Below are 113,348 nucleotides of genomic sequence, written 5' to 3' on the forward strand. Positions count from 1 at the left end.
GCGGGACTGGTCGATCACCGTGGTCAGCGAGTCGAGGTTCGCCCTGGCGCGATCGGGTCCATCGGAGCCGGGGCCGGGGGAAGCGCCTCGGGCGCAGGAGCAGGAGCCTCGGGCGCCGGAAGCGGCGCGGCGAGCGCGTCGAACGGCGCGGGCGGTGGCGGCGGTGCGAACGGATCGGCGGGCGGCGGCACGGGTGCCGGCGCGGCCAGCGCGTCGAACGGCGCGGGAACCGGCGGCTCGTCCTTGATGACATTGCGCGGGGTCGGCGACGACAGTCCCCGGCCGCACGTCGGCCAGGCGCCCTTGCCCTGGGACGCCAGCACGCGCTCGGCGACCGCGATCTGCTCTTCCCGGGTGGCCAGGTACGCCGCGGGGGCGAACTCGGCGCCGCCGTGACCGGACCAGGTGCTCGGCGAGAACTGCAGTCCACCGTGGTAGCCGTTGCCGGTGTTGATGGCCCAGTTGCCGCCGGATTCACAGCTGGCGACCCGGTCCCATTCGCCGTCGGTCGCTGCACCGGCCTGGCCGGCCAGCGCGAGGCTGCCGCCTCCGATGACAGCGCCGGTGAATGCGATCTTCGCGACGCTCTTGGCTGATGACGCGGGCTTGCGATGCCGTCCACTCATATGTGCGGGGGTCCTCTCGTAAGCGCGTGCGAGGTCAGCTGTCGGGTTCGGGCTGGAGAGGTTGCCCGGCCGTCGTCGTCATCGACGTCGGCTTCACCCCAAGGAACCGAATTCGGTTCCAGGTCCTCGGTGGGACCAGTGGGTCCCCCGCCTCCATCCGGGTTGTATCTCGTTGTCCCCGCACACCAACGGATGGAGCTCGGCGCAATTGGTGTGCAGCGGGCCGTTCGGAATGTGGGGGTCGATCGGCCTGGTTCAGAACGTTAACGGCTGTCAGGAGGGTCGTCATCTTTTGCTCACAGCAGCGTTTCTCCCTGCGGCAAATACTAAAAAAACTCTAAATACGCAGGACCGACCGTCGTTCCTGCAGGTGCCGGGTAGCTCGACCAGTCTGTAGCCATCCCGTGACCATTCCGTTATGTGATGTAAATCACGGAATAGGTTCGGCGGAATTGGTCCAACTATCCACCGGCGAATGGCGGCAACACGTCGATGGTCTGCGCATCGCCCAGTTCGACGGTCACGTCTCGCACCGCCATCCCGTCGCGCAGATACGAACAGCGCGCCAGTACGGCGGCCAGGCGCTCGTCACGCGCCTTCAAGATCTGGACGAGCGCCTCCAGCGTCGTCCCGGACGGCACGTCCAGTGTCTCGGCCTCGGTTCCGGCCGCCGCACGCGCTGCGGCGAAGTAGCGCACGGTCACCCGCACGTCGACGTCGGCAGGCATCTCAACCCCCGATCGCGCTCATCGGGCGGTCGGGCTGCACGAAGTCGGGGTCGTTGATGCCGTGGCCGGCCGCTTTCGCCCACATCGCCGACCGCCAGGCGGCCTCCAGCGCGGCGTCGTCGGCGCCGGTGCGCAGCAGCACGCGCAGATCGGTCTCGTCGCGGGCGAACAGGCAGTTGCGGACCTGACCGTCGGCGGTGAGGCGGGTGCGGTCGCAGGTCGAGCAGAACGCATGCGACACCGACGCGATGATCCCGACACGGCCGAGGATCCCGGCCTCGCCGTGGACCTGCCATAGCTGCGCCGGCGCCGAACCGCGCGGCACCGGGTCCGGAGACAGCGTGAAGTGGTGCTTCAGCGCGGCGAGGATCGCGTCGGCGCTCAGCGCGCGGTCGCGCTGCCAGGAATGCTCGGCGTCGAGCGGCATCTGTTCGATGATGCGCAGCTGGTAGCCGTTGTCCAGGCAGAACGACAGCAGTTCCACCGCGTCCTGCAGCCCCGTGACCGGATCGAGAACGGCGTTGACCTTCACCGGGCTCAGCCCCGCCTCTTTGGCCGCGCGCAGGCCGGCGACCACGTCGGCGAACCGGTCCCGGCGGGTGATCGCGGCGAACCGGGCGGGGTCGACGGTGTCCAGCGAGACATTGATCCGGTTCAGCCCCGCCTGCTTGAGGCCGGCCGCGCGCTGCGCCAGCCCGATCCCGTTGGTGGTCAGCGTGACCTCGGGCCGCGGCGACAGCGACGTCGTCGCGGCGATGACGTCCTCGAGGTGCGGGACCACCAGCGGTTCGCCACCGGTGAACCGGATGCTGGTGATGCCGAGCCGGGTCACCGCGATCCGCAGCAGCCGGATCAGCTCGTCGGAAGACAGCTTCTGATCGCGCGGCAGCCAGTCCAGGCCACCGGCCGGCATGCAGTAGGTACAGCGCAGATTGCACAGATCGGTCAGCGACACCCTCAGATCGCGTGCGACCCGGCCGAACGTGTCGACCATCGGGCCGTCGGCGGGTGCGGGCGTGGCGGGGCGGCGTATCGACGGCACGCCGAGCGGGATCACCGTCACGGCACGGCTCCGACGATGCGGCCGCGGGCCTCATTCACCGGCACGATCTCCTTGCCCAGCGGCATCAGCGACACCGGGATCATCTTCAGGTTGGCCACCGCGAGCGGGATACCGACGATGGTGATCGCCATCGCGATCGCCGTGGTGATGTGTCCGATGGCCAGCCACACCCCGGCGACGATGACCCAGATGACGTTGCCGACCAGCGCTCCCGGCCGCGGACCGGGCTTCTCGACGATCGTCCGGCCGAACGGCCACAGCGCGTAGGCCGCGATCCGCAGCGACGCGAACCCGAACGGGATCGTGATGATCAGGATGAAGCAGATCAGCGCTGCGAGAAGATAGCCGAGCGCCAGCCAGAGCCCACCGAAGATCAGCCAGATGAGGTTCAGGATCAGTCGCATCTTCTTCCTCCAGCCGTGACCTGCAGCCTACCGACATAAGGGGATGCTGCGCCTATCGGAGGCCGAGTAGGATTCCCCCGGACGCGTCCCGACGCAGGCGGGGCGCTTACTTTATGTACCTGACAGGTACCGACGTTATCGACATAAGACAGACAGCAGGTGAGACCAGTGCCGACCGGCCGGGTGAAGTGGTACGACGCGGAGAAGGGTTTCGGGTTCCTCTCACAAGAAGAGGGCGAAGACGTCTACGTGCGGTCCTCGGCGTTGCCCGCCGGTGTCGAAAGCCTCAAGGCGGGACAGCGCGTCGAGTTCGGTGTCGCCGCGGGTCGGCGCGGGCCGCAGGCTCTTCAGGTCAAGCTGATCGATCCGCCGCCGAGCCTGAGCCGCACCCGTCGCGAAGCGGCCGCCGCCGAGCACAAGCACACCCCCGACGAGCTGCACGGCATGGTCGAGGACATGATCACGCTGCTCGAGAGCGCGGTGCAGCCCGAGCTGCGCAAGGGCCGCTATCCCGACCGGAAGGTGGCCCGGCGGGTCTCCGAGGTGGTCAAGGCCGTCGCGCGCGAGCTCGACGCGTAGGTGTCGTGCGCCGAGTCTGACGTTGTCGGCGAGATTCCGGCGAAACGACGCTCATAGGTTCAGATTCGGCGGGGCCATCGAAGCGCCGGCGGCGCTCAGGGCGGCATAGGCGCGGGACGCGATGGTGGCCGGGCGGCCGCGCAGGATGTCGGCGCTGACCCGCACGATGCGCCAGCCCATCGTTTCCATGCCGGCCTGGCGGTCGATGTCGCGGGCGCGTTGCCGCGGCTCCGACCAGTGCTGCTCGCCGTCGTACTCGACGCCGACCTTCCAGGTCTCCCAACCCATGTCGACGCGTCCGAGGTGGTAGCCGTACCGGTCGTAGACGTCGATCTGGGTGCGCTCGGGCGGTAGTCCCGCCCGCACCAGGACGAGTCGCGTCCGGGTCTCCTGCGGTGATTCCGCGCCGGGGTCGGCGAGGTCGAGCGCCGCCCGCAACTGCACGACCCCGCGGGCACCGCGATGCGCATCGGCGACGCGACGTACGTCGTCCGCGCCGATGCCGGTCGCGCGCATCAGTGCGTCGAGCCGCATCACGGCGCGCACCAGTCCCTGGCGGCGGCCCAGATCGAAGGCCGTGCGCGCGGGCGTCGTCGCCGCGATGCCCCCGACACTGGTGACCTCGTGGGCGGCAAGGGTGTTGCAGTGCAGGACAATCCCCGCGGTCTTGTGCTGGCTCGCGTGGTTCAACTCGGCGGGCAGCCGCGGGTCGATCCACCGCGCACCGTGCAGCGCGGCCGCCGACATGCCGGCCGCCGTCGCGCGCCGCTGCGACCACAGATAGGCGGCCTTCGCCCTGTGCACCGCGTCGAGTCGCTGATCCTTGGGCACGTACACATTGCGGTGCACCGCCCGGTAGCGCGTCGACAGCTGGTAGCGGTTCACCGCTCCCGCGGCGAGCGCCTCGGTTCCGAGGAAAGGGTCCACGGCTATTGGACGGCGAGCACCCGCGGCCGGTTCCACCCGGGCCGACTCTGAAGTTGTTTGTGAATTCTTGGCCATGATTCGCGAACAACTTCAGATTGGGCCTACCGATACGGGTACTAAGGCAGCTATGAGCTACGTGGCCGACCCGTCCGCCTCCGACGGTGAGTTCAACCGAGACACCGACTACATCACCACCCGGATCACCGCCGACGGCCGCGACGGCTATGCGGTCGAGCCGGGCCGCTACCGGCTGGTGGTGGCCAGGGCGTGTCCGTGGGCGAACCGGACGATCATCGTGCGACGCTTGCTCGGGCTGGAGGACGCGATCTCGATCGGGTTCTGCGGGCCGACGCACGACGAGCGCAGCTGGACGTTCGACCTCGACCCCGACGGCCGCGATCCGGTGCTGGGCATCCACTTCCTGCGCGACGCGTACAACAAGCGGATCCCGGATTACCCGAAGGGTGTGACGGTGCCCGCCATCGTCGACATCCCGACCGGTGAGGTGGTCACCAACGACTTCGCCCAGATCACGCTCGACTTCTCGACGGAGTGGACCGCGTATCACCGCGACGGCGCCCCGCAGCTGTATCCCGATCCGCTGCGCGACGAGATCGACGAGGTGGCCCAACGCATTTACACCGAGGTCAACAACGGCGTGTACCGGTGCGGGTTCGCCGGATCGCAACAGGCCTACGAGAAAGCCTACGACCGGCTGTTCACCGCGCTGGACTGGCTCTCGGAGCGGCTGGAGAACCAGCGGTACCTGGTCGGGGACACCATCACCGAAGCGGACGTGCGGCTGTTCACCACGCTGGCGCGGTTCGACCCCGTCTACCACGGGCACTTCAAGACCAACCGAAGCAAGCTCTCCGAGATGCCGGTGCTATGGGCCTACGCGCGGGACCTGTTCCAGACACCGGGCTTCGGCGACACCACCGACTTCGTCCAGATCAAGCAGCACTACTACCTGGTGCACACCGACATCAATCCGACCGGCGTGGTGCCGAAAGGGCCCGACCTGTCGAATTGGCTCAGCCCGCACGGCCGGGAAGCGTTGGGCGGCAGACCGTTCGGCGACGGCACCGCGCCCGGGCCGACGCGCGAGGGTGAGCGGGTGCCCGAGGCTCACTCAGCCGGCTGAGACTACTCGTCCGGCGGGGCGCGATGGCCGGACTCCTCAGCGCGGCTCGTCCCTCGCCGCTTGATCGTCGTCGGGCCACACCGTCTGCACCGACCACTCCGCGTGCGGCACCGGGAACTCGTTGCCGGCTTCATCGCGCACCCACGTCGGCAGCTGCACGGCGATACCGGTGAGCCGCCCGTGGTGCGGGTCCTGGGTCGGGATCGTCACCGCGAGCCGGGTGTGGGGCGGCACGATCTCGACGACGTCGTCGTCCTCGTAGGCCCGCAGCAGCACCCACGGCGCGCGGGAGATCTCCTGCGGGACCGACAACTGCACCGGATGGCGGGCGTCGACGTGCAACTCGCCCTGCACGCCGGGCACGACGCAGTCGGTCGGGTTGAACACCTGGCAGAACCGGTAGGGGCCCACCCGGGTCAGCTCACCGTGCGAGAAGGCCGAGATCTCCGGCAGCTCGGGGGAGTGGTTCCGCGACAGCTGCCAGACGAGCACACCCGTACCGATCGACGCGAGCAGCGCCACCGTCGCCAAAACCGCGACAACACGTTTCACTCCTGGGTCACCGCCGCACCTGCCCGCACACCCTCCTGTTCGGCCAGTACCGGACGGTTACCTCCGAGGCCCGGCACCAGCGACTCGCCACGATAGCTCAGCACCGTCTGGGCCAGACCGAGGATCAGGATCGCGGTGATCGCGGTGAAGCCCGCATACAGCTCGGTGTAGATCAGCACGCCCGTCGCGCCGCCGGCCACCCATGCCAGCTGCAGCAGTGACTCGGACCGCCCGAACGCCGACGCGCGCGACTCCTCGGGCAGATCATCCTGCAGAGACGCATCCAGGGACGCCTTGGCGATCGCGCTGGCCGCCGACGTCACGAACGTCGCGGCAGCGGCCACCAACAGGTTTCCCGTCAACGCGGTCACCAGGGCCACCACGGTGACCGCGACCGCGCACCGCACCACCAGCCGGGCCGGATGCCCGAGCTTGAGCCGTGCGGCGGTGAAGTTGCCGCCGAAGTTCCCGACGGCCGCCGCGGCACCGATCATGCCGAGGATGCGCAACTGCTCCCAGCCGGTGGCGTCGTGGGCCTTCGCGACGAACGCCGGATACAGGAACAGGAAGCCGACCATCACCTTCACCGTGCAGTTGCCCCACAGCGACGTGATGATGTTGCGGCCCAGCGGCTGGCGGGCCTTGCCCGTCGTGGCCGCGGGTTCGCGCGGCAGCACCTCCGTGGCCCCGTGGTAGCTCAGCGTCGCGGGCACCTCACCCTCGGTGACCTCGACCCACTTCGGGATCCGCATCGCCAGCACCGCGCCGACGATCGTCACCGCGACGACCACGTACAGCGCGCCCGGCATCTGGAACAGCTGGAAGCCGTACTCGGCGGCCGCGGCGATACCGCCGCCGATCATCGTGCCGCCCAACAGGCCGAATGTGGTCAGCCGGGAGTTCACCCGGACCAGGTCGATACTCGGTGGCAGCACTCTGGGGGTCACCGCGCTGCGCAGCACGGAGAACGATTTGGACAGCACCATCATCCCGAGCGCGCACGGATAGAGCACCCAGGACGGGAAGCTGCCCGTCGCGCTGTCGAAATTCGCGATCAGCACCACCGCCAGCACGGTGCGCAACACGAACGACGCGGCCAGCGCGACGCGGCGGCCGTGCTGCAGCCGGTCGAGGGCCGGACCGATCAGCGGGGCGATGACGGCGAACGGCGCGATCGTGATCAACAGGTACAGCGCCACCCGGCTCTTGGACTCCCCGGAGGCCGCCGCGAAGAACAGGGTGTTGGCCAGCGCGACCGCCATCGCCGCGTCGACCGCGAAGTTCGCGACCACCGGCCACGTCAGCGCCGTCAGCCCGGACTTGTCGGCGCCGTCGGCGGTCGCGGCGCGATGCACCATGCCGTAGACCTTGGAACCCATCTCCCGGCTGCGCTGCGCGGCGGCGCGGGTGACCGTCACCTTCTCGCCGCCGGCGAACCCGGCCGGCGCGTCGTCGTCATAGCTGCGGCCGCGATAGCGCACGTCGTCGTCGAGCGGGGGGAGCCATCGGTTGCCGCCCTGATTCGGCGAATAGGGGCGGCCGGACCTGCGCTGACTCGGGCGCACACCCGGGTCACTGGGGTAATTGGCCATCCCCGGGTGCTCGCCTGCGGGCGGGCGCGGCGGGTAGTAGCGCCCACCCTGCTGACCGTCAGGGTCCCGGGGGTCACGCCGCGGTCCGGTCACGAGTCGATTGTTCCCTATCGGGCCGACAGCGGCCGCGCAGGTGACCGGTGTGGCTCGGCCCGGTCTGGATCAGGCAATAATGGGGTCAATGGACAGCATGACCGAACCGGATCCGCAGGCCCCCGAGCCGGGATCGGCGACCGAGCCGGTAGAGCCGGGATCGGCGACCGAGCCGGTAGAGCCGGGATCGGCGACCGAGCCGGTAGAGCCGGCGTCGGCGCCCGAGCCCGTCGTGCCGTCGCCCGAACTGGAGGCGCTGCTGCGTGGCGCCGTCGGTCAGGCCCGCACCGCCGTCGTCGAGTACAGCGGTGAGGACAGCATCGGCGAGTACCTCGGCGCCGAGCTCGAGGACCCGACCGCCGCGACGCACCGTTTCCTGGCCGAACTGCCCGGTTACCGCGGCTGGCAGTGGGCCGTCGTCGTCGCCGCCGCCCCCGGAGCCACCCACGCCACCATCAGCGAGGTCGTGCTGGTACCTGGCCCGACGGCGCTACTGGCCCCGAAGTGGATTCCGTGGGAGGAGAGGGTTCGCCCCGGCGACCTCGGCCCCGGCGATCTGCTCGCCCCGCCTGCCCAGGATCCGCGTCTGGTGCCGGGTTACATGGGCACCGGCGACCCGGCGATCGACGACGTCGCCGTCGAGGTCGGGCTCGGACGGCGTCAGGTACTCAGCATGTGGGGCCGCGCCGAGGCCGCCCAGCGCTGGCACGACGGTGAGTACGGCCCAGGCTCGGCGATGGCGCGGTCGACTCGTCGCGTGTGCCGGGACTGCGGTTTCTACGTGCCGCTCGGCGGTGCGCTGAGCGTGATGTTCGGGGTGTGCGCCAACGAGTACGCCGCCGACGGGCACGTCGTCGACGCCGAGTACGGCTGCGGTGCCCACTCGGACACCCCGGCCGCGTCGGGATCCGGGTCACCACTGTTCGACCCGTACGACGACGGCGTGCTCGACCTCGTCGAGCGCTCGGACGCCGGCAGCTAGCGCTCCGCGGCGTCCTTGATGCGTTGCAGGGACGCGTTCATGCCCTCGATGAGTTCGTCCTCGAAGCTCGGCACCCCGCCCATGAACTTCGAGACCAGGAAGTTCGACACCGCCGACGTGCCGTTCTCGGCGTTGCGGGTCTCGATCAGCCGGGTGCCCGCCTCGGTCGGTTCGAGTTCGTAGCTCCACACCGTGTTGTTCTCGTTGACCTTGAAGGCCAGCTTCTTCTCCGGGACGAATTCGGTGATGCGGCACGTCGTGGGCCAGAACATCGGCCCGCGGCGGTTCAGGTTCACCGTGCGGGTGCCTGCGCGCAGCTGACCGAGCGGCTTCATCGCCCGGCACTGCGGGCTCCACTGCGGCATCCGGCTCAGGTCCGAGACCAGTTCCCAGACCCGGTTCACCGGTGCGTTGATATCGATCTGGGCCTGCAGAATCGGCGCTGCCATGCGTCTCCTCGTCGTCGGGTCAGTTCAAGCCGCGTTGCGCGCCGCGACGGCCTTGGCGCGCGGAGTGACGTTGCCACAGAAAGATCGATGTGCCAAGGACACCGACGCCGAGCCCGGCCAGGGTGACCGGACGCCAGGACTCCAACGCCCCGACGGTGAACGCCAGCACCGTCGCGACCACCCAGGCTGCGGTGATCACCACGATCACGGGGCGCGGATCGAGCAGCACCGCGGGCAACGGGGGCGGATCGGGGTCGGGTTGCATCACCGAACAACCTAATCGACGGCGAACCGGCGGTGAGTAGTCTCTACCGCTGTGCCAGCCCCCGGTCGTCCCCGAATCATCTGATGGACGTCATCGACATCACCGACCCCGCAGACCCGCGGCTGGACGATTTCCGTGACCTCAACAGTGTTGATCGCCGACCGGACCTGCCGACGGGCAAGGGGCTGGTGATCGCCGAGGGTGTGCTCGTGGTGCAGCGGATGCTGGCGTCGCGGTTCGTGCCGCGCGCGATGCTTGGCACCGACCGGCGGCTCACCGAACTCGGCGGCGACCTCGACGGGCTGGACGCGCCCTTCTACCGGGCCAGCGCCGAGGTGATGGCCGACGCGGTCGGATTCCACCTCAACCGTGGTGTGCTCGCGTCGGCGTCGCGGGCGCCCGAGCTCACTGTGGCGCAGGTGATCGACGGCGCGCGGACCGTCGCGGTGCTCGAGGGGGTCAACGACCACGAAAATCTCGGGTCGGTGTTCCGCAACGCCGCCGGGCTCGGGGTCGACGCGGTGGTGTTCGGCGCCGGCTGCGCCGATCCGCTGTATCGCCGCGCCGTGCGCGTGTCGATGGGGCATGCGCTGCTGGTCCCGTTCGCCCGCGCCGACTCGTGGCCGGATGACCTGAACATCCTGCGCGACAGTGGTTTTCGGTTGCTGGCGATGACGCCGAATCCGGCCGCGCGGACCCTCGCCGAGGTGATGCCCGAGCTGGCCGAAGACCCCGTCGCGATCCTGGTCGGCGCGGAGGGACCGGGGCTGAAGGAGCACACCATGCGCTCCAGCGATGTGCGCGTACGCATTCCGATGGCCCGCGGCACCGACTCGCTCAATGTCGCGACAGCGGCGGCGCTGGCCTTCTACGAACGGGATAGGCTCACCCCGTGAACGACGAAACGCCGTGGGCCACAGGGCTGACCGTGTCGGCGTTCACCGCGGCGGTGATCGGTGCCGCGATCGTCGTGCTCAGCATCGGATTGGTGCGGGTGCACCCGTTGCTCGCCGCCGGATTGAATCTGATCGCCGTCGGCGGCCTCGCGCCCACCGTGTGGGGCTGGCGTCACCGGTTGGTGTGGCGCTGGTTCGTCTACGGCGCGGCCGCCGGGGTTGCCGGGGCGTGGATCGCGCTGCTGGTGATGGGTGCCGCAGGCAGGTTGTGAGTCAGCGCTGACCGCTGGACCGCACCCCGAGTAGCACGTCCTCCCACGCCGGCACGGCGGGGCGGGCCTTGCGCGGACGCGCGGTCTTCGCCGCGGGAGCTTCCTCCGGTGCCTCGACGCTCTCGGGTTCGGGCTGCGGCTCGGGGGTGGGAGCAGGCGCCGGCAACGGTTCCGGCATGGGGTCTTCGAGGGCCAGCTGCGCGACCGCGGCCAGCGGCCGCAGCGGGCGCGCGAAGTTCGGGTCGATCAGCTCCGAGGCCGCGTCGTCGAACGCGGTGACGGTGCCGCCGTGCGCGCCGGGGGAGTAGCGGAAGTGTGCGACGTTGTCGGACAGGCCGGCCTTCCACGCCAGCTGCACGGTCCAGCGGCCGTCCTCATTGCGCCACGCATCCCACTTCACGCCCTCGGGATCGAGGCCACGCGAGATCAGCGCCGACGTCACGGTCTCCAGGAGCGTCAACACCGACGGGCCGTCGGCCAGCACGGGATGCGCGGCGGTCGCCAGCTCGGCGGCGCGGGAGCGTTCCAGCAGCACCGGATGGGCGAAGCGCTCGACGCGCGCGATGTCGACACCCGCGGCGTTGGCGACCTGTTCGACCGACGCGCCGGCACGGATCTTCGACTGGATCTCACGGGGGCGCAGCACGTTCGGCACCTCGACATCGATGGTGGTCTGGTTGGACGCGACCCGGTCGCCGCGCACGGCGGCCCTGAGACGGTCGTCGTTGCGGAGGACGAACTTGTCCCCGGAATCGTCGGTTTCGCAGATGATTCGTCTGCCGTCGACGTCGAGTCCGACGACTCTGAGTTCCCTCATTGCGACCTCCTCCGGGCTGGCGCCATGCCCGATATTCGGGTCACCTTACTGCGTTATCGATCCGTAACCCGGCAGACACGCGGGGAGGTTCAGGGCCGCTCGCGACCGGATGTCGCGGCTAAAGCCGCTCGCGACCGGATGTCGCGGCTAAAGCCGCTCGCGACCGGATGTCGCGGCTAAAGCCGCTCGCGACCGGATGTCGCGGCTAAAGCCGCTCGCGACCGGATGTCGCGGCTAAAGCCGCTCGCGACCGGATGTCGCGGCTAAAGCCGCTCCACCACATAGTCGATGCACGCCGTCAGCGCGCTGACATCCTCGGGCTCCACCGCCGGGAACATCCCGACCCGCAGCTGGTTGCGGCCCAGCTTGCGGTACGGCTCGGTGTCGACGATCCCGTTGGCGCGCAGGGTCTTGGCCACGGCCGCGGCGTCGACGTCGTCGTTGAAGTCCACGGTGCCGACCACCTGCGAACGCAGCGCCGGGTCGGTCACGAACGGTGTCGCGTACGACGCGGCCTCGGCCCAGCTGTAGAGCCGCTGCGACGAGTCGGCGGTGCGCTTGACCGCCCACTCCAGGCCGCCGTTGCCGTTGAGCCAGTCGATCTGCTCGGCCAGCAGCACCAGAGTGCCGATGGCCGGGGTGTTGTAGGTCTGGTTCTTGACGCTGTTCTCGATCGCGATCGGCAGCGACAGGAACTCCGGCACCCACCGGCCGGTCCCGGCGATCGCCTCGACCCGGGCCAGCGCCGCAGGGGACATGAGCGAGATCCACAGTCCGCCGTCGCCGGCGAAGTTCTTCTGCGGCGCGAAGTAGTAGACATCGGCGTCGGTGATGTCGACGGGCAGGCCGCCCGCCGCCGACGTCGCGTCGATCGTGATCAGCGCGTCGCCGGAGCCAACCGGGCGCTGCACCGGAACCGCGACGCCGGTCGAGGTCTCGTTGTGCGCCCACGCGATCAGGTCGGCCGACGGGTCCGACTGCGGTGCGGGCGCGCTACCCGCGTCGGCCTTGACGACGATCGGGTCGCCGACGAAGGGGTTCTTCGCGACCGCCGAGGCGAATTTGGAGCTGAACTCTCCGTAGGTCAGGTGCAGCGAGCGCTTGTCGACGAGCCCGAACGCGGCGGCGTCCCAGAACGCGGTCGATCCGCCGTTGCCGAGCACCACCTCGTAGCCGTCGGGCAGTGAGAACAGCTGGCGCAGCCCGTCGCGGACGCGCCCCACCAGGTTCTTCACCGGCGCCTGCCGGTGCGACGTGCCGAACAGGTGTCCCGCCGCGGCGAGGGCCTGCAGTTGTTCCGGCCTGACCTTCGACGGCCCGCAGCCGAACCGTCCGTCGGCGGGTTTCAGATCAGCGGGGATGGTCAGCGTCTCGGCCATGCCCACCAGCGTAGTTCCGGCGCCTGCCGCCGAAACTGTGGGTCCCGCTGTCCGAGGATCCGGTTGCCAAGTGAGCTGGCTCACATGTGATGCGGATTACCCGCCTGACCCACACCCGTGGCAAGGTTCTGTTCAAATCCTGGGACCGCGGGTACCGTGATTCGACAACGGGCCAATGAATGTAAACCTCACGGGAGGCTTCAAATGGCAGTCAAGGAACCTCGCACACGTGTGATCCGGCGCTGGCGCAAGAACATGGACGTGCTCGACGACACCGAGTACGTCGACATGCTGACCACGCTCTCCGAGGGATCGGTGCGCCGCAATTTCAACCCGTACATCGACATCGATTGGGACTCCCCGGAGTTCGCCGTGACACCGGGCGACGAGCGCTGGATCCTGCCCGGGACCGACCCGCTGGGGCGCCACCCCTGGTACCGGTCCCAGCCGCGGGAGCGCCAGATCGAGATCGGCATGTGGCGGCAGGCCAACGTCGCGAAGGTCGGCCTGCACTTCGAGTCGATCCTGATCCGCGGGCTGATGAACTACGCGTTCTGGGTGCCCAACGGCTCACCCGAGTACCGGTACTGCCTGCACGAGTCCGTCGAGGAGTGCAACCACACCCTGATGTTCCAGGAGATGGTCAACCGCATCGGCGCCGATGTGCCGGGCATGCCGCGGCTGCTCAAATGGCTGTCGCAGTTCATCCCGCTCGCCGCGGGCCCGCTGCCGGTGCCGTTCTTCTTCGGGGTGCTCGCCGGCGAGGAACCGATCGACCACACCCAGAAGAACGTGCTCCGCGAAGGCAAGGCGCTGCACCCGATCATGGAGCGGGTGATGGCGATCCACGTCGCCGAGGAGGCCCGCCACATCTCGTTCGCCCACGAGTACCTGCGCAAGCGGGTGCCCCGCCTCAACCGCAGGCAGAAGTTCCTGCTGTCGCTGAACGTGCCGATCATGATGCGGGTGCTGTGCCAGGCGATCATCGTTCCGCCGAAGTCGTTCTGGAAAGAATTCGACATCCCGCGCTCGGTGAAGAAGGAGATCTTCTTCGGGACCCCGGAGGCCCGCCAGTTCCTGCGCGACATGTTCGGCGACGTCCGGATGCTCTGCCACGACACCGGGCTGATGAATCCCGCCGCGAAACTGATGTGGCGGCTGTGCAAGATCGACGGTCCGCCCAGCCGCTACCGCAGCGAACCGGCCCGCAAGCACGTGGTCTCGGCCGTCGACGTCGCGTAGGAGACGCCCGTGCCTCACGTGATCACCCAGTCGTGCTGCAGCGACGGGTCGTGCGTCTACGCGTGCCCGGTCAACTGCATCCACCCGACCCCGGACGAGCCCGGCTTCGCGACCGCCGAAATGCTGTACATCGATCCGGTCGCCTGTGTCGACTGCGGTGCGTGTGTGTCGGCGTGCCCGGTCGGGGCGATCTCACCGGATTCCAAGCTCGAACCCGCGCAGCTGCCGTTCGTCGAACTCAACGCGTCCTTCTATCCCGCGCGCGACGGCAAGCTGCCGCCGACCTCGAAGCTCGCCCCGGTGCCCGAGGCGCCGGTCGTGCACCGCCGGCCGGGCGGCCCGCTGCGGGTCGCGATCGTCGGCTCCGGCCCGGCGGCGATGTATGCCGCCGACGAACTGCTGACCCAGGACGGCGTGCGGGTCAACGTGTTCGAGAAACTGCCGACGCCGTACGGCCTGGTGCGCGCCGGCGTCGCGCCGGATCATCAGGCCACCAAACGCGTCACCCGACTGTTCGACAGGATCGCCGCGCGGCCCGAGTTCACCTTCTACCTGAACACCGAGGTCGGTGCGCACCTGAGCCACGGCGAACTGCTCGAGCACCACCACGCCGTGCTGTACGCCGTCGGTGCGCCCGACGACCGCCGGCTCGACGTCGACGGAATCGGCCTGCCCGGCACCGCGACCGCCACCGAGGTGGTCGCCTGGTACAACGGGCACCCCGAATTCGCCGGTCTGCCCGTCGATCTCAGCGGCGAGCGGGTGGTGATCGTCGGCAACGGCAACGTGGCGCTCGACGTCGCACGGATCCTGACGACAGACCCGGATGCGCTGGCGCGCACCGACATCGCCGACCATGCGCTGGCCGCGCTGCGGAGCTCCGCGGTGCGGGAAGTGGTGGTCGCCGCCCGCCGCGGTCCCGCCGCGTCGGCGTTCACCCTGCCCGAGCTGATCGGGCTGACCGCCGCCTGCGACGTCGTCCTCGATCCCGCCGATCACGACCGCGTGCAGGCCGACCTGGCAGGCGTCGACGCGGCCAGAGATCCGCTGACCCGCGCCAAGCTCGAAGTCCTGGCCAAACTCGGCAGCTCCGACGCGCCGAGTACCCGGCCCCGGATCCGGCTGGCCTACCAGCTGACGCCGCACAGGGTGCTCGGCGACTCACGGGCCGAGGCAGTGGCGTTCACCGTCACCGGATCCGACGAGCGGGTGGAGATCGATGCCGGACTCGTGCTGACCTCGATCGGCTACCACGGCAAGCCGATTCGCGGACTGCCGTTCGACCCCGGCGCCGGTGTGGTCCCCAACCGCGGTGGCCGGGTCGTCGACGACGAGGATGCGCCGGTGCCGGGTAGCTACGTCGCGGGCTGGATCAAACGCGGACCGACCGGGTTCATCGGCACCAACAAATCCTGCGCCGCCGAAACCGTGCACAACCTGGTCGCCGACTACAACGACGGCCGGCTGCCCGACCCCGTGCACGGCACCTCGGCGCTGCACCGGTTCGTGCGAGCCCGGCAGCCCGATCTGATCGACGCCGCGGGCTGGAAGGCGATCGACGACGACGAAGTGGCGCGCGGCTGCGGCGTGCGGCCGCGCGACAAGTTCACCTCGGTGACCGAGATGGTCGGCGTCGCGACGAACGTGCCCGCGCCGCCGATGCGTCAGCGGGTGTTCGCCGCGCTGCGCCGCTGATTCGGGACGATCACTCGGTCGCCCAGAACTGCAGCACATGTTCGAACGCGGTCGGATGCACCGACAGTGCACCCACGTACGGATGCTCGAGCGCGAAGATCAGGTACAACACGAACGCCAATAGCGCCGCGGTCAGCCCGACGGCCAACGAGTGCACGAGCACATCGCGGGTGCCGAACAGGAACGTGAACGCCATCATCACGCCGCCACCGCCGATCAGCAGCACCCACAGTTCACCGGGCACGTGGGCCTCGCTGCTGCTCACCCGCATCTTGCGGGCGGCGCCGAGATCGTTCAGGCGGACAATGGCGTGATCGAAGAATGCGATCTGGTTGCGTGTCTGCGGCTCTACCGCCAGATACGCCAGCCACACGTCGTGGAGTTCGTCGGACTGCTCGGGGACGTACTCACCGCGATCCATCCGGGGGAACTCCTCGTCGATGACGAACCGCGTGTAGTTGATGAGGCTGGCTTCGACCGCCGGGCGAGACTCGGCAGGCAACGATTCGGAGTCCCGGAGTAGATCGGCCACCGCGGCCGCCTCCAACCCGCTGGCGTCCTCGGCGTCGGAGAACTGTTCCCACACCACGACGACGACGAACCCGACCAACACCGCGTACAGCACGCCGCCCAGTTGGAAAACCGAACCGGATACGGCGTTGTTGTTCTCCAACCGGCTGTGCGACACCGCTTTACGGAACAAGAAGAGACCGCCGACGGACAGGCCGACGACTCCGGTGACCCACAGTGGCACGAGGATCATCGGGGGGATCTGGAGAAGCCACAGCACAGATCAATACCTCGCGTCTGGTGCCGACCGCCGCGGCGCAGTCCGGCAATTATGACCAGAAGGTCGTGCTGAGGTCCGGCAAATGCGCGCGTTTTGGTCAATCTCCCCACCACGCAGCCCGGCGGAGGTAAGCACAGAACCATGAATTCTGCGCAGTTCGTCGGGCGGGTCGGCGGTCTCGCGGTGGCGCTCGGGGTCGGAGCTGCCGCGCTCACCGGTTCCGGGGTGGCATGGGCGGGGGAGGATTCGGGCCTATCAGCGACATCCGCGGCCGAATCATCCACTGGGCGAACATCATCAGCCGAAAAACGCGCTGCGGGCCCGGCCAAACCGAGCCGAGACCGCAGTACCGGCCGGGACGCCGACCGGGAGGACTCCGCCGGCGGTGGTCGCGACACCGGCGATGACGGGCAGGACGCGGCGGACGCCGGGGACCCCGCCGCCGCGCTAACGGGCGCCGACTCCGACGACGAACCGGTGCGGGCACGCAAACCCCGCGTCGCGGTGCGGGCCGGGCAGGATGCGCCGGCAACCGAGACCGAAACCGGATCAGAGGCAGGTTCGGGAGCCGATCCCGCCGACGCGGACCACGGCTCCACCGCACCCGTCCCCGGCGGAACCGAACCCGCCGCGCGTGACACCGCGGCACCCGCAACCCCCGCCGCGAGCACCGCGGTCGTGGACCCGCCGCGGGTACCGTCCTGGCGGGCCTACCCGACCGCCCACGATCCCGGCACCGTGGTGACCTGGGCGGTGGACCTGGTGCACAGCTTCTTCGACGCGGTACTGCAGCCGTTCGCCGCGGGAGCGCCCCGCCCGCCCGCCGATCCGTCGGTCTGGGGGCTGCTGGCCTGGGTGCGCCGGGAGTTGTTCAACGCCTCGCCGACGGCGACCGCGAACCCGCTGCCGTACACCCAGAGCCTGGTCGACGGCGACGTCCTGATCACCGGCAACGTCGGCGTCGTCGACCCCGACGACGACCCGTTGACCTACACGGTGATCGGGCGCCCGCACAACGGCGGGACCGTCACCGTGGACGCGGACGGCAACTTCGTCTACCGGGCGATGAACGCGATGGCCGCGGTCGGCGGCACCGACGTGTTCACCGTCGCGGTCAGCGACGAGGCGGCCGGCCTGCACGTGCACGGACTGGCGGGCCTGCTGCAGTTCGTGCCGATCCTGGGCAACTTCCTCAAGCCCGGGGGCGGACACGGCATCACGCGCACGATCACGGTCACGGTGGCCCCGGTCGACGGGATAGATCTGTCGCTGCCCGACGACTTCCACTGGGGCGTCGCCCATTCCGGGTTCCAAGCCGAAGGCGGACCCGGCGCGCCGATCGACACCCGGTCGGACTGGTACCGGTGGGTGCACGACCCGCTCAACCGGCTGCTCGGTCTGGTGAAGGGTGTACCCGAGGACGGGCCGGGGGCGTATCTGACCTACGACGACGATGCGCGGCTGGCACGCGAAGAACTCGGGATGAACACCTTCCGGATGGGCATCGAGTGGAGCCGGATATTCCCGAACTCGACTGCGGCCGTGGACATCTCCGATGAGGGCGGCGCGCTGAGCCTCGACGACCTCCAGGCGCTCGACGCGCTGGCCGACGCCGGCGCGGTGTCCCACTACCGCGACGTGTTCGCCGCGTTGCGTGGCCACGGCCTGGAGCCGCTGGTCACCGTCAACCACTTCACCCTGCCGGTATGGGTGCACGACCCCGTCGTGGCGCGCCCGCTGATCCAGCTCGGGCTGCCCGTCGAAGCGGCCGGCTGGCTGTCGCCCGACACCGCCGCCGAGTTCGAGAAGTACGCCGGCTACCTCGCGTGGAAGTTCGGCGATCAGGTCGACAACTGGGCCACCCTCAACGAGCCGTTCCCACCGGTGCTGACCGAGTTCCTCGCGATCCCGGGCCTGGTGCCGAACTGGCCGCCGGGGGTGCTGCGGCCTGACCTCGCCTCGACGTTCGTGGTCAACCAGGCGATCGGGCATGTCGCGGCCTACGACGCGATCCACGCCTGGGACACCACCGCGGCCACCGACGGCGGTCCCGCCGCGTTCGTCGGTTTCACCCACAACATGATCCCGGCACGGCCGGCCAACCCGGTCAACCCGCTCGACGTCGCGGCCGCCGATGCGTGGAACCACTACTACAACACCTGGTTTCCGAACGCGGTGATCGACGGTTGGGTGGACGTGAACTTCGACGGCATCAAGTCCGCCGACGAGATCCGGCCCGAAATGGCCGACAAGGTCGACTTCCTCGGCGTGCAGTACTACGGCTCGCAACCCATGGTCGGCTTCGGCGTCGCGCCGGTGCCCGGCTTCCCGTTCCTGCGCGGCTTCCCGATCCGGTGCTCGGCCGACGAGACGACCTGCAGCGACTTCAACCAGCCCACCGACCCGGGCGGCTTCCGGGAGGTGCTCGAACTCGCCGCGTCGTACGGGAAACCGTTGTGGATCACCGAGAACGGCATCGCCGACGCCGACGATTCCAAGCGGCCGTCCTACATCGTCAACCACATCGCGGTGGTGCAGGACCTGGTGACCCACGGAACCGACATCCGCGGCTACACCTACTGGTCGTTCGTCGACAACCTGGAGTGGGCCGAGGGCTACGAGCTGAAGTTCGGCCTCTACGGCTCGGACCCGGACACCCCGGAACTCGAACGCATCCCGAAGGCCGCGAGCATCGCCGCACTCAGCGGGATCACCGTCGCCAACGGCCTGCCGGTGTCGCTACTGGCGGCCTACCTACCGAGATGACGTCGCGGTAGGGGCTCCGGCATCGGGGCTTTCGTATCGTCCGGTCTTTTCGCTGAGCCGGATGCGATACACCGCAGCGTGTCCTGCCGTGCCGTGCGTGGGCGGCGGTGTGCCGGACGACGCGCCCGGGCGCAGCAACGGCGTCAGACGGTCGATGAGCAGCCGCAAGCCGTGCTCGGCGTCCGCGCCGTCGAGTTCCTCGACACGGCCCCAGGCGATCACACTGCGCCAGGCGTTGAGAGTGTCGACGTGCTCGACCTCGAAGCACACGTCGGGATGGGCTCTCATCGCCTGCCATTTCATGCCCTCGGTGGTGTGCGCGTAGATGGCGCCGTCCTGGTACACGTAGCAGATCGGCACCACATACGGGCGTCCCTCGTGAATGCATCCGATGCGACCGACGGCCTCGGTGCTCAGCAGTTCCTCGATGTCGTCTCGCGCGAGTGTTCCGAGCATGGTCGGCGTTTCCTCTCCCAGTGCTCACCGCATCAGCCGGGCAGAGTTGTCCGGCCCATCTCTCAGAGTCTCACGGCCGAGCAGGCCGAATACCGTGATCGCTGTGGCAAGCAGGCACGCCGTCGACAACCTCCCGGGTCACGACATCTGGCCGCTCTCGGCCATCTGGGCGACCACCTCGTTCATGTCGACCTCGCGCACGGTCTCGGCCAGCGACCACTGGTGGCCGAACGGATCCCGCAGCACGCCGTAACGGTCGCCCCAGAACTGGTCCTCCAGCGGGTTCACCACGGTGGCGCCGGCATCCAGGGCCCGCTGGAAGCGCCCTTCCACATCGGGTCCGTGCAGGTGGATGGTCACCGAGGAGCCACCGAGAGCGACCGGTGTGCTCGAGCGGCCGTCGCAGAACTCGGGGAAGTCGTCGTTGAGGAAGACCATCGCGCCGTTGATCTGGAACGCCGCGTGCATGATCTTGCCCTCGGGCCCGGGCAGCCGCGCCATCTCGACCGCGCCGAACGCCTTGGCGTAGAAGTCGAGTGCCGCCGCGGCGTCGCCGACGACGAGGTGCGGGACGAGCATGGGCGTGTTGGCTTCAGCGGGAACCGCCATCGGAATTCTCCTGACCGGGTAGGGGTGGGACGCCAGTGCAGACCCGCGCCCGCCGGAAAACTCATCGCGGCCCCCACCACGATCCTCAGACCACGGAGAACCCGGCGGGCAGGCCGGTACGGCCGGTCAGTGCGAGCAGCAGCGTCGGCCCGGTACCGAGCGCGACGCCGATCCGCGCGGCCAGCGCCGCGGCGTCGGCGAGCACATCGACGGGTGGGGTCACGTCGAGCCCTACGGCCCTGGCGATGTCCAGACCGTGCACCGCCAACTCGAACGTGCGTGTCGGAAGGTAGCTGCTCAACCGGATGCCCTGCCCGCCGATCACCTCGATCAGCGGGTCGCCGTCGACGGCGTCGAGCTCTCCCAGCACCTTTGTCACCAGCGCATCGATGGTCGCGACAGGATCGGCCCCGAGGTCGCGCGCCGCCTGCCTGCCCCGCTCGACGATGGCCGCGGCGTCGGCACTCGCCATGTAGTCCCGCACCCAGACGTAGTAGCCGACGGCGTCGGCGACGTCCTTGCGCGATGCCGGGGCCCGCAGGTAGGTGCTCACCGTGACCAGGGAACGGGAGGTGTGGCCGACGAGGTCGCGCACGCTCCATTCGCCGAGGCCGGCATCGTCCCAGCGGGCAGCCGGGATCTGGCGCACCAACGCCGCGAAACCGTGTGCCGCCGAGGCGAACACGTCACGCGCCGGCATCGCCGTCATTGCCCGGCGAGTGTGTCCCAGCCCTCGACCGACTCGGGGCTGCGCGGATCGGGGCCGACGTAGATCGCCGACGGCCGGACCAGCTTGCCCAGCCGCTTCTGCTCGAGGATGTGCGCGCACCAGCCCGCGGTGCGGCCACAGGTGAACATCGCCGGCATCATCTTCGGCGGAACCTGCGCGAAGTCGAGGATCACCGCCGCCCAGAACTCGACGTTGGTCTCGATCGCCCGGTCGGGCCTGCGCTCCCGCAGCTCGGCGAGCGCGGCCTGCTCCAGTGCCGCGGCCACCTCGTAGCGCGGCGCCTGAAGTCGCTGCGCCGTCGCGCGCAGCACCCGCGCCCGCGGATCCTCGGCGCGGTAGACGCGGTGCCCGAAGCCCATCAGTTTCTCGTTGCGGTCCAGGATCCCCTTGACCACCGCACGGGCGTCGCCGGTGCGCTCGGCCTCCTCGATCATCGGGATCACCCGCGCCGGGGCGCCGCCGTGCAGCGGGCCGCTCATCGCGCCGATCGCCCCGGACAGCGCCGCGGCGACGTCGGCGCCGGTCGACGCGATCACCCGGGCGGTGAAGGTGGAGGCATTCATGCCGTGCTCGGCGGCGCTGACCCAGTACGCGTCGATCGCCTCGACGTGCCGCGGATCGGGCTCACCCTGCCAGCGGGTCATGAAACGGGCTGTGACGGTGTCGCATTCGTCGACGCGACGCTGCGGCACCGCGGGCTGATAGATACCGCGGGCCGACTGCGCGACGTAGGACAGCGCCATCACCGATGCCCGGGCCAGCTGATCGCGCGCGGTCTCGTCGTCGATGTCCAGCAGCGGCGGGTAGCCCCAGATCGGGGCCAGCATCGCCAGGCCGGCCTGCACATCGACCCGGACGTCGCCGCTGTGGATCGGCAGCGGGAACGGCTCGGCAGGCGGCAGACTCCGGCCGAACTTCCCGTCGACCAGCAGCGCCCACACGTCACCGAACGTGACCCGATGCGCGACCAGGTCCTCGATGTCGACGCCGCGGTAGCGCAGCGCGCCGCCGTCCTTGTCCGGTTCGGCGATCTCGGTCTCGAACGCCACAACGCCCGCCAAACCCGGGTTGAAGTCCTTCGGCACCGTAGTCGTCATGCGCAGATTGTCGCACCCGCGTCGGCGAGCCGACCTGCCAGCACCACGGGCGTAGCGTTTGTCGCGTGGGCACTTCTGATCACCTGGCGCGGATGCGCGTCGAATACGGGTCGGCGGAGAAGGACGGCAGCGGGGATCTCGACGCCGACTGGCTCGGAATCGGCTGGGTCGCACTGCTGGAGAAGTGGATGACCGAAGCCGGTGAGGCCGGGGTCGCCGAACCCAACGCGATGGTCGTCGGCACCGTCGACGCCGAAGGCAGACCGGTCACCCGGACGGTGCTGTGCAAGAGCGTCGACGAGTCGGGGATCTCGTTCTACACCAACTACGACTCCGACAAGGGTCAGCAGTTGGCCGTGCACCCGTACGCGTCGGCGACGTTCCCGTGGTACCCGCTCGGTCGGCAGGTGCACGTGCGCGGCCCGGTCACCAAGGTCACCCCCGAGGAGACGGCCGACTACTGGCGCAAGCGGCCGCGCGGATCGCAGCTGGGGGCGTGGGCGTCGCAGCAGAGTCGGCCGATCGGGTCCCGCGACGCGTTGATGCGCCAACTGGCCGAGGTCACCGAACGCTTCGCCGGTGTCGACGAGGTCCCGGTGCCCCCGCATTGGGGCGGCTATCTGATCGCGCCCGAGGTGGTGGAGTTCTGGCAGGGCCGGGAGAACCGGGTGCACAACCGGATCCGGGTGCGCGACGGCTCCGTTGAACGGCTGCAACCCTGAGTGGAACGCCTTCAGCCCTGAGGGGAGCGGGAGCGCCCGGGCGGGCGACCAACGCCGGGTGAGGCCAATTGGCGTGAGGTGACAAATACCCCTCGGGGGCGGCTGTGTGCGGGATAGCATCCGACCGTGGCTGAGTCCAGGGGGGAGCCGATCCTCGGCTTGCGGGAACGCAAGAAGCGTCGCACCCGCGCCACCCTGATCGACGCCGCGGTCGGGCTCTGCGTCCGGCAGGGCTTCGACGCGACCACCGTCGACCAGATCGCGGCCATCGCCGACGTGTCGCCGCGGACTTTCAGCCGCTACTTCGCCACCAAGGACGCGATCGCGCTCGCGCTCATCGACGAGGTGCTCGACGTCGCAGCCGTCGAACTTGCCCGGCAGCCGCGCGAGATCACGAACTTCGAGGCGTTGCGGCGCGCGTACGTCGCGATGGCCCGCAACACCGTGCTGGCCGCCGACGGCGACCTGACCTCGGATCGGCTGTTGCAGATCCTGCGGATCGTGACGACGTCGGCCACTCTGCGGCAGGTGGTACTCGAATACCGGGCGACCGACGTCGACAAGGTGATGGCTGAGCGGATGTCCACCACCGTCGACGACCGCCGGGTCAGATTGATGGCCGCCGTCTGGGGTGCGGTGCTGATCACCGCGACGACCGATCTGGCGGCCAGGGCCGAGACCGGGATCGACATAGATACCCTCGTCGCGGCGTTCGAGGAGACCTACCGCGAGTTCGCGGGCGAAATCGTGGGTATTAGACAGCCCGTCTGACGTCGTACCCGCCCCCCGTAGGGCACGAGTCGTGGAATGGGACTACCTTCTGTAGTGCAGACTCCGCGACTTGAGCGACACACCCGACAGACCTGAAGGGATCCCAGTGGCCGATAACGCCGAAGCCGGGCAGGAGCACGCCAAGCTGGTCTACCCCGGCGGCGAACTCGAACTCGACATCGTCAAAGCATCCGAAGGCGCAGACGGCATCGCGCTCGGTTCGCTACTGGCCAAGAGCGGCTATACGACGTTCGACGGCGGGTTCGTCAACACGGCGTCGACCAAGAGCGCCATCACCTACATCGACGGTGATGCCGGCATCCTGCGCTACCGCGGCTACCCGATCGAGCAGTTGGCGGAGAAGTCGACCTTCATCGAGGTCAGCTACCTGTTGATCTACGGCGAGCTGCCGACGGCCGAGCAGCTGGAGGATTTCACCACCCGGATCCAGCGGCACACCCTGCTGCACGAGGATCTCAAGCGGTTCTTCGACGGTTTCCCGCGCGACGCGCATCCGATGCCGGTGCTCTCCAGCACGGTCAACGCGCTGAGCGCCTACTACCAGGATTCGCTGGACCCGTTCAACCCGCAGCAGGTCGAGCTGTCGACCATCCGGCTGCTGGCGAAGCTGCCGACCATCGCGGCGTATGCGTACAAGAAGTCCGAGGGGCAGCCGTTCCTGTACCCGGACAACTCGCTGACGCTGGTGGAGAACTTCCTGCGGATGACGTTCGGCTTCCCGGCCGAGCCCTACGAGGTCGACCCCGAGATCGTCCGCGCGCTGGACATGCTGTTCATCCTGCACGCCGATCACGAGCAGAACTGCTCGACGTCCACGGTGCGGCTGGTCGGCTCGTCGCAGGCCAACCTGTTCACGTCGATCTCCGGCGGCATCAACGCGCTGTGGGGCCCGCTGCACGGCGGCGCCAACCAGGCGGTGCTGGAGATGCTGGAGAAGATCCGGCTCTCCGGTGGCGATGTCGAGACCTTCGTCAAGAAGGTCAAGAACCGCGAGGACGGCGTGAAGCTGATGGGCTTCGGTCACCGCGTGTACAAGAACTACGACCCGCGGGCGCGCATCGTCAAGGAGCAGGCCGACAAGATCCTCGGCAAGATCGGCGTGAAGGACGAGCTGCTCGACATCGCGAAGTCGCTGGAGGAGATCGCGCTGACCGACGACTTCTTCGTCGAGCGCAAGCTCTACCCGAACGTCGACTACTACACCGGCGTGATCTACCGGGCGATGGGCTTCCCGACCCGGATGTTCACGGTGCTGTTCGCGCTCGGCCGGCTGCCGGGCTGGATCGCGCACTGGCGCGAGATGCACGGCGAACCGAACAAGATCGGTCGCCCGCGCCAGATCTACACCGGCTACACCGAACGCGACTACGCCGGCATCGACACCCGCTCGTAGCCCGTACCCCGGCACGCGACGCCCGCTCGCGCCCGGCGAACGTCACACCACGGTCACTTGCCCGCGGTTCAGTTGTAGTTCCACAATAGTTGTGTGAATACAACCGTCGGTGCGATGACACCCAGGCGCAAGGCCGTCATCCTGGTCTCCTGCTGCCTGAGCCTGCTCATCGTGTCGATGGACGCCACCATCGTCAACGTCGCGATCCCGTCGATCCGCACCGACCTGTCGGCGTCGTCGGCCCAGATGCAGTGGGTCGTCGACATCTACACGTTGGTGCTCGCGTCGCTGCTGATGCTGTCCGGGGCGACGGGGGACCGGTTCGGCAGACGGCGGGTGTTCCAGATCGGGCTCACGATCTTCGCGCTCGGCTCCCTCGCCTGCAGCCTGGCGCCGACCATCGACACGCTGATCGGCGCCCGCTTCCTGCAGGGTGTCGGCGGCTCGATGCTGAATCCCGTTGCGCTGTCCATCATCTCGCAGATATTCAGCAAGCCGGTGGAGCGGGCGCGCGCGCTGGGCATCTGGGGTGGCGTCACCGGCATCTCGATGGCGGCGGGCCCGATCGTCGGCGGTCTGCTCATCGAGACCGTCGGCTGGCGGTCGGTGTTCTGGATCAACCTGCCGATCTGCGCCGCCGCGATCATCCTGACCGCGGTGTTCGTCCCCGAATCGAAATCCGCGACGATGCGCAATGTCGACCCGATCGGGCAGGCGCTGGGCGTGCTGTTCCTGTTCGGCATTGTCTTCACCCTCATCGAAGGCCCGGCGCTGGGCTGGACCAACCCGCGAGTGCTCGGCATCGCCGCTGCGGCCGCGATCGCGCTGGTGGCGTTCCTGCGCTACGAGTCCCGGCGCCACGACCCGTTCCTGGACCTGCGGTTCTTCCGGTCCATCCCGTTCACCACCGCGACCGTCAACGCGATCAGCGCATTCGCCGCTTGGGGCGCGTTCCTGTTCATGATGTCGCTGTACCTGCAGGGTGAGCGGGGCTTCTCCGCGATGCACACCGGCCTGATCTACCTGCCGATCGCGATCGGCGCGCTGGTCTTCTCGCCGCTGTCGGGACGTCTGGTCGGGCGCTACGGCGCCCGCCCGTCCCTGGTCACCGCGGGCCTGATGATCACCTCGGCGGCGGTGATGTTGACGTTCCTGACCGCGACGACGCCGGTGTGGTGGCTGCTGGTGGTGTTCGCCGTGTTCGGCATCGGGTTCTCGATGGTCAATGCGCCGATCACGAACGCCGCCGTCAGCGGGATGCCGCTCGACCGGGCGGGGGCCGCGTCGGCGGTGACGTCGACCAGTCGCCAGGTCGGTGTCAGCATCGGGGTGGCGCTGTGCGGTTCGGTGGCCGGGTCCGCGATGGCCGGCGTCGCCACCGACTTCGCGGCCGCGGCACGGCCGTTGTGGTTCATGTGCGTCGGACTGGGCCTGTTGATCCTCGCGCTCGGGCTGTTCTCGACGTCGCAGCGCGCGCAGCGTTCGGCCGAGCGGCTCGCGCCGCTGGTCGCCGGAACTCCGGTCGGAGGTGTCCATGTCCGGTGAGTCCCTGGCCGACGAAGTCTGGCGGGATCTGGCCGCATTCGTCCACGATCACCGCGACAGCTGGAAGAAGGCGGTGGTCGAACGTACGGGACTGCCGTTCAGCAGGGTGCGGATCCTGATGCGGCTGAGCCGTAAACCGATGACGGTCAAGCAGATCGCGGCCGCGGCGACGGTGGACGCGCCGGCGGCCACCGTCGCGGTCAACGATCTCGAAGACCGCGGACTGGTGGTGCGGCGGGTCGATCCGTCGAACCGCCGCTGCAAGACGGTGTCGCTGACCGACGCCGGCCGCGCGATGGTCCGCGAGATCGACGCGGTCCACGACCCGGCGCCGGCCGGGGTGGCCGCACTGGCGCCCGACGACCTCGCCACTCTGCGGCGGCTCCTCGACGGGATGAAGGACTAGCGGCCCAGCACGGCCATCGCCGCATTGTGCCCGCCGATCCCCGACACCGCACCGCCACGGCGAGAACCCGAGCCGCACAACAGCACCCGTTCGTGCGCGGTGGCGACGCCCCAGCGTTGAGCGGGTGTCTGCAGCGGTTCGTCGTCCTCGGCGAAGGGCCAGTCCAGCGCGCCGTGGAAGATGTTGCCCCCGGTCATTCCCAGCGCGTCCTGCAGATCGGCCGTCGTCTTGGCTTCCAGGCACGGCCGGCCGGCCGCATCGGTCAGTATCACGTCCTGAATGGGTTCATCCAGAACAGAATTCAGCGAGTCCAGCACCGCGGCGGTCAGGTTGCGGCGAATCTGGTCGGGCGGCGTGCCTGCCGTCAGCGTGTGCGGGGTGTGCAGGCCGAACACCGTCAGGGTGTGTGCCCCGCTGTCGCGCAGGGTCGGCGACAGGATGGACGGGTCGGCCAGGGAGTGGCAGTAGATCTCGCACGGCAGGGGGTCGGGCACCGATCCGCCGACCGCCTGCCGGTACGCGCTCGCGAGCTGGCTGTAGTTCTCGTTGATGTGGAATGTGCCGCCGAAAGCCTGTTCCGCGGTGACACTTTCGTCACGCAGCCGGGGCAGGCGCCGCAGCATCAGGTTCACCTTGATCTGTGATCCCGGTGCGATGTCGGGTTCGTCCTCGCCGAGCAGCCGCGCCAGTACGGCCGGGGTGACGTTCGCCAGCACCCGGTCCGCAGCGACGCGCTGGTCGCCGTCGCCGTCGCGGTAACTCACCTCGCCGTCCGGGGTGATCGCGTAAACGTCTGCGCCGGTGCGGATCTGCGCACCGAACCGCGCGGCGGCCGCGACCAGGGCGCCGGTGACCGCGCCCATGCCGCCGATCGGCACGTCCCAGTCGCCCGTGCCGCCGCCGATCAGGTGGTAGAGGAAGCACCGGTTCTGGATCAGCGTGTCGTCGTCGAGCCCGGCGAATGTGCCGATCAGCGCGTCGGTCGCCATCACGCCGCGGACCAGGTCGCTGGACACCGCCGCGGTGATGGCGTCGCCGACGGGCTGATCGATCACCTCGTGCCACGCCCGCTGCGCCTCCGGTCCGCCGTCGGCCACCACCGCGCTGCGCAATTGGGAACGCGTCCGCAAGGGCTCGGTCAACGTCGGCCACACCCGTGCGGTGACGGTTGCGCAGCGCCGGTAGAACTCGGTGAACCCGGCCTCGTCGTCGGCGGCGCCGACGGCACCGAACGTCGAGGACGGCCCGACCAGCAGGCCGGTGCGCCCGCCGGTGGCGGGGTCGGGGGTGTAGGACGAATATCGCCGGCGGGCCAGGTGGACCTGGGCGCCGAGGTCGTCGACGATGCGCCGCGGCAGCAGACTGACCAGATACGAGTAGCGGGACAGCCGCGCGTCGACGCCGTCGAACGGATGCGCCGACACCGCAGCACCGCCGACCTGATCGAGGCGTTCGAGCACCAGGACGCGCCGGCCTGCCTGGGCCAGATAGCCGGCCGCGACCAGCCCGTTGTGGCCGCCTCCGACGATGACGGCGTCCCAGTGCGAGGTCTCCATCGACTCCAGTGTCACGCTTTCGTGCCCGCCCGTGCGCAGGCCATCTGTGCGGCTTCGGTGTGGCTGTTCAATTCGGTTGCGGCGTTGTTGAACCGGTCGACGTCGGCACGCAGACCCATCAACAGCAGCAGCTTCACCGCCCCCATCGACCACGTCCGCATCGGCGCGGCGACCTCGGGCTGCAGCCCCGGCACCCGCGATGCGTCCAATGCGAGAGACGCGGCCTCGCGCAACCCCGCGCGCCCGTAGGAGTTGTTCTCCGCGACGATCGGGTCGAGATAGTCGGGGTTCTTCTCTCCGATCGCGAGCACGTTGGCGAACTCGCCGTAGCTCAGCGCGGCGGTGTCGAGCGCCCGGGCGAACTGCCGGCACGCGGCGACGGCCTCCGGCGCGGCGTCGACCGGCTCGGGCGGTATCGGCTCGTCGGGTGCCGAGGGTGCCGTTGCGGGCTGGGCTGCCCCGACGGGAACGCAGGTCAGCGCCACGACGCACGCCATCGTGCTCGCGGCCAGGATGCGCACCGTCGGCGTGATGTCGAACCTCCCCAGATGCGGTGTGGGCCGGGCGTTTCGCTCGTGTTTGCGAGCCGAAGCCCTGACCGGCAACGCCGCGTGCATTAAAGTCACTCCGTACAGTCCCCGGGCGTTTGCTGTCGAGAAACCCTGGGGCTCGATCATTCTAGCGATGTCGATTCTGGGGAAGGCACTCCTGCATGCGTTTTCGGGCCGTTGCGGCGACCTGCTCGATGCTGGTCGCGGCGCTGGGGGTGACCCCACCGGCGGCGGCCCAGCCGGTGCCGCCGCCGGATCCCGTGGCGCCGGTCTCCGAGTCCCTGCCGCTGTCACCCGACGTCGTCGCCTCCGCGCCGTCGGGCTATCTGAAGACCCCGGACGGCTGGGAATTGACGGTCGGAGCCAAAGACGAGACCCAGGTCGCGGTGGCACCGTTGACCACGGCGCTGACGTCGCGTGAGTACGTCGTCGGCGGAACGTTCACCGCGACGGTGGCCGGGGCGGGTGCGACCACGCTGAGCGGCGGTTCGCTGGTCGTCGGCTACCGGATCGGCTGCGGCATCGTCGGTGGTCCGGTCGAGGTGTTCGCCACCACCGGCGCGACCCCGCGATTCGGTATCGACGCGGTGCTGGGCGAGGTGATCGTCCCGTTCAACAACCAGATCAAAATCAACCTGCGGCCCGGCACCGTGACCTTGGTTCCGGTGGGGGAGAAACAGTTCAAAGGCTCCGACGCCCGGGTGACGGTCACCGGGTTCCGGATCAAGACCGACGGGTGCGTCGGTCAGTCGTTCATCCAGTCGTACGCGACGCTGACCGTGAACACCACGGACACCTCGGACATCGTCACGTACGCCGGCCAGATCAAGGTGGTCTGACGTGAGGACGGCACGGAGGTGGGGCACGCTGGTGGCGGCGGGTCTGCTCTGGGCCCCGATACCGGTCGCGTCCGCGCAGCCCGCCGACCCGGACGTGCAATCGGTGGCCGACGTCGCCCCGCCGCCCGCCGGCGCGGTGCCGTCGGGTCCGCCCGGCACGGTCGTGACGCCGGACGGCTGGGAGCTGTCCGTATCGGCTCGCGACGAAACCCAGGTCGCGGTCGCGCCGCTGACCACGGCGCTGTCCTCGCGCGAGTACCTGGTGGCCGCGACGTTCGAGGGCAGTGTGTCCGGTGACGGCAGCACCCCGACGACGGGCGGAACCCTGGAGGTCGGTTACCAGATCGGTTGTGGCATCACCTTGAACGTGGTCAAGCTCAACGGCTCCGCGGGGATCACGGCGCGACTGCACCCGCTCACCAGCTCGGTCGACTTTCCGGTGACCGCGCAGATCGAGGTGTTCCCGCAACCGGGGGAGGTCACCACGGTCCAGCTGACCCAGAAATCGTTCGAGGGCACCCGCCCCCGGGTCACGGTCAAGGACGTCCGGATCAAGATCGACGGCTGTGTCGGGCAGTCGTTCCTGCGGTCGTACGCGGTGCTGACCAGCTCCACCGACTCGGCCGACGACATCGTCGCCTACTACGGCGTCACGAAGGCGGTCTGAGATGCGTTGGCGTGCTGTGGTGGCTGTCGGGACGCTGGGTGCCGGGCTGATGCTCGCCCCGTCCGCGGGTGCGCAGCCGCCCGCACCGTCGCCCGTCCCGGCACCGCCGCCTGCCGAACCGCTGTTCCCGCTGGCGCAGAGTGATGCGCCCACCCAGGTCGCGGGCGGATTGCCCGCGCTGCCCGACCTGTCCGGGCAGACCCCGAACGAGTTCCTGCTCGGTCAGCACGCCGCGCCCGCGCCACCGGGCCAGGCGCCGGTCGCACCGATCAACCTGAACCCGTTCAACAACACCTATCTGCTGCCGCAGCATCTCGTGCCGTCGGCGCCGGGGCAGGGCGAGCTCTTCGGTATCCCGCCCGGTCAGGAACTCGCCGATGCAAATGGGATGGAATTCCTGAAGCGGCTCTACGACACTTATCGGGCGGGCGGTCTGGAGGGTGGGCTGCTCGGCCAACGGGGACTGGACTCACTGAACAAGCCGCTGCCCGTCGAACCACCACCGCACCCGTGAGGACTGGCATGAAGATCAACAGGATGGGGCGCTCGTCGGTGGCCGCGGTGTCGGCGGTGTGCCTGGTGGTCCCGGCGGTGACGTTCGAGGTGGCGCCGAGGGCGGCAGAGGCCGTCACCGAGCACGTCGTACCGGCATTGGCCTCGCTCGTCGCGCCGCGGGACCAGTTCACGGTCGCACCGTTCCCCGGCTCGGGCATCTCGGATCTCGGCGGCGGCCCAGCGCCGAAGGTGGTCGTGGAACCCGTGCCCGCGGTGTCGGTGGACGGAGCTCCGCGACCCGCATTGGAGCCGTACGTCCTCGTGCAGGAGACCGGTGTCGAAGTCGTCGACCCGCGCAGCGGCCACCGGGTCCCGGCCGCGGCGCTGACCCCGGCGGATTTCCTCAATGCGATGACCGCGGCGGGTTACCTGGTGCTGGCGGTGCCGTCGCTGTTCGTGACGATCCCGTTCCAGCTCCTCACCGGGCAGCGCGCGGCGATCACGTTGTCACTGAACAAGATCATCCAGGCCGCCAACGCGATTCTGAAACTCGTCGACAAGAAGATTCCGGAGATTCCGGTGCCGGCCACTCAGACCGCGGGATTGGCGTCGGGGCCGGCGGCTCTCGATGAGGTGCGGGACCGAGAGCCGGTCGACAGCGGTGACGAACCCGACAGCGGTACCGACCGCGCGGAGGCGTCCGCGCCCGACGGGGCGGCACCGGCGTCCTCCGGTGTGACCGGACGGATCTCGGGGCAGCCGGGAGCTTCGGCCGAATCGGACGACAGCGACGACGCGGCAGCCGGTACCCACAACGACGACGGCGCCGACGACGCGCAGGACGTCCCTGAGGGCAGCGATACGGCCGAGGACGGCGATGCGGCCGAGCCGGCGCCCGTGACGAAGGACGCCGACGACGACACCGACGGTGGCGACGACGATGCCGGACGAACGTCCGGTAAGCCGGCCACCGACCGCGAATCGGCGAAAGCCGGGACATCGGGCTCGACCGGCGAGTGATATGTGAGGGTGAGAAGAACCGTTCCCTCGGAGAGGAGCGCCATGGCGCGCACATGGGCGGCCGCCGCGGCGGCCACAGGCTTGATCACCGCGGTCGCGCTCGCACCGTTCGCGGTCGCGCAGCCGTCGCTGCCGCAGGCCGGAAACGAGACGCCGGGCGTGACGATCAGGCAGCTGACCCAGGCCGGCTACAACGTCGAGGTCAACTGGGTCGCCGGGGAACCGTCGAACATCCCGCTGTCGCAGTGCACCGTCACCCGCATCGACACGTCGGCGCCGCCGACGGCGTGGGTCTCGGTCAACTGCCCGCCGGACGGTTCGCAGTAGCCCTCAGTTGAGGTAGCCCTCGACCTCGTCCTCGGGCCGCACCGACGCGCTGTCGGGATCGCCGCCGCTGTCGCGCAGCGCACGGCGCTGACGCAGCAGATCCCAGCACTGGTCGAGTTGCGTCTCGACCGATTTGAGCCGGGTGTGTTCCTCGCTCACGTCGATCTCGCGATGCTGTAACCGGTCGCGCAGTTCACGCTCCTCGGCGACGAGCTCGTTGACGTATTTCAGGATGTCTTGGTCACTGGCCACCCTCCCAGTGTGCAGTGCTTTCCAGTACCCGTCTGCGGTCTAGGGTGAGCGAATGGCTACCAAACCAGAGATCGAGTTCCCCGACGGCCCGGCACCCACCGAGTTGGTGATCGAAGACCTCGTCGTCGGCGACGGTGCGGAAGCCGTGCCGGGTGCCAACGTCGAGGTGCACTACGTCGGCGTCGAATACGACACCGGCGAGGAGTTCGACAGCTCGTGGAACCGAGGCGAATCCATCGAGTTCCCGCTGCGCGGACTCATCCAGGGATGGCAGGACGGCATCCCCGGGATGAAGGTCGGCGGTCGCCGGAAGCTGACGATCCCGCCGGAGCAGGCCTACGGTCCCGCGGGCGGCGGGCACCGGCTGTCCGGAAAAACGCTGATCTTCGTGATCGACCTGCTCGGCACCCGCTGACCGGGCCCCGCCGCCGAAAGCGCGTTCCGGCAGGGCTGCACTCGCGATAGTTCTGCCGCAACGCAGTGTCGGCGGAAGCTAGCTCGGCGGCGGCAGGCACAGCAGCAGCCGTGCGCCGCCGAGCGGGCTGGCCTCCAACGAGGCTGTGCCGCCGTGCAATTCGGCCTGCTGGGCGACCAGCGCCAGGCCGAGGCCGGACCCGGAGTGCGATGCCGTCGACCCGCGCGAGAATCTGTCGAACACCACGCGGCGTTCCTCTTCGGGCACACCGATCCCGTCGTCGTCGATCGCGATCTCGACGCCGTCTCTGGAGCTGACCGCCGACAGTTGCACCCGGGTCGCACCACCGTGTTTGACGGCGTTGGCGATCGCGTTGTCCACCGCCAGCCGCAATCCGGTCGGCAGCCCGACGATGATCACCGTCGGTGCAGGCACCAGTGACACGTCGAGGTCGGGGTAGACGCGCATCGCGTCGTGCGCGGCGCGGTCGAGCAGCTCGGTGATGTCGACAGGGACGTGGTCGTCCTCGGTGGACAACTCGCCCTGGGCCAGCCGCTCCAGCGCACCGAGGGTCGCCTCGATCCGCGACTGGGTCCGGATCACGTCGCCGAGCACCTCCTTGCGGCCGTCCTCGGTGAGTTCCAGCGTCGCGAGCACCTCAAGGTTGGTGCGCATCGCGGTCAGCGGGGTGCGCAACTCGTGCGCCGACACCGACGCGAAGTCGCGCGCCGACGTCAGCGCCGCCTTGGTGCGGTCCTGCTCCCGCCACACCCGCTGCACCAGCCCCTTGATCGCCTCGGCGATCTCGACGGCCTCGGTGGCTCCGCGGACGTCGATGTCGGGATCCTCATCGCCCGCGTCGATCGCGCTGGTCTGCCTGGCCAGCTGCTTGAACGGGCGCACCGCGAACGCGGCCAGCACCCAGCCGCTGACGGCCGCGGCGCCGATCGCGAGCGTGCAGATGATCAGCACCCGACGGTGCAGGTTGTTGATGTCGGCGATGGTCGCGTCGTAGGTGGCGCCGACGGCCACCGACATCGGCTGCGGTCCCGCGAGCGCCACCGTGCGCACCCGGTACCGGACCCCGTCGACGTAGGTGTCGGCGTAGCCCGCCTCGAGTTCGGGGAGAACCACCGCCGAATTGGAGGCCGTTTGGCCGTCGCGGCGCACCGTGATCACGACGTCCTGGTCGTTGGGCGACGGCGGGATCTCGTCGAGGCCGCGCGGCAGGAACGGGACGACGAAGCCGGCGGCCTCGTCGAGGCGACGGTCCAGCCGTTCGTTCCACGCGTCGGTGATGCCGAACCACACCACCGCCCCGGCGATGACGACGACGATCGCGCCGGCGATCGCGCTGGTGAACGCGACCCGCTGCCGCAGCGACGGGGTGCGCCGGAAGAACCGCGACAGCGCGACCACGCGGCTGGCCTACTGCTGCCGCAGGACGAATCCCACGCCGCGAACCGTGTGCAGCAGCCGCGGCGCACCGTTGGCCTCCAGCTTGCGCCGCAGGTAGCCGATGAACACGTCGACGACGTTGGTGTCGGCGGCGAAGTCGTAACCCCACACCAGCTCGAGCAGCTGCGCGCGGGAGAGCACCGCGGTCTTGTGCTCGGCGAGCACCGCGAGCAGGTCGAATTCCCGCTTGGTCAGGTCGACGTCGACGCCGTCGACGCGGGCGCGCCGGCCCGGGATGTCGACCTCCAGTGGGCCGACGGTGATGGTCTCCGACGAGAACGTCGCGGTCGACCCACGCCGCCGCAGCAGCGCCTTGACCCGCGCGACCAGCTCGGCCAGCACGAACGGTTTGACCAGGTAGTCGTCGGCGCCTGCCTCCAGCCCGGCGACCCGGTCGTCGACCGACGACCGCGCCGAGAGCACGCAGACCGGTACGTCGTTGTCCATCGCCCGCAGCGCGGTCACCACCGACACCCCGTCGAGGACGGGCATGTTGATGTCGAGGACGATCGCGTCCGGCCGGGTTTCGGTGGCGCTGCGCAGCGCCTCCGCACCGTCGACGGCGGTGAACACGTCGAAGCCGGACAGTCGCAGGCCGCGCTCGAGCGAGGCGAGGACGTCGGGATCGTCGTCGACCACGAGAACCCGGGGTGAGCCCGAACCACTGTCCATGGACGCAATCTTGCCCGATGAACCGACGCCCTCGTGGGAGGCGGTGCCCGCGGATTGCGGCGGAGTAATTGACAAATGTGCCACTTCGGCCGTCGACGTTTGCTAGAACCGACTGGTGAGGCTCGAATCGGCGGACGCCGTCGGGGTCACGGCACCCGAGCCGTCCCCGGGCACGTCGCCGAATTCGATTGCGGGACGTTGCCGTTCGTTGCTCATGCACCCCGCGTTCGAGCTCGCGATCGTCGCCGTCATCGTCGCGAACGCGATCGTGCTCGGGATGGGCACCTACGCGGATCTGGCGACCGACCACGAGGCGATCTTCGACGCCGTCTACAACGTGTTCCTCGCGATCTACGTGGTCGAGTTGCTGATCCGGTTGACCGCCTGCCGCTGGAGCCCCCGGGAATTCGTCAGGGACGGCTGGAACGTCTTCGATTTCGTGGTGGTCGCCGTCGCGTTCGTGCCCGGGCTGCGGGAGAACGCGATGTTGCTGCGCATGGTGCGGCTGCTGCGGATCGTGCGCCTGGTCCGGTTCCTGCCCGATCTGCGGCTGCTGGTGTCGGCGGCGGGCAGGAGTGTGCCCGGGGTGGCGTCGCTGGCCTCGGCGACGTTCGTGTTGATCTTCATCTACGGGATGGTCGGGTGGGTGTTGTTCGCCGACCATGCTCCCGAATCGTTCGGCAACGTCGGGCAGGCGATGCTGACGATGTTCGTGATGTTGACGCTGGAGAACTTCCCCGACAACATCGCCATGGGCCAACAGGTGTCGCACTGGACGATCGTGTACTTCATCAGTTACGTGCTGCTGGCGAGCTTTCTGATCTTCAACCTGTTCATCGGGATCGTCCTCAACGCGATGGAGGAGGCGCGGATCAGGGATCGTGAAGAGCACGAGACCGACGACCTTCTCACCCGGTTGCGGGCGGCGCGGGAGGCGTTGGAGGACGCCGAACGGGAATTACAGAAAGCGCCGCCCGCGATCACCTGACCAGCCGGGAAGCCGTTGACCTCAATGTTTGTTGAGGTTCTACGGTGATTACATGAGCTTGGAAACGGTAGCCCGGCAGAGCCTCTACCGGCAGACCCATGCCCGCTCCGGTGACCTGCACGCGCTGACCGATCGTCGGCTGCTGCGCCGCATCTGGCGGTTCGCGGCGCGGCATCACCGCCGGCTGCGGGTGTTCGTCGCGGTCAGCGTGGTGGGTGCGGTCCTGACGGTGGCGACCCCGCTTCTGGCGGGCCGCGTCGTCGACGAGATCACGGGCGCCGGCAGCGCCCGCGTTGTCGTGCTGCTCGCGGCGGTCATCGCCGCGGTCGCCGTCGCCGAAGCCGCGGTGGCACTGCTGACGCGGTGGCTGTCGTCGACGATCGGCGAGGGTCTGATCCTGGATCTGCGCACCGCCGTCTTCGACCACGTGCAGCGGATGCCGGTCGCGTTCTTCACCCGCACCCGCACCGGCGCGCTGGTCAGCCGGCTCGGCAACGACGTGATGGGTGCGCAACGCGCGTTCTCCGACACGCTGTCCGGCGTCGTGTCGAACCTCGTCACGCTGACGTTGACGCTGGCGGTGATGCTGAGCATCTCGTGGCAGATCACCGTCGCGTCGCTCGCCGTGCTTCCGCTGTTCCTGATCCCGGCGCGGCGCATCGGTTCGGCGATGGCGCGGCTGTCCCGGGAGGCCGCCGCGCACAACGCGACGATGAACACCCAGATGACGGAGCGCTTCTCGGCGCCCGGCGCGACACTGGTGAAACTGTTCGGGGATCCCGCCGCGGAGTCCCGCGAGTTCGGGCTGCGCGCCGGGCGGGTGCGCGACATCGGGGTGCGTACCGCGATGCTGCAGTCGACGTTCATGAACTCGCTGACGTTGATGTCCGCGCTGGCGCTGGCGCTGGTGTACGGGCTGGGCGGCGCGCTGGCGATCGGCGGGCAGCTGCAGGCCGGCGCGATCGTGTCGCTGGCGCTGCTGTTGACCCGGTTGTACGCGCCGCTGACGGCGCTGGCCAACGCGCGGGTCGAGATCGCGACGGCGCTCGTCAGCTTCGAGCGGGTCTTCGAGGTCCTCGACCTGGTACCGCTGATCCGGGAACGGCCGGGCGCCGTCGAGGTGCCGCGGGACGGGGACGGAGTTGCCGTCGAATTCGATAACGTGCACTTCTCCTATCCCGCCGCCGACCGGGTGTCGCTCGCCTCGCTGGAGGAGGTCGCCGAACTCGACGACCGCGGCGGCGAGGAGGTGCTGCACGGCATCTCGTTCACCGCCGAACCCGGCCAGATGGTCGCGCTGGTCGGGCCGTCCGGGGCGGGGAAGTCGACGATCGCGGCGCTGCTGGCGCGGCTGTACGACGTGGACGGCGGACCGGCCGATCGGGCAGGCTCCGGTGCCATCCGGCTCAACGGCACCGACGTCCGCGACGTGACGTTCGCGTCGTTGAAGGCGACGGTCGGCATGGTCACCCAGGACGGGCACCTGTTCCACGAGTCGATCCGGTCGAACCTGCTGCTGGCGGCGCCGGGGGCGACCGATGACGAAATCTGGGAGGCGCTGCGGCGGGCCCGTTTGGACGACGTCGTCGCGGCCATGCCCGACGGGCTGGACACCGTGGTCGGTGAGCGCGGCTACCGCCTCTCCGGTGGACAGCGGCAGCGGCTCACCATCGCGCGGGTGCTGTTGGCCGCCCCGCAGGTGGTGATCCTCGACGAGGCGACCGCATCGCTGGACTCCGAGTCCGAGGCCGCGGTGCAGCAGGCCCTCGCCGAGGCGCTGGCCGGGCGGACGTCGCTGGTGATCGCGCACCGGCTCTCGACCGTGCGGGCTGCCGACGTGATCCTGGTCGTCGAGGACGGTCGCATCGTCGAGCGGGGCAGCCACGACGACCTGCTCGCGCGCGGCGGCCGCTACGCCGATCTGTACCGCACCCAGTTCGGCCGCGCCGCCCGCCGCAACGGCCCGCATGCGGGTTTCTGCGCCGGGAGCGCGTCGTCGGCAGGGGAGTTAACCGCTTGCCCGCAATGGGAAGATGTTCTAAGTGGCTGACTTCCGGACCGACACCTTGCACGCGACGCCCGCGATCGGGCCGCCGCCGGCCGAGGTGAAGCCCAGCTCGGATCTGTGGCGGATGCTGCCGTACCTGTTGCCCTACCGCGGCCGCTGGATCGCGATGATCGTGATCGCGCTGGCGAGCCTGGCCGCCACGATCTCGATCCCGTTGATGACCAAGGCGGTGATCGACGGTCCGGTGCGCCTCCAGGACGAGCAGGGTCTGTGGATCCTCGGCGCCGCGGCGGTCGGGATCGGGATCACCGAGGCCGTGCTGTGGTTCATCCGGCGCTGGCTGGCCGCCCGCGCGACGATGGGTGTCGAGGCCGACATCCGCAACCAGCTCTACGCGCGGCTGCAGATCCTGCCGATGTCGTTCCACGGCCGGTGGCAGTCCGGTCAGTTGTTGTCGCGGATCATGAACGACCTGAGCACGATTCGGCGCTTCATGTCGTTCGGCCTGATCTTCCTGATGCTCAACGTCCTGCAGATCACCGTGGTCACCGCGATCCTGCTGGCGATGTACTGGCCGCTCGGGGTGGTCGTGCTGATCTCGATCGTGCCGATCACCCTGACGGTTCTGCACTTCCAGCAGGAGTACACCCGGCTGTCCCGGCTGGCGCAGGATCAGGCGGGTCACGTCGCCACCCATGTCGAGGAGTCCGCGCTCGGGCTGCGCGTGGTGAAGTCGTTCGGGCGGGAGGACTACGTCTACGAGCGGTTCGACGAGCAGTTGACCGATCTGTACGACACCCAGGTCGCCCGCGTGTCGGTGTCGGCGAAGTTCTGGACGCTGCTGGAGGTGATCCCGAACCTGACGCTGATCGTGGTGCTCGGATTCGGCGCGTACGCCGCCGGGCATGGTCAGGTCACGATGGGCACGCTGGTCGCGTTCATCACGATGATGCTGTCGCTGGTGTGGCCGATCGCGTCGCTGGGTTTCCTGCTGTCGATGACGCAGGAGTCGTTCACCGCGGCCAACCGGATCGCCGAGATCTTCGATGCGCCACGGGAGATCACCGACGGCCCACGTGACCAGACCCCGCGGGGCGGGCGGCTGGAGCTCGTCGACGTCGGGTTCAAGTTTCCCGACAGCGACGACGTGGCGCCATCCGGCGACCCGGACGCGTGGGTGCTGCGGCACGTGAGCTTCACCGTCGAACCGGGGGAGACGCTGGCGTTGGTCGGGGCGACCGGTTCGGGCAAGTCCGTACTGGTCGGGTTGTTGTCGAGGCTCTACGACGTCACCGAGGGTGAGATCCGCATCGACGCCCAGGACATCCGCGAGCTGTCGCTGTCCGCGCTGCGCCGGGCGGTGGCCACCGCATTCGAGGATCCCACGCTGTTCTCGATGTCGGTTGCGGAGAACCTGAAGCTGGGCCGCCCGGACGCGACGGACGACGAGGTGCGCCAGGCCGTCGAGATCGCCGCCGCACAGTTCGTCTACGACCTGCCGTTCGGGCTGGACACCCGGATCGGTGAGCAGGGTATGAGCCTGTCCGGCGGTCAGCGCCAACGGCTTTCGCTGGCCCGGGCGATCCTGGCCCAGCCCAGGATCCTGGTGCTCGATGACACGCTCTCGGCGCTCGACGTGCACACCGAGGCGGTTGTCGAGGAGGCGCTGCGGCGCATTCTGCACGAGGTCACCGGCATCGTCGTCGCCCACCGCGCGTCGACGGTGCTGCTGGCCGACCGGGTCGCGCTGCTGCAGAACGGCACCGTCACCCACGTCGGAACCCATGCACAGCTGCTCGCCGAGGTCCCCGAATACCGGTATCTGCTGGCCGCCGACGATGAGCTCGACGACGGCAGCGAGCGCGAATGTGATTGGGAGAGCGACGAAGAACGCGCCCGGCTGGATCGCGAGGTGCTCGAGGGCGACGTGCGGGAGCGAGAGATGCTGGAGCGCCGGTCATGAGTGGTGGTTCCGATGAGCGCTCGCGCGAAGAGCAGACCGACACCGACTGGCGCGGCAAGTTCGACGAGAGTGCGGACCTGCCGATCGACGAGACCGTGCCCAGGCGGCGGGAGGCCCGTGCGCTGCTCGGCTCGCTGCTGCGGCCGTACCGCTGGGTGCTGGTGGTGCTCGCCGTCGTCGTAGTGGTGGAGAACCTCGCGCGGTTGTCGGTTCCGATCCTGGTGCAGAAGGGAATCGACGACGGCATCCCGCCGCTGCTGGCGGGCGGGTCGGCGGCCACGCTGATGACGATCGTCGCCGCGCTGTGCGGGGTCGTCGTCGTGCAGGCCTGCGGCCGGATGTACTTCCTGCGCCGGTCCGGCCGGATCGGGCAGAAGGTCCTGCTGGAGCTGCGGCGGCGGGTGTTCCGGCATTTCGGCCGGCTGGACATCGCCTTTCACGACCGCTACACGTCCGGACGGGTGGTCAGCCGGTCCACCAACGACGTCGAAGCGATCCAGGACATGCTGGAGACGGGCTTCGACAGTCTGATCACCGCGGTGCTGACGATGGTGGGCACCGCGGTGCTGTTGGTGGTGCTCGACGCGAAGCTCGGCTTGCTGTGTCTGGCCGCGTTTCCCGTTCTGGTGCTGCTGATCTGGTGGTTCCACCGGGAGTCGTCGAAGATCTACCGCGAGGTCCGGGAGATCTCGGCGTTGGTGATCGTCCAGTTCGTCGAGACGATGACGGGCATCAAGGCCGTCCAGGCCTACCGCCGTGAACCGCGCAATCAGGAGATCTTCGAAGACGTCGCCGATCGCTACCGGGTGATCAACGAGCGCACCTTCCAGCTGCTGGCGGTGTTCATGCCGGGGGTGAAGCTGGTCGGCAACCTGACCACCGGAGTCGTGTTGCTCTACGGCGGATTCCGGGTGCTCAACGGGGAGATGACGATCGGGACGCTGGCGGCGTTCCTGCTGTATCTGCGGATGTTCTTCGAGCCCATGCAGGAGATCTCGCAGTTCTTCAACACCTTCCAGTCCGCGTCCTCGGCGCTGGAAAAGCTCGCGGGTGTGCTCGCCGAGAAACCCGGCATCGGTGATCCGGCCGAGCCGGCCGACATCACCGACGTGCGGGGCGAGATCGCGCTGCGCAACGTGGAATTCGAGTACGTGCCCGGCAGGCCGGTCCTCCCAGGACTCGATCTGGTGATCCCCGCGGGCCAGACCGTCGCGCTGGTCGGCACCACCGGTGCGGGCAAGACCACGATCGCCAAGCTGATCACCCGGTTCTACGACCCGGGCTCGGGCTCGGTGACCCTCGACGGCACCGACCTGAAGGACATCGCGCAGGCCGAACTGCGCCGTCACGTCGTGATGGTCACGCAGGAGAACTTCATGTTCGGCGGCACCATCGCCGACAACATCCGGTTCGGCCGCCCCGACGCCACGGATGCGCAGGTGCGCGCGGCCGCCGAGGCGGTGGGTGCGTACACGTTCATCGAATCACTGCCCGACGGCTATGACACCGACGTCGCCAAGCGGGGCGGACGGCTGTCGGCGGGCCAGCGGCAACTCGTCGCGTTCGCGCGGGCCTTCCTCGCCGACCCGGCGGTGCTGATCCTGGACGAGGCGACGTCGTCACTGGACATCCCCAGTGAGCGTCTGGTGCAGCGGGCGCTGGAGACCGTGCTGGCCGACCGAACCGCGGTGGTGATCGCCCATCGGCTCTCGACCGTGCAGATCGCCGACCGGGTGCTGGTCCTCGAGCACGGCCGCATCGTCGAGGACGGCCCTCCCGATGAGCTCATCACTCGCGAGGGCGGCCACTACGCGGCGCTGCACCGGTCGTGGGTCCAGTCCCTGGCATAGCACCCGCTTCTCGTGCCCCGCACTCTCGCGAAAGTGCCCTCACGGTCGTGAAATCCGCGTGGACGCTACCGTGAGCGCACTCTCGCGAAACCGGTCACCGGAATTCGGCGAAGAACGCGCTCACGTCGTCGACGAACAACTCGGGCTGCTCGAACGCCGCGAAATGCCCGCCGCGCGGCATCGTCGTCCACCGGGTGATGGTGTAGTTGTCCTCGCACCAGTGCCGGGGTGAGCGCAGGATCTCCTTCGGGAACGACGCCACCCCGGTCGGGAGCGTGACCGCCGCACCGCGGGTGAACGCGTTGAAGCTCTCCCAGTACAGCCGCGCCGACGACGCACCGCTGCCGGTGATCCAGTACAGCATCACGTTGTCGAGCAGCTCGTCTCTGCTCAGCACGTTCTCCGGGTGCCCGTCGCAGTCCGTCCACGACCAGAACTTCTCGACGATCCAGGCCAGTTGCGCGACCGGTGAGTCGACCAGCCCGTAGCCCAGCGTCTGGGGCCGCGTCGACTGCTGTTTGGAGTATCCGGAGTCCCACTTCTGGTAGTAGCCAAGCCTTTCCAGCGCAGCCTGCTCGTCGGGGTTCGGATCCGACAGCCCGCGGGGTGGACGCCCGAACGGCATGTTGGTGTGGATCGCGACGCAGTGTCCGACGTTGCGGCCGATCTGCGTGGTGACCGCCGCACCCCAGTCGCCGCCCTGCGCGCCGTAGCGCTGGTAGCCCAACCGCACCATCAACTCGTCCCACGCGGCGGCGATGCGTTCCACCCCCCCATCCGGTGGCGGTGGGTTTCCCGGAGAACCCGTAGCCGGGCAGTGACGGGCAGACGACATGGAACCCGGCCTCGTTCAGCGGCTCGATCACCTTCGTGAACTCGACCACCGAACCGGGCCAGCCGTGGGTGATGACCAGCGGGAACGCATCCTCGCGCGGCGACCTGCTGTGGATGAAATGGATGTCCAGCCCGTCGATCTCGGTGGTGAACTGGTCGAACCGATTGAGTGCGGCTTCCCTTGCGCGCCAGTCGTATTCGTTGGCCCAGTAATCGGCGAGCTGCTGGGTGTAGGCCAGCGGGATGCCCTGGCTCCAGTCGTCGACGCACTCGGGTTCCGGCCAGCGGGTGCGGTGCAGGCGATCTCGGAGGTCGGTGAGGGCCGAGTCGGGGACGTCGATGCGGAATGGCTGAATGTGGGCCATGCCACATCCTGACATCCGGATAATCGGCAGGTGTGGGGACCCCGGCGCTCATCCTGATCGCGGCCGCGACGCTGGCCATCTGTGTCACGCTCGGCGGTGCGCTCTACGAGGTGCTGGTCGTCGACCCGGCCTGGCCGAAGCGCCCCGGCATCATCCAGGCGCACAACGGCGGCATCTCCCGCGTGCGGTTCTGGGTCCCCGCACCGGTGATCTTCGAGGTGCTGCTGGTGCTGACGTTGATCGTCACCTGGGGCACACCCCGGGTCGGCCCCGCGCTGCTGGTGGCGCTGCTCAGCCACGCGGCGATGCGGTTGTGGACGCTGCTCGACCTGCTGCCCAGGGGAGTCGAGTTCGAGCGCAAGGATCCCGCCGACGTCGACGAGGCCGCGGCGGTGCGCTGGACCCGGCGCAACATGGCCCGGATCCCGCTGTTGCTGGTGACCTCGGGCGCGATGCTGGCCGCGCTCGCCGTGGCGTGAGGCTCAGGATTCCAGCTCGCCGAGCATCCGGTTCTCGATGGCTGCCCGCGTCGTCGCGGGCAGCACGACCAGCCCAGCCAGCTCTTTCTGCGCCCGGCCGTACGCGCTCTGCCGCTCCTGCGGCGTCGCGCCGTCGCCGGCGGCGAGCCGCAGCAGATGCTGGGCACGGGCCAGGCGGTCCTGATCTTCGGCCGAGAAGTCGCTGCGACGTTTCCGGATCGCCTCGGTCTCGGCGGCGTCGAACGCGGCGACGTAGTCGCTGACGGCGTCGCGATATGCCACCTGGGCGTCGCGATCGTCGAGGATGTCGTCGATGGTGTTGGGACGCAACAGGTCCGCACGGTTCTTGGCGCGGTGAAAGCCCAGCGTCAGCGGTTCGCGCATGTCCGTCATGGCCGGGAAGTCGAGCAGTTTGGCCACGTCCACCTCGTAGGACAGCCAGCGTCGGTCCGTGGTGTCGTGGCGGTGCAGGACCTTGGTGATCTCCCGCCGGTTCGCTTCCGAACGTGCCTGATTCGTCGCGTTCGCGTTAGCCAGAGCGATCTTCGTCTGCTGTTTGATCCGATACCGCTCCAGACGCCGCTGGGCGCGACGTTCGCTGGCGGCGGCGATTCCCTTCACCGCGCCGGCGATGGTGCCGCCGAACACGAAGACCAGCCACCAGAAGTTCCCCACCAGCTCGAAGAGCGTGTGCACATCCCCAGAATGCCACCGGCGGCGTGTGGTGGGATTGGCTGGTGGCAGACGCAGCAGCTCAGGAACCCGCGATCGCCGCGCGGGCGATCACGATGCGGGGCCCGGCGGGGCCGGTCTACGGCCCGGTCGATCTCGACATCGACGCGGGCGGACTGACGGTCCTGGTCGGTGCTCCCGGCGTGGGCCGCGACGCGTTGCTGCTGACGTTGGCCGGGCGGATGCGGCCCGACACGGGCACGCTGCTCGTCCTCGGCCGGAGCCGGGTTCAGGACATCTTCGACGGCGCCGCGCTGGCCGCGATCGACGGTGTCGACGAGCTCTCCGACACCGCGACGGTCGGGGATCTGATCACCGAGAAGCTGCGCTGGGATGCCCACTGGTACAAGGTGGTTCGGCGGGCCGACGCGCACGCGCTGGCCCGGGTGTGCGGGCCGGTGTTCGGCGATCTGCCGCTGCCGCCGCTGTCGGAGGCCGCCGGGGAGCTCAGCGAGCTCGACGCGATGCTGCTGCGGATCGCGCTGGCGAACACGGGCCGCCCCCCGCTGCTGGTGGTCGGCGACGTCGAACAGGTCGCCACCGACCGCGACCGTGAGCAGCTGGTCGGCCGCCTCGTCGCGCTCGGCGAACACCAGACCGTCGTCACCGCCAGTGCCAACGGCGTGACCACCGCGGGGGTGCGAAACATCCTCGTCGAGGACCACCCTCGGCACGCGGCGGCGGCTCAAGAGGAAGGTGAGGCCTGATGGCACTCGCAGGAATGTCGTTGGGTACCGACATCAAGCGGTACTTCCGGGGCACGCTGCCGCGTATCGCGCTGATCACGGTCATCGTGATGCCGCTGTTGTACGGCGCGATGTACCTGTGGGCGTTCTGGAATCCGTTCGCCGAGGTGAACAAGGTTCCGGTGGCGCTGGTGAACGAGGACCGCGGCGCCTCGGCCCAGGGGCAGGAGCTGCGGGCCGGCGACGAGGTGGCGCAGGCACTGATCGATTCCGGCCAGCTGGATCTGACCGAGATGTCCGCGCAGGACGCTGCCGACGGGGTGGCGCGCGGCGACTACTACTTCTCGATCACGCTGCCGGAGGATTTCAGCGATGCGGTCGGATCCCCGTCGGGCGGTGATCCACGCCGAGCGCAGATCCGGTTCACCTTCAACGACGCCAACAACTACCTGGCGTCCATCATCGGCCAGAACACCTCACGTGAGGTCGTCAACCAGATCAACGCCAAGATCGGCGAGCGCACCGTCGGCACGGTGCTGACCGGGCTGACCGACGCCGGTCGAGGACTCGGCCAGGCCGCCGACGGCGCCCAGCAACTCGCGACAGGCCTGGACGCCGCCGACGACGGAGCCAAGCGGCTCGCCGGTGGCGCGGACACCCTGACCTCGGGCTTGGACAGCGCGAAGACCGGCTCGACCCAATTGGCCGCGGGCACACGGCAACTCGCCGGTTCCGTGGACAAGGCTGTCGGGCCGCTGTTGGACACCCTCGACCGGGTCGGCGGGCTGGGCCTGAACCCCGACGACGTCGCGATCGCCGCACAGCACCTGTCCTCTGCGGTCCGGTCCACCACCGACCGGCTCGCCGCGCTGAACGTCAACAGTGCCCAGGCCGCCGCGATCGTCGACCAGGCCGTCGGGTTCCTGCAGTCCAATCCCGATCCCGCGGTCCGCGACGCCGGGCACGCCCTCGCCGGCGCGCAGCGCCTGCTGCGGGCGCAAGGTATCGACCCCACCACCGACGAGGGGCTGATCCGGCTGCGCGACAGCGCATCCCGATTGGAGAACGAGCTCGGCGATCCCAACAGCAAGCTGCGGGTCTTCCTGACCCGGGCACTCGACGGGGGACTGCGCGCCGATGTCGCGAAACTCCGCGACGGGGTCGACGAGCTGAACGCGGGCGCTCAGCGCCTCAGCGCGGGCCTGGTGCAGTTGGCCGACGGTGGTCGCCAGCTCTCCAGTGGGGCGCACCAACTCGCCGACGGTACGGAGAAGCTGAAGTCCGGCGGGCATGAGCTGGCCACCAAACTGCGCGAGGGCAGCACCCAGGTCCCCTCGTGGACACCACAGCAGCGCACCGAGGTCGCTCAGACGTTGGCGGCTCCGGTGACCGCCGACCTGGTGACCCACAACCCCGCACCTACCTTCGGTACCGGCTTCGCCCCGTTCTTCATGCCGCTGGCGCTGTTCATCGGTGCGTTGATCGTGTGGATGTTGCTCTCGCCGTTGCAGTCCCGGCCGATCGTCAACGGCTTGGGTGCGTTGCGGGTGGTGCTGGCGTCCTACTGGCCCGGGCTGCTGATCGTGGTCTGCCAGGTCGTGGTGATGTACGCGGTGGTGCACTTCGGCGTCGGACTGCAGGCTGATCACCCGCTGGGGACGGTCGGGTTCCTGGTCCTGATCGGCGCGGCGTTCCTGGCGCTGATCCAGGCTTTCAACGCGCTCTTCGGGGTCGCGGTCGGCCGGGTGGTGACGCTGGCGTTCCTGATGCTTCAACTGGTATCGGCGGGCGGCATCTATCCGGTCGAGACGACCGCGAAACCGTTCCAGATCATCCACCCGTTCGACCCGATGACCTACGCGGTCAATGGGCTGCGTCAGCTCACCGTCGGGGGCATCGACTCCCGGCTGTGGATCGCGATCGCGGTGCTGACGGGGTTGACCGCAGCTTCGATGGCCGCCAGTGCGTGGGCGGCCCGACGCAACCGCCGGTACACGATGGACCGATTGCGGCCACCGATCGAGGTCTGACGCTTCCTGCGCTCGCGACTTTGCTGCGGCCGTGGCACCCGTCGCTGTGGCGTATCTCGAGGCTCGATCGGCCCGTGTGTCGACGGCGCCGGGCGTGATCGGCTGCTTTGGCGTTCAGCTAACTATTTTTGTGTCCGGCGGAACCTCCGGAGGTCGCGCGCGTTCTTGGCCATAGTGAGATTTGCCATGTCAACCGCATGAATGTCGGTACCGTCAAATTTGAGAAGTCGGTATAGACCAAAAACTTACTCACTAGTCAGAAAATGCTTGAAAACGCGAGCAGTGAAACTTACTTCGGAGTAATGTCCCGGTGGCCTTGATCAGTTCGACAAATGGGAGCCATATGTACACCACCCTCCGCCCCTACGCGACCGCCGGTATCGCGTTGCTCGGCGCGAGTGCCATCGCGGTAGCCCCCGTGGTGGCGACCCCCCAGCTGGCCGACGTCCGAGTGGCAGCGCCTGACGTGCACCTCAGCGCCGCCATCGATCCGCTGACGCCGCTGCTCAACCTCTTCAACAACTCGGAGGTGAACTTCGCAGGTCTGGTCAATGCGTGGTTGGAGGCGCCGGCGCCGATCCTGCAGCAGATCATCGCCAACCAGATCAGCTACGTCGGCCAACTCCCCGACATCGGCGCGATTCTCGCCGAGATGGGAACGAACGCGCGTGCCGCGCTGGGGGCACCGTTCGCCGAGGACCTGAGCTCGATGAATCCCGACCACGCCGCCATCTACGAGCTGATCCTGCACGGGATCCCCGGCGCCATCGAGCCGGCGCCGCCGCAGTTGGTGCCGCTGCTGAAGTTCACCACGACCTATCTCAGCGGCGTGCTGGTAGGGCTGGCAGGCCTGGTGATGAATCCGGTGCTCGCGCTGGGCGGCGGTATCCACTCCGTCTTCCAGAGCCTGGTCGGTGAGGACGCGGACCTCGGCGCCGCGATCAACACCCTGATCAATCTTCCCACCGCAGTGGCCGACGCGTTCCTCAACGGCGGTCAGTCGATGGTCATCACGCCGCTGCTGACGGCACTGGGCCTGGATCTCCCGATCCCGGGCATGGAGGTCGAGCTGGCCTTCGGTGGTCTGCTCAGCCCGGGCGGCTCGATGTTCAACAGCCTCAACCTCGTCTTCGGCCCCGGCGACGTAGTCCCGGGCCAGGGCGCGGGTCTGATCGGCTCGCTGATCGCGCTGACGAAGACCATCGCGAAGGCCATCGGATGGGACGGGCAGGGCAATCCGCTGGCCCCGTCAACGGAGCCCGCGTTGCGCGAGGCGACCGATACGTCGCTGCTGGCCTCGGCGACCGTCACCCTCGACACCGCGGCCGGGACCGCGCCGGACGCCACAGCCGGCGCCGGGGGTCTGGCCTCGACGGGTGGCGTCGATCCCGAATTCGCCGTCGTGCCGGCGGTTTCGGAGGTCGACGACGAGGACGGTGACACCGCCACCGGCGACGGCGACGGTGTCGGGGCGGTCGAGGAGGAGACCTCGGTGGACGACGACACGATCGCCGAGGATGAGACCGCTGAGGACGAGGCGGCCGACGACGAGGCCGCTGAGGACGAGGCGGCCGACGACGAGGCTGCTGAGGACGAGGCGGCTGACGACAAGACCGGTGCGGACACCGATCAGGCCGGGGACGCCGCTGACTCGGCCGGCGGCGACGACGGCGCATCGTCGGCAGAGGGTTCGGGCGCGGGCTCGGACAGCTCGGATTCCGAGTAGTCACAGGTGATTTCGGCGTGGTTCCCGTCGCTGGGCGACGGGGGCCACGCCGAAATCTTGTGTCAGGGTAGGCCGATGCGGCGGTAGCGCTCCAGGCGCGCGGCCAGCCGCTCCTCGCGGGGCGTCGAGCGTAACCGGTGCAGTTCCCCGGCGATGGTGGCCGACAGCCGGCCGACGAAGGCGCGGGGCTCGTCGGCGGCATCGGGATGCTCGGGGACCACGACGTCGACGATGCCGTCGCGGAGCAGGTCGACCGACCGAATGCCTTGCGCTGCAGCAAGTTCCGGGGCGTGCGCGACATCGCGGAAGACGATCGCACTGGCGCCCTCGGGTGGCAGCGGCGCCAGCCAGCCGTGCAGGGCGGCCAGCACGCGGTCGGCGGGCACCATCGCCAGTGCCGGGCCCCCGCTGCCCTGACCGAGCAGCACCGACACGGTCGGGGTGTCGAGCATGACGAGTTCGGCCAGGCAGCGCGCGATCTCGCCGGCGAGCCCATCCTCCTCGGCCTCGACCGACAGCGCGGGACCGGCGGTATCGATGATCAGCACCAACGGCAGTCGCAGGCTTGCCGCCAGCGCCATCCCGCGGCGTGCCTCGCGCAGCGCGGCCGGGCCCACCAGTCCGCCGACCACCCGCTGCTGGCCGAGTACCACCGCGGGCTGACCGCCGAAGCGGGCCAGCGCCAGCATCATCGTCGCCGACTCGCCCTGTCCGGTCCCCGACAGCAGCACCCGGTCGGTGGCGCCGTGGCGCAGCAGGAATCCGACCCCGGGGCGGTCGGGTCGCCGCGAGATCTCCACCGAGTCCCACGCGGGGATGTCGGGAAGGACCTCGGGGGCAGGTACGGCGGGCGGCTCACCGGGTGGGTCTGCCACCACCGTCAGCGTGCGGTCGATCGTGGCGCGCAGCACCTCCAGGGACACCACCGCGTCGACGACGCCGTGGCGCTGCAGGTTCTCCGCGGTCTGGACGCCGGACGGGAACGGCTCACCGTAGAGGTGCTCGTAGACGCGCGGCCCGAGGAACCCGATCAACGCGCCCGGCTCGGCCGCGGTGACATGCCCGAGCGATCCCCACGACGCGAACACCCCGCCGGTGGTCGGGTGACGCAGATACACCAGGTACGGCAGGTGCGCCTTCTTGTGCAGCTCGACGGCGGCGGCGATCTTGACCATCTGCAGGAACGCGACGGTGCCTTCCTGCATCCGGGTGCCGCCCGAACTCGGCGACGCCAGCAGCGGCAGCCCCTCGGCCGTCGCGCGCTGCACCGCGGAGGTGATCCGCTCGGCGGCGGCGACCCCGATCGATCCGGCCAGGAAGTCGAACTCGCAGGCCACCAGCGCGACGCGGCGGCCGACGACCCTGCCCTCCCCGGTCACGACGGACTCGTCGAGGCCGGTGGCCTCGGCCGCGGCGGCCAGTTCGGCGCGGTACTCGGCGGGCGTCACGACCGGCACCGGGGCCGAGTCCCAGCTGACGAAGGAGCCCTCGTCGAGGACGGCGTCGCGCAGGGCGAGGGCTCCGATCCGGCTCATTCGAGAAGGCTAACTACTCTGGGCCCATGATTGGAGTGACCCGAGACGGCCACGTGCTGACGTTGGAGTTGCATCGCCCCGAGCGTCGGAACGCGCTCAACGTCGAGATCGTGGAAGGTCTGCGCGAAGCGATCGAGAAAGCCGCCACCGAGGATGTCCGTGCGATCGTCCTGACCGGGGCGGGACACGTGTTCAGCTCGGGGGCCGACCTGTCCGGTGGCCAGGGCGTCGCGGATGAGTTGCCCGAGAAGGCCAAGGCCCTGAATGTGGCGATCGACCGGGCGCCGGTCCCGGTGATCGGCGCGATCAACGGTCCGGCGATCGGCGCCGGGGTGATCCTGTCGATGATCTGCGACCTGCGGGTGGTCGCCCCGGAAGCGTACTTCCAGTTCCCGGTCGCGAAATACGGCATCGCGCTGGACAACTGGAGCATCCGGCGGCTGACGTCGCTGGTCGGCGCCGGCCGGGCCCGCGGCATGCTGCTGGCCGCCGAACGGCTGACCGCCGACGTCGCGCTACAGACCGGCATGGCGAACAGGATCGGTACGCTGGCCGACGCGCAGGCCTGGGCGCAGGAGATCGCCGGCTTCGCGCCGCTGGCGCTGCAGCACGCCAAGCGGGTGCTCAACGATGACGGCGCCTACGAGGAACCCTGGCCCACCCACAAAGAGCTGTACGACCGGGCGTGGAGCAGCCACGACATCATCGAGGCGCAGGTGGCGCGCATCGAGAAGCGCCCGCCGAAGTTCAAGGGCGCCTGATGGTGGTGCGGTCGGCTCTGCGTTACGGATTCGGGACGGCGTCGCTGTTCGCCGGCGGATGGGTGCTTCGGGCTCTGCAGGGCACACCGGCCGCGCTGGGGGCGACGCCCGCCGAGATCGCGCCCGTGGCGCGGCGCTCACCGCATTACAAGGACGGCAAGTTCGTCAACCTGGAGGCGTCGTCGTCCGGGCTGCCGATGGACCGGGAACTGCAGCGCAAGCTGCTGCGCGACCTGGCCAACGCCGGATCGGCCGGTAAGCCGCCCGGACCGATCCCGCTCAAGGATCCGCCGACGCCCGAACCGGCCGCCGCCGACGCCGCGGCCAGCTGGTACGGCCATTCCAGCGCGCTGATCGAGGTCGACGGCTACCGGGTGCTGGTGGATCCGGTGTGGAGCCAGCGGTGCTCCCCCTCGCGCACCGTCGGACCGCAGCGCATGCACGAGGTGCCGGTGCAGCTGGAGGCGCTTCCCGCCGTCGACGCGGTGGTGATCAGCCACGACCACTACGACCACCTCGACATCGACACGATCATCGCGCTGACCCACACTCAGCGGGCGCCGTTCGTGGTGCCGCTCGGCATCGGCGCGCACCTGCGCAGATGGGGGATCCCGGCGGGCCGGATCGTCGAACTGGACTGGCACGAGGGCCATCGGATCGGTGACCTGACGGTGATCTGCACGCCCGCCCGGCACTTCTCCGGGCGGCTGTTCTCCCGCGACACCACGCTGTGGGCGTCCTGGGTGATCGCCGGGCCGTCCCACAAGGCGTTCTTCGGCGGCGACACCGGCTACACCAAGAGCTTCGCCGACATCGGCGCCGAACACGGTCCGTTCGACCTGACCCTGATGCCGATCGGGGCGTACCACCCGGCGTTCGCCGACATCCACATGAACCCCGAAGAGGCGGTCCGCGCGCACCTCGACCTCACCGACCCGCAGAACAGCGTGCTGGTGCCGGTGCATTGGGCGACGTTCCGGCTCGCGCCGCACCCGTGGGCCGAACCGGTCGAACGACTGGTGGCAGCCGCCGAACTCGACGAGGTGCGGTTGGCGGTGCCGATCCCCGGTGAGCGCGTGGTACCCGGCTCGACATTCGAGCCGTGGTGGCGGCTGTAAACCCGGGCGACCCAGTACCGTGCTGATCATGAAAAGACCGGGGCTGGTCGGCTCCTCGCGCAAGCGCTCGTCGGGTGTTCGGTTCAGCGCGCTCGTCGCCGCCGTCGCACTGCTGGCCGGATGCACGGCGGGCGGCGACGCACCCGCCCCCACCAGCACCGCGGCGCCCGACCGGGCCCTCTCGGACGTCCCGCCCCCTCTGGTTCCGGCGCTGCCGCTGCCCGAGAACGCCGTCGCCGACGCGGTCGCGAAGCTGGACGGACTGGCCGAGGAGCTGATGGCGAAGTCCGGTATCCCCGGCCTGGCGGTGGCCGTCGTGCACGGCGGAGAGACGGTGTACGCCAAGGGTTTCGGAGTCAAGAACAACACCCTGTCGGACGGCCCGGACAACAAGGTCGACGCCGACACCGTGTTCCAGCTCGCGTCGCTGTCCAAACCGCTCAGCGCGACGGTGGTGGCGGCCTTGGTCGGACGCGGTGACGTCGGCTGGGACACCCCGATCGTGTCCCGGCTGCCGTGGTTCGCGCTCTCCGATCCCGCGGTCACTCCGATGGTCACGGTCGGCGACATGTTCTCGCACCGGTCCGGGCTGCCCGACCACGCCGGAGACCTGCTCGAAGACCTCGGATACGACCGGCGTCAGGTGCTGGAACGGATGCGCGACCTGCCGCTGGGCCCGTTCCGGACCTCCTACGCGTACACCAATTTCGGGTTGACGGCGGGCGCCGAGGCGGTCGCGGCCGGGATGGGGAAGAGCTGGGAGGACCTGGCCGCGGAGACGCTGCTGCGCCCGTTGGGCATGGAGGCGACCAGCTATCAGTTCGCCGACTACGCCGGTCGCCGGGACCGGGCGGTCGGGCACATCCGCATCGACGACGGATACCAGCCGCGCTACGTCCGCGACGCGCAGGCACAGTCGCCGGCAGGCGGGGCCAGTTCGTCGGTCAACGACATGACCCGGTGGATGGCGATGGTGCTCGCGCAGGGCAATCACGCCGGCAACCAGTTGATCGACCCGAACGCGCTGCTGCCCGCGATCACCCCGCAGATGCCGTCGTCGCGGGCCACCGAGCCGGCGATGCGGACCGGCTTCTACGGTTTCGGCTTCAACGTGGACACCACTTCTGCCGCGCGCACCCAGCTGAGCCACTCCGGGGCGTTCGAACTCGGCGCGGCCACCAACGTGCTGATCCTGCCCTCGGCAGACGTCGCGATCGTCGCGCTGACCAACGCGACCCCGACCGGCATCCCGGAGACACTCACCGCGCAGTTCGCCGACCTCGTCCAGTTCGGCGAGATCCGCCAGGACTGGTATGCCCTGTACGACAAGGCTTTCGCGGACATGAGCAAGCCACTCGGATCGCTGGTCGGGCAGCAGCGCCCCGCCGACGCACAGACCCACGGCCCGCTGGACGCCTACACCGGGGTCTACCAGAACGCGTACTGGGGACCGGCGACGGTCACCGAACGTGACGGCGCCCTGGAGCTGGCCCTGGGGCCGCGCGGCGTATTCGACCTGCAGCCGTGGAACGACAACGTCTTCACGTTCGCGATCTCTTCCGAGAACGCGCCTCCCGGAACGGTTTCGGCGGCCACGTTCGAGGGCGGCGCGCTGCGGCTGGAGTACTTCGACGAGGAGGGCAACGGGGTGTTCGTCAAATGAGTGCCGCTCCGGCACCGAAATCCACCTTTTGCAGACGAAGTGCGAGTAACCGTCTGCAAAAGGTGGATTTCGGGACGATCGATCCGCCACCGGCCGGACGATCACGATGAGCGCGCCCGGCGACACCCGGATCACCGGGCTCTCCGACGACGAGGTCGCCGCCCGCGTCGCGGAGGGCAAGACCAACGACGTCCCGACCCGTGCCGCCCGCAGCGTCTCGGAGATCGTCAGGGGCAACGTCTTCACCCGCATCAACGCGATACTCGGCGTGCTGTTCGTGATCGTGCTGTCGACCGGGTCGGTGATCAACGGCGCGTTCGGTCTGCTGATCATCGCCAACAGCGCGATCGGCATCATCCAGGAGCTGCGCGCCAAGCGCACACTGGACAAGCTCGCCATCGTCGGACAGGCGAAACCGCTGGTTCGCAGGCAATCCGGGACACAGCCGCGCCCGCCCAGCGAGGTCGTGCTCGACGACATCATCGAATTGGGTCCCGGCGACCAGATCGTCGTCGACGGCGTGATCCTGGAGGAGGCCAACCTCGAGGTCGACGAATCGCTGCTGACCGGTGAGGCCGATGCGATCGCCAAGGACGCCGGCGACCACGTGATGTCGGGCAGTTTCGTCGTCGCGGGCACCGGTGCCTACCGCGCCACCAAGGTGGGCCGGGAAGCGTACGCGGCCAAGCTCGCCGAGGAGGCCAGCAAGTTCACGCTGGTGAAATCCGAACTGCGCAACGGGATCAACCAGATCCTGCGCTTCATCACCTATCTTCTGGTGCCCGCCGGCGCGCTGATCATCTACACCCAGCTGTTCACCACCGGCATGGGCTGGCGGGATTCGGTGCTGCGGATGGTCGGGGCGCTGGTGCCGATGGTCCCCGAAGGTCTGGTGCTGATGACCTCGATCGCGTTCGCGGTCGGCGTGATCCGGTTGGGTCGCCGGCAATGTCTGGTCAACGAGTTGCCCGCCATCGAAGGGCTGGCGCGGGTCGACGTGGTGTGCGCGGACAAGACCGGGACGCTGACCGAGAACGGCATGCGGGTCAGCGATGTGAAGAAGCTCGACGGAGCCGACGTGGCCGATGTGCTGGCGCAGTTGGCCGCCGACGATCCCCGGCCCAACGCGAGCATGGCCGCGATCGCCGAGGCCTACGCGATGGCACCGGGCTGGACCGCGACGGCCACCGCACCGTTCAAGTCGGCGACCAAGTGGAGCGGAACGTCCTATGCCGGACACGGCAACTGGGTGATCGGCGCCCCCGACGTGCTGCTCGATCCGGGCTCCCCGGCGGCCGAGGAGGCCGAACAGATCGGCGCGCAGGGCCTGCGGGTGCTGCTGCTGGGGTCCAGCGACCGGTCGGTCGACGCGCCCGACGCCCCCGGCGTGGTCACCCCGGCGGCGCTCGTGGTGCTGGAGCAGCGGGTCCGGCCCGACGCCCGCCACACTTTGGAATACTTTGCCTCACAGCACGTGTCGATCAAGGTGATCTCCGGGGACAACGCCGTGTCGGTGGGGGCGGTGGCAGGATCGCTCGGGTTGCAGGGCGAGACGATGGACGCCCGCAACCTGCCGGACCAGCCGGAGGCGCTGGCCGACACGCTGGAGGAGTGCACGACGTTCGGCCGGGTGCGGCCCGACCAGAAACGCGCGATGGTGCACGCGCTGCAGTCCCACGGGCACACGGTGGCGATGACCGGCGACGGCGTCAACGACGTGCTCGCGCTCAAGGACGCCGATATCGGCGTCGCGATGGGGTCGGGCAGCTCCGCGTCCCGCGCGGTTGCGCAGATCGTGTTGCTGGACAACAAGTTCGCCACCCTGCCGTATGTCGTCGGCGAGGGTCGCCGGGTGATCGGCAACATCGAACGCGTCTCGAACCTGTTCCTGACCAAGACCGTCTACTCCGTGCTGCTGGCCGTGCTGGTCGGGTTGGCCGGTCTGTCGTCGGAGATCTTCGACACCGATCCGCTGCTGTTCCCGTTCCAGCCGATCCACGTCACGATCGCGGCGTGGTTCACCATCGGCATCCCGGCGTTCATCCTGTCGCTGGCGCCGAACAACGAGCGCGCCCATCCCGGGTTCGTGCGCCGCGTGATGACGTCGGCGCTGCCGTCCGGGCTCGTCGTCGGGATCGCGACGTTCACGTCCTACCTGCTGGCCTACCAGGGCCGGGCGGCCAGCGAGATCGAGCAGACGCAGGCGTCGACGGCGGCGCTGATCACGCTGCTGGTGTCGGCGATCTGGGTGCTGGCGGTGGTCGCGCGGCCGTACGAATGGTGGCGGGTGCTGCTCGTGGCGGTGTCGGCACTGGCCTACGTTGCGATCTTCAGCATCCCGTTCGCCAGGGAGCTGTTCATCCTCGATCCGTCGAATGCGACGACGACCTCCACGGCCCTGGCCATCGGCGTCGCCGGGGCCGCCGCGATCGAGGTGATCTGGTGGGTTCAGGGCCGTGTACTGGGCGAACGCCGCAGATTGTGGCGCGCCGCCGATGGGTAAAGTTCCTTCATGGGATTTTTGGATAAGGCCAAGGCTCTTCTGTCGAAGAACGCCGACAAGGTCGACACGGTGATCGACAAGGCCGGCGATCTCGTCGACAAGAAGACCCAGGGTAAGTACGCGTCCACCGTCGACAAAGTGCAGGACGCCGCCAGGAAGGCGGTGGCCGACAAGGCCGATCCGGGGGCGGGCCAGGGGCAGGTACGGCCACCCGAGGGGCAGGTACCGCCACCGCCACCGCCGCCGCCGCCGGCGTCGCCGCCCCCGCCTCCGCAGCAGCCCCCGGCCGCACCGCCGACGTCGTAGGCCGATGGCGAAACTCTCGGTTTCGGTCGACGTGCCGCTGCCGCCGGAGAAGGCGTGGGACGCGGCCTCGGATCTGTCCCGGTACAAGGAGTGGCTGTCCATCCACCGGGTGTGGCGGTCGAAGCTGCCCGAGGTCATCGAGAAGGGCACGCAGCTCGACTCCATCGTCGAGGTCAAGGGCATGCCGAACCGGATGCACTGGACGGTCGTGCACTTCCGGCCGCCGGAGGCGATGACGCTCAACGGTGACGGCAAGGGTGGCGTCAAGGTCAAGCTGATGGGCAAGATCAAGCCCAGCGCGAAGGAGCCGGACTCCTCGCTCGTCACCTTCGACATCCACCTGGGCGGGCCCGCGCTGTTCGGCCCGATCGGGATGGTGGTCGCCGGTGCGCTCAAGGGGGACATCCAGGAGTCGCTGAACCGGTTCAAGACTGTGTTCGGCTGACGCGGAACGGACCCGGGGCGCTCAGCTCGTCAGCGACGCGACGGCGGCCTCGATGTCGGTGTCGCCGGAGATCAGTTCGAACGTCTTGCCCGCGGTGTCGGGTGCATCGAGCACCGCGACGAGTACGGCGGCCACGTCGGCGCGCGGGATCTTGCCGCGCCCGGTGCTCTCGGCGATCGTCACCTTTCCGGTGGCCGGGTCGTCGGTGAGCTGTCCCGGACGCACGATCGTGCTCAGAAGTGCTGTGCGGGAACGGATCAAGTCGTCGGCGGCCCCTTTGGCCCGCAGGTAGGCGACGAAGACCTCGTCGGCGGCGTCGTCGGGGGTGTTCGCATCGGCGCCCATCGCGGAGATCATCACGTATCGCGGCACGCCGGCGGCCTCGGCGGCATCGGCCAGCAGGATCGCCGCGTCGCGGTCGACGGTCTCCTTGCGGGCAGCGCCACTGCCCGGGCCGGCGCCGGCGGCGAAGATCACCGCGTCGGCGCCGCGCAGATGGGACGACACCACCCCGTTGGTGGTGTTCTCCAGGTCGACGACGATCGGTTCGGCGCCGGCGCCCCGCAGATCGTCCTGATGGTCGGGGTTGCGGATGAAACCGGCGAGCGAGTCACCCCGCGCCGACAGCAGTTTCGCCGTGATCAGCGCGATCTTGCCGTGCCCGCCGGCGATGACGACCCGCATGTCCTACCTCCGAGGTGAGGGACGGCCCGGTGCCGCCGCGACCTCTTCAACGTACCCACTTCGGCGCATCGGACTCGTCCCGCCGAAATCGGCGCCGGGCCAGCTTGCCGAATTCCACCGCCGAGCGGCGCACGGATTCGATTTCCAGCGATACCAGCAGGGTGTCCACCATCGCGAACGGCAGCGTGGTGGCGACCGCGCCGCGGCCGTACTCCAGATGCCAGGAACCGGGGTGGATCGTCAGACCGCGTGCGTGGCCGCGTTCCAGGCAGGTGTGTCCGCCCGGTAGTAGCGGGGGCAGCGGGGTGGTGGCGTCGGACTCCACATCGTAGGAGTCGATCCGCCCTGCCAGCAGGAACTTGTGGATGTCGATGTGTTTGTAGCGCCCGGAGAAGCCCTGGGTGCCGGTCGGGGATCCGAAGATGACCAGGTATTCGCGCGGGCTGAAGTACAGGAACCGCACCTTGCCCAGCACCCCGCCGGCCTTGCTGGCCACCCACCGGCCGGGTGTCGGATCGATCAGCCCGGGATAGTGCTCGGCGAGCGATTCGATTGTGCGGGTGATCAGTTCACCGTTGTACAGCGGCCGTCCCACCGCACCCTTGGTCACCTGGTGCAGCACGACGGGGTCGATTCGGTAGGTCATCGGTCGAACTCCACGGGCAGGGTTGTGGTCGCGGGTGGCCCCACATCGAACACGACGCGGTGCAGTGCCGGTTCGGCGGTCACGGGCGGACCAGTCCGCGGGGCCGGATCAGGCCGAGGTCCAGGTGGGTCAGCCAGCCCGGCGGCCCGTCGCAGACATCGGGGATGGCGTTGACGGCTCCCATCGCGGTCCAGTCGTATCCGGGGTGGGTCATGGCGCCGTCGGGTTGGCGCACCCCTTTGAGCGTCAGCTCGGTCGGCGGGTCACCGTCGATGACGATCTCGTAGCGCGTCTCGCCCCAATCCCACGCGGGTTCCAGCAGATCGGGGCCGGCGGTGACGTAGATGGCGTGGAAGACGATCAGCGGCTTACCCTCCACCCACGCGGTCCACTCGTGGCGTTGCGCGGCGACCGTCCCTTTCGGGATCACCCCGTCGGGGTGCGGGATGTCGGCCGCGGCGGTCGCCACGTCGATGTCGGCGGCGGTCACCTCGTCGATGGTCACGCCGAGCCCGTCGGCGATCATGTGCATGGACTGGGCGAAGAACGGAACTCCGAGGCCCAGGATGGTGGGCTCGGATAGGAACTTGACCTTGTCCTTGCCGAATCCCATCCAGTCGATGTGGTCCATCGGCGCATCCTTGAGCACGTCGACGACCTCGTAGACGTTGATGGTGTCGACGCGGCTCATCACTCGGGTCAGGGTCAGCGGCAGCAGGTCACCGGCGTAGCCGGGGTGGATGCCGCCGCCGTGGAACGAGGTGGCGCCTTCGTCGCACGCCGCGCGGATCTGCTCGGCAGAGTTCCGGAAATCGTTGCTGGGGTGGAAGAATCCCGCCGTCGTGACGACGTTCTTGCCGGACCGCAGCAGCCGGCACACCGTGTCGACATCCATGATGACCGGGGTGTAGAAGACACAGTCGGCGTCCGTCGCGACCATCGCGTCGACGTCGTCGGTGGCGGTGACGCCGGTCGGGCCGATTCCGGCGATCTCACCGGCGTCCTTGCCGACTTTGTCCTTGCTGTGCACCAGCACGCCTGCCAGCTCGAACACCGGTGAGGCCGCGAAGTGCCGGATGCCGACCTGCCCGACGTCACCGGTCATCCACTGGATCACCCGGTAGGTCCTGTCTGACATACGTGTTCTCCTAGCGCTTTCCGGTGCTCAGCACACCGCGGGGCAACAGCAGGGGGAGGTCGTCGTACGCGGTGACGGTGAGCCCGCGATAGCTCATCGCGACCGATCGGAAGCGGTGAACACGACCGGCACCGAACGGAATCCGCGGGTCACCGAGTTGCCGTGGAACTTCGCCGTCCGGTCCGGCGCGAGGGTGAAGTCGGGCATCCGGGCCAGCACGCGTTCCAGGCCGAGCTGGAACTCCAGCCGCGCCAGGTTGGAGCCCAGGCACCTGTGTACTCCGGCGCCGAAGCCGAGGTGACGGTTGTCGCGGCGGTCGAGGACGCAGCGGTCGGCGTCGGGGAATTGCCGCTCGTCACGGTTGGCGGAGGCGTAATTCACGATCACCTGCTCACCAGGGCGGAACGGGCAGCCGCTGACCTCGACGTCCTTGGCCACGGTGCGCGGGATTCCGTGGATGGAACCGGCGAAGCGGATGAACTCCTCGACCGCGCGGGGGAGCAGCTCGGGGTCTTCGATCAGCCGGTCCCGCTCGGCCGGGTGGGTGGCCAGATAGTGGTATGCGAACGACATCGCGCTGGCAGTGGTTTCGAGACCGGCTTGCACCAGCAGCATCGCGTTGGACACCACGTCAGCGAAAGCCAGCTTCTCACCATCGATCTCGGCGGCCAGAAGCACGTCGATCATGTCGTCGCGAGGCGGCTGGTCCAGCCGCGCGGTCACCGCGTCGTGCAGATGCTGATACAGCCCGCCCCAGGCGGCCATCCGGTCCTGCTCGGTGGTTCCGTTGAGCGCGGTGTCGGTGAGCTCGACGCACAGCGGCACATCCTCGACGGGCATACCGAGCAGATACTTGAAGAACACGATTCCCGGCTGCCGCCAGGCCACCTCGGCCAGGTCACCGGCGCCGGATTCGATGAAATCGTCGATCAGCCGGTCGGTTTCGGCGGCGATCTCGGGGCGCAGCGCCTTCATCCGGGCGGGGGAGAAGTACGGGTTGAGCACCTTGCGGAACTTCTGCTGCCGCGGTGGGTCCAGGGTGATCACCAGATCGCCGGTGAGCCGCTCGGCGCCCTCCGGGGTCGGGTTGCTGGAGAAGTGTTCCCAATCCTGCAGGATCTGCACACATTCGGCGTAACGCACCGCCACCCACGCCCCGTCGGGGTCCGGGCTCAGAAAAGGTTCCTCCGTGCGCGCGAATGCGCCGTTGTCCCGCATGACCGCGTACACGTCGTACAGGAAGTCGTTATCGTTGAAATCGACGTGCCGCAGATCCCAGTTCTCGGCGTGCCGTTCGAGTGCCTCGGTCATGACGTTCCGTCCTGCGCGGCCTCCCGCGCCTCACGTTCCTGATGGATTTGCACGAGTTCCCGGAACCCGATCCGGTTGTATTGCGGCACAGGCTGAATGCCCCATTCATCCTGGGCGGTGTCCTTGCCCTCGGCGCCTTCCGGCGGGCCGAATGCCGGGTACGGCACCTGGCATTCCAGGGTGTCGTCCGAGTAGCGCACCTTGAGCAGCTCGCTGCAGATCTCGGTGAGGCTCAAGGTCGGGTAGCCGTAGTAGACCGCCATGAACGGCAGCGTGAACGCGCCCTCGATGACGAGCGCGACCAGGCAGACCAGCACCGCCCGCTTGATCCACTTGTGCATCCGGGCGTAGTACGGCGTGGTGCCCGGGGGCAGGTCTTCGGCCCTCTCTTCGGTGTTCTCCACAGAAGTCGTCACAGTCGGAACTCCTTTAATCCGAGAAGATCTCGCGATTGACGGTGTGCAGGTACGGGATGGCCAGGAACGGCGTGATGTAGAAGATGTCGTAGAGCCACCAACCGATGACCGGGAACACGACGCCGGCGTAGCGGACGTCGGCGTACATCGTCATGTTGAACACGTACAGGCACCAGATGAGCACGCCCATCCAGCAGGTGATGATCATCCACTGGTGGCCCCACCGTTTCATCTGCAGGAACCCGATCGCCGCGGCGCAGCGCATCGCGAAGACGGTCAGGATCATGCCGAACACCATCGACTTCTCACCCGGTGCGGCGGCGCCGCCGATCCACGCCTCGTTGTAGTGCCAGAAGTAACCCGCGTCGAACATCGCGCCCCAACCGACCATCAACACCCGGTTGATCAGCGTGTGGTTGGCGACCAGATCCAGTGCCCAACCGAGGCTGTTGAGCATCCCGTCGATGAGCACCAGATACCCGATGAGCGTGACGATCATCGGCCGCACCGACAGCCCGGCCCGCAGCGCCTGGCGCTGCAGCCACACCCCGCGCATGAAGATCGGAAGCCCGATCAGTCCGGGCGCCCACATGCCCATCAGCGCGGCACCGGCGATCATCCACTTGTCGGCGCGGCGCTGGGCCTGGCGCGACTCCTCGTGGTGCTCTTCGAGGTTCACCGACCCGCTGACCGGAACCGACGCGGTGACCTTCGCCGCTGTCTTGCGGTTGCGCAGCGGGATGTTCACAGATCCCACCAGCCGCGGGTGAATGACATATACAGCTGGATCAAGAACATCGTCAGGAGGTATCCGTAGATCACGACCTGCAGGATGATCAGCGCCTTCTTGCGGTTCTTTTCCTTCTGATCGACCATCTCGTCGGTTCCTTCCTAACGGTTTGGGCTCTGGCTGTCGGCACCGGCGAGGCCGGCGGCCGCCACCTCGCGCAGGCCTTCGGAGATCGCACCGTCGCTGGACAGCGGTGCGAGTACGCAGGCTTGTGCCGCGTCGAGTTCCGATGCGCCGGCGGCGATCAGATGTGCGGCGGTGACGAGGACGCGGGTCGAGGGCGGTTCGTAGTGGAACGCTTCGTCGGCGGTGCGGATCGCGGTGGCACACCGGACCAGCCGCTCGGCGGCAGCCGGGTCGATACCGGCTTCGGCGACGATCACCTCCGCCTCACGGTCCGCGCGCAGATAGTCCATCGGCAGCGTCACGAACCGCTGCCGGAACGACGGTTTGAGCTCCTTGAGCGAGCTGCGGTAGGCGGGGTTGTAGGAGCACACCAGCATGAAGTTCTCCGGCGCCTGGACCACTTCGCCGGCACGGTCGAGGTAGAGCGTGCGCCGGTGATCGGTCAGCGAGTGCAGCACCGCCAGCGAGTCGTGGCGCGCCTCGACGACCTCGTCGAGATAGCAGATCGCGCCGGCCTTCACCGCCCTGGTCAAAGGTCCGTCGGTCCACACCACGTCCCCGCCGGTGACGATGAACCGCCCGACGAGGTCGGAGCTGGTCAGATCGTCGTGGCAGGAGATGGTCACCACGGGCCGGGCGAGCAGCAGCCCCATGTGTTCGACCAGGCGAGTCTTGCCGCATCCGGTCGGCCCGGTCAGCATGACCGGCAGCCGCTGCCGGTAGGCCTGTTCGAAGAGTTGCACCTCGTTGCCGTTGGCGAGGTATGTCTGCTCGGTCATGCTGCCACCAGCTCCTTGTGCACGTGGGCGAGGACCCGCGGCAGGTCCTCGATGCGGCGGATCCGCTGAGATCGCTTGGGGCCGAACACTTCGGGTAGCGGGTCGACACGCACCGGGCCGATCCCGACGTAGTACATCGACACCCCGGCGTCGCGGGCCTCCTCGACGGCGTGCGCGGCGTCGGCCCACGCGTAGCGGCCCTCGTAGCCCTCGTCGGAGATCAGTCCATCGCCGATCACGATGAGCAGCCGGCGCTCGGAGGGTTGTGCGAGCAGCCTGCTGGTCAGGTGGCGCAGCGGCGCACCGAGCCGGGTGTAGCCGCCGGTGGCCAGGCCCAGGCTGCCGGGCGGGACGAACCGGCGGTCGGAGAAGTCCTTGAGGCAGGTCACCTCGACCCGGTGGCGGGTGTTGCCGGTGAACACGAAGATGCCGTGGCGTTCCCGCGCGCTGGTCATCGCCCGTGACAGCGCATCGGCGCAGGCGAGCTCCAGCTTGAAGATGGTGCCGCCGTGCACGCCGAGCGACGAGCTGCCGTCGAGCAGCAGCGCCGAGGTGACATCGCGGCTGGCGGGAAGTAGTTCACGGAAGATCCTCGGCTCGACGGCTTCTCCGGCGGTCACGTCGATGTAATGACCGACGTACTGGTCGACGTCGAGGTCGGACCCGTCCTCCAGGCGGTTCTTCATCGCGCGGTGGGTGTCCTTCTCGAACCACCTGCGCACGTCGACGGCGACCGCCGCGGTGTCGCCGGCGCGACCCTCGTGGGTGCGTTCCAGGACGGCGACGTGGTCGGGCATGAAGCTCTCGGTCCACGCGTTCCATTCCGGGTAGGGGATGCCCGGGCGGTGTTCGGGGGTGATGTCGAGGTCGTTGTCCTGCGGCCGGCTGGGCGGGGGCAGGTTCGGGTTGCGGACCCCGCCGTCACCGCCCGCGGGCACGGAATGCGGTTGCGGGACCCGTTTCTGGCTGGTGGTCCACGGAAGGCGGCCGAACGAGCGGCGCAGCTTGTCGGTCAGTCCCTGCGGCACCGTGTACGCCCGCGGCAGACGCCCGATGAGCGGGTCGATCGTCAGGTCCAGGCCGGTGCGCGCCAGCGCGATCGCGCGGTCGAGCATTGTCCTGCCGTCCATGTCCGCGTCGGCGGGCGTGAGATCGGGCAGCACGCGCGCGAACTCGGGAAGCAGACCCGGCCACGTCGTGGCGATCCAGCCGAGCGCGACACCCGCTTCGACGAGGTGCAGTGCGGTGAGCTCCCGCGCGGACAGTTCGTTGAGGCGGTAGTCGGTGACCCTGTCCTTCGACGGTGCGCACTGCAGAGCGATACCGCATGTCAGTGTGCGACGGTTCCAGTGCTGTGCCCGCGCCGGGTATGGGACGTGGACGACGTCGAGCATCGAGCTCAGACCGAACCCGCGCTGCTGCCCGGTGACCAGGTGCGCCCCGGTGCGGCGCTGGCGGCTGAGCGCGACCGCGGTCAGCGCACAGCTGCGCTCGATCGCCATCGCGTGGGCATCGGAGAGTTCGGACATCGGTCTCGGCGCGCTCAGAAGGTGCCGATGTTGGAGAACATCCAGTACCAGAACCAGATGATGAGCCCGGTGCCGCCCCAGGCGGCGACGTAGCGCAGGATCTCCCAGATCCATCCCATCATGTCAGTTCTCCTCGGGCATGCGATATTTCGGTCATCGGGCCTCCAGTCCTCGGCGGGCGGTGGTGATCAGGTTGGCCAGCATCGCGTCTCGGATGTCGCTGCGGGTGACGGTGGTCAGCACTCCGTAGATGCCGAGCAGGAAGAACGCCGCGCTGTAGAACGCGTCGATCTCGGGGTGGACCTCACCGTCGCCGCGGGCCCGCTCGATCTCACCGACCAGCAACACGATCAACGGGTGATCCGACCACTCGTCGCTGCTCGGGCGGGTCGGCGAGAAGTGCAGCGCCAGCAGCTCTTTGAACAGCAGCGGGCCGAACCTCTGCTCCAGCCCGGAGATCAGCACGACCATCTTCGTCAGCGCCGAGGCCAGGTCGTGCGCGGAGCCCAGGTACCGGGCGAACTCGGCGGCCATCCGCGCCTCCTCGCGCTGTTCCAGCTCCAGCAGCACGTGCTCCTTGCTCGGGAAGTGGAAGAAGAACGTGCCGTGCGCGACGCCGGCGGCGGACACGATCGCGCCCACGTCGGCGCCGGTCATACCCGAGGCCTGGAACTCGGCGATCGCGGCGCCGAGAATCCGCTCGCGCGTTTGCAGCCGGCGCAACTCCCGGGCGGTCTGCCGGACCGGCGGGGCCATCATGCGCTCGTCTCGCCGAGTCGCTGAGTCCGGTCAATGGCGCTGGTCATCAGGGATCAGTCCGTGAAGATTTCTCGGTTGACCGAGTGCAGGTACGGGATGGCCAGGAACGGGGTGATGTAGAAGATGTCGTAGAGCCACCACCCGACCACGGGCAGGACGACACCGGCATAGCGCACGTCGGCGTACATCGTCATGTTGAACACGTACAGGCACCAGATCACGATGCCCATCCAGCAGGTGATGATCATCCACTGATGACCCCAGCGCTTCATCTGCAGGAAGCCGATGCCCGCGGCGATGCGCATGGTGAACACGGTCAGGATCATCCCGACCTCCATCGCCTTCTCGCCCGGGCCCGCCGCACCGCCGAGCCACAGCTCGTTGTAGTGCCAGAAGTAGCCGGCGTCGAACATCGCGCCCCAGCCGTTCAACAGGATTCGGGCCAGGATGGTGTGGTTGGCCACCAGGTCCAGCGCCCACCCGACGGTGTTGATCGCGGCGTCGATAATCACCAGATAGCCGATGAGCGTGACCAGCATCGGACGCACCGACAGCCCGTCGCGCTGCGCTTTGCGCAGTAGCCAGACGCCGCGCAGGAACAGCGGTAACCCGAAGATCCCCAGCGCCGCGGTGCCGATCAGCAGGCTGCCGGAGATCAGCCATTTGTCGGCTTGGCGCTGCGCTCGCGCCGAGGCCTCCATGTGCTCGTCGAGTCCGCTCGCCGACGCCCGCGGCGGGGGGCCGGCGCTGCGGCCACGGCCGAGTCGGGCCGTCGGCAGATTCATGGCTGCTGACTATAGTCAGTATCTGAACTCAGTCAATCCCCGTCGCGATACCGGCCAAGTGGACATCAAATCGCATCAAACGCGCTGTTAATGCGCGCGTTTGCGTCTCTTCGCGCGACACATCGGAGCACAGCTGTGCTGAAACTGTTGACTTAGGTCAGGGATAGTCGTTAGATGGGCTCACCTCGACGGGGAGGAACCGGATGGCGCTCGAACAGTTCAAGCTGGACGGACAGGTCGCGATCGTGACCGGCGCGGGTAAGGGCGTCGGGCGCGGGATCGCCCGGGTGCTCGCCGAAGCAGGTGCCACGGTGATCGGCACGGCGAGAACGGAATCCGACATCGTCGCCACCATCGAAGGCATCGAGAAGTCGGGCGGCAATGGTCTCGCGCTCGTCGCCGACGCGGTGAGCAGACCCGACGGCGAACGCGTCGTCGGGACGGCCGTCGACACCTTCGGCCGGATCGACATCCTGGTCAACAACGTCGGCGGGGCCACCTACGCGCGCTTCCTCGACATCACCGACGAGGATTTCCGGCATACGTTCGACTGGTGCGTCACCTCGGCGTTCATCATGAGCCAACTGGCCGCACCGCACATGCTCGACGCCGGGCACGGGTCGATCATCAACATCTCGTCGGGTTCGGCCAGGTTCGGTATCCGGGCACTGACCGCCTACTGCGTGGCCAAGGGTGGCCTGGAGGCGTTGACCCGCGCGATGGCCCAGGAACTGGCGCCGAAGATCCGGGTGAACGCGATCGCGCTCGGTTCCTTCGCGACCGACGGCCTGCAGGGCAGCCTCGACATGATGCCGGGCTCCCTGGAGAAGATGATGGAGTCCACCCCGTTGCACCGGCTCGGCAACGTCGAGGACCTCGGCCGGCTGTGCGTGTACCTGTCCACCCGCGACTGCTATGCCACCAACGCGATCTTCCATGTCGACGGCGGTATCGACTCGAACAACTCGCCGCTGCCCATCCCCGACTACTGAGCGGAACGGTTGTCCTGTGCGAAGAGTGGTTCAATTCTCGACCGGAAATGTCGGGCAGCATTCGCTGCGTGCGGTGATCGGCCGCCCAGACCTCGAACTCGTCGGCGTGCACGCCGCGAGCCCGGACAAGATCGGCAGGGATGCCGCCCAGCTGTGCGGCCTCACCGAGCCGACCGGGGTGATCGCCACCGACGACCTGGACGCGCTGATCGCGCTGCGGCCCGACTGCGTGGTGTACACCGCGCTGGGGGAGACGCGGCCGATGGAGGCCCTGGAGCAGATGTCGCGGATCCTGGCCGCGGGTATCAACATCGTGGGCACGTCGATGGTGTGGCTGGTGACTCCTCGGCAGCTCGACGACTGGCTGCGGGTTCCATTGGAAAAGGCGTGTGCGCAGGGGAATTCGTCGCTGTACGTCAACGGCATCGACCCCGGGTACTCCGGTGACACCGCAGTGCACGCCGCACTGAGCCTGGTGACACGCGCCGAGTCCGTGACGATCAAAGAGGTCTTCGACTACGGCAACTACGACGACGCCGAATACACCGGTGCCGCGATGGGATTCGGAACCGCACCGGATGACGACCTGCCGATGGCGTTCCAGCCCGGGGTCATCGTCGCGATGTTCGGCGGTCTGGTGCGCAACCTCGCCGCCGCGCTCGGGGTCGAACTCGACGACGTGCGGCAGCGGTTCGAGCCGTGGTACACCCCGGAGCGCATCGAATGTGCGATGATGACCGTCGAACCGGGCCGGCTGGCCGGTGTGCGTTTCGCGGCCGAGGGCGTGCGTGGTGACCGGCCCGTGATCACCGTCGAGCACACCACCCGGCTGACCCCGGCGGCGGCGCCGGATTGGGAGTACCCGCCGAACGGGCTGGACGGCGTGCACATGGTGATCGTCGAAGGGGAACCGCGCATCGAGTTGACGACGCATCTGTCGCACCCGGTGCTCGACGTCACCGAGGCGGGGTGTGTCTCGACCGCCGCGCGTGCGGTCAACGCGATCGACTGGGTGTGCGATGCGCCCGCGGGTTTGATTGCGCTGGAGGACATCCCGCCGACCGCGATGATCCGCGGCCTGATGTGGTGAGGGCGTCCGGCTAGAGCCGGGTCCGCAGGATGGTGGCGACGACATCCTCGCGTGACTGTGCTCGGCCGAAGTAATAGCCCTGCGCCATCGGGAAACCCATGCCGCGCAACACCGTGGCCTCGTGCGCGGTTTCGACCCCCTCGACGATGATCGGCAGCGACAGCGCATCTCCGAGCCCGGCGACGGCCTGCAGGAATGGCGGTGCCGAGGTCGACACCGAGCTGATCAACGACGTGAACGAGCCGTCGAGTTTGAGCAGGTCGGTCGGGAGCTTCTGCAGTCTGCTCAACGACGAGTACCCGGTGCCGAGATCGTCGATGGCGATCCGGATGCCGTGGTTGCGCAGGTCGTGCAGCGCCAGGATCGACGCGGGCCGGTCGACGTCGATCACGCTCTCGGTGACCTCGAGGATCAGCTGCCCGGCACGCCAGCCGGTCGCGGCGAGCACGCCGATGACCCGGTCGACGTAGCCCTTCTGCACCAGCTCGAGTCCGGACACGTTGACGCTCAACGACAGCCGCATTTCGGGGGCGTGGCGCTGCATCCACTCGGCGTCCAGGCAGGCGCGGTGTAGCACGTAATGGTCGAGGGCGGCGATCAGGTCGTTGTCCTCGGCGACCCGGATCACCTCGGCGGCGGTGAGGTCGGGATGGAACTCCGGAGACCACCGCAGCAGCGCCTCGACTCCGACGACGGTGTCGCCTTCGCTGAGCCGCACGATCGGCTGGTAGCGCACGTCGATCGTCTCGGCCGCCAGTGCGTCACGCAGCTGCACCGCCAGCGTCGGCAGGTGCGAGGACTCCAGCATCGTGCGGTTGCGCCCGATCGACCTCGCGCGGCGTAGCGCGGTGTTCGCACGCTCGAGCACCGGCGACGCGGTCTCGCCGACATCCCACGCGCTCACCCCGGCGGAGAAATCCTGGGCCGTCGCGGCCCGCAACCGCTGCACGTACGCGACGGCCTCCTGTTCGGAGGTCGCAGGCAGCATCAGCACGAACTCGTCGTCGTCGCGGCGCGCGAGGATCTGTCCGGGATGGAGCAGCCGCTGCCACGGCGCGACGAGCTGATGCATCAGCGTGTCCACGGCCCGGTTGCCGAACTCGTCGTGCACCGCGGCGTAGCTCTCGATGCTGATCACGATCACCGCGGGGCCCGATCCCGCGGCGTGGGCCCTGCTGATCTCGGCGCTGATCAGCCGTTCGAACCCGCGTCGGTTCGGCACGCCGGTGGCGGTGTCTAGTTCACCCTTGGACACACTGCGGCCGAGGACGATGATCAGGATCCCGACCGCGGCCGTGGTCGCCGAGGTCAGCAGACCCGCCCACCACGGCACCCCGTCGGCGGCGTTCAGTGCGCCCATACAGCAGGCGATCGCGATCGTCAGATACACCGCCGCGGTCGGCCACGCGACGAAGAACGCGCCACAGGCGACGAAGACGTACAGGGTCGCGATCGCGACGGCGACGAGCCCGTCGGAGATCGCCACGGAGACGGTGATCTGGATGGTGGCGATGAAGACCAGCAGGTGGAACTGCCACAGTGTGACCCGCGATCCGCGCGCGAGGACCACGATCCCGACGGCGAACGCGAGCGCGGCGTTGACGTAGTGAATGACGGCGGCTTTGCTGTCGGCGGCGGCCAGCGGGGTGATCAGCGCGACGACGACGCCCCCGAAAATCAGGCAGACTCCCGCGGTCCTGGCCCAGAGGGTCGGGGTCGCGATCCCTGGCCACCTCTGAGCGCGCTGTACCGCGGCCCAGACGGCCCGCACCCACCCCACGGCGTCATGGTAACGCGCGAGGCCGCTCCGATCGTGCCGCTTCGGCGCTATTGCAACCGCTCGCGCAGGTCCCGCTTGAGAACTTTGCCGTAGCTGTTCTTCGGCAACTCCTCGACGAACAGATAGCGCTTCGGGCGTTTGAACCGCGCGATGCGCTCCAGCAGGTGCGCGTCCAGTTCGGCGGCCGACACGTCACCGACGACGAACGCGACCACGACCTCACCCCACTCCTCGTCCGGTGCGCCGACGACGCCGGCCTCGACCACGCCGGGATGCTCCAGGAGCACCTCTTCCACCTCGCGCGGATAGATGTTGCTGCCGCCGCTGATCACCACATCCTTCGAGCGGTCCCGCAGCGTCAGGTATCCCTGCGCGTCGAACGAGCCCATGTCGCCGGTGCGCAACCAGCCGTCGGTCAGCGTCGCCTCGGTGGCCGCCGGGTTGCGCCAATACCCCGACATCACCACATCGCCGCGGCACACGATCTCGCCGATCTCGTCGACCCCGGCCACCGACCCGTCCCCGCGCACCACCGCGACCTCGACGCCCGACCGCGCGTAGCCGACCGAACCGAGCACCGCGTCGGACGCGTCGACGTGGTCGTGTCGCCGGAGACCGGTGATCGTCATCGGGGCCTCGCCCTGGCCGTACAGCTGCACGAAGACGGGCCCGAACGCAGCCATCGCCTTCTTCAGGCTGTCGACGTACATCGGTCCGCCGCCGTAGACGATGGTGCGCAGGCCGGCCGGGCAGGACCGCCCGGTCTGCACCAGCCGGGCGACCATCGTCGGGGCCAGGAACGCGCTGCAGCCCGGGTGCCGGCCACACAGGTCGAGGAATTCGTCGGGATCGAACGCGCCGGAGGCAGGCACCACCTGGCGGGCGCCGCGCGAGACATACGGCGGCACATACAGACCCGAGCCATGTGACATCGGAGCCCCGTGGATCAGGCTGCTGCTCTCGTCGGGTGCGTCGAAGTCGGCCAGGTGCGACACCGTCATCGCCATCAGGTTGCGGTGCGACAGCATCGCGCCCTTGGACCGCCCGGTGGTGCCGCTGGTGTAGAACAGCCACGCCAGCGACCCCGGATCGGTGGTGCGGGGGACCGCGGACGGCTCTGCGGCGCAGCGGCTCTGATAGTCCTCGGACCCGATGACCTCGATCGGCGTCGAGGTCACGCCGGTGAGCTGCCCGGCGATCTTCGGTGACGCGAGCACCAGCGCGGCACCGGAATCGTCGAGTATCTGCGCCATCTCGCGGGCGTGCAGTTTGTAGTTCAGCGGGACGAACACGCGCTCGGCGGCCCAGACCGCGAACATCAGCTCGATGATCGCGGGGCTGTTCTCACTGGCGACCGCGATGCGGGCCCCCGGCTCCAGCGCGCGCAACGACCCGGCCAGCCGCAGCACCCGTTCGCGCAACTCCGACCAGGTATGCACCTGCCGCTCACCGTGATACACCGCGCCGCGGTCACCGTGCCGCGACGCCGTCTGCTCGAGCAGCGCGAACAGGTTCATCACGAATCTCCGCGCGCGACCCAGTCGGAGTTCAGTGCGAAGTCCGACAGGTACTTCGTGGTGCTCCAGCCGCCGTCGACGACGATGGTCTGCCCGTTGATGAACTCGCCGCCGTCGGAGCACAGGAACGCCACCGTCGACGCGATGTCCTCGACGCGGCCGAGCCGCTGGTGCGGGGTCATCTCGGTGTTGATCTTGCGGAACCGCTCGTCTTCGAGCCGGGTGGCGACCATCGGGGTCAGCGTCACGCCGGGCGCCACCGCGTTACACCGGATGCCCTGCGCACCGTACTGGCACGCAATGTGATTGGTCAGTGCGGTGAGCCCGCCCTTGGCCGCCGAGTACGCACCGCCGCGCAGTCCGCCGACCACCGCGAACGTCGAGGTCACGTTGATGATCGCCGACCCCGGCTGCATGTGCACGATCACGTCGCGAGCCAGCCGGAACGGCGCCCGCAGCATGATGCCGAGGAAGTGGTCCAGCGTCTCGTCGTCGGTCTCGTGAAGCGGTTTAGGGCTGCCGATCCCGGCGTTGTTGACCAGGAAGTCGATCCGGCCCCACCGCTGCAGCGCCGCGGACACGATCCGTTGCGGTGCGTCGTCGTCGGTCAGATCCACCGACAACGTCGCGATCCGGCCCGGCTCAGGAGCCGCCTTCTCCAGCTCGGCGAGCCGCTCGGCGTCGCGGCCGGTGCCCAGCACCGCCATACCCTGCTCGGCGAGCTTTGTCGCACAACCGAATCCGATACCGCTGCTGGCGCCGGTGACGATCGCTACCTGGGGCGAATGCACTCTAGGACTCCTCGGTCAGCTGGGCCTTGATGACGTGTTTGAGTACCTTGCCCGCGTCGTTCTTCGGCAGCGCGGGCACCACGGTGACCTGCTCGGGCACCTTGAACTTCGCGACACCGCGGGACACCAGGAAATCCTTCAACGCGGCGACGTCCGGTGCGGTGGACCCGGCGGGAACGAGTGCCGCGCAGGCCCGTTCGCCGGTGCGCGGGTCGGAGATGCCGACGACCGCGATCTCGGCGATGTCCGGATGTGTCGCGAGGATGTCCTCCACTTCTTTGGGGGAGATGTTCTCGCCGTTGCGGATGATCAGGTCCTTGGCGCGGCCGGTGACCACGAGGCAGCCGTCCTCGGTCAGTCGGCCGAGGTCTCCGGTGCGGAAATAGCCGGCCTCGTCGAAGGACTCGTGGTTGTCCTCCGGGTGCAGGTAGCCCGTGAACATCTGCGGACCGCGCGCCCGGATCTCACCGTCGACGACCCGGACGTCGGCGATGCCGGGCCGCCCGTCGGTGTCGGCGGCCAGCGCGACGTCGTCGAGGGCGCCGACGGTCGTCACGGGAACCTCGGTGGATCCGTAAACGCGGCTCACCGCGGCCTTGTCGAAAAATTCTGTGGCGCTGCGGATCAGCGACGGCGGCACCGATGCGCCGCCGCAGATGAACACCTTCAGGTCGGGCAGGCCGGTGCCGGCGCGCTGCGCGGCGGCCAACAGCCCGGTCAGGAACGGGGTGGCGCCGGCCATATGAGTGCAGCGGTGCTCAGCCATCAGCGCCACCGCGGCATCGGGATCCCAGCGCTGCATCAGCACGGCCTCGGTACCGAGCAGCAGCGGGCATTCGAACGCGTAGATCGAGCCGCCGATGTGGGCGATCGGTGACGGGACCAGGAAGGTGTCCCCGGCGTCGATGCGCCAATACCTGCCGAGTTGGGCGATCAGGGCGGCCAGTGAATCATGGCTGTGCAGAACACCTTTGGGTCGCCCGGTGGTGCCGGAGGTGTACATGATCATCCGGGTGGCACCAGGATCGAGCACGGGCAGCTCACCGCCTGCGGGTTCGGCCAGCAGCTGAGACAGGGTTGTTCGGCCCGCGACGGCCTGCCCGGCGCCGCCGCGCACCACGACCACCTCGGGCGGCGAATCCAGGCCGGCGACCACACGATCGAGCATCGCGGCGTAGTCGTGTCCGCCGAAGCTCTCCGGGATGAAGATCGCCCGGCTGTGCGCATCGGCGAGGATGAACGACAGCTCGTGGTCGCGCAGCGACGGCAGGATCGGGTTGACCACCATGCCGGCCAGCGTCGCGCCGAGGTAGATCACCGCCGCCTCGTGCCAGTTCGGCACCGTGAACGACACGACGCTGCCGGACGGCATGCGACGCAGCAGCGCGTGTGCGAGACCCGTTGCCGCCGAGAGCAGGCCGGCGCAGGTCAATGCCGCGGTGTCATCGCGGACCAGAACACGGTCCGGGGTGTCGCGTGCGGCGGCGTGCAGCGCGTCGGCCAGCGTGATCACGGGGTATCGCGCACCCGTCGCATCGTCATCGCGTGCCGGAACCGCGACGACGGGTGGGTGTTGACCGTCACCTGGGCGATCTCTCCGTCGGAGGTCGTATATGTGCGCTTCATCCGCAGCGCGGCGGTACCCGGCGAGATCTGCAGGTGCCCGGCGAGTTCGGCGTCGACCACCACCGCCGAGATCTCCTGATGCACCTCGGCGACGCTGACCCCGAACAGATCCTCGATCAGTGGGAAGATCGGTCCGGTGTGCCGCTGCAGGTGACGGCCGACCGCGGCGAAGCTGCGGTTGATGAAGTACTCGGTCCGGCAGAACGGCGCGGTCTCGTCGTCGATGCGGCGGTAGCCGCTGACCGCCAGCCATTCGGCTCCGGCGGGGAGTCCGGTCAGCTCGGCCAGCGTCTCGTCGATGGTGACCATCGATGTGGTCTCGATGGCGAACCGGGCACCCTGAGCGAACGCGAGCAGATCGTCGATCGCGACGACATCCTGCGCGTACGCGTTGGTGCTGGCCCGCGGCACCACCAAGGTGCCGGCCCGGGGGCGGGACGCGACCAGGTTGTCCTCGCGCAGCCGGCGCAGCGCCTCGCGAACGGTGTAGCGGCTCACCGCGAACCGCTCGCAGAGTTCGTGTTCGGTGGGCAGCTGCGAACCCACCGGATACACGCCGTCGACGATCTCCTTGCGCAGGGTGCGCGCCACCTGCAGGTAGCGGTGATCCCCGGCGGTGGTGGTCATCGCCGGGTCACAGCCAGCACGCTGCCGTCACCGTCGGCGGACACGTACAGCGTGCCGTCGGGGCCGGCGGTGACGCCGGCGAACGGTCCCTGCGGACCGGAGAACGGCGGCATCCCCTTCAAGGGTTTCGGCTCGACACCGGGCGGTGGACCGACCGGCAGGCCTGCGGCGATCGTCGTGCGCGCCTTGGTGTTCAGATCGAATTCGACGAGTTCCTTGGCGGCGGCGTCGACGATGTAGAGCCTGCCGTCGTAGACGTGGATGCCCTGCGGGCTGGTCAGGCCGTCCACCACGGTGTCCACCCCGCCCGGGGTCAGCCGCACCACGCGGCCCGCGCCGGACTCGGCGACCAGCGGCGCGCCGTCGGGTGCGATCGCGACACCGACGGGCCCGGCCAGCCCGGCGGCCAGCGTCTCGACCGCACCGCCACGCAGCGCGAGCACCCGGCCGGTACCGAGCTCGGCGAACACGATGGTGCCCTCACGGTCCACGTCGACGCCGTAGAGCTGATCGAAATCCGTGGCCAGGTAGTCGGTTTCGCCGGCCTGCGGGCGGTAGCGGGCCACCTGCCCGCCCGAGGTGGTGACGACGAATTCCCCGCCGCCGACCGCGGTGACCCCGCGCAGGAACCCCGGATAGCCGGGGGAGAACAGCATCCCGACGGTCTGCAGCGCACCGTCGGGGCCGACTGTGTAGAAGTAGGTGCCGTCGGCCACGTGGAGCCGGCCATCGGACATCGTCAGGTCCAGCGGCCAGTTGAGTCCGCCGGGCAGCAGCGTGGACGTCCGGCCGTCCCGGCCGATCTCGGTGATCTCGCCGGTGAAGTTGGACACCAGAAGCCGGCCGTCGACGAACGTCAGGTTGTCCAGCCCCGGGTTCAGTTGTGCGAGGACGGTTTTCTCCCCGTTGCGGGGGTCGATGCGCAGCACCTGGCCGCTGGCCACCTGGGTGGACACGATGGTCCCGTCGGCGTCGAATTTCACCGCGTCGGGCACCCCGAGATCGGCGGCGACCCGTTGTGGCTCACTATGCGTTCCGGGGCGGGGGTCCACCCGCCAGATCTCGTTGGCCGTCATCAGCGGGTAGTACAGCAGGCCGTCCGGTCCGACCTCCATCGCGTTCGGCGACGGCAGGTTCTCCAGCAGGATCCGCGGCGCCCCGCCGTCCAACGGCAGTTCCATCAGCCGGCCGCCGTCTCGGCACTCGCCGACGAACAAGCGGCCCTGGTGCACCGTGATGCCGTTCGCGCACGGCAGGTCGTCGCGCAGCACCCGGGTGCGGCCCGCACTGTCGCGGGCACTGACCCGGCCGTCCATCACCTCGGTCGCGAACAGCGTGCCGTCGTCGCCGAACGCGACGTCGTCGGGGGCGATGATGTCGCCACCCTTGGCGCTGACGGTCTCCACGCGGCCGGACGACGGGTCCAGCGCGCTGATCTGGCTGCCGGTCACCTGCGCGATGTACACCCGCCCGTCGGGTCCGGTGCGCAAGCCGTTGGCCCCGAACAGGCGGCTCGGGGCGGTGACGGGCCGGAGCTCCCAGCCCTCGGCGACGGACGGGGACGGCGCGGCGTACCGGGCGTTCATGGACTCGGACGTTAGCAAGGCGCAATAGTCCAGACAATAGCGGCGCAATAGCGACCGAAGCGCCCTTGACGCTGAGATAACCCCTGCGGAATAGTGTTCTGCAATATGCAGAGTCACATTATTTGTCCGGACCAGTGACGTGGCGGCCGGTATCTCGCTGAGTCTCGAAGGCCGCGTCGTGGTCGTCTCCGGCGCCGGTGGTGGCGGCATCGGGACCACCGTCACCCGGCTGGCGGCCGAGGCCGGGGCCACCGTGGTCGCGGTCAGCCGCTCGCAGGACAACCTCGACGAGCACGTCGCCCCGCTGGCGGGGGATGGCCTGTCCGTGGTGCCGGTGGCGGCCGACGCGTCCACCGACGACGGCATCGCCACTGTGCTGTCGGCGGTGCGCGACCTCGACGGCGACCTGTACGGGTTGGTCAACATCGCAGGCGGCGCGGCGCCGTCGACGTGGATGCCGGCCACCCGCGTCAACCGCGACGACTGGCGGGCGTTGTTCGCCGCCAACCTGGAGACGGCGTTCTTCATGAGCCAGGCCGTCGCGGCCGAGCTGCGAAGCCGGGGCCGCAAGGGGTCGATCGTGTCGGTCTCGTCGATCAGCGGCATGAACACCGCGCCGTTCCACATCGCCTACGGCACAGCCAAAGCCGCGATCGTCGCGATGACCCGCACGATGGCCGTCGAGCTCGCGCAGGCCGGCATCCGCGTCAACGCCGTCGCGCCCGGGGTCACCGAGACCGCCGCGTCACGCATGTACGTCGACGAGGACCCCGAGCGCGACCGCACCGCGATCGCGATGGGGCGCCGCGGCACTCCCGAGGAGCAGGCCGGCGCGATCCTGTTCATGCTCAGCGACCTGTCGAGCTACATCACCGGCCAGACACTGCTGGTCGACGGCGGCTTGAACCTGAAGTGGAGCCACCTCGGCGCGGACAACACGTCCCTGTTCCTCAAAGACGAGTCCTTCCGACAGGTAATCAGCCGGCATTGAGCCGTTACTGAAAGGAAGATCGATGACCCACACCGGATCCGACCTGGACGCTGCGATCGGCGTCGACGGCGTGCCCGACGACTCGACCGGCATCATCGCCGAGGACCTGTCCGAGCCGGTGACCATCCCGGTCGAGGCCTACACCTCCGAGGCCTACGCCCGTGCCGAACGGGACAGGTTGTGGCGCAAGGTGTGGCAGCAGGTCGGCCGGGTCGAGGAGCTACCCGAGGTCGGCAGCTACCTGACCTACGACATCCTCGACGACTCGATCATCGTGGTCCGGACCGGGCCGGATTCCTTCGCCGCGCACCACAACGTCTGCATGCACCGCGGCCGCCGACTCGTCGACACCCCCGAGGGGGCGAAGAACGCGACCGGCCGGGCCCGCAAGTCGTTCGTGTGCGGATTCCACGGCTGGACCTACGGCCTGGACGGAACCTGTACGCACATCCGCGAACAGGACGACTGGAAAGGCGTGCTCACCGAACGCAACACCCACCTGGCGCCGGTGCAGGTCGACACGTGGGGCGGCTGGCTGTTCGTGAACATGGACCCCGAGTGTGAACCGCTGGCGGACTACCTGTTCCCGGCCTCGAAGATCCTGGAACCGTTCGGCCTGGAGAACATGCGCTACAAGTGGCGCAAATGGCTGTACTTCGACTGCAACTGGAAGGTCGCGCTGGAGGCGTTCAACGAGACCTATCACGTGTTCACCACCCACCCCGAGTTCAACAAGTTCGGCGAATTCAAGGGGTGGGCGAAAGCCCAGGGCAAGCACAGCAACATCGGCTACGACGCGCCCAAGGACATGGAGGCGACCAAGTCCAAGATCCGGCTCGGCACCGGCGACGACCCGCGCGTCTCGACCGCCGAGATGCAGATGTACACCTGGGAACAGACCAACGCCACGACCACTGAGACGCTGGTGAACGCCGCCAAACGCCTGGTCGACGAACTGCCCGAGGGCACCCCGCCGGACAAGGTGCTCGAACACTGGCTGGCCTCGGCGCGCCGCGACGACGAGGCGCGCGGGGTGATCTGGCCGACGATCCCGCCGGACATCCTGGGCCAGAGCGGCACGGCGTGGCAGATCTTCCCGAACCTGCAGGTCGGGCAGGGGCTGACCACGGCCCTGTGCTACAGCGCGCGGCCCGACCCGGGCTACCACCCGGACAGGTGCATCTTCGAGGTCGCCACGCTCGAGCTGTTCCCGATAGGTCAAGAGCCGCAGACCGAGTGGGAGTACACACCGAAGGAGTCGCCGAACTGGCTGTCGGTGCTGCCGCAGGACTTCTCGAACATGGCCGCGGTCCAGCAGGGCATGAAGTCGGCCGGGTTCGCGGGCACGCTGCCCAACCCGTACCGCGAACGCAGCACGGTGAACCTGCACTACCAGCTGTCCAAGTACATGGGCACCGGAGAACCCCGAGCGTTGTAGAGCGATTTCGGCGTAGTTGGTCACGCTCACCTTGACCAACTGCACCGAAATCACGAGGAGGAGACCACATTGACGACCACCGAGACCTCGTGCGGACCCACTGACACCCCCGACGACGTCGACATCCCCGCCATGCGGGAGCGCTACGCCGCCGAACGCGCGAAGCGGTTGCGGCCCGACGGCGGGGACCAGTACCTCGAGCTCGAGGGGGAGTACGCCGAGTTCGCCGAGGTGGACCCGTACACGCCGCGCACCGAGCGCGACCCGGTGGTCGAGGACGCCGAGGTGGTGATCCTCGGTGGCGGGTTCGCCGGGCTGCTGGCCGGGGCCTACCTGAAAAAGGCCGGGGTGACCGGGATCCGGGTCATCGAGATGGCAGGCGACTTCGGCGGTGTCTGGTACTGGAACCGGTTCCCGGGCATCCAGTGCGACAACGACGCGTACTGCTACATCCCGTTGCTCGAGGAGCTCGGTTTCATGCCGAGCAAGAAATTCGCCGACGGTGCCGAGATCTTCGGCCACTGCCGCAACATCGGAAAGCACTTCGGGCTCTACGACGGAGCGTTGTTCTCGACACAGGTCCGCGAACTGTGGTGGGAGGACGGTACGCAGCGCTGGCGGATCGGCACCGACCGCGGCGACGACATCCGGGCCCGTTTCGTCGTGATGGCACAAGGTTCCTACAACCGGCCGAAGCTGCCCGGCATCCCCGGCATCAAGGAGTACCGGGACGCCGGCGGGCACGTGTTCCACTCCGCGCGCTGGGATTACGACTACACCGGTGGCGACGCCGACGGCGGTCTGCACAAGCTCGCCGACAAGCGGGTCGCGCTGGTCGGCACCGGCGCGACCGGGATCCAGCTGGTTCCGCACCTGGGCCGGGATGCCCAGCAGCTGTACGTGTTCCAGCGCACACCGTCCTCGGTGGATGCGCGCACCAACCCGCCCACCGACCCGCAGTGGGCGGCCTCCCTGCGGCCCGGCTGGCAGGAAGAGCGCAAGCGCAACTTCCACAACTGGTCGCCGTTCGTCGGCGTGGTGTTCGGTGAGCCGGACCTGGTGTGTGACTTCTGGACCGAACTGGGCCGCAACCTGACCGCGCGGATCGCCGCCCTGCCCGACCCCGCGGCCGCCACGATCGAACAGATCATGGAGTTCCGGGAGGAAGAGGACTACAAGATCATGGAGCGGCTGCGCCGCCGCGTCGCCGAGATCGTCGAGGATCCGGAGACCGCCGAGGCGCTCAAGCCCTACTACCGGTTCATGTGCAAACGCCCGACCTCCAGCGAGCACTACCTGGCAACCTTCAACCGCCCCAACGTGACACTGGTCGACGTCTCGGAATCCCAAGGGGTGGAGCGCCTCACCGACAAGGGGATCGTCGCCGACGGCGTCGAGTTCGAGGTCGACTGCGTGATCTTCGCCAGCGGTTTCGAGATCTCCACCGAGATCCGCCGCCGGTTCGCGATCGAATCCATCACCGGCCGCGACGGCCTGTCCCTGTTCGACCACTGGCGCGACGATTACAAGACCCTGCACGGGATGACCAGCCGCGGGTTCCCGAACCAGTTCTTCATGGGCTTCATCCAGGGCGGCGTGTCGGCGAACACCACCGCGATGTTCGAGCAGCAGGCCCAGCACATCGCCTACCTGATCGCCGAGGCGCAGAAGCGCGGCGCGACCGTCGTCGAGCCGACGCAGGAGGCGCAGGACAGCTGGGTACGCACCGTGCGTGAACTGTCGATCGACAACTCGGCGTTCGAATTGTCCTGCACCCCCGGCTACTACAACAACGAGGGGCGTGGCGGTGCGGTACGCAACGGCGCCTTCCTCGGCGACTTCTATTCGCCCGGCTTCTACGCGTTCGACGAGCTGATCGACGAGTGGCGCAAGAGGGGCGATCTCGACGGCCTGGAACTTTCGTGACCGGGCGCACTGACGTGACCCCACGGCGGAAATGGGCCGCCGAAACTGCCACTGCGTTACGCGATTGCGTGGGACCGAAGCCATGACCGACGAACGATTCGACGGCCGCGTCGCGGTCGTCACCGGCGCCGGACGGGGACTCGGCCGCGCGTATGCGCTGATGTTCGCCGCCGGCGGCGCCCGGGTGGTGGTCAACGACGTCGGCGGCAGCCTCACCGGGGAGGGCGCCGACGCGGGCCCCGCGCAGGCCGTCGCCGACGAGATCACCGCCGCGGGAGGCACCGCGGTCGCCAGCACCGCGTCGGTCACGACGGCCGAGGGCGGCGCGGCGATCATCGACACCGCCCGCGAACACTTCGGCGGCATCGACATTCTCGTGCACAACGCGGGCAACGTCAGGCGTGGATCACTACGCGAGATGAGCTACGACGACTTCGACGCGGTGGTCGATGTCCACCTGCGCGGTGCGTTCCATGTGGTGCGGCCGGCGTTCCCGCTGATGTGCGACAACGGCTACGGCCGCATCGTGCTGACGTCGTCGATCGGCGGGCTGTACGGCAACCACGACGTCGTCAACTACGCCGTCGCGAAGGCCGGCGTGATCGGGCTGTCCAACGTCGCCGCGCTCGAAGGCGCCGCCCACGGTGTGACGAGCAACGTCATCGTCCCGGCCGCGGTGACCCGGATGGCCGAGGGCATCGACACCTCGGCGTACCCGCCGATGGGGCCCGAGCTCGTCGCCCCCGCGGTCGGGTGGCTGGCGCACGAAACCTGTTCGGTGACAGGCGAGATCTTCATCGCGCTGGCGGGCCGGATCGCCAGGGCGCTGATCGCCGAGACACCGGGGGTGTATCAGCCGTCGTGGACGATCGGCGAGGTCGGCGGCCGCATCGGCGAGATCCGGGACTTCGGCGCGCCGGTGGTCTTCCCGGTGGTGCCCAGCGGGCACAACGACCACATCGGCTACAGCTTCGCGATGGCCGCGCGGGAGACCCTCCATGGCTGACACCGGACCGCTCGCGGGGATCCGCGTGGTCGACCTGACCGCGATGGTGATGGGTCCCTACTGCACGCAGATCATGGCCGACATGGGCGCCGACGTCGTCAAGATCGAACCGCCGGAAGGTGACAACACCCGCTACATCTCGGTCGGCCCCGCCGCGGGCATGAGCGGTGTGTTCGTCAACGTCAACCGCGGCAAGCGCAGCGTCGTGCTGGACCTGCGCAGCCCCGACGGCCGCGCCGCGATGCGCGAACTGGTGCGGCGCGCCGACGTGTTCATCCATTCGATGCGCGCGAAGGCGATCACCAGACTCGGGCTCGGATACGCCGATGTGTCGGCGCTGAACCCGTCGATCGTCTACACCAACTGCTACGGCTACGGCAGGCGCGGACCCGAACGCGACCGGCCCGCCTACGACGACACCATCCAGGCCGAGTGCGGACTTCCCGCGGTGCAGAAACAACTCACCGGCGAGGCCGACTACGTCGGCACCATCATGGCGGACAAGGTCGCCGGGCTCACGGCGCTCTACGCCACGATGATGGCGTTGTTTCATCGGGAGCGGACCGGGGAAGGTCAAGAGGTAGAGGTCGCGATGTTCGAGACGATGGCCTCCTTCATGCTGGTCGAACATGCCAACGGCGCCATGTTCGACCCCCCGCTCGGCCCCGCCGTGTATCCGCGCACCGTCGCGCCGAACCGCCGGCCGTACCGCACCAAGGACGGCTACATCGCCGCGCTGATCTACAACGACAAGCACTGGAACGCGTTCGTCGCGGCCGTGCAGCCGGCATGGGCGTCCGCTACCTACGCGACGCTGGAAGCGCGCGCCCACCAGATCGACACGGTGTACGGCCTGGTCGCGCAGACGCTGGCCGAACGCACCACCGCGGAATGGCTGGACCTGTTCCGCGAGTTGGAGATTCCCGCCGCGCCGCTGAACACACCGGACGCGCTGTTCGACGATCCGCATCTGAACGCGGTCGGATTGTTCGAGACCGTCGACACCCCACACGGACCGGTGCGCTTTCCCGGTGTGCCGACCTGGTTTTCGCGCACGCCGGGCAAGGTCCGCGGCCCCGCTCCGGAACTGGGCGCCGACACCGGCGCCGTGCTGGCCGAACTCGGCCTCGCTCTGGGCGAAGAGGAGCAGGTGAGCTGATGGACTTCGACATGGGTAAGCGCGCGGGCGACCTGCGACGCGAGTTGCGTGCGCTGGTCGACGAGCATGTCCCCGAACACTTTCTGGGCGCGTTCACCGACGACCCCGCCGATCTGGAGACCGCGCAACAGTTTTGCCGCACACTGGCCGAACGCAACCTGCTGTGCATGGCATGGCCGGAGGAGTTCGGCGGCGGCGGTGCGTCGGTGTGGGAGCAGACCGTGGTGCGCGAGGAGATGTGGGCCCACCACGAGCCGCGCGGCGCGCAGTACATGGGCGTGAACTGGGTCGGGCCGATCATCATGCGGCACGGCACCGAGGAACAGCAGCGCAGACATCTGCCGCTGATCGCGGCGGGCGAGGTGATCTGGTGTCAGGGCTTCTCCGAACCCGAGGCGGGATCGGATCTGGCGTCGCTGCGGACGTATGCGCGCCCCGACGGCGACGGCTGGCTGGTCAGCGGGCAGAAGATCTGGACGTCGTACGCCACGATGGCGCAGTGGTGCTTCCTGCTGGCCAGGACATCCAGGGTGGGAGAGGGCGCGACCCAGAAGAAGCAACAAGGCCTGACCATCTTCCTTGTGCCGATGGATGATCCGGCGATCACCGTGCGACCCATCGGCACCATGTTGGGGCCGCACCATCTCAACGAGGTGTTCTTCGACGATCTGCGCGTCACCGAGGCCGACGTGCTCGGCACCGTGGACCAGGGCTGGTCGATCGTGCAGGACGTGATGTCCTTCGAGCGGGTCGGCATCGCGAGGTACGCGAGGTGTGAACGGCTGTTGGCCGCGGCGCCGGGCGTGCTGGGGCAGCGGTGGGAGTCACTGCCCGGCGAGCTGCGAGGACGCTGGATCCGGATGCTGACGCACTGCCGCCGCGCCCGGCTGCTCGCCTACCGGGTGGTGGAGTTGCAGAGCAGTGGGCGCATCGCCCCCGGTGATGCGGCGGCGTACCGTATCGCGGTCACCAAACTCGATCAGGACAGCGCCGAGGTGCTGTCCGACATCGCCGCCGAGGTCCGCCACGACGACCACCGCGCCGCATGGTTCCTCGGCGAGGTCGAGGACCACTGGCGCTACTCCCAAGCCTCCACGGTGTCGTCGGGAAGCATTGAGATGCAACGAATTCTGCTGTCCCGCGCGATGCTGTCCGCGGGGGCGAACCGATGATCCTCGATCTCAGCGACGACGCCCTCGAGTACGGTAGACAGGCGCAACACGCGTTCGAGTCCGCCGGCGGCGACCGGCTCGTCGAGCAGGCCGAAGCCGATCCCGCGTCCCGCGAGGCGCTGGTCGGCCCGGTGCTCGACGGTCTCGGCGCCTGGGACCTGGACCCGCGCGACGACGCCGACACCCTGGAAGCCGCGGCTGCGCTGTGCCGCAGCGCGGGATACTGGGCGCTGCCGTACCCGCTGGCCGATCGCCTCGCCCGACCAGGTGACCTGGACGCCGACGGACTCGTCGTGGTGGGCGGACCCAGGCCCGCCGCACCGCTGGCCGGGATCGAGCTGCGCTGGGCCGCCGTCGATCTCGACGGGCACCGCGCCATGGTCACCGGACGCGGACCCACCGGACCAGGGTTCGTCACCGAACTGGAGCTCACACCCGCCGGGGACGGGCCGGCCCGCGACGTCGCGCTGGCCCTGGTACTTCCGTGCTGGACGCTGCTGGGCATGCTGGACCGCGCGATCGCGCTGACCGTCTCGCACGTGAGCCTGCGCAAACAGTTCGGTCAGACCCTGTCGTCGTTCCAGGGCGTCCAGTTCCAGCTCACCGACGCCGAAGTCGAGCGCAGCGGGGTCGACATCCTCGCCAAACACGCACTGTGGAGTATCGCGACCGACCAACCGCACACCGTCGACGACGCACTGGCCTTGCGGCTGGCCGCGATCGAAGCCGCCGACGTCGTCTTCCGGGTCTGTCACCAACTGCACGGCGCGGCCGGCTTCTGCGACGAGACGACGCTGTCGTGGCTGTCGCGCTACAGCCAGCCGCTGCGCCGGCTGCCGTTCGGATTATCCTCCACGCGTGAGCATCTCACCCGGAGCGCCGGGCGGCGCGGGCTGTCGGGGTTGTTCGCATGAGTGACCTGGAGGAGTTTCGCGCCGAGGTCCGCGCCTGGTGCCGCGAGCACGTCCCGCCAGACTGGCGCGCGTCGCAGACCGGTGTCGGCGACGAGGAGTTCGTCCGGTTCCAGAAGGCGTGGTTCACCGAGTTGCACAGCGCCGGGTATGCGGTGCCGCACTGGCCCGCCGAATGGGGCGGGGGTCTGCCGGTCGACAAACAGGTGGTGCTCTACCAGGAGCTCGCCGCCCACGACGCGCCGCGGCTGGTGCTCGCGTTCGTCGGGATCCACCACGCCGCCTCCACGTTGCTCGTCGCAGGCACCGACGAACAACGCAGACGCCACCTGCCCGCGATCCTCGACGGCGAGATCTGGGTGCAGGGCTTTTCCGAACCCGAGGCCGGATCGGACCTCGCGGCGCTGCGCACCACCGCCCGCCGGGTCGGCGACGACGGCGATCGACATTACGTCGTCAGCGGGCAGAAGTTGTGGGCCAGCGGCGGGATGCACGCCGACTGGTGCCTGCTGCTGGCGCGCACCGATCCGGACGCTCCCAAACGCCCAGGCTCTCGCAAAAGTGCAGGGATCTCGTACTTTCTGCTGGACATGACCACCCCGGGTGTCGAGGTCCGGCCGATCCGCAACGCGATGGGCGACTCACACTTCTGCGAGATCTTCCTCGACGACGTGCACATCCCGGCCGGCAACCTGATCGGGGCCGAGAACGCCGGATGGCAGGTCGCGCAGGCCACCCTCGGCGCCGAGCGCGGGATGACCATGCTCGAGCTCGCCGAACGCCTCGGTAACGCCGGGTTCCGCTGGCTGGTCGACTCCGCACCGCTCGACGACCCGATCGTCGCCGACCGGCTCGCCGCGTTCGAGACCGAACTGACCGCGCTGCGCGGCATGTGCAGGCGCATCGTCGAACATGGCGCATCGGGTCCGGCCGACGCATCCGTGGTGAAGCTCTACTACAGCGAACTGCTGCAGCGGCTCACCGATTGCGGCGCCGAGATCGGGGGGCTGCCCGCCCACACCGTGCTGACCAAGCCGATGTCGAGTGGCTGGGAATCCGGTTCCTGGGTACTGGATTTCATCGGCTCCTGGGAGTGGACCATCCCCGGCGGCGCCAGCGAGATCCAGCGCACGATCATCGCCGAACGCGGGCTCGGGCTGCCGCGAGAGCCGAGTGTGGCATGACGGGATTCGCCGAGTTCCACGACGAGCTGCGCACCGTCGCCGCGGACATGCTGGCCAAGGACAGCCACCCGGACTGGGCGGTGCTGGCCGGCGCCGGATGGACCGGGCTGGAGGTGCCGGAGCCGCTCGGCGGGGCGGGCGCGACGTTCGCCGAGTCCGCGGTCCTGCTCGACCAGATCGCGCGTGCCGCGGCCACGACCGGTTACCTCGGCGGCGCGGTGCTCACCTGTGGTGTGCTGAACATGCTGGTGCCGAGCGACTTCCGGGACCAGCTGCTGGCCGCGGTCGGCTCCGGTCAGAACCGGCTGGCCGTCGTCACGGGAGACTTCGCGCTGTCGAACGGGCGGTTGAGCGGCCGTGCCGGATTCGTGCCCGACGCGGTCGGTTGCGACCGGCTGCTCGTGGTCGCCGGCGCCGAGGTCGCCGTCGTCGCCGCGACCGAGCTGGACATCGCGGCCCAACCCGTCGTCGACGAGACCCGCCGGCTCGCGACGGTCACCGCCGAGTCGGCGCGCGTCGAGGAGAGCGCTGTGTTTGGCGGTGATCCCGACAAGGCGGTGGACGCACTTCGGCACCGGGCCGAGGTCGCGATCGCGTGCGACAGCCTGGGTATCGCCGAGCAGATGCTCACCGCGACAGTCGATTACGTCAAGGTGCGGCACCAGTTCGGCAGGCCCATCGGATCGTTTCAGGCGGTCAAGCACGCGTGCGCCGACATGCTCGTCGCGATCGAGGTGTCACGGCGGCTCGTCGCCGACGCCGTGGCCGCGGTGAGCGAGGGCGCCGACGCCGCGGTGCCCGCCGCGATGGCGAAGTCGCACGTCTGCTCGGTCGCCGTCGACGTCGCCGGCAAGGCCATGCAGCTGCACGGCGGCATCGGCTACACGTGGGAGAGCGGAATCCACACCTACCTCAAACGCGCCACGCTGAACCGGTCGCTGTTCGGTTCACCTGCCGCCCAACGCAAAAGACTCTCGCAGCGCTACCACTAGAAGGAGAACTCATGGGTGTTCCCGTGTACAAACGCATTCTGGACCTGTTCGAGGCCGAGGGCGTCAAGACGCTGTTCGGTATCCCCGACCCCAATTTCGTGCACATGTTCACCGAGGCCGACGCCCGCGGCTGGTCCGTCGTCGCACCGCACCACGAGCTGTCGGCCGGGTTCATGGCCGAGGCGGCGTCGCGGATGACCGGTGCGCCGGGACTGTGCATCGGGACGCTCGGGCCGGGCATGGCCAACATCGCCGGGGCGATCCAGTGCGCGCTGGTCGAGAACTCGCCGGTGATCTTCCTCGGCGGCCAGCGCGCCCGCATCACCGAACGCCGGGTGCGGCGCGGCCGCATCCAGTTCGTACAGCAGGAGGACCTGTTCAAGAACTCGGTGAAGTTCAGCAGCTCGATCGAATACGCCGACCAGACCGACGAGATCATCCGCGAGGCCATCCGCCGGTCCATGTCCGGCACCCCGGGGCCCAGCTACATCGAGTTCCCGTCGCACGTGATCCTCGAAGAACTCGACGTCGCCGACCCGCTGGCACCCGAGCGCTACCGCCTCGTCAACCAGGGCGCCGGTGAGCGCGAGATCGCCGAGGCGGTTCGGCTGATCAAGGCCGCGGAGAACCCGGTGCTGTTGGTGGGCCACGGCGTTCACACCTCGCGCACCCAGGAGCCGGTTCGCGAGCTCGCCGAGCTGATGGCGTGCCCGGTGATCCAGACCTCGGGTGGCACCTCGTTCATCCCCGGCCTGCAGGACCGCACCTTCCCGTATCTGTTCTCACCGGCCGCCAACGAGGCCGTCGAGAAGTCCGACCTGTGCCTCGCGCTGGGCACCGAACTCGGCGAGCCGATGCACTACGGCCGCACCCAGCACTGGGCCGGCAACGACGCGAACCGCAAATGGATTCTCGTGGAACAGGATCCGACCGCGATCGGGGTGAATCGGCCGATCGACGTTCCGCTGGTCGGCGATCTGCGCGGCGTGGTGCCCCAGCTGGTCGACGCGCTGCGCGACAGCCCCCGGCGCCCGTCGCCGGACCTGGACGCACTGATCAAGGCCGATGCCGCCGAGCTGGCTCGGGTGGCCGAGGAGGCGCCGAGCGGGCGCGCGCCGATCCACCCGGCGCGCTACGTTGTCGAGGCGACCAAGGCGTTCGACGAGCACTTCACCGACGGCATCCTGGTCCGCGACGGCGGTGCCACGGTGATCTTCCAGTGGACCTACTCGCAGACCAAGCCGCGCGACGTGATCTGGAACCAGAACTTCGGCCACCTCGGCACCGGTCTGCCGTACGCCGTCGGAGCCTCGGTCGCCGAGGGCCGCACGAGGCCGGTGATGCTGCTGACCAGCGATTCGGCGTTCCTGTTCCACATCGCCGAACTGGAGACCGCGGTGCGGGAGAACCTGCCGCTGGTCTGCGTCGTCGGCGTCGACCACCAGTGGGGTCTGGAGGTCGGGGTCTACAAGCGCACCTTCGAGCAGCCGTCACCGCAGCCCGGTGTCCACTGGAGCAAGGACGTCCGGCTCGACAAGGTCGCGGAGGGCTTCGGCTGCCACGGCGAGTACGTCGAGAAGGACGACGAGATCGGCCCGGCCATCCAGCGGGCGTTGGCCAGCGGCAAGACCGCGGTCGTGCACGTCTGCATCGACCCGAAGGCGAACTCCGAGGAAATGCCGAAGTACGACCGATTCCGGACCTGGTATGCAGAAGGCACCCAGTAGGCCAGTGAACTAGGGAAGAGTAAAGCCATGCGTGAATATCTGAAGCACTACATCGACGGTCAGTGGGTCGACCCGATCCGGCCCAACGCCCTCGAGGTCGACAACCCGGCCACCGAGCAGGTCTCGGGCAAGATCGCGCTCGGCTCCTCGGCCGACGTCGATCTGGCCGTGACCGCGGCGCGGCGGGCGTTCGGCACCTGGGCGCAGACCTCCCGTGAGGAGCGCCTCGATCTGCTCGGCGCGATCATGGGGGAGTACCAGAAGCGCGCCGCCGAACTGGCCGACGCCGTCAACGAGGAGATGGGCGCGCCGCCGTCGCTGGCGTCCGGGCCGCAGGTCAATCTCGGCATCGGCCACCTGGCCACCGCGATCGACGCGCTGAAGAACTTCGCGTTCGAGGAGCAGCACGGCAGCACGCTGGTGGTCAAGGAGCCGATCGGGGTGTGCGGGCTGATCACCCCGTGGAACTGGCCGATCAACCAGATCGCGTGCAAGGTGTTCCCGGCGCTGGCGACCGGCAACACCATGGTGCTCAAGCCCTCGGAGGTGGCGCCGTACTCGGCGCAGATCTTCACCGAGATCCTCGACACCGCAGGCGTTCCCGCCGGGGTGTACAACCTCGTCTACGGTGACGGCCCCGGGGTGGGCGCCGCGATCTCCAGCCATCCCGATATCGACATGGTGTCGTTCACCGGGTCCACCCGCGCAGGCATCGAGGTGGCCCGCAACGCCGCCCCGACCGTCAAGCGCGTCACCCAGGAACTCGGCGGCAAGAGCCCGAACATCGTGCTCGACGACGACGACTTCGCCAAGAGCGTGGCCGCGGGCACGTCGGTGATGATGGTCAACAGCGGCCAGAGCTGCAACGCGCCGTCGCGCATGCTGGTGCCGAACTCCCGGATGGACGAGGCGATCGCGGTCGCCCGCGACACCGCCGCCGCGGTCAAGGTCGGCGACCCCGGCGACAAGACCGCGATCGGACCCGTCGCGTCGCGGGCGCAGTTCGAGAAGATCCAGGGCCTGATCCAGAAGGGCATCGACGAGGGCGCCACGCTCGTCATCGGTGGCCCCGGCCGGCCCGACGGCATCGACAAGGGCTACTACGTCAAGCCGACGGTGTTCGCCAACGTCACCAACGACATGACGATCGCGCGCGAGGAGATCTTCGGCCCGGTGCTGTGCATCCTCGGCTACGACGACCTGGACCAGGCCGTCGAGATCGGCAACGACACCGAATACGGTCTGGCCGGCTATGTTTCGGGTGCCGACCTGGAGCAGGCCCGCGCGGTCGCCCGCCGCATCCGTGCCGGATCGGTGGCGATCAATCACGGCTTCGACATGGCCGCGCCGTTCGGCGGCTACAAGCGCAGCGGTAACGGCCGCGAGTGGGGCCCGTTCGCGTTCGACGAGTTCCTCGAGGTCAAGGCCGCGCTGGGCTACGCCCCGGCATGATCTCGTGATTTCGGCGTAGTTGGTCACGTCAGCGTTGACCAACTACACCGAAATCGCAGGGGAAGACCATGTACGAGTACGGAATCGATTTCGACGCCGTCGAGGCTGTCGACTTCCACACCCACGTGGAGGTCGACAGCCACGGCCACCACGCCTACGACGACGTGCTCGTCGAGGCGACCGCCAAGTACTTCAAGATGACCGACGGCCCGGCCGCCACCGTCGATGTCCTCGCCGACCTGTACCGCCGCCACAACAGCGCCGCGGTGGTGTTCACCATCGATGCCCGGCACGGGATGCGGCACACGCCGAACTCGATCGAGGATCTGGTCGCCGGCGCCGCCCGCAACAACGACGTGCTGATCCCGTTCGGCAGTGTCGACCCGTGGCAGGGCCGCCGCGCTGTGCACCGGGTCCACGAGCTCGTACGCGACTACGGCGTCAAGGGTTTCAAGTTCCACCCGAGCATGCAGGCGTTCGAGCCGAACGACCGGGCGTACTACCCGATCTACCATGCGATCGCCGAAGCCGGGGTGCCCGCGCTCTTCCACACCGGCCAGACGGGGATGGGGGCCGGGCTACCGGGCGGGCGCGGCATCAAGCTGCGCTACAGCGATCCGATGCTGCTCGACGACGTCGCCGCCGACTTCCCGGAATTGACGATCGTGATGGCGCATCCGGCGGTGCCGTGGGTGGATTCCCAGATCGCCATCGCGGGCCACAAAGCGAACGTTTTCATCGATCTTTCCGGCTGGAGCCCGAAGTATTTCCCGCCGCAACTTGTGCATGCGATCGGCAGGCAGTTGCGGGACAAGGTGTTGTTCGGGACCGATTTCCCGTATATCCAGATCGAACGGTGGCGGCGCGACTTCGACACGCTCGACGTCGATCCGGCCGTCCTTCCGCTGGTCTACAAGCAGAACGCCCTGCGCGTGCTCGGTCTGGCGTCCTAGCAGCTCAGGCCTTCCTCAGCGCCGACGGCTCGGGCACGGCGTCGTGGCCGCTCCGGTCGCTGCGCACCCGGTACCGCGGGATGTTCTCGGAGGCCCGCACGGTCCGCCCACCGCCTCGGTGCCGGCGGTGATCTCCTCCCCGACGGTGCCTTCGACGGTGCGGCGTGACTTTGCCAGGTGAGCTTGTCGCCGTCCGCGAAATTTTCGTCGCTCACAACGATGTTGATTCCCGGTAGCGGGAGCGGCTACTCGTGGAGTAGATGTGTAGAACGAGGGTGAATATGGTGGTCGTTACTCGGGAATTGCGAGGGGGACCATGACGAAATTTCCGAATGTGGTGGTGACCGGCGCGGCCATGACCACGGCACTGGGCACTGACGCCGAGTCGACGTGGCAGGCCCTGCTGGAGGGGCGCAGCGGTATCCGGCTGCTGCAGGACTCGTTCGTCGAGGAGTTCGACCTGCCGGTTCGCATCGGCGGGCACCTGTTGGAGACATTCGACGAGAAGCTGAGCCCGGAAGAGAACTACAACCTGTCGTACGTGCAGCGGATGGCTGTCGTCCTCAGTCGCAGGGTGTGGGAGAACGCCGGGTCACCCGACGTCGACCCGAACCGGTTGGCGGTGTCGATCGGCACCGGAATGGGCGGTATCGAGGAGCTCGCGTTCGCCTACGACCATCTGCGCGAAGGCCGCCTCGACGAGGTCAACCCGATGGCGGTGCAGCAGTACGCGCCCAGCGGCCCGTCGGCGGCGGTCGCCGTCGAACGGCATGCCCGGGCGGGCGTGCTGGCCCCGGTCTCGGCGTGCGCGTCGGGCTCCGAGGGCATCGCGCAGGCCTGGCGGCAGATCATCTTCGGTGACGCCGACGTCGCGATCTGCGGCGGCGTGGAAGCCCGCATCGAGGCCGTGCCGATCGCCGGCTTCGCGCAGATGCGCATCGTGATGTCGACGAACAACGACGACCCCGAGGGTGCGTGCCGCCCGTTCGACAAGGACCGCGACGGGTTCGTGTTCGGCGAGGGCGGCGCGCTGCTGGTCATCGAGACCGAGGAGCACGCCAAAGCCCGCGGCGCGAAGATCCTGGGCCGTCTGATGGGCGCCAGCATCACCTCCGACGGCTTCCACATGGTCGCCCCCGACCCGAACGGTGAACGTGCCGGCTACGCGATGTCCCATGCGGTCGAGCTGGCCGGGTTGACCTCCAGCGACATCGACCACGTCAACGCGCACGCCACCGGCACCACCGTCGGCGATGTGGCCGAAAGCATCGCGATCAACAAGGCGCTGGGCGGGCACAAACCGGCCGTGTACGCGCCCAAGGGCGCGCTCGGCCACTCGGTGGGCGCGGTCGGTGCGGTCGAGTCGATCCTGACGTTGCTGGCGCTGCGCGACGGCGTCATCCCGGCGACGCGCAACTTGCGCAACCTCGACCCGGAGATCGACCTCGATGTCGTCAGCGGTGAGCCCCGGCGCGGGCACTACGAGTACGCGATCAACAACTCATTCGGCTTCGGCGGGCACAACGTGTCGCTGGTGTTCGGGCGCGCGTGATCACGCCTTGACGAGCGTGAACTGACCCAGCTCGCTGATCCCACGCTGGAAGAAGTCGCTGCAACCGGTCAGGTACTTCATGTACCGCTGGTAGACCTCTTCGGAGGTGGCGGCGACGGCCTCGTCATGGTGGGCTTCGAGCGCCTCGGCCCACGTGTCGAGCGTGCGCGCGTAGTCCTTGTTCAGGAATTGCGTCTGCTCCAGCGTGAATCCGGCCTCGGCGGACAGTTCGACGATGTTCTCCTCGCCGGGCACCGAACCGCCCGGGAAGATCTCCTTGGCGATGAACCGCATGAACTTCAGGTCCGACATCACGATCGGGATGCCCAGTTCGGGCCACTTCTTCAGCGGGTGGCCGAGGATGGCCTGCAGCAGGAAGCGCCCGCCGGTGGGCAGCACGCTGCTGCACATCTTGAAGAACGGCGCGTAGCGCTCCTGCGGGAACGCCTCGATCGCCTCGATGCTGATGATGCGGTCGACCGGTTCGTCGAACTGCTCCCAGCCGCGCAGCATGATCCGGCGCGACCGCTCGGTGTCCATACCGTCGAGCAACTCCTGGGCGAACTTGCACTGGTTGCGGCTTAACGTCAGCCCGATGACGTTGACGTCGTACTTCTCGATGGCGCGGCGCAGCACCGAACCCCACCCACAGCCGATGTCGAGCAACGTCATCCCCGGTTCGAGGTTCAGTTTGCCCAGCGCCAGGTCGATCTTGGCGACCTGCGCCTCGGCGAGTGTCATGTCGTCGCGCTCGTAATAGGCGCAGCTGTAGGTGCGGGACGGATCCTGGAAGAGGCCGAAGAACTCGTCGGAGAGGTCGTAATGCGCCTGTACTTCCTCGAAGTGAGGCGTCATGTCATCGGCCGCGGGCGGCGTCGTGTCGTGCCCCGAGGGCGGCTCCGCCGTTCTCCTGGTCATTCCCGACCGTCCTCCATCTCGTTCGCCGCTACGCCACCGATTCAGGTAACGCGTGTGGCCAAATTACTACACCGCTTCCGGTCACTTTTTCTCCAGCGTGAATTGCACGACGTCGGTGTAGCCCTCGCGGAACAGGTCCGCGCAACCGGTCAGGTACTTGTAGAACCGTTCGTAGATCTCCTCGGAGGTGATCGCGACGGCCTCGTCCTTCTTGTCCTTGAGGTTCGCGGCCCAGGTGTCGAGGGTTTTGACGTAGTGCGGCTGAAGGTGCTGCTCCAGGGTGACGGTGTAGCCGTTGCGCTTGGCGGCGTCGGTCACCTGAGCGGCCAGCGGTAGGCGGCCACCGGGATAGATCTCGTCCATGATGAATTTGATGAAGCGCACCTTCGACATGGTCAGCGGCAGCTTCTTGGCTTTGATCTCGTCATCGCTCGGAATGATGATCGTGTGCAGCATCTGCACGCCGTCGTCGGGCAGCCAGCTGTAGGTGTTCTTCATGTAGTCGTCGTACTTGTTGAAGCCGAAGTGCTCGAACGCGCCGATCGACACGATCCGGTCGACCTTGCCCTCGAACTCTTCCCACGGCTGCAGCCGGACCTCCATGCTGCGGGTGGTGTCGATGTTCGGGAACCGGTTGGTCTCGATGTGCTGCTTCTGGTTCTCCGACAGCGTCAGGCCGATGACGTTCACGTCGTACTTCTCGACGGCGCGCTGGATGGTCGAGCCCCAGCCGCACCCGATGTCGAGCAGCGTCATCCCCGGCTCGAGGCCGAGTTTGCCCAGGGAGAGATCGACTTTCGCGAGCTGTGCCTGCTCGAGCGTGTAGTCGTCCTTCTCGAAGTACGCGCAGCTGTAGGTCTGCGACGGGTCCTGCCAGAGCTTGAAGAAGTCGTTGGAGATGTCGTAGTGGAACTGGACTTCCTTCTTGTCCGATCCGCGCGTCTCGGCGGCGGACTTCGCGAGCCACGCCGACTGGGCGGTGGCGTCGGGCTGTTCGGTGGAAGTGTTCGGCATGCGGCCCCATCCTGTGTGCAGTCAGATCTCACGATCATGTGCGGCTCGGCTGTTGGCTCAACTCGGCCTTCGTCCGCTTCCAGGTGCGCACCCGATCCGCACGCACACACGGCGGTTGGGCCGACCATACCTGCCGGACCAGTGGCGGTCGAGTGGGCTCGCGACCGGCGCCACGGGATCTTTCGCCGATACCGCGGCGCGCGCAGACCGCGCGCGCGGACCAGGATGGGGTCATGTCGGACACCGCCGAACCCCGAACCCCGAAGATCGCCTTGACCCCGGAGATCGCCTCGACCCCGGAGATCGCCTTCACCCCGAAGATCTATGTCAAGGCATGCATCAACGGTGCCCGCACCCCCGATCAGCACCCGAACCTGCCGGTCACCCCCGAGCAACTCGCCGCGGAGGCTGTGGCCGCGCACGCCGCGGGTGCGCGGGCGGTGCACATGCACCCCAAGGACCGCGACGGGGTGGATTCGCTGCGCGCCGCCGAGGTCGACGCCGCGGTCGCCGCGGTGCGGCACGCCGCGCCGGGCCTGCCGGTGGGCGTGACGACCGGGTTCTGGGCGCTGCCCGACGCGGGTCAGCGGCGCAAAGCGGTCGAGGAGTGGAGCGTGCTGCCTGACTTCGCGTCGCTGAACTGGCATGAGCCGGGGTCCCCGGAGCTGGCCGAGTTGCTGCTGAGTCGCGGGCTGGGCGTCGAGGTCGGCATCTTCCACGCCGAGGCCGCGCGGTCCTGGGCGGCCTCGGACATCAAGCGGCACTGTATGCGGGTGATGGTCGAGCTGGGTGCCGACGGCGACGTCGCCACCGCGGACGAGATACTCGGCCTGGTCGCGGCCGCCGGGTCGCCCGCGCCGGTACTGCTGCACGGGCTGGACGAAAGTTGTTGGCCGCTGCTGGAACACGCCGGGGTGTGCGGTGTGCAGACCCGCATCGGGATGGAGGACACCCTGGTGCTGCCCGACGGGTCGGTGGCCGACGGTAACGCCGCGCTGGTCGCGGCCGCGGTCGAGCTGCTCAGTCGGTAGGGGCGCCGAGCGCGAAGTCGGCGAAGTCGAATCCGGGCACGACGACGCAGCTGACCAGATACGGCTGGTCGTCGCGGGGGCGGGCCCGCTGCCAATGCCCCGGCGGCACCACGAACTGCGGGCTCTCGCCGGCGAGGATGTCGGCGCCCAGCAGATGTGTTTCCGCGGTCTCCTGGTGTTGCCCCACCTCCAGGAGCAGCGGGCCGCCGGAGTGGTACAGCCACAGCTCGGCGCTGCGCACCGTGTGCCAGGCCGACTGCTGCCCCGGCATGAGCAGGAACAGGATCGCGGTTCCCGCGCTGCGGCTGCCGGAGTACTCGGGCGGCAGCACCGACTGAGGCACGGTCAGGTCGCTGCGCCAGGTCTCCCGGAACCATCCGCCCTCGGGATGAGGGGAGAGGTCGAGCCGACGCGCCCATTCGGGAAGATCGCTCATCGGCTCACCCTAGTAGTCTTCTGCGCATGTCTCGCGCGCTTCCGGGGTGGCTTGTCGCGCTGTGCGCGCTGTTGGTCGCGATATGCGGCTGGCTGCCGTGGCTGACGTCGTCCGAGGGCGGGGGCCGGGCCAACGCGATCGGCGGCGTGGCGGGTGCGATGCCGGTGCCGCCGCCGGGATTCGGGGTGGGGCAGCTGATCGTGCTGTTGTCCTCGACACTGGTGGTGGCCGGTGCGATGGCTGCCCGCGGCATCTCCGGACGGCTGGCTTCGACGGCGGCGCTGGCGATCTCGGTGGTGCTGGTGGTGCTGGCGGTCTGGTTCTACCGGCTCTACGTGTACCCGCCGGTGACGGCCGGATACGGCCTCTACGCGGCGGGCGGTGTCGCGCTGGTTGCGGTGCTGTTGTCGGTGTGGGCGATGCTTGCGGCGTGGGCATCCCGATGAGCGCTTGCGCGAAGAGCAGAAGATCCCGATGAGCGGTTTCGTGCAACCCGTCACGCTGACGGGGCGGCGCGGGGTGACGCTGGACCCTCTTGCCCGCGAGCATCTTCCGGAGATCGAGGCGGCAGCCGCCGACGGTGAACTCGGCAGGCTCTGGTTCACCGCCGCCCCGAAGTCCGGCGCGGCAGCCGACTGGCTCGACGTGAGATTGGCGGCGCAGTCGCCGGACACCGGACTGACGTTCGTGGTGCGCGATCGTGCCGGTGCGCTGATCGGGTCGTCGAGCTATCTCAACGTCGACGGCCCGAACCGGCGACTGGAGATCGGCGCCACCTGGTATGTCGACGCGGTGCGGCGCACCGGTGTCAACTCCGAGACGAAGTTACTGATGCTGTCCCACGCGTTCGACGAGTTGGATTGCGTCGCAGTGGAATTCCGCACTCATTTCTTCAACTCGGTGAGCCGCACCGCGATCGAGCGCCTCGGTGCCAAGCTTGACGGTGTGTTGCGCAGCCATCAACTGCTGCCGGACGGTTCACGCCGCGACACCGTCGTGTATTCGATTCTCGACATCGAGTGGCCGGCCGTGCGGTCCAATCTGGAATTCCAGTTGGACCGGCACGGCTGACCGGCCGGGATCACCCGGCGTCGACGGTGGTCGCCTCGATCGAGGTCTGCGAACCGGCGTGGTTGATCTCGATCTTGCGCGGCTTGGCCTTCTCGGCGACCGGAATCGTCACCGTGAGCACGCCGTTCTCATAGGTGGCCGAGATCGCCGAGGTGTCGATGCCGTCGCCGAGCGTGAGCTGACGACGGTACGTGCCGTAGAAGCGTTCGCTGGCCAGCCATTGAGCGGAGTCCTCGGAACGCGCGGTGCGGTGCGCCGAAATCGTCAGCATGCCGTTGTCGACGTTCACGTCGACCGAACCGGGATCGACACCTGGCAGATCGGCGGTCAGCACGTAGTGGTCGTCGACCTTGCACAGATCCATCGGCATGAAGCGCGGCGCGCGGTTGGATCCGGTCTGGCCCGCGAGCAGGCCCCGGGTCAGAGCATCGAAATCACTGAACGGATCAAAGCGGAGCACAGCAATCCACCTCCCTGCGATACTCAGAGCCCGCCACCCTGGCGGGCGACCAAATCACTGTGCACCAGCAAGATTAGCACTCGAGGTAGGGGAGTGCCAGCCCGGTTTCGGGTCGAATTTCTGCGGGCTCGGCCACCGTCTCGGCCCTTACGGCACCGCGATGATCTGTCCGGCGCGCAGCCGCTTGCCGCACTGATCGCAGTCGAGCGCGGGGGTGAAGGTGCGCCCGCACGCCGTATGGGTCAGCACCACCGCGGGGCCTTCGGGGGACGGGAACCAGCGTTGTGCCCACGTCAGCGCGCACACCAGTACCGGAAAGAACGCCAGCCCCTTGTCGGTCAGCTGGTAGCGCGCGCCGTCCTGAACGAGGATGCCCTCGTCGGTGAACACCGACAGCCGGCCCGCGATGGTGGCCGGTGGCGCACCCAACTGCGCCTGGAAGTCGGTGAACCGGCGGACCCCGACGAACGCCGCGACCAGCAGCGCGAACGCCCACTGGTCGCCGACCACGCTCATCGTCTGGGGGAACAGCAGCGCGGCACCCGAGCGCCTGCCGCTGGAGCGCCGGCGGTTGCTGCCCGACGGGATCGACCGCTGCCAGGAGCCGCTCGGACCCCACTGCGCGGCAACGTCTTTCCCGCCGGCGGGCGCACCGCACGCCCGGCACGTCGTGACGGGCTGGAACGCGCTGGCGCATGCCGAGTGGTACATGCGGGGCAGCGGTTCGGCGTGCTCGGGCACCCACCGGCGTTCCCATTCCCAGATCGAGGTCAGCATCGGCCACAGTGATCGTCCCTTCGCGGTCGGCAGGTATTCCGACCGCGGCGGGTTGCTCTGGTACTGGCTGCGTTCGAGCAGTCCGTCGGCGGTCAGCGACTGCAGCCGGCCCGACAGCACGGCGTTGGACACCGGCAGTGCCGCCTGGAAATCACCGTAGCGCCGCGCCCCCAGAAGCGCGCGCTGCACGATGAGCAGCGTCCACTCGTCGCCGAGCAGACTCAGCATCCGGGCGACGGCGTTGGGCGCCCCGGTCAACTACAGGCCGATCGCGCCCGCGGCGGAGTCGCTCTTGCGCCACCGCGGAAGATCCGATCCCGGCGCCCACGTCGAGTGGGTGCCGCTGGAAATACGCTCCGGCAGTTGCAGTTTGACGACCGGACCATCGCCGACCCGCGCGGCGTCGAACACCAAGCAGTAGGACGCGTCGGTGTTCATGTCGGTGGTGAGGGTGACGAGGTAGCCGTCGTCCTCGCCCGAGCCGCCGACACGGGGTGCCATGGCCGTCTCGCTGCCGAACACGCCGTCCTCGAACGTGTACTTCTGTTCGGTGCCGGTGTGCAGATCGTGTTTGACCAGCCCGTCGAACAGGAACCAGCCGGGCTTGCCGGTGGCGGCGTAGGTGTAGCGGTACGGCCGCCCGGCGTACCCGGGGTTGATCATGCCGAACTCGGTGAGGCTGTCCGACAGCCGTTCCTCGCGGGCCTGTCCGGTCTTGAGGTTGAACCGCCAGCGGTGCAGCCGGGTCTGCATGCCGTCCAGCGACAGGCTGCGGAAGATCTGGCGGTACTTTCCGCTCATCCCGTTGTCGACGCCCTCGGTGGGTTCGGGGTCGCCCTGGAAGAACCCGTCGAGCACGATCTCGTCGCCGTCCTCGAAGGCGTTCGGGAAATGCAGCACGTAGGTCGGATCGGTCTCGAACCACATGATCTGCGACGTGTCACCGCGGCGGGGGATCACCGCGAAACGCGACGGAACGTCGCGGTGGAACCGCGGCAGATGGATGTTGTGCTCGAGCAGCGACGCATCCCAGAACAACGGAAAGTCGTTGAGGATCACGTAGTTCTCGGTGAAGGCCATGTCGTGCGGCAGGCGCGGGCCGGGCAGCGGGACGTCGACGTTGTGCACCACGTCGCCGGCGGGGCTGACCACGCCGTAGCGCATGAACGGCGCCTGCTTGCTGTAGTTGAAGAACAGCAGCTCGCCGGTGTGGTCGTCGACCTTCGGATGCGCGGACACTCCCCAGTCGTTCGGGAAGCCGCCGTTCCAGTCCTCCTTGCCGAGCGCGTCGCCCGAGCACGGGTCGATCTTGTACAGGTCGCCGCACTGGTAGTGACTGGTCAGCGCGACTCCGCGATGCACGATCACATCGGTCGACGATGCGTCCTTCATCAAGGTCCGCGCGCCCCAGCCGTAGTCGACCCTGGCCGCTTCGATGGGCTCGGCGATGCCGGGCCACAGCGGGCCGCCGGCCTCGTCCTCCGCGGCCAGGCCGTCGGTGCGGACGAACCGGTTGCGGTAGAACGCCTTTCCGTCCCGGAACCCGACGATGTGCAGCATGCCGTCACCGTCGAACGGGTGGTAGTACTTCAGCGCCGGGTGTAGCGGGTTCTCGGTGTTGCGCAGGTACACCCCGTCGAGATCGGCCGGGATCTGGCCTTCGACGACAGGCAGGTCGTCGTGGTCCCACTCGGTGGTCTGTGGACGCCACGGCCCGGTGCGGTACGGATGGTCGTCGTCCTCGGGCAGCGTCGACAGGAACTTGGCGACGACCTCGGGGTGGGTGCTGATGCTCATGGTGTCCTTCCGACGACGAAACTGACCGTGGTGGCGGTGCTGCCGCCGAAGTTCAACGTGCCGAACGTTTTCGCGTTCTCGACCTGGTACTCGCCGGCGGTGCCGCTGACCTGGCGGGCCGCGTCGAGCAGCATCCGCACCCCGGAGGCCCCGACCGGGTGGCCGCCGCCGATCAGCCCGCCGCTGGGATTGATGGGCAGCCGGCCGCCGATCGCGATCTCGCCGTGTTCGATCGCCTGCCAGGACAGGCCGGGTTCGGTCAGGCCGATGTGGTCGATCGCCAGGTACTCGCTGGGGGTGAAGCAGTCGTGCACCTCGAACCCGTGTACGTCGTCGAGGGTCACCCGGGCCCGGCCGAAGGCGTCCAGCACCGCGGCGCGGACGTGCGGGAACACGTACGGGTCCTCGGCGGAGTGCTCGAGCTTCTGGCGCAGTCCCAGCCCGACGGTGCGATGCCCCCAGCCCTCGATGCGCCCGATCGGCCGCGCGGTCGGATGGTCCTTCAGCCACGCGTCGCTGACCAGCACGATGCCCGCGCCGCCGTCGGTCAACTGGCTGCAGTCCAGCCGGCGAAGAACACCGTCGACGACGGGGTTGAGGGTGTCGTCGGCAGGCGGCGGGGACGGCACCGCCCACTCCCGGGTCTGGGCCAGGGGGTTGGCGCGGGCGCTGGTGAAGTTCAGGTCGGCGATGGCACGCAGGTGCGTCTCGTCGAGGCCGTAGCGGCGGTCGTATTCGGCGGCGACCGCGTTGAACATGTGCGGCCACATGTATTTCGCGTCCTGGCCCTCATGTCCGGTCCACGCCGCGGCGCCCAGGATCGACGTCGCGGTGTCGCCGGGCACCGTCTTCTCCAGCTCGACGCCGACGACCAGCGCGCTCCGGTACGCCCCGGAGCGCAGATCGGCGATCGCCGCCAGCGTCGCCACGCTGCCGGACGCGCACGCGGCCTCGTGCCGCGACGCCGGCACGTCCCAGAGCCCGTCGACGACGGTGGCCGGCATGGCGCCGAGATGTCCCTGGTGGGTGAACAGTTCCCCGAACGCGTTGGCGACGTGCACGACGCCGATCTCGGCGGCGTCGACCCTCGCGTTCTGCAGCGTCGCAGACACGACCTCGCGGGTCAGGTCGGCGAAATCCAGGCCCTCGCGCTGGTAGTTGCGCGCGAAGTCGCTCTGGTAGCCACCCAGGATCCAGACGTCGTCGGCGGAGCTCACCCCCGCACCGTACTACAACTAACAGAGTGACTGCTGACGGGCGGTCTCGCCGGCTTCTTGTCTGAACCGACGAGACCTTGACAGAGACTGTGGTGACCACCGCCTCCGTCCCACGCCTGCATTGCCCACCTCCCCGGGGCGCAAACCCTGCAATCGCAAAGCGAAAGGGTGGGTATCTCTGTGATCATGACCGAGCTTCCCACCCATGAGCTCGCCCGGCGGATGGCCGAGTTGGCCCGTCTGGTCGCCACTCCGCGCCGTGTCGAGGATGTGCTCTCCGACGTGACCGCCGAGGTGATGGCGCTGATACCCGGCACCGACGCCGCCGGGGTGCTGTTGGTCGGTAAGGCGGGCCGCTTCGAATCGGTCGCCGGCACCTCCGAGTTGCCGCACCGCCTCGACGAGCTGCAAATGATGTACAGGGAAGGGCCGTGTCTGGATGCGGCCCTCGATGAGCTGGTGGTGCGGACCGACGACTTCCGCACCGAGAGCCGCTGGCCCCGCTACGGCCCGGCGGCTGTCGAGATCGGGGTGCTCAGTGGCCTGTCGTTCAGGCTGTACACCAGTGGTCAGGCCGCGGGCGCGCTGAACCTGTTCGCGCTGAGGCCGAACGCGTTCGACGAGGAGGCCGAAACGATCGGGGCGATCCTGGCCGCGCACGCCGCCGCGGCGATCCTGGCCAGCCGGCAGAGCGAGCAGCTGGAGTCGGCGCTGTCCTCACGCGACCGCATCGGTCAAGCCAAGGGCATCATCATGGAGCGCTACAACATCGACGACGTCGCCGCGTTCGACATGCTGCGCAGGCTCTCGCAGGACAGCAACACCAAACTCGTCGACATCGCGTCGAAGGTCATCGAGACCAGGGGGTCCTGACGCCCGCACGCAAAAGCCCGCCCCCGGCGGGACGCCGGGGGCGGGCGACTCGGGATCGCCGAGTCTGTCTATCGGTGAACGGTAGGTTGGCCGTTCTTGATCGACGCGACCCAGTCGGCTTCGTGGCCGGGGTCGGGGAGCAGCCGTCCGAGTTCGACGGCGAACCGGGCCGGGCTGCTCTGGAACACCACCACCACCCGGTCCTCGGGTACCGACGTGAATTCGGTGACAGCCGAGGCGATCTCGAGGGCGAGGCGGCTGGTCTCCTCTTCGTCGTGTCCTTCGCGGACCCAGCCGTTGACCAGCACCGGGGCGGCGGGCTCGCCGCCGGCGTAGACGTTGTCGACCGGCAGCTCCTGGTAGACGACGTTGACGTAGGTGGCGGGCACGTGGTTGATCTCGGAGTGGATGCGGCCGATCTCACCGGCCAGGCTCGCCTTGGTCTGCGAACTCAGCATCCCCACGGTGGTGGTCAGCGTGTAGACGGGCATGATCATCAGTCCTTTCGGGTCGCTGGGGCGCTCAGCTCAAGCCCGCGTCCTGCGGGCGGGTGGGGGCGACGATCACGGTGGGCCCGTCTGCGGCCACCGCAGCGGCGAACTCGCGTTCGAGCTCAACGGTGTCGTTGACCGTCACCGCGCGGCAGCCGAATCCCTTTCCCAGAGAGGCGATGTCGAGTCCCGGAAGTTCCAGGCCCGGGACGTTCGGAGTCTGCTCCAGTTCGGCGAAGGACTTCAGCACCGAGTACTCGCCGTTGCGCAGCACCACGAACACGATCGGCAGCTTGTGCTGGGCGGCCGTCCAGATGGCCTGGATCGAGTACTCGAAGGAGCCGTCGCCGATGGTCGCGACGACGGTGCGCTTGACGCCGCGTTCGCGGTCACCGAGCGCGATGCCGACCGCACCCGGCACACCCCAGCCGATGCCGCCGCTGCCGGTGGCGAAGAAGCTGGCCGACTGCGTGGTGGGCAGCCACCGCTTCTGGTCGAGCATCGTCGAGGTGGATTCCATGACGACCACCGCATTGTCGGGCTTGTAGGTGCCCAGCACCTGGTAGACGGCGTTGGCGGTCATCGGGGCGGTGGTCTCGGCCTCCTCGACGGGGATCGGGGACAGCGGCGGCGTCACCGACGCCTGGTCGTGGCCGTCGATCATGTCGATCAGCTCGTCGAGCGCGACCTTGACGTCACCGAGCACGCTGTCACCGACCGGCGCCACGGCCGACAGGTGCGGGTCGGCGGTCAGCTGCAGCAGTTCGGTGCCCTCGGGCAGGATCTCGCCGGCGATGTAGGGGTAGTAGCGGAACACCTGCGCGCCGACGACGATGACGAGGTCGTGCCCGTAGACCGCCTGGTTGACGCCGGCGATGGACATCGGCAGCTGGCCGGCCCACAGCTTGTGGTTCTCCGGGAACGAGATACGGTCGGGCAGCGCGGTTCCCAGCACGGGGGCGCCCAGCTTCTCGGCGAATGCGACGCCGGCGTCCCAGGCTCCGCTGCGGTCGACCTCGGGGCCGATCACCAGCAGCGGGTTCTTCGCGCGGTTGATCCGGTCGGCGAAGTCGCGCAGCCGGGCGCGGTCGGGTTCGGAGTGATGGCTCGCGGTGCGGACCACGGCGGGGCCGAGCGCGGGCTTGTCCCAGTCGTCGAGCGGGATGGACAGGAACACCGGGCCCATCGGCGGCTGCATCGCCACGGTGTAGGCCTGCATGAACGCCGCGGGCACGTCCTCGGCCCGGGCCGGTTGATAGGCCCACTTGACCCAGGGCTGCGGCATCATCGTCTCGTCGCGGTTGGCCAGGTACGGGTCCATCAGCAGCATCTCGCGGGTCTGCTGGCCGGCGGTGACGATCATCGGGGTGTTCGACTTGTACGCCGCGACCAGGCTGCCGATCGCGTTGCCGGTGCCCGCGGCGGTGTGCAGGTTGACCAGCGCGGGCTTGCCGGTGGTTTGCGCGAAGCCGTCTGCCATCGCGAGCACCGAGGCCTCCTGCAGGCCCAGCACGTAGGTGAAATCCTGGGGGAAGTTCTTCAGAAACGTCTGTTCCGTCGATCCGGGATTGCCGAAAACTGTTGTCAAACCCAGCTTACGGAGCAGATCGTAGGTGACTTCGTGGACGGTCTTGGCATCGGACATCGGGCTCACCGGACTTTCCTGTGGATGGTGGTGACCTGCGATCGGCTGGCCGCAAGTTCACAGAGAACTCTGGTCTGGATCACCGGTGAAGTCGTCAACGGTGACCACCATCTACAGCTGTGGAAATCGGCAGAGTCGACTACCTGCTGGCCGGTAGTCGGGCTGCGGGGCGCAATTGTGGGGCCTGTGCACGCAACAGGCCTCGATCGCGTGCACAGGCCCCACAGTCGCGTACGGCCTCGTGTGGGATCCGCTGTGTCAGTTCATGTTCCACGGCTGGCCGTAGGTGCTGACGCTGTCGCCGGTCGAGGAGATCAACCGGGCGAACGGACGCAGCAGCACACCACCGGCGGCGCCGGTCACGGTGCCGTGAGCGTTCGAGACGACAACCGAACCACCGGGGCCGGCGACGTCGACCGAGAAGGTCGCGACTTCCTGGATACCGGGGCCGTTACCGAGGTCGGCCGAGATCGAGACACCGGGGAGCAACGGCGGGGTCACGATGGAATTGAGGAAACCGAAGTCGGGGTCACCGACCGGGACGAAGCCGAAGCCGTCGTAGGCGATGTTGGGCGTGGTGTAGCTGAAGTTGATGCCCACACCCAGCGACCAGGGGAAGCCGACCTGGTAGCCCAGCTCCAGCGTGCCCTCGAAGTCGTCGGCGCCTTCACCGGCCACGATGTAGCTGGCCTTGCCGGAGTGGAACCACTCACGGGTCAGGCGGTTGCGGTCGAGCGGGAACACTCCGTTGAGGAACGTGTCCCACTGCTGGATGGTCAACGTGCGGCCCTGACCATCGACCACGCTGAGCTCGTTGTCCAACCCGGCGTGAGAGGTGCCGGTGCTCACGAACAATGCCGCGACGGAGGCCACCGTCGCGATCAGCACCCGAGTGATTGCCTTCATGATCTCCCTCAATAGCGCTGTCGAGCCCTGGTGCCCTGGAAGATGTTCGTGCCGGGTTTCTCGTTCACGAGGAACATAACGGGGACGCATCGGACCGGCAACAGGTGGCGCCTGTGATGTGGCGGGGTGTGTGCTGCGCGCCGCCTGCTGAGTATTCGCCGGCGCCCCCAAGGGCCCCACACGTGAAAAACCGCGGCTATTCCGATGTCTTGCGACATCACATAAGTGCCCCCGGCAGGATTCGAACCTGCGACACCGGCTTTAGGAGAGCCGTGCTCTATCCCCTGAGCTACGGGGGCAATGACGCTGGGAGCTTACCTGCCCGACGGGCGCAGCCCACAATGCCGATCGCCCGGTATGGCAAAAGTGTCAAAACTTCGCGTCGTGGCCGGTAGCGTGCCTGCTGTGGAGCTGACACTGCAACGCATCGGCGCCTGGGCCGGCACGGTCATGATCCTTCTCTACGGCGCCAGCTTCTCCGGTATCGCGCAGCTGTTCCCGCCGCTGTCGCCGGCGTCCTCGGCCGACGAGATCGCGGCGTTCTTCGTCGAGCACAAGCTCTGGATCCGCTTCGGGGTGTCGGGCGCGCTGCTCTCGGCGGTGCTCGCGCTGCCGTTCCTGGCGGTGATCGTGCTGCGCATCCGCAGGGCCGAGGGCGGCTGGGGCATGCTGTCGATGACCCAGCTGATGGCCGCGACGGTGTTCGTCCCGGCGCTGCTGTTCCCGCAGTTCTTCCTCGGCGTGGCGGCCTACCGCCCGGCGGAGCGCTCGGCCGAACTGACCCAGGCGCTCAACGACGTGTTCTGGCTGTGGTTCATCGGCATCGTCGGCACCATCATCATCCAGAACATCACGCTGGCCATCGCCGCGTTCGTCGACAAGACCGACCCGCCGACGTTCCCGCGCTGGTACGGCTACCTGAACCTGTGGGTCGCGACGCTGTCCCTGCCGGGTTGCGTGGTCGTGGTGTTCAACGACGGGCCGCTGGCCTGGAACGGCGTGTTCGCGTTCTACATCCCGGGGCTGGTCCTGGTGGTGTGGCTGTTCGCCACCACCGCGGTGATCTCGAAATCGGTCAAGGCCGAGCAGGTGGCCCGCTCGGCCGGAATCGCCGAGGCACAGCCGGCGTGACGGAGACATCCTCACCGCCGCGCGACGCGCGGCGGATCCCCGGCGAAAGCGGCACCTGGGTCTTCCTGTTCGGCGACATGCTCGTCTTCGGCGCGTTCTTCGTCACCTTCCTGGTCGAACGGGCCACCGCGCCAGAGGTTTTCGACGACGCCCGCACCACGCTGCACATCGGCGTCGGCGTGCTCAACACTCTGGTGCTGTTGACCAGCTCGCTGTGTGTGGTGTTGGCGCTCAACGCGTTACGCGCGGGCATGCGGCCGATCGCGGCCAGGGCGGTCGCGGCGGCGATCGGCTGCGGTGTGCTGTTCATCGCTCTGAAGGTCTACGAGTACGTCTCCCTGGGCACCGCGGGTCACGGACCCGGCGCCAACGACTTCTACCTCTACTACTTCATCCTGACCGGTCTGCACCTGTTCCATGTGTGCCTCGGCCTCGGGGCACTGTCCTTCGTGCTGAGCCAGACCCGCCGACGAGCGCTCGCGCGAGGAGCCGACGGGTTCCGCGCCGAACTGAGTGCCACCCGGACCGCGTTGGTCGAAGGCGCTGCCTGCTTCTGGCATCTGGTGGACCTGCTGTGGATCTTCCTGTTCGCACTGCTGTACCTGGTGAGCTGATGACCGTCCTGACCCTGCTGAATAACCGCGCCGGCGCCAGCTGGCTGTTCCTGGTCGCCGCGACCGTCGTCTCCTGGGCCGTCGGCGCCGAACACGGCACCGGCTCGACGGTGGCGGTGCTGGTGCTGGGCATCGCCGCGATCAAGGTGCGGCTGGTCGGCCTCGATTTCATGGAGCTGAGACACGCCCCGGTCCCGCTGCGCGCGGCGTTCGAGGTCTACTGCGTCGGGATCTGGGCGTTGCTGTCGGCGCTCTATCTCTGGCTCTGACGCAGCACCTCGATCACCGTGCCGAACGCCTCGGCGTGGCGCATCTGCACGATCAGGTAGCTGATGCCGTAGACGTCGCGATACCGGATGATCTGCTCGGCGATCTGCTCTGTCGACCCCGACAGCACGCCCGGGTGCCGCAGCAGTTCCTCGTCCGACAGACCCGGCAGCGAGATCCGGGGGATCGTCAGGTCGGGCCGGCCCGAGTCGTCGACCGGCATCGCGGTGATCGCGAGGTTGAGCTCCAGATCGTCGAACCGGTCCCCGGCCGCGTCCCGGACGAACGCGATCCGCTCGGCCAGCGGGTCCCGGTCGGCGGTCGCGGCACGGTCACCGCCGGTGAACCCGATGATGTCGGCGACGCGTGCCGCGGTGCGCAGCACGCGATCCCCGTTGCCCGCGATCATGAGCGGCACGTCCGGCAGCTGCGCGGCCATGTATTCGGCGGTCGCCCTCAGGTGGTCGACGCGTTCACCCGCGCTCGGGAACGGGATCCCGGCGGCGTCGAACTCCTCCTTCACGTACCCGGTGCCCAGCCCGAGTTCGAACCGGCCGTCGCTGAGGGTGTGCAGGGCCTCGACGTCGCGCGCCAGCAGCGCGGGGCGGTAGAACGCCGAATTGACCACGAACGTGCCGACGCGCAGCGTCGAGGTCGCCATCGCGATGGCCGTCATCACCGGGAACGGCGCCGGGCCACCGAGGTGGTCGGGAACCTGCAGGACGTCGAAGCCCAGCGCTTCGGCACGGCGCGCGCTCTGTTCGAGATCCGTGCGCGACCGGACGCGGGTGACGCCGACGCCGAAGCGGAATTCCTTTGCCACATTGTGATCGTAGGGGCAGGTTTGAAGCGGAATGGGCTGGGGCATATACGCATCGGCTTTCTTCACCCCGATCCGGCCCGTCGTCGAACTATCCGACGGGCCGGATCAATATTTTGGACAGTGATCAGCGCAGACATGACAGACATCCCCACGCTCGGTGTCGAGGAGGAGTTCCTTCTCGTCGATCCGGGAACCGGCCAGCCGGTCGCGCTCAACCGCGAGGTCGCCGACCGCGCCGCGACCGGCGGCGTCGACCTGCAATTGGAGCTGACCAGCTGTCAGGTCGAGACCGCCACCGATGTGGTCCGGACCACCGGTGATCTTCGTGACCAGCTGGTTCACCTGCGCCGCACCGCGGCCGAGGCCGCCGTCGACGCCGGCGCGCGACTTCTCGCCGTCGGGCTGCCGCCCACGCTGCCGCACGAGTTCCCGGTCACCGACACCCCGCGCTACCGCGACATCGGGGAACGGTTCGGCATGATCGCCCACGAGCAGGGCATCTGCGGCTGCCACGTGCACGTCGCGGTGCCCGACCGCGACGCCGCCATCGCCGTCGGCAACAGGTTGCGGCCGTGGTTGCCGCTGTTGCTGGCGTTGACCGCGAACTCGGCGATCTACCGCAACGCCGACACCGGTCACGCGAGCTGGCGTTCGGTGTTGTGGGCGCGCTGGCCCAGCGCGGGCCCGCCCCCGCACTTCGAGTCGGCCGACGAATACGACGCGGCCGTGCAGATGCTGTGCCACTCCGGGGTGATCCGCGACGACGCCATGGCCTATTGGGACGTCCGGCCCTCTGCGCGCTTCCCGACCGTCGAGATACGCGTCGCCGACGTGCCCGCGACGGTCGACGAGACGGTGCTATTCGCAGCGCTGGTCCGGGCCTGCGTGATGACCGCCCTCGATGACGAACGCCGCGGCGCCCCGGTGCGGCCGCTGGCGCCGTACGCGCTGAAGGCCGCGTACTGGAAGGCCGCCCGCAAGGGCATCGACGGCGACGGCGTCGACCTGGACGACCACGCCGCCGCGCCGATACCGGAGCTGCTCGGGCGTCTCGCCGAGCGCGTCGGGCCCGCGCTGGACGCCGCCGGCGACCGGGACCTGGTCATCGACGGGCTGGCACGCGTCGCCGAACACGGCAACGGCGCCAGCCGCCAGCGGCGGGCGTGGGCCCGCCGGCACGATGTGGACGACGTGCTCGCCGAGGCTGCCGCCGCGACGCTGGAGACCTGAGCGGCGGCGTCAGACCAGCGGCAGTTCGGCGAACACCGGGCTGGTGGGCCGTGTCGACCCGCCCGGCGGCTCGATCGTGAAGGCCAGGGTCTGCGACGACCCGAGATCGGGCAGCACCGCCGTGGTCGACGGCGCCACCGACTCGGAGTCCATCGTTCCCGCCGAGTGCGGCCCGTCGGCGCCGATCAGCCACATCTGGTAGACCGTGCCCGGTTGCGGCGGGCTGACGTTGTTCATCACCAGCACACCGGAATTGCGCTCGCGGGAGAACACCACCGTGGCGGTGCCGCCGCCCGGGATCTCCCCGGAGACCGTCCGGACGTCCGGGGCGGCGAAGATCTGCTCGGCGGGGGAGATCGTCGCCGCGGGCCGCAGCGCGTAGCCGACGACGAGCGCGCCGACTCCGATCACCACTGCCGCCGCGGCGGACAACACCACCCGCGACCACCGCCGCGACCGCTGCTGTGCGGGCAACGTGACCACTCGGTCGTCGGCGATCTCGTTGAGGATCCTGTCTCGCAGCTCGGCCGGTGGTTCCACCGCGGTGGCGGCCGCGAGCGCCGCCATCGTCTCGCGCACCGCGCGCACTTCGGCGGCGAACGCCTCGGCGGCGTCGCGCGGCGCCCCGGCGAGTTCCCGGTCGATCGCCGCGGCTTCGGCGTCGCTGACCGCGTACAGCGCATACGGCGTGGCCAGCGACAGAAGGTCACCCTGTGGATTCGTCATGCCACCCCCAGACATCTACGCAGGCCACGGATTCCGTCACGCATCCGGGACTTGATGGTCGCAAGGTTCGTGGCGAGCCGCTCGGACACCTGAACGTAGGTCAGACCGTCGTAATACGCGAGGTGGATACATTCGCGTTGGGTGTCGGTCAGCGAGTCCAGGCAGTCGGCCACCCGCTGCCGCTCGTCGCGCAGGATGGCGGTGTCCGAGACATGGTCCGTCGGCGGCTCGGTGGTCGCGGCGCCGTAGCGGGCGTCCCGCGAGCTTGCCGCCTCCTCGGAGCGGACCCGGTCGACCGCGCGCCGGTGCGCCAGCGTCAGCAGCCAGCTCAGCGGCGAACCGGCCGACGGGTCGTAACTGGCCGCGGTGCGCCACACCTGGAGATAGACGTCCTGGGTCGTCTCCTCGCTGTAGCCGGGATCGCGCAGCACCTTGGAGACCAGGCCGAACACCCGCGCGCGCGTCTGGTCGTAGAGGGCTGCGAAAGCTTCGGCATCACGCTGGGCCACCTGGCGCAACAGTGCGTCGAGTTCGGCGGTCACGAGCGGTAGCCTAGCTCCCACCAGCGTCGATATTGTCACTGTGCGCATCGCAGCGTGGACCGCCGCGATGGACGCGCCCCCACCGGGACTCCTTTCAGCCGCAGCATGGCGCCCTGGATCCGCATGCTCAGCGCGTCCATCAGCGGGGCCGCCGGCGCCAGCAGTTGCAGCGCGACGATCTGGCGCGAGGTCGCCGGCCGCAGGTCACCCCGCACTGTCGCGACGAACGCCGGCGTGTCGCCGCGGTGCGACGAGATCTTGATGTCGAGTCGGTCGGCGGGTTCGGGTGCGCGCACCAGATAGTGCCCGCCGACGCCGTCGACGGTCGAGGTGGGAAACCTCTTGTCGACGATCGCGGGGTGATCATCGCCCGATGGCGGAACCAGGTACGCGTGCCGTTCCCCGCGCGGGTTCTGCACCTCTGCCACGACGCACCGCAGCACCCCGTTGGCGTCGTGGCACCAGAACAGCGTCAGCGGGTTGAACGCGAAACCCATGACCCGCGGCTGCATCAGCGCGGTGATCCGGCCGCCCGGCAGGTCGATTCCCTTGCTCTCCAGGAACGCGTCCACCCGGCCGCGCAGGGTGTCGGCGTCGCCGGCGGCCCACAGGTGGTCGCGCGCCTCGAACCGGGCGAACGGACGCAGCCACCGCGGGACGCGAGGCAGCGCGTCCAGGTCGACGAACCAGCTGTAGCTGCTGCGCTCGAAATAGTGCTGCACGGGGTGTCGCCGCAGGTGGGTGATCCGCGTGCGGTACAGCGCCGCGACGCGGGCGCCGGGGGCGGTGACGTCGCGAGCCGGCCGGAGGGTCGTGCGCCGCGGCGGCGCCGGGGCCGCGACCGCCGGCCGAGTGGCGGTGCAGGTGGGGTTCACATCCTGTATTCGGAGCCGGCCGCCGTCCGGATGGGTGCGGACGCTAACCGGGGCAGTACGCCGCGGTGAGCACCGCGAGCCGGGGGTCGTTCGCGAGGGAGGTGACCCCCGGCGTTCCCTGCGTGAAGGTGGCCGCGACCGCGGGGCGGCCCGGCGCGGCGACGGCGATGCTGTGATAGCCGGGCAGATCGCCGCCGTGGCCCCAGACCCTGATCCCGCAGTCCAGATCGATGCTCACCAGGCCCAGCCCGTACCGGAACTGCGGCCCGTGCAGCGGCCACGCGACGGTGTCCCTCATCTGCGCGAGGTCGGCGGGTCCGACGACTTGGCCGTCCAGCAGTGCCGCGAGGAACGCGGTGGTGTCCTCGCCGGTCGAGACGAGCGCTCCGGCCGTGTAGTAGCCGGAGGGTTCGGCGGCGGTGACGTCGGTGCGGTGTCCGTCGACGACCTCGTAGCCGTGTGCCATCGGTGCCGACAGCCCGGTGTCGCCCGGCGCCGGGAAGTAGGTGTGCGTCAGGCCCAGCGGGACGATGATGCGCCGGGTGATCTCGTCGGCGGCGGAGCGGCCCGTGACGGCTTCCAGGATGAGTCCCGCCACGAAATAGTTGGTGTTCGTGTACACCGGCACCGGTCCGCCGGGCGGCACCCTGGGTTTGGCGAGGGCCTGTGCGACGTAGTCGCGTGCCGGGACCGGGCTATCCGGCGGCTCGGTGGTGTCGTCGAAGTACTCCGGGAGCCCGCTCTGATGACGTAGCAGGTGGCGCACGGTGATCGCGTTGCCGTCGATGCCGGCACCGTGCAGCAGGCCCGGCAGATACCTCTCGACCGGTGCGTCGAGATCGACCAGGCCCTCGCCGACGAGCTGCAGAACTGCCGCCGCGACAAAGGTTTTGGTGATGCTGGCGATACGCACGCGGGTGTCGGGGCCGAACGGCGCCCCGGTCGCGGGGTTGGCGTATCCCGCCGACATGGTGGTGACGGTGGCCCCGTTCCTGACCGTTGCGATTCCGCCGGCGAGGTCGTCGCGGGCGACGGCGGCCTCCAGTGCGGACTCGACGGCGGACGGTTGCGCGTGGGCGGCCGGCGCGACGAGCCCGGCGACGAGCGCTCCCACGGCGAGCACGCAACGCATCAGTGCGACAACCGATCCCACGACCGTGCGGCGACCACCAGGCCCTGAACCAGGGCCGAGGTGGCCGGTGACAGTCCGTCGTCACCGGGCAGCGCGCTGCGGGGGCTGGTACCGCGCACGCGGGCCGACAGCTCCAACTGGGTACCGCCACCGCGGACGCGGTTGACCGGGTTGTCGGGGTGCAGTCCCCGCAATTCCTGGGGGATCGACCCGAGATCGGTGACGACCCGATAGCCGGGAATGTCGATGCAGCGCTTCAGGTGTGCGGCGAGCTCACGGTTGCGGCCACCGGCGAGCAGGTGCGTGCTGCGACCGATGCGGCCATAGCCGTGCAGCGACACCGCGACGTCGACGTGGTCGAGGAACTCCGTCAGCCGCGCCGACTGTGCGGGGTCGTAACGCGCGGACGGCAGGTGATGCGGATAGTGGTCCGGGTGGCGCACCACGTACACCGACGCGTCCGCGGCGTCGGCGGCGCGTTCGGCGATGACGTCGGTCATCTGCTCCAGACCGCCGCCGTGGATGGCCAGGAAACCGAACCGGGACCGCAGCGTCACCTCCTCGGTGACGGCGGGGTCGCCGAGCAGCTCCGAAAGTGTCTGCGGCCCTGCTGATCCCAGTCTCTCGCGGTGTTGCGGCCAGTGCGCGGGATCCCAGCGCTCGAGGAATTCGATCCACCGGC

Annotated in this window: 112 protein-coding genes, 1 tRNA gene, 2 pseudogenes and 1 riboswitch (1 of these 116 running past the window's edge); of the genes and pseudogenes, 56 read left to right on the forward strand and 59 right to left on the reverse strand. The window is 68.7% G+C overall.

Annotation, left to right across the window (positions count from 1 at the left end):
* Positions 1-53: 53 nt before the first annotated feature.
* The 4 genes and pseudogenes from BST38_RS17045 to BST38_RS17060 all read right to left on the reverse strand — a co-directional run.
* Positions 54-626, reverse strand: a pseudogene (locus tag BST38_RS17045) (transglycosylase family protein); the annotation flags it as partial.
* 8 nt (positions 627-634) lie between these two features.
* Positions 635-798: riboswitch (cyclic di-AMP (ydaO/yuaA leader) on the reverse strand.
* Between the two features lie 289 nt (positions 799-1,087).
* A complete protein-coding gene (locus BST38_RS17050; protein ID WP_083144539.1) occupies positions 1,088-1,354 on the reverse strand; it encodes a MoaD/ThiS family protein in 267 nt (88 codons plus the stop codon).
* Between the two features lies 1 nt (position 1,355).
* Positions 1,356-2,417: a GTP 3',8-cyclase MoaA gene (moaA, locus tag BST38_RS17055; protein WP_083144540.1), complete on the reverse strand. Its 1,062-nt coding sequence runs from the start codon at positions 2,415-2,417 to the stop codon at positions 1,356-1,358.
* A complete protein-coding gene (locus BST38_RS17060; RefSeq protein ID WP_083144541.1) occupies positions 2,414-2,821 on the reverse strand; it encodes a YccF domain-containing protein in 408 nt (135 codons plus the stop codon). The genes moaA and BST38_RS17060 overlap by 4 nt, the downstream gene beginning before the upstream one ends.
* Before the next feature lie 168 nt (positions 2,822-2,989).
* Here BST38_RS17060 and BST38_RS17065 point away from each other — a divergent pair, with 168 nt between their 5' ends.
* Entirely contained in the window at positions 2,990-3,400 is a 411-nt protein-coding gene (locus BST38_RS17065; protein WP_083144542.1) for a cold-shock protein, read from the forward strand.
* Between the two features lie 51 nt (positions 3,401-3,451).
* Here the strand turns inward: BST38_RS17065 and BST38_RS17070 are convergent, their stop codons facing one another.
* Positions 3,452-4,327, reverse strand: coding sequence for an endonuclease domain-containing protein (locus tag BST38_RS17070; RefSeq protein WP_083144543.1), 876 nt, complete (start codon positions 4,325-4,327; stop codon positions 3,452-3,454).
* 127 nt (positions 4,328-4,454) lie between these two features.
* Here BST38_RS17070 and BST38_RS17075 point away from each other — a divergent pair, with 127 nt between their 5' ends.
* Entirely contained in the window at positions 4,455-5,471 is a 1,017-nt protein-coding gene (locus tag BST38_RS17075) for a glutathione S-transferase family protein (RefSeq protein WP_083144544.1), read from the forward strand.
* A 36-nt stretch (positions 5,472-5,507) separates the two neighbouring features.
* On the opposite strand, the gene BST38_RS17080 is transcribed toward BST38_RS17075, so the two are convergent.
* Positions 5,508-6,023: a DUF2771 domain-containing protein gene (locus BST38_RS17080; RefSeq protein WP_083144545.1), complete on the reverse strand. Its 516-nt coding sequence runs from the start codon at positions 6,021-6,023 to the stop codon at positions 5,508-5,510.
* Positions 6,020-7,708, reverse strand: a complete 1,689-nt coding sequence (locus BST38_RS17085; RefSeq protein ID WP_420872554.1) for an MFS transporter — start codon at positions 7,706-7,708, stop codon at positions 6,020-6,022. Before BST38_RS17085 ends, BST38_RS17080 begins: the two co-directional genes overlap by 4 nt.
* A gap of 88 nt (positions 7,709-7,796) precedes the next feature.
* On the opposite strand from BST38_RS17085, the gene BST38_RS17090 reads away from it, so the two are divergent.
* Entirely contained in the window at positions 7,797-8,690 is an 894-nt protein-coding gene (locus tag BST38_RS17090) for a DUF3027 domain-containing protein (RefSeq protein WP_083144546.1), read from the forward strand.
* On the opposite strand, the gene BST38_RS17095 is transcribed toward BST38_RS17090, so the two are convergent.
* Together BST38_RS17095 and BST38_RS17100 are read right to left on the reverse strand one after the other, a co-directional pair.
* Positions 8,687-9,139, reverse strand: coding sequence for an SRPBCC family protein (locus BST38_RS17095; protein ID WP_083144547.1), 453 nt, complete (start codon positions 9,137-9,139; stop codon positions 8,687-8,689). The two genes, BST38_RS17090 and BST38_RS17095, sit on opposite strands and share 4 nt — an antisense overlap.
* A 19-nt stretch (positions 9,140-9,158) precedes the next feature.
* Positions 9,159-9,404: a DUF2530 domain-containing protein gene (locus BST38_RS17100; RefSeq protein ID WP_083144548.1), complete on the reverse strand. Its 246-nt coding sequence runs from the start codon at positions 9,402-9,404 to the stop codon at positions 9,159-9,161.
* A gap of 83 nt (positions 9,405-9,487) precedes the next feature.
* Here BST38_RS17100 and BST38_RS17105 point away from each other — a divergent pair, with 83 nt between their 5' ends.
* Positions 9,488-10,300: a TrmH family RNA methyltransferase gene (locus BST38_RS17105; RefSeq protein ID WP_083144549.1), complete on the forward strand. Its 813-nt coding sequence runs from the start codon at positions 9,488-9,490 to the stop codon at positions 10,298-10,300.
* The gene (locus tag BST38_RS17110) at positions 10,297-10,572 is read left to right on the forward strand and encodes a DUF2537 domain-containing protein (RefSeq protein WP_083144550.1); all 276 of its coding nucleotides are present in this window, start codon (positions 10,297-10,299) and stop codon (positions 10,570-10,572) included. Before BST38_RS17105 ends, BST38_RS17110 begins: the two co-directional genes overlap by 4 nt.
* A gap of 1 nt (position 10,573) precedes the next feature.
* On the opposite strand, the gene sepH is transcribed toward BST38_RS17110, so the two are convergent.
* The gene (gene sepH / locus BST38_RS17115; protein WP_083144551.1) at positions 10,574-11,389 is read right to left on the reverse strand and encodes a septation protein SepH; all 816 of its coding nucleotides are present in this window, start codon (positions 11,387-11,389) and stop codon (positions 10,574-10,576) included.
* A gap of 263 nt (positions 11,390-11,652) precedes the next feature.
* Positions 11,653-12,768 (reverse strand): phosphoserine transaminase, encoded by a 1,116-nt coding sequence (gene serC / locus BST38_RS17120; protein ID WP_083144552.1) that lies wholly within the window; start codon positions 12,766-12,768, stop codon positions 11,653-11,655.
* A 204-nt stretch (positions 12,769-12,972) separates the two neighbouring features.
* Between serC and BST38_RS17125 the strand changes: the two genes are divergently transcribed.
* Both BST38_RS17125 and BST38_RS17130 read left to right on the forward strand, forming a co-directional pair.
* Positions 12,973-14,010 carry an AurF N-oxygenase family protein gene (locus tag BST38_RS17125; RefSeq protein ID WP_083144553.1) on the forward strand — a complete coding sequence of 346 codons (1,038 nt, stop codon included), beginning with the start codon at positions 12,973-12,975 and terminating at the stop codon, positions 14,008-14,010.
* Between the two features lie 9 nt (positions 14,011-14,019).
* Positions 14,020-15,705 carry an FAD-dependent oxidoreductase gene (locus BST38_RS17130; RefSeq protein WP_083144554.1) on the forward strand — a complete coding sequence of 562 codons (1,686 nt, stop codon included), beginning with the start codon at positions 14,020-14,022 and terminating at the stop codon, positions 15,703-15,705.
* Between the two features lie 10 nt (positions 15,706-15,715).
* Here the strand turns inward: BST38_RS17130 and BST38_RS17135 are convergent, their stop codons facing one another.
* A complete protein-coding gene (locus BST38_RS17135) occupies positions 15,716-16,495 on the reverse strand; it encodes a bestrophin-like domain (RefSeq protein WP_165761604.1) in 780 nt (259 codons plus the stop codon).
* Positions 16,496-16,636: 141 nt separating this feature from the next.
* On the opposite strand from BST38_RS17135, the gene BST38_RS17140 reads away from it, so the two are divergent.
* Entirely contained in the window at positions 16,637-19,261 is a 2,625-nt protein-coding gene (locus BST38_RS17140) for a family 1 glycosylhydrolase (RefSeq protein WP_083144555.1), read from the forward strand.
* Here the strand turns inward: BST38_RS17140 and BST38_RS17145 are convergent.
* From BST38_RS17145 to BST38_RS17160, 4 genes are all read right to left on the reverse strand, one after another.
* A complete protein-coding gene (locus tag BST38_RS17145) occupies positions 19,250-19,717 on the reverse strand; it encodes a pyridoxamine 5'-phosphate oxidase family protein (protein ID WP_083144556.1) in 468 nt (155 codons plus the stop codon). The genes BST38_RS17140 and BST38_RS17145 overlap by 12 nt on opposite strands.
* 138 nt (positions 19,718-19,855) lie before the next feature.
* A complete protein-coding gene (locus BST38_RS17150) occupies positions 19,856-20,326 on the reverse strand; it encodes a VOC family protein (protein ID WP_083144557.1) in 471 nt (156 codons plus the stop codon).
* 85 nt (positions 20,327-20,411) lie between these two features.
* Positions 20,412-21,035 carry a maleylpyruvate isomerase family mycothiol-dependent enzyme gene (locus BST38_RS17155; protein ID WP_083144558.1) on the reverse strand — a complete coding sequence of 208 codons (624 nt, stop codon included), beginning with the start codon at positions 21,033-21,035 and terminating at the stop codon, positions 20,412-20,414.
* A complete protein-coding gene (locus BST38_RS17160; protein WP_083144559.1) occupies positions 21,032-22,153 on the reverse strand; it encodes a citrate synthase 2 in 1,122 nt (373 codons plus the stop codon). Before BST38_RS17160 ends, BST38_RS17155 begins: the two co-directional genes overlap by 4 nt.
* 65 nt (positions 22,154-22,218) lie before the next feature.
* On the opposite strand from BST38_RS17160, the gene pdxH reads away from it, so the two are divergent.
* The 5 genes from pdxH to BST38_RS17185 all read left to right on the forward strand — a co-directional run bounded on the left by pdxH (position 22,219) and on the right by BST38_RS17185 (position 27,011).
* The gene (gene pdxH / locus BST38_RS17165; RefSeq protein WP_272818852.1) at positions 22,219-22,875 is read left to right on the forward strand and encodes a pyridoxamine 5'-phosphate oxidase; all 657 of its coding nucleotides are present in this window, start codon (positions 22,219-22,221) and stop codon (positions 22,873-22,875) included.
* Positions 22,876-23,001: 126 nt separating this feature from the next.
* Complete coding sequence (locus BST38_RS17170; protein WP_083144561.1) at positions 23,002-23,646, forward strand: TetR family transcriptional regulator; 645 nt, start codon at positions 23,002-23,004, stop codon at positions 23,644-23,646.
* A 106-nt stretch (positions 23,647-23,752) separates the two neighbouring features.
* The gene (locus BST38_RS17175; RefSeq protein ID WP_083144562.1) at positions 23,753-25,060 is read left to right on the forward strand and encodes a citrate synthase; all 1,308 of its coding nucleotides are present in this window, start codon (positions 23,753-23,755) and stop codon (positions 25,058-25,060) included.
* Positions 25,061-25,174: 114 nt separating this feature from the next.
* On the forward strand, positions 25,175-26,605 hold the full coding sequence (locus BST38_RS17180; protein ID WP_083144563.1) for an MFS transporter: 1,431 nt from the start codon (positions 25,175-25,177) through the stop codon (positions 26,603-26,605).
* Positions 26,595-27,011, forward strand: coding sequence for a MarR family winged helix-turn-helix transcriptional regulator (locus tag BST38_RS17185; protein WP_083144564.1), 417 nt, complete (start codon positions 26,595-26,597; stop codon positions 27,009-27,011). The genes BST38_RS17180 and BST38_RS17185 overlap by 11 nt, the downstream gene beginning before the upstream one ends.
* Here BST38_RS17185 and BST38_RS17190 read toward each other — a convergent pair.
* Positions 27,008-28,567, reverse strand: coding sequence for a phytoene desaturase family protein (locus BST38_RS17190; RefSeq protein WP_083144670.1), 1,560 nt, complete (start codon positions 28,565-28,567; stop codon positions 27,008-27,010). The two genes, BST38_RS17185 and BST38_RS17190, sit on opposite strands and share 4 nt — an antisense overlap.
* 11 nt (positions 28,568-28,578) lie before the next feature.
* On the reverse strand, positions 28,579-29,184 hold the full coding sequence (locus BST38_RS17195) for an Rv2240c family protein (protein ID WP_237160825.1): 606 nt from the start codon (positions 29,182-29,184) through the stop codon (positions 28,579-28,581).
* A gap of 95 nt (positions 29,185-29,279) precedes the next feature.
* Between BST38_RS17195 and BST38_RS17200 the strand changes: the two genes are divergently transcribed.
* Genes BST38_RS17200 through BST38_RS17220 form a run of 5 tightly spaced genes read left to right on the forward strand, consistent with a single transcriptional unit; the run spans position 29,280 to position 32,466 of the window.
* Complete coding sequence (locus tag BST38_RS17200; protein ID WP_083144565.1) at positions 29,280-29,957, forward strand: MspA family porin; 678 nt, start codon at positions 29,280-29,282, stop codon at positions 29,955-29,957.
* 1 nt (position 29,958) lies between these two features.
* On the forward strand, positions 29,959-30,624 hold the full coding sequence (locus tag BST38_RS17205) for an MspA family porin (RefSeq protein ID WP_110781778.1): 666 nt from the start codon (positions 29,959-29,961) through the stop codon (positions 30,622-30,624).
* 1 nt (position 30,625) lies between these two features.
* The gene (locus BST38_RS17210; protein ID WP_083144567.1) at positions 30,626-31,138 is read left to right on the forward strand and encodes a hypothetical protein; all 513 of its coding nucleotides are present in this window, start codon (positions 30,626-30,628) and stop codon (positions 31,136-31,138) included.
* A gap of 8 nt (positions 31,139-31,146) precedes the next feature.
* A complete protein-coding gene (locus BST38_RS17215) occupies positions 31,147-32,139 on the forward strand; it encodes a hypothetical protein (RefSeq protein WP_083144568.1) in 993 nt (330 codons plus the stop codon).
* Between the two features lie 42 nt (positions 32,140-32,181).
* On the forward strand, positions 32,182-32,466 hold the full coding sequence (locus BST38_RS17220; RefSeq protein WP_083144569.1) for a hypothetical protein: 285 nt from the start codon (positions 32,182-32,184) through the stop codon (positions 32,464-32,466).
* 3 nt (positions 32,467-32,469) lie between these two features.
* Here BST38_RS17220 and BST38_RS17225 read toward each other — a convergent pair whose 3' ends face one another.
* Positions 32,470-32,718, reverse strand: coding sequence for a DUF2630 family protein (locus BST38_RS17225; RefSeq protein ID WP_083144570.1), 249 nt, complete (start codon positions 32,716-32,718; stop codon positions 32,470-32,472).
* Between the two features lie 52 nt (positions 32,719-32,770).
* Here BST38_RS17225 and BST38_RS17230 point away from each other — a divergent pair, with 52 nt between their 5' ends.
* On the forward strand, positions 32,771-33,133 hold the full coding sequence (locus BST38_RS17230) for an FKBP-type peptidyl-prolyl cis-trans isomerase (RefSeq protein WP_083144571.1): 363 nt from the start codon (positions 32,771-32,773) through the stop codon (positions 33,131-33,133).
* 78 nt (positions 33,134-33,211) lie between these two features.
* On the opposite strand, the gene BST38_RS17235 is transcribed toward BST38_RS17230, so the two are convergent.
* Positions 33,212-34,552: a HAMP domain-containing sensor histidine kinase gene (locus BST38_RS17235; RefSeq protein WP_083144572.1), complete on the reverse strand. Its 1,341-nt coding sequence runs from the start codon at positions 34,550-34,552 to the stop codon at positions 33,212-33,214.
* A 9-nt stretch (positions 34,553-34,561) separates the two neighbouring features.
* On the reverse strand, positions 34,562-35,263 hold the full coding sequence (prrA, locus tag BST38_RS17240) for a two-component system response regulator PrrA (RefSeq protein ID WP_083144573.1): 702 nt from the start codon (positions 35,261-35,263) through the stop codon (positions 34,562-34,564).
* Positions 35,264-35,378: 115 nt separating this feature from the next.
* On the opposite strand from prrA, the gene BST38_RS17245 reads away from it, so the two are divergent.
* Genes BST38_RS17245 through BST38_RS17260 form a run of 4 tightly spaced genes read left to right on the forward strand, consistent with a single transcriptional unit; the run spans position 35,379 to position 42,072 of the window.
* Positions 35,379-36,251: an ion transporter gene (locus BST38_RS17245; protein WP_083144574.1), complete on the forward strand. Its 873-nt coding sequence runs from the start codon at positions 35,379-35,381 to the stop codon at positions 36,249-36,251.
* A gap of 52 nt (positions 36,252-36,303) precedes the next feature.
* Entirely contained in the window at positions 36,304-38,301 is a 1,998-nt protein-coding gene (locus tag BST38_RS17250) for an ABC transporter ATP-binding protein (RefSeq protein ID WP_083144575.1), read from the forward strand.
* Positions 38,294-40,222 (forward strand): ABC transporter ATP-binding protein, encoded by a 1,929-nt coding sequence (locus BST38_RS17255; RefSeq protein WP_083144576.1) that lies wholly within the window; start codon positions 38,294-38,296, stop codon positions 40,220-40,222. Before BST38_RS17250 ends, BST38_RS17255 begins: the two co-directional genes overlap by 8 nt.
* A complete protein-coding gene (locus tag BST38_RS17260) occupies positions 40,219-42,072 on the forward strand; it encodes an ABC transporter ATP-binding protein (protein WP_083144577.1) in 1,854 nt (617 codons plus the stop codon). Before BST38_RS17255 ends, BST38_RS17260 begins: the two co-directional genes overlap by 4 nt.
* 94 nt (positions 42,073-42,166) lie before the next feature.
* Here BST38_RS17260 and BST38_RS17265 read toward each other — a convergent pair.
* Positions 42,167-43,271: pseudogene (locus tag BST38_RS17265) on the reverse strand (epoxide hydrolase family protein).
* Between the two features lie 32 nt (positions 43,272-43,303).
* Between BST38_RS17265 and BST38_RS17270 the strand changes: the two are divergent.
* Positions 43,304-43,750 (forward strand): hypothetical protein, encoded by a 447-nt coding sequence (locus BST38_RS17270; protein WP_083144578.1) that lies wholly within the window; start codon positions 43,304-43,306, stop codon positions 43,748-43,750.
* Positions 43,751-43,753: 3 nt separating this feature from the next.
* On the opposite strand, the gene BST38_RS17275 is transcribed toward BST38_RS17270, so the two are convergent.
* Positions 43,754-44,446 carry a hypothetical protein gene (locus BST38_RS17275; RefSeq protein WP_083144579.1) on the reverse strand — a complete coding sequence of 231 codons (693 nt, stop codon included), beginning with the start codon at positions 44,444-44,446 and terminating at the stop codon, positions 43,754-43,756.
* A 41-nt stretch (positions 44,447-44,487) separates the two neighbouring features.
* On the opposite strand from BST38_RS17275, the gene BST38_RS17280 reads away from it, so the two are divergent.
* From BST38_RS17280 to BST38_RS17290, 3 genes are all read left to right on the forward strand, one after another.
* Positions 44,488-45,189: an ATP-binding cassette domain-containing protein gene (locus BST38_RS17280; RefSeq protein ID WP_083144672.1), complete on the forward strand. Its 702-nt coding sequence runs from the start codon at positions 44,488-44,490 to the stop codon at positions 45,187-45,189.
* The gene (locus BST38_RS17285; RefSeq protein WP_083144580.1) at positions 45,189-47,198 is read left to right on the forward strand and encodes a YhgE/Pip domain-containing protein; all 2,010 of its coding nucleotides are present in this window, start codon (positions 45,189-45,191) and stop codon (positions 47,196-47,198) included. Before BST38_RS17280 ends, BST38_RS17285 begins: the two co-directional genes overlap by 1 nt.
* Before the next feature lie 343 nt (positions 47,199-47,541).
* The gene (locus BST38_RS17290) at positions 47,542-48,924 is read left to right on the forward strand and encodes a hypothetical protein (protein WP_083144581.1); all 1,383 of its coding nucleotides are present in this window, start codon (positions 47,542-47,544) and stop codon (positions 48,922-48,924) included.
* Between the two features lie 62 nt (positions 48,925-48,986).
* Here the strand turns inward: BST38_RS17290 and BST38_RS17295 are convergent, their stop codons facing one another.
* Positions 48,987-50,459, reverse strand: a complete 1,473-nt coding sequence (locus BST38_RS17295) for an acetyl-coenzyme A carboxylase carboxyl transferase subunits beta/alpha (RefSeq protein WP_083144582.1) — start codon at positions 50,457-50,459, stop codon at positions 48,987-48,989.
* A 26-nt stretch (positions 50,460-50,485) separates the two neighbouring features.
* On the opposite strand from BST38_RS17295, the gene BST38_RS17300 reads away from it, so the two are divergent.
* The 6 genes from BST38_RS17300 (at position 50,486) to BST38_RS17325 (ending at position 57,255) form a co-directional block, all read left to right on the forward strand.
* Complete coding sequence (locus tag BST38_RS17300; RefSeq protein ID WP_083144583.1) at positions 50,486-51,220, forward strand: enoyl-CoA hydratase; 735 nt, start codon at positions 50,486-50,488, stop codon at positions 51,218-51,220.
* Positions 51,220-52,338 (forward strand): MBL fold metallo-hydrolase, encoded by a 1,119-nt coding sequence (locus BST38_RS17305; RefSeq protein ID WP_083144584.1) that lies wholly within the window; start codon positions 51,220-51,222, stop codon positions 52,336-52,338. Before BST38_RS17300 ends, BST38_RS17305 begins: the two co-directional genes overlap by 1 nt.
* 28 nt (positions 52,339-52,366) lie before the next feature.
* Positions 52,367-54,001, forward strand: coding sequence for a serine hydrolase (locus BST38_RS17310; RefSeq protein WP_083144674.1), 1,635 nt, complete (start codon positions 52,367-52,369; stop codon positions 53,999-54,001).
* Between the two features lie 106 nt (positions 54,002-54,107).
* Positions 54,108-56,504 (forward strand): cation-translocating P-type ATPase, encoded by a 2,397-nt coding sequence (locus tag BST38_RS17315; RefSeq protein ID WP_083144585.1) that lies wholly within the window; start codon positions 54,108-54,110, stop codon positions 56,502-56,504.
* A 9-nt stretch (positions 56,505-56,513) separates the two neighbouring features.
* Positions 56,514-56,810 carry an antitoxin gene (locus BST38_RS17320; RefSeq protein WP_083144586.1) on the forward strand — a complete coding sequence of 99 codons (297 nt, stop codon included), beginning with the start codon at positions 56,514-56,516 and terminating at the stop codon, positions 56,808-56,810.
* Between the two features lie 4 nt (positions 56,811-56,814).
* On the forward strand, positions 56,815-57,255 hold the full coding sequence (locus BST38_RS17325; protein WP_083144588.1) for a type II toxin-antitoxin system Rv0910 family toxin: 441 nt from the start codon (positions 56,815-56,817) through the stop codon (positions 57,253-57,255).
* A 21-nt stretch (positions 57,256-57,276) separates the two neighbouring features.
* On the opposite strand, the gene BST38_RS17330 is transcribed toward BST38_RS17325, so the two are convergent.
* From BST38_RS17330 to BST38_RS17375, 11 genes are all read right to left on the reverse strand, one after another.
* Positions 57,277-57,939 (reverse strand): NAD(P)H-binding protein, encoded by a 663-nt coding sequence (locus BST38_RS17330; RefSeq protein WP_083144589.1) that lies wholly within the window; start codon positions 57,937-57,939, stop codon positions 57,277-57,279.
* 46 nt (positions 57,940-57,985) lie between these two features.
* Positions 57,986-58,585 carry an isomerase gene (locus BST38_RS17335; RefSeq protein ID WP_083144590.1) on the reverse strand — a complete coding sequence of 200 codons (600 nt, stop codon included), beginning with the start codon at positions 58,583-58,585 and terminating at the stop codon, positions 57,986-57,988.
* 79 nt (positions 58,586-58,664) lie between these two features.
* On the reverse strand, positions 58,665-59,723 hold the full coding sequence (locus tag BST38_RS17340) for an NAD(P)H-dependent amine dehydrogenase family protein (protein WP_083144592.1): 1,059 nt from the start codon (positions 59,721-59,723) through the stop codon (positions 58,665-58,667).
* Positions 59,724-59,816: 93 nt separating this feature from the next.
* Positions 59,817-61,034 carry a cytochrome P450 gene (locus tag BST38_RS17345; protein ID WP_083144593.1) on the reverse strand — a complete coding sequence of 406 codons (1,218 nt, stop codon included), beginning with the start codon at positions 61,032-61,034 and terminating at the stop codon, positions 59,817-59,819.
* On the reverse strand, positions 61,031-61,450 hold the full coding sequence (locus tag BST38_RS17350) for a hypothetical protein (RefSeq protein WP_083144595.1): 420 nt from the start codon (positions 61,448-61,450) through the stop codon (positions 61,031-61,033). The genes BST38_RS17345 and BST38_RS17350 overlap by 4 nt, the downstream gene beginning before the upstream one ends.
* Positions 61,451-61,463: 13 nt before the next feature.
* Positions 61,464-62,198 carry a hypothetical protein gene (locus BST38_RS17355; RefSeq protein ID WP_420872553.1) on the reverse strand — a complete coding sequence of 245 codons (735 nt, stop codon included), beginning with the start codon at positions 62,196-62,198 and terminating at the stop codon, positions 61,464-61,466.
* Positions 62,195-62,326, reverse strand: a complete 132-nt coding sequence (locus BST38_RS29785; RefSeq protein ID WP_272818853.1) for a hypothetical protein — start codon at positions 62,324-62,326, stop codon at positions 62,195-62,197. Before BST38_RS29785 ends, BST38_RS17355 begins: the two co-directional genes overlap by 4 nt.
* Before the next feature lie 15 nt (positions 62,327-62,341).
* Positions 62,342-63,145, reverse strand: a complete 804-nt coding sequence (locus tag BST38_RS17360; protein WP_083144597.1) for a CbbQ/NirQ/NorQ/GpvN family protein — start codon at positions 63,143-63,145, stop codon at positions 62,342-62,344.
* Positions 63,142-64,674, reverse strand: a complete 1,533-nt coding sequence (locus tag BST38_RS17365) for a nitric oxide reductase activation protein NorD (RefSeq protein ID WP_083144598.1) — start codon at positions 64,672-64,674, stop codon at positions 63,142-63,144. Before BST38_RS17365 ends, BST38_RS17360 begins: the two co-directional genes overlap by 4 nt.
* 153 nt (positions 64,675-64,827) lie before the next feature.
* Positions 64,828-65,430 (reverse strand): TetR/AcrR family transcriptional regulator, encoded by a 603-nt coding sequence (locus BST38_RS17370; RefSeq protein ID WP_083144676.1) that lies wholly within the window; start codon positions 65,428-65,430, stop codon positions 64,828-64,830.
* A 56-nt stretch (positions 65,431-65,486) separates the two neighbouring features.
* The gene (locus BST38_RS17375) at positions 65,487-66,218 is read right to left on the reverse strand and encodes a hypothetical protein (protein ID WP_083144600.1); all 732 of its coding nucleotides are present in this window, start codon (positions 66,216-66,218) and stop codon (positions 65,487-65,489) included.
* A 203-nt stretch (positions 66,219-66,421) separates the two neighbouring features.
* Here BST38_RS17375 and BST38_RS17380 point away from each other — a divergent pair, with 203 nt between their 5' ends.
* Positions 66,422-67,210, forward strand: coding sequence for an SDR family NAD(P)-dependent oxidoreductase (locus BST38_RS17380; protein ID WP_083144602.1), 789 nt, complete (start codon positions 66,422-66,424; stop codon positions 67,208-67,210).
* A 16-nt stretch (positions 67,211-67,226) separates the two neighbouring features.
* Entirely contained in the window at positions 67,227-68,300 is a 1,074-nt protein-coding gene (locus tag BST38_RS17385) for an NAD(P)H-dependent amine dehydrogenase family protein (protein ID WP_083144604.1), read from the forward strand.
* 10 nt (positions 68,301-68,310) lie between these two features.
* Here the strand turns inward: BST38_RS17385 and BST38_RS17390 are convergent, their stop codons facing one another.
* From BST38_RS17390 to BST38_RS17415, 6 genes are read right to left on the reverse strand one after another with little or no spacing between them, the layout of a single operon-like run.
* Positions 68,311-70,080: a bifunctional diguanylate cyclase/phosphodiesterase gene (locus BST38_RS17390; RefSeq protein ID WP_083144606.1), complete on the reverse strand. Its 1,770-nt coding sequence runs from the start codon at positions 70,078-70,080 to the stop codon at positions 68,311-68,313.
* A gap of 47 nt (positions 70,081-70,127) precedes the next feature.
* Positions 70,128-71,597, reverse strand: a complete 1,470-nt coding sequence (locus tag BST38_RS17395; protein ID WP_083144607.1) for an acyl-CoA synthetase — start codon at positions 71,595-71,597, stop codon at positions 70,128-70,130.
* On the reverse strand, positions 71,597-72,388 hold the full coding sequence (locus BST38_RS17400) for an SDR family NAD(P)-dependent oxidoreductase (protein ID WP_083144609.1): 792 nt from the start codon (positions 72,386-72,388) through the stop codon (positions 71,597-71,599). The genes BST38_RS17395 and BST38_RS17400 overlap by 1 nt, the downstream gene beginning before the upstream one ends.
* A 1-nt stretch (position 72,389) precedes the next feature.
* On the reverse strand, positions 72,390-73,901 hold the full coding sequence (locus BST38_RS17405) for an AMP-binding protein (RefSeq protein ID WP_083144611.1): 1,512 nt from the start codon (positions 73,899-73,901) through the stop codon (positions 72,390-72,392).
* Positions 73,898-74,641: a GntR family transcriptional regulator gene (locus BST38_RS17410; RefSeq protein WP_083144612.1), complete on the reverse strand. Its 744-nt coding sequence runs from the start codon at positions 74,639-74,641 to the stop codon at positions 73,898-73,900. Before BST38_RS17410 ends, BST38_RS17405 begins: the two co-directional genes overlap by 4 nt.
* On the reverse strand, positions 74,638-76,227 hold the full coding sequence (locus BST38_RS17415; RefSeq protein WP_083144614.1) for an SMP-30/gluconolactonase/LRE family protein: 1,590 nt from the start codon (positions 76,225-76,227) through the stop codon (positions 74,638-74,640). Before BST38_RS17415 ends, BST38_RS17410 begins: the two co-directional genes overlap by 4 nt.
* A 139-nt stretch (positions 76,228-76,366) precedes the next feature.
* Between BST38_RS17415 and BST38_RS17420 the strand changes: the two genes are divergently transcribed.
* From BST38_RS17420 to BST38_RS17475, 12 genes are all read left to right on the forward strand, one after another.
* Entirely contained in the window at positions 76,367-77,218 is an 852-nt protein-coding gene (locus BST38_RS17420) for an SDR family NAD(P)-dependent oxidoreductase (RefSeq protein ID WP_083144616.1), read from the forward strand.
* A 22-nt stretch (positions 77,219-77,240) separates the two neighbouring features.
* Positions 77,241-78,656, forward strand: coding sequence for an aromatic ring-hydroxylating oxygenase subunit alpha (locus BST38_RS17425; protein WP_083144617.1), 1,416 nt, complete (start codon positions 77,241-77,243; stop codon positions 78,654-78,656).
* Between the two features lie 132 nt (positions 78,657-78,788).
* The gene (locus BST38_RS17430; RefSeq protein ID WP_083144677.1) at positions 78,789-80,582 is read left to right on the forward strand and encodes a flavin-containing monooxygenase; all 1,794 of its coding nucleotides are present in this window, start codon (positions 78,789-78,791) and stop codon (positions 80,580-80,582) included.
* A gap of 82 nt (positions 80,583-80,664) precedes the next feature.
* A complete protein-coding gene (locus BST38_RS17435) occupies positions 80,665-81,588 on the forward strand; it encodes an SDR family NAD(P)-dependent oxidoreductase (protein WP_083144618.1) in 924 nt (307 codons plus the stop codon).
* Positions 81,581-82,747 carry a CaiB/BaiF CoA transferase family protein gene (locus tag BST38_RS17440; RefSeq protein ID WP_083144619.1) on the forward strand — a complete coding sequence of 389 codons (1,167 nt, stop codon included), beginning with the start codon at positions 81,581-81,583 and terminating at the stop codon, positions 82,745-82,747. The genes BST38_RS17435 and BST38_RS17440 overlap by 8 nt, the downstream gene beginning before the upstream one ends.
* Positions 82,747-83,919: an acyl-CoA dehydrogenase family protein gene (locus BST38_RS17445; RefSeq protein WP_083144620.1), complete on the forward strand. Its 1,173-nt coding sequence runs from the start codon at positions 82,747-82,749 to the stop codon at positions 83,917-83,919. Before BST38_RS17440 ends, BST38_RS17445 begins: the two co-directional genes overlap by 1 nt.
* On the forward strand, positions 83,916-84,833 hold the full coding sequence (locus BST38_RS17450) for an acyl-CoA dehydrogenase family protein (RefSeq protein ID WP_083144621.1): 918 nt from the start codon (positions 83,916-83,918) through the stop codon (positions 84,831-84,833). Before BST38_RS17445 ends, BST38_RS17450 begins: the two co-directional genes overlap by 4 nt.
* The gene (locus BST38_RS17455; RefSeq protein WP_083144623.1) at positions 84,830-86,014 is read left to right on the forward strand and encodes an acyl-CoA dehydrogenase family protein; all 1,185 of its coding nucleotides are present in this window, start codon (positions 84,830-84,832) and stop codon (positions 86,012-86,014) included. Before BST38_RS17450 ends, BST38_RS17455 begins: the two co-directional genes overlap by 4 nt.
* Positions 86,011-87,006: an acyl-CoA dehydrogenase family protein gene (locus BST38_RS17460; RefSeq protein WP_083144624.1), complete on the forward strand. Its 996-nt coding sequence runs from the start codon at positions 86,011-86,013 to the stop codon at positions 87,004-87,006. Before BST38_RS17455 ends, BST38_RS17460 begins: the two co-directional genes overlap by 4 nt.
* A gap of 11 nt (positions 87,007-87,017) precedes the next feature.
* A complete protein-coding gene (locus tag BST38_RS17465) occupies positions 87,018-88,733 on the forward strand; it encodes a thiamine pyrophosphate-binding protein (protein WP_083144626.1) in 1,716 nt (571 codons plus the stop codon).
* A gap of 27 nt (positions 88,734-88,760) precedes the next feature.
* A complete protein-coding gene (locus BST38_RS17470; RefSeq protein WP_083144627.1) occupies positions 88,761-90,185 on the forward strand; it encodes an aldehyde dehydrogenase family protein in 1,425 nt (474 codons plus the stop codon).
* Between the two features lie 68 nt (positions 90,186-90,253).
* On the forward strand, positions 90,254-91,138 hold the full coding sequence (locus BST38_RS17475) for an amidohydrolase family protein (RefSeq protein ID WP_083144629.1): 885 nt from the start codon (positions 90,254-90,256) through the stop codon (positions 91,136-91,138).
* 4 nt (positions 91,139-91,142) lie between these two features.
* Here BST38_RS17475 and BST38_RS29885 read toward each other — a convergent pair whose 3' ends face one another.
* A complete protein-coding gene (locus BST38_RS29885) occupies positions 91,143-91,238 on the reverse strand; it encodes a hypothetical protein (protein ID WP_420872552.1) in 96 nt (31 codons plus the stop codon).
* Between the two features lie 216 nt (positions 91,239-91,454).
* Here BST38_RS29885 and BST38_RS17485 point away from each other — a divergent pair, with 216 nt between their 5' ends.
* The gene (locus BST38_RS17485) at positions 91,455-92,690 is read left to right on the forward strand and encodes a KasA/KasB family beta-ketoacyl-ACP synthase (RefSeq protein ID WP_083144630.1); all 1,236 of its coding nucleotides are present in this window, start codon (positions 91,455-91,457) and stop codon (positions 92,688-92,690) included.
* Here the strand turns inward: BST38_RS17485 and BST38_RS17490 are convergent, their stop codons facing one another.
* Together BST38_RS17490 and BST38_RS17495 are read right to left on the reverse strand one after the other, a co-directional pair.
* On the reverse strand, positions 92,691-93,608 hold the full coding sequence (locus BST38_RS17490; protein ID WP_083144631.1) for a cyclopropane mycolic acid synthase family methyltransferase: 918 nt from the start codon (positions 93,606-93,608) through the stop codon (positions 92,691-92,693). It abuts the gene before it with no gap.
* Between the two features lie 81 nt (positions 93,609-93,689).
* A complete protein-coding gene (locus BST38_RS17495) occupies positions 93,690-94,622 on the reverse strand; it encodes a cyclopropane mycolic acid synthase family methyltransferase (RefSeq protein WP_083144632.1) in 933 nt (310 codons plus the stop codon).
* 233 nt (positions 94,623-94,855) lie between these two features.
* Here BST38_RS17495 and BST38_RS17500 point away from each other — a divergent pair, with 233 nt between their 5' ends.
* On the forward strand, positions 94,856-95,653 hold the full coding sequence (locus BST38_RS17500) for a 3-keto-5-aminohexanoate cleavage protein (protein ID WP_083144633.1): 798 nt from the start codon (positions 94,856-94,858) through the stop codon (positions 95,651-95,653).
* Here the strand turns inward: BST38_RS17500 and BST38_RS17505 are convergent.
* A complete protein-coding gene (locus BST38_RS17505; RefSeq protein ID WP_083144634.1) occupies positions 95,643-96,089 on the reverse strand; it encodes a cupin domain-containing protein in 447 nt (148 codons plus the stop codon). The genes BST38_RS17500 and BST38_RS17505 overlap by 11 nt on opposite strands.
* Before the next feature lie 26 nt (positions 96,090-96,115).
* Here BST38_RS17505 and BST38_RS17510 point away from each other — a divergent pair, with 26 nt between their 5' ends.
* Together BST38_RS17510 and BST38_RS17515 are read left to right on the forward strand one after the other, a co-directional pair.
* Positions 96,116-96,535 carry a hypothetical protein gene (locus tag BST38_RS17510; RefSeq protein WP_083144636.1) on the forward strand — a complete coding sequence of 140 codons (420 nt, stop codon included), beginning with the start codon at positions 96,116-96,118 and terminating at the stop codon, positions 96,533-96,535.
* Between the two features lie 28 nt (positions 96,536-96,563).
* On the forward strand, positions 96,564-97,160 hold the full coding sequence (locus tag BST38_RS17515) for a GNAT family N-acetyltransferase (RefSeq protein ID WP_083144678.1): 597 nt from the start codon (positions 96,564-96,566) through the stop codon (positions 97,158-97,160).
* Positions 97,161-97,170: 10 nt separating this feature from the next.
* Here the strand turns inward: BST38_RS17515 and BST38_RS17520 are convergent, their stop codons facing one another.
* From BST38_RS17520 to BST38_RS17535, 4 genes are all read right to left on the reverse strand, one after another.
* The gene (locus BST38_RS17520; protein ID WP_083144637.1) at positions 97,171-97,620 is read right to left on the reverse strand and encodes an Hsp20/alpha crystallin family protein; all 450 of its coding nucleotides are present in this window, start codon (positions 97,618-97,620) and stop codon (positions 97,171-97,173) included.
* A gap of 147 nt (positions 97,621-97,767) precedes the next feature.
* A complete protein-coding gene (locus BST38_RS17525) occupies positions 97,768-98,625 on the reverse strand; it encodes a winged helix-turn-helix transcriptional regulator (RefSeq protein ID WP_083144680.1) in 858 nt (285 codons plus the stop codon).
* A 30-nt stretch (positions 98,626-98,655) separates the two neighbouring features.
* Entirely contained in the window at positions 98,656-100,194 is a 1,539-nt protein-coding gene (locus BST38_RS17530) for a carotenoid oxygenase family protein (RefSeq protein ID WP_083144639.1), read from the reverse strand.
* Complete coding sequence (locus BST38_RS17535; protein ID WP_083144640.1) at positions 100,191-101,411, reverse strand: acetyl-CoA acetyltransferase; 1,221 nt, start codon at positions 101,409-101,411, stop codon at positions 100,191-100,193. The genes BST38_RS17530 and BST38_RS17535 overlap by 4 nt, the downstream gene beginning before the upstream one ends.
* A gap of 186 nt (positions 101,412-101,597) precedes the next feature.
* Between BST38_RS17535 and BST38_RS17540 the strand changes: the two genes are divergently transcribed.
* Positions 101,598-102,284: a GAF and ANTAR domain-containing protein gene (locus BST38_RS17540; protein WP_083144681.1), complete on the forward strand. Its 687-nt coding sequence runs from the start codon at positions 101,598-101,600 to the stop codon at positions 102,282-102,284.
* A gap of 68 nt (positions 102,285-102,352) precedes the next feature.
* Here the strand turns inward: BST38_RS17540 and BST38_RS17545 are convergent, their stop codons facing one another.
* The 4 genes from BST38_RS17545 to BST38_RS17560 all read right to left on the reverse strand — a co-directional run bounded on the left by BST38_RS17545 (position 102,353) and on the right by BST38_RS17560 (position 105,625).
* The gene (locus tag BST38_RS17545; protein ID WP_083144683.1) at positions 102,353-102,775 is read right to left on the reverse strand and encodes a tautomerase family protein; all 423 of its coding nucleotides are present in this window, start codon (positions 102,773-102,775) and stop codon (positions 102,353-102,355) included.
* A gap of 31 nt (positions 102,776-102,806) precedes the next feature.
* Complete coding sequence (mdlC, locus tag BST38_RS17550; protein ID WP_083144684.1) at positions 102,807-104,420, reverse strand: benzoylformate decarboxylase; 1,614 nt, start codon at positions 104,418-104,420, stop codon at positions 102,807-102,809.
* Positions 104,421-104,678: 258 nt separating this feature from the next.
* The gene (mspA, locus tag BST38_RS17555) at positions 104,679-105,326 is read right to left on the reverse strand and encodes a porin MspA (protein ID WP_083144641.1); all 648 of its coding nucleotides are present in this window, start codon (positions 105,324-105,326) and stop codon (positions 104,679-104,681) included.
* Between the two features lie 226 nt (positions 105,327-105,552).
* Positions 105,553-105,625, reverse strand: a tRNA-Arg gene (locus tag BST38_RS17560).
* Positions 105,626-105,776: 151 nt separating this feature from the next.
* On the opposite strand from BST38_RS17560, the gene BST38_RS17565 reads away from it, so the two are divergent.
* The 3 genes from BST38_RS17565 to BST38_RS17575 are packed head-to-tail and all read left to right on the forward strand — an operon-like array spanning position 105,777 to position 107,340.
* Entirely contained in the window at positions 105,777-106,457 is a 681-nt protein-coding gene (locus tag BST38_RS17565) for a hypothetical protein (protein ID WP_083144685.1), read from the forward strand.
* Positions 106,454-107,071 carry a cytochrome c oxidase subunit 3 gene (locus BST38_RS17570; RefSeq protein WP_083144642.1) on the forward strand — a complete coding sequence of 206 codons (618 nt, stop codon included), beginning with the start codon at positions 106,454-106,456 and terminating at the stop codon, positions 107,069-107,071. The genes BST38_RS17565 and BST38_RS17570 overlap by 4 nt, the downstream gene beginning before the upstream one ends.
* Entirely contained in the window at positions 107,071-107,340 is a 270-nt protein-coding gene (locus BST38_RS17575; RefSeq protein ID WP_083144643.1) for a cytochrome C oxidase subunit IV family protein, read from the forward strand. The genes BST38_RS17570 and BST38_RS17575 overlap by 1 nt, the downstream gene beginning before the upstream one ends.
* Here the strand turns inward: BST38_RS17575 and BST38_RS17580 are convergent.
* Positions 107,325-108,161 (reverse strand): LLM class F420-dependent oxidoreductase, encoded by an 837-nt coding sequence (locus tag BST38_RS17580; protein ID WP_083144645.1) that lies wholly within the window; start codon positions 108,159-108,161, stop codon positions 107,325-107,327. The genes BST38_RS17575 and BST38_RS17580 overlap by 16 nt on opposite strands.
* Positions 108,162-108,296: 135 nt before the next feature.
* On the opposite strand from BST38_RS17580, the gene BST38_RS17585 reads away from it, so the two are divergent.
* Positions 108,297-109,391, forward strand: coding sequence for a glutamate--cysteine ligase 2 (locus tag BST38_RS17585; RefSeq protein ID WP_083144686.1), 1,095 nt, complete (start codon positions 108,297-108,299; stop codon positions 109,389-109,391).
* 9 nt (positions 109,392-109,400) lie between these two features.
* Here BST38_RS17585 and BST38_RS17590 read toward each other — a convergent pair whose 3' ends face one another.
* The 5 genes in view from BST38_RS17590 to BST38_RS17610 are tightly spaced (at most 43 nt apart) and all read right to left on the reverse strand, a layout consistent with a single transcriptional unit that may run on beyond the window.
* Complete coding sequence (locus BST38_RS17590) at positions 109,401-110,117, reverse strand: anti-sigma factor (RefSeq protein WP_083144646.1); 717 nt, start codon at positions 110,115-110,117, stop codon at positions 109,401-109,403.
* Positions 110,114-110,707 carry a sigma-70 family RNA polymerase sigma factor gene (locus BST38_RS17595; protein ID WP_083144648.1) on the reverse strand — a complete coding sequence of 198 codons (594 nt, stop codon included), beginning with the start codon at positions 110,705-110,707 and terminating at the stop codon, positions 110,114-110,116. Before BST38_RS17595 ends, BST38_RS17590 begins: the two co-directional genes overlap by 4 nt.
* On the reverse strand, positions 110,695-111,534 hold the full coding sequence (locus BST38_RS17600) for a DUF1365 domain-containing protein (RefSeq protein ID WP_083144649.1): 840 nt from the start codon (positions 111,532-111,534) through the stop codon (positions 110,695-110,697). Before BST38_RS17600 ends, BST38_RS17595 begins: the two co-directional genes overlap by 13 nt.
* 43 nt (positions 111,535-111,577) lie before the next feature.
* Positions 111,578-112,666, reverse strand: coding sequence for a serine hydrolase domain-containing protein (locus BST38_RS17605; RefSeq protein ID WP_083144651.1), 1,089 nt, complete (start codon positions 112,664-112,666; stop codon positions 111,578-111,580).
* Positions 112,666-113,348 carry the 3' portion of a poly-gamma-glutamate hydrolase family protein gene (locus tag BST38_RS17610; protein WP_083144652.1) on the reverse strand. Its footprint extends 421 nt past the window's final position, so 683 of the gene's 1,104 nt are visible here — the last part of the coding sequence; its start codon lies off the right edge, out of view; its stop codon occupies positions 112,666-112,668. The genes BST38_RS17605 and BST38_RS17610 overlap by 1 nt, the downstream gene beginning before the upstream one ends.

The sequence above is a fragment of the Mycolicibacterium parafortuitum genome (assembly GCF_002086815.1).
Classification (GTDB): Bacteria; Actinomycetota; Actinomycetes; order Mycobacteriales; family Mycobacteriaceae; genus Mycobacterium; species Mycobacterium parafortuitum.

Bases quoted from the DNA above. Each gene is read 5' to 3' on its own strand.
- BST38_RS17315 (WP_083144585.1), top strand. From the start codon at position 54,108: ATGAGCGCGCCCGGCGACACCCGGATCACCGGGCTCTCCGACGACGAG.
- BST38_RS17540 (WP_083144681.1), top strand. From the start codon at position 101,598: ATGACCGAGCTTCCCACCCATGAGCTCGCCCGGCGGATGGCCGAGTTG.
- BST38_RS17180 (WP_083144563.1), top strand. From the start codon at position 25,175: ATGACACCCAGGCGCAAGGCCGTCATCCTGGTCTCCTGCTGCCTGAGC.
- BST38_RS29785 (WP_272818853.1), bottom strand. From the start codon at position 62,326: ATGGTCGATCAGAAGGAAAAGAACCGCAAGAAGGCGCTGATCATCCTG.
- BST38_RS17090 (WP_083144546.1), top strand. From the start codon at position 7,797: ATGGACAGCATGACCGAACCGGATCCGCAGGCCCCCGAGCCGGGATCG.
- BST38_RS17305 (WP_083144584.1), top strand. From the start codon at position 51,220: ATGGTGGTGCGGTCGGCTCTGCGTTACGGATTCGGGACGGCGTCGCTG.
- BST38_RS17325 (WP_083144588.1), top strand. From the start codon at position 56,815: ATGGCGAAACTCTCGGTTTCGGTCGACGTGCCGCTGCCGCCGGAGAAG.
- BST38_RS17185 (WP_083144564.1), top strand. From the start codon at position 26,595: ATGTCCGGTGAGTCCCTGGCCGACGAAGTCTGGCGGGATCTGGCCGCA.
- BST38_RS17215 (WP_083144568.1), top strand. From the start codon at position 31,147: ATGAAGATCAACAGGATGGGGCGCTCGTCGGTGGCCGCGGTGTCGGCG.
- BST38_RS17605 (WP_083144651.1), bottom strand. From the start codon at position 112,666: ATGCGTTGCGTGCTCGCCGTGGGAGCGCTCGTCGCCGGGCTCGTCGCG.
- BST38_RS17380 (WP_083144602.1), top strand. From the start codon at position 66,422: ATGGCGCTCGAACAGTTCAAGCTGGACGGACAGGTCGCGATCGTGACC.
- BST38_RS17190 (WP_083144670.1), bottom strand. From the start codon at position 28,567: ATGGAGACCTCGCACTGGGACGCCGTCATCGTCGGAGGCGGCCACAAC.
- BST38_RS17345 (WP_083144593.1), bottom strand. From the start codon at position 61,034: ATGACCGAGGCACTCGAACGGCACGCCGAGAACTGGGATCTGCGGCAC.
- BST38_RS17335 (WP_083144590.1), bottom strand. From the start codon at position 58,585: ATGACCTACCGAATCGACCCCGTCGTGCTGCACCAGGTGACCAAGGGT.
- BST38_RS17200 (WP_083144565.1), top strand. From the start codon at position 29,280: ATGCGTTTTCGGGCCGTTGCGGCGACCTGCTCGATGCTGGTCGCGGCG.
- BST38_RS17500 (WP_083144633.1), top strand. From the start codon at position 94,856: ATGTCGGACACCGCCGAACCCCGAACCCCGAAGATCGCCTTGACCCCG.
- BST38_RS17530 (WP_083144639.1), bottom strand. From the start codon at position 100,194: ATGAGCATCAGCACCCACCCCGAGGTCGTCGCCAAGTTCCTGTCGACG.
- BST38_RS17360 (WP_083144597.1), bottom strand. From the start codon at position 63,145: ATGACCGAGCAGACATACCTCGCCAACGGCAACGAGGTGCAACTCTTC.
- BST38_RS17440 (WP_083144619.1), top strand. From the start codon at position 81,581: ATGGCTGACACCGGACCGCTCGCGGGGATCCGCGTGGTCGACCTGACC.
- BST38_RS17365 (WP_083144598.1), bottom strand. From the start codon at position 64,674: ATGTCCGAACTCTCCGATGCCCACGCGATGGCGATCGAGCGCAGCTGT.
- BST38_RS17150 (WP_083144557.1), bottom strand. From the start codon at position 20,326: ATGGCGGTTCCCGCTGAAGCCAACACGCCCATGCTCGTCCCGCACCTC.
- BST38_RS17125 (WP_083144553.1), top strand. From the start codon at position 12,973: ATGGCAGTCAAGGAACCTCGCACACGTGTGATCCGGCGCTGGCGCAAG.
- BST38_RS17295 (WP_083144582.1), bottom strand. From the start codon at position 50,459: ATGAGCCGGATCGGAGCCCTCGCCCTGCGCGACGCCGTCCTCGACGAG.
- sepH (WP_083144551.1), bottom strand. From the start codon at position 11,389: ATGAGGGAACTCAGAGTCGTCGGACTCGACGTCGACGGCAGACGAATC.
- BST38_RS17340 (WP_083144592.1), bottom strand. From the start codon at position 59,723: ATGTCAGACAGGACCTACCGGGTGATCCAGTGGATGACCGGTGACGTC.
- BST38_RS17320 (WP_083144586.1), top strand. From the start codon at position 56,514: ATGGGATTTTTGGATAAGGCCAAGGCTCTTCTGTCGAAGAACGCCGAC.
- BST38_RS17395 (WP_083144607.1), bottom strand. From the start codon at position 71,597: ATGAACCTGTTCGCGCTGCTCGAGCAGACGGCGTCGCGGCACGGTGAC.
- BST38_RS17210 (WP_083144567.1), top strand. From the start codon at position 30,626: ATGCGTTGGCGTGCTGTGGTGGCTGTCGGGACGCTGGGTGCCGGGCTG.
- BST38_RS17155 (WP_083144558.1), bottom strand. From the start codon at position 21,035: ATGACGGCGATGCCGGCGCGTGACGTGTTCGCCTCGGCGGCACACGGT.
- BST38_RS17545 (WP_083144683.1), bottom strand. From the start codon at position 102,775: ATGCCCGTCTACACGCTGACCACCACCGTGGGGATGCTGAGTTCGCAG.
- BST38_RS17435 (WP_083144618.1), top strand. From the start codon at position 80,665: ATGACCGACGAACGATTCGACGGCCGCGTCGCGGTCGTCACCGGCGCC.
- BST38_RS17525 (WP_083144680.1), bottom strand. From the start codon at position 98,625: ATGCTGAGTCTGCTCGGCGACGAGTGGACGCTGCTCATCGTGCAGCGC.
- BST38_RS17160 (WP_083144559.1), bottom strand. From the start codon at position 22,153: ATGACGACTACGGTGCCGAAGGACTTCAACCCGGGTTTGGCGGGCGTT.
- BST38_RS17375 (WP_083144600.1), bottom strand. From the start codon at position 66,218: ATGAATCTGCCGACGGCCCGACTCGGCCGTGGCCGCAGCGCCGGCCCC.
- serC (WP_083144552.1), bottom strand. From the start codon at position 12,768: ATGGCCGAGACGCTGACCATCCCCGCTGATCTGAAACCCGCCGACGGA.
- BST38_RS17490 (WP_083144631.1), bottom strand. From the start codon at position 93,608: ATGACCAGGAGAACGGCGGAGCCGCCCTCGGGGCACGACACGACGCCG.
- BST38_RS17425 (WP_083144617.1), top strand. From the start codon at position 77,241: ATGACCCACACCGGATCCGACCTGGACGCTGCGATCGGCGTCGACGGC.
- BST38_RS17145 (WP_083144556.1), bottom strand. From the start codon at position 19,717: ATGCTCGGAACACTCGCGCGAGACGACATCGAGGAACTGCTGAGCACC.
- prrA (WP_083144573.1), bottom strand. From the start codon at position 35,263: ATGGACAGTGGTTCGGGCTCACCCCGGGTTCTCGTGGTCGACGACGAT.
- BST38_RS17410 (WP_083144612.1), bottom strand. From the start codon at position 74,641: ATGACCACCACCGCCGGGGATCACCGCTACCTGCAGGTGGCGCGCACC.
- BST38_RS17455 (WP_083144623.1), top strand. From the start codon at position 84,830: ATGAGTGACCTGGAGGAGTTTCGCGCCGAGGTCCGCGCCTGGTGCCGC.
- BST38_RS17140 (WP_083144555.1), top strand. From the start codon at position 16,637: ATGAATTCTGCGCAGTTCGTCGGGCGGGTCGGCGGTCTCGCGGTGGCG.
- BST38_RS17300 (WP_083144583.1), top strand. From the start codon at position 50,486: ATGATTGGAGTGACCCGAGACGGCCACGTGCTGACGTTGGAGTTGCAT.
- BST38_RS17495 (WP_083144632.1), bottom strand. From the start codon at position 94,622: ATGCCGAACACTTCCACCGAACAGCCCGACGCCACCGCCCAGTCGGCG.
- BST38_RS17370 (WP_083144676.1), bottom strand. From the start codon at position 65,430: ATGGCCCCGCCGGTCCGGCAGACCGCCCGGGAGTTGCGCCGGCTGCAA.
- BST38_RS17075 (WP_083144544.1), top strand. From the start codon at position 4,455: ATGAGCTACGTGGCCGACCCGTCCGCCTCCGACGGTGAGTTCAACCGA.
- BST38_RS17510 (WP_083144636.1), top strand. From the start codon at position 96,116: ATGTCTCGCGCGCTTCCGGGGTGGCTTGTCGCGCTGTGCGCGCTGTTG.
- BST38_RS17230 (WP_083144571.1), top strand. From the start codon at position 32,771: ATGGCTACCAAACCAGAGATCGAGTTCCCCGACGGCCCGGCACCCACC.
- mspA (WP_083144641.1), bottom strand. From the start codon at position 105,326: ATGAAGGCAATCACTCGGGTGCTGATCGCGACGGTGGCCTCCGTCGCG.
- BST38_RS17310 (WP_083144674.1), top strand. From the start codon at position 52,367: ATGAAAAGACCGGGGCTGGTCGGCTCCTCGCGCAAGCGCTCGTCGGGT.
- BST38_RS17505 (WP_083144634.1), bottom strand. From the start codon at position 96,089: ATGAGCGATCTTCCCGAATGGGCGCGTCGGCTCGACCTCTCCCCTCAT.
- BST38_RS17285 (WP_083144580.1), top strand. From the start codon at position 45,189: ATGGCACTCGCAGGAATGTCGTTGGGTACCGACATCAAGCGGTACTTC.
- BST38_RS17100 (WP_083144548.1), bottom strand. From the start codon at position 9,404: ATGCAACCCGACCCCGATCCGCCCCCGTTGCCCGCGGTGCTGCTCGAT.
- BST38_RS17195 (WP_237160825.1), bottom strand. From the start codon at position 29,184: ATGCACGCGGCGTTGCCGGTCAGGGCTTCGGCTCGCAAACACGAGCGA.
- BST38_RS17260 (WP_083144577.1), top strand. From the start codon at position 40,219: ATGAGTGGTGGTTCCGATGAGCGCTCGCGCGAAGAGCAGACCGACACC.
- BST38_RS17415 (WP_083144614.1), bottom strand. From the start codon at position 76,227: ATGAACGCCCGGTACGCCGCGCCGTCCCCGTCCGTCGCCGAGGGCTGG.
- BST38_RS17095 (WP_083144547.1), bottom strand. From the start codon at position 9,139: ATGGCAGCGCCGATTCTGCAGGCCCAGATCGATATCAACGCACCGGTG.
- BST38_RS17515 (WP_083144678.1), top strand. From the start codon at position 96,564: ATGAGCGGTTTCGTGCAACCCGTCACGCTGACGGGGCGGCGCGGGGTG.
- BST38_RS17450 (WP_083144621.1), top strand. From the start codon at position 83,916: ATGATCCTCGATCTCAGCGACGACGCCCTCGAGTACGGTAGACAGGCG.
- BST38_RS17585 (WP_083144686.1), top strand. From the start codon at position 108,297: ATGACAGACATCCCCACGCTCGGTGTCGAGGAGGAGTTCCTTCTCGTC.
- BST38_RS17565 (WP_083144685.1), top strand. From the start codon at position 105,777: ATGATCCTTCTCTACGGCGCCAGCTTCTCCGGTATCGCGCAGCTGTTC.
- BST38_RS17475 (WP_083144629.1), top strand. From the start codon at position 90,254: ATGTACGAGTACGGAATCGATTTCGACGCCGTCGAGGCTGTCGACTTC.
- BST38_RS17590 (WP_083144646.1), bottom strand. From the start codon at position 110,117: ATGACGAATCCACAGGGTGACCTTCTGTCGCTGGCCACGCCGTATGCG.
- BST38_RS17465 (WP_083144626.1), top strand. From the start codon at position 87,018: ATGGGTGTTCCCGTGTACAAACGCATTCTGGACCTGTTCGAGGCCGAG.
- BST38_RS17575 (WP_083144643.1), top strand. From the start codon at position 107,071: ATGACCGTCCTGACCCTGCTGAATAACCGCGCCGGCGCCAGCTGGCTG.
- BST38_RS17220 (WP_083144569.1), top strand. From the start codon at position 32,182: ATGGCGCGCACATGGGCGGCCGCCGCGGCGGCCACAGGCTTGATCACC.
- BST38_RS17445 (WP_083144620.1), top strand. From the start codon at position 82,747: ATGGACTTCGACATGGGTAAGCGCGCGGGCGACCTGCGACGCGAGTTG.
- BST38_RS17250 (WP_083144575.1), top strand. From the start codon at position 36,304: ATGAGCTTGGAAACGGTAGCCCGGCAGAGCCTCTACCGGCAGACCCAT.
- BST38_RS17050 (WP_083144539.1), bottom strand. From the start codon at position 1,354: ATGCCTGCCGACGTCGACGTGCGGGTGACCGTGCGCTACTTCGCCGCA.
- BST38_RS17460 (WP_083144624.1), top strand. From the start codon at position 86,011: ATGACGGGATTCGCCGAGTTCCACGACGAGCTGCGCACCGTCGCCGCG.
- BST38_RS17485 (WP_083144630.1), top strand. From the start codon at position 91,455: ATGACGAAATTTCCGAATGTGGTGGTGACCGGCGCGGCCATGACCACG.
- BST38_RS17060 (WP_083144541.1), bottom strand. From the start codon at position 2,821: ATGCGACTGATCCTGAACCTCATCTGGCTGATCTTCGGTGGGCTCTGG.
- mdlC (WP_083144684.1), bottom strand. From the start codon at position 104,420: ATGTCCGATGCCAAGACCGTCCACGAAGTCACCTACGATCTGCTCCGT.
- BST38_RS17330 (WP_083144589.1), bottom strand. From the start codon at position 57,939: ATGCGGGTCGTCATCGCCGGCGGGCACGGCAAGATCGCGCTGATCACG.
- BST38_RS17290 (WP_083144581.1), top strand. From the start codon at position 47,542: ATGTACACCACCCTCCGCCCCTACGCGACCGCCGGTATCGCGTTGCTC.
- BST38_RS17430 (WP_083144677.1), top strand. From the start codon at position 78,789: ATGCGGGAGCGCTACGCCGCCGAACGCGCGAAGCGGTTGCGGCCCGAC.
- BST38_RS17105 (WP_083144549.1), top strand. From the start codon at position 9,488: ATGGACGTCATCGACATCACCGACCCCGCAGACCCGCGGCTGGACGAT.
- BST38_RS17595 (WP_083144648.1), bottom strand. From the start codon at position 110,707: ATGCGCACAGTGACAATATCGACGCTGGTGGGAGCTAGGCTACCGCTC.
- BST38_RS17470 (WP_083144627.1), top strand. From the start codon at position 88,761: ATGCGTGAATATCTGAAGCACTACATCGACGGTCAGTGGGTCGACCCG.